The organism is Pseudomonas sp. TH04, from assembly GCF_016651355.1.
Taxonomy (GTDB): domain Bacteria; phylum Pseudomonadota; class Gammaproteobacteria; order Pseudomonadales; family Pseudomonadaceae; genus Aquipseudomonas; species Aquipseudomonas fluorescens.
The window spans coordinates 5,945,521-6,058,952 of record NZ_JAEKEA010000001.1; the positions used below are offsets into that span (position 1 = coordinate 5,945,521).

Consider the following 113,432-nt stretch of genomic DNA (forward strand, 5'->3'; position numbering starts at 1 on the left):
GGACCAGTACTCGGCTTGCAAACCATCGGCGCTGCGGCTGCCACGGGGCAGGAAACCGTTGTCCGGGCCCGGCGGACGGATATAGAAGCTGATACGGCGACCTGTCGGGTCTTCGTACAGCACCATGGCTGCCGCGCCTTGGTCCGTGGTGAGCAGGCGCCCGCTCACCGGTTTGAAACCGGACGGGCTCAAGTCCGGCAGGCGATGCGCCTGGTTGAAATAACGGTCCAGCCAAGCCTGCATGCTGCCGCCATCCTGCGTCGTGTAGTCGGCGGGCATGATGCCGTCCTGGGCAAACAGGCGGTAAGCCTGCATGGCATCGGCCATCGGCAACATCGGCGGTTGAGTGGCTTCGCGCGCATGCCAACCCGCCACGCCGCCGAGGCTGACGGCGATCAGCAACACGGCGGCGGTGGCGAAGTGGCGACGGGACTGATGCTTGATCCGTTGGCGAATCAGTGCCGGGTCCAGGTCGGGGTTGGCCGGTTGTTGCAAGGCACCGCTCAGTGACGCACGCAGCAAGTGCGCATCCTGCTGCCACGCCTGTACCTGAGCGGCGACGTCGGGATGGGCCGCCAGGTAGGTTTCAAGCACGCGGCGGTCGCTCTCCAACAGTTGGTGGTCGACGTAGGCATGCAAATCGCGTTCGCTGGGGGGCAGGCTGATCATTTGAGTATCCGCAGGGAAGGGCTGGTAATTTCGCCATCGCTGAGTTGACGCAAGGCTTGGCGCGCCCGGGACAGGCGCGACATAACGGTGCCCACAGGCACCTTCAGAATATCGGCAACTTCCTTGTAGCTTAAGCCTTCGACCGACACCCACAGCAGCAGGGCGCGTTGTTCGGCGGTGAGTCGGTCGAAGGCTTGCAGGGTCGATTGGGCGATCACGATGCGCTCCACCGAGGGCTGCGCGTCGTCACGGCCGGTGAAGAATTCGAGCATGCGTGCATAGCGCCGACTGCGGCGGTGGGTATCGAGGAACTGCCGGTAGAGGATCGAGAATAGCCAGGCGCGAAGGTCGCCTTCGAGGCGTTTATCGGCCCAACTGATGATCGCCCGTTCCAAGGTCGACTGCACCAGATCGTCGGCGCTGCTGGCGTTACGCGTCAGTGACACGGCAAACCGCCGCATTCTGGGGATGAGTTCACGTAACTGTTCGTCGAGTTCATGCATGGCTGCGATTCTGATCGGTTTTGCAGAGGAAGACGCCAGCCAGCGTGAGTTATTCCATCAATGGCTGTGGGAAATTTTTAGGTTCTAACTAGGGATCATCTGCAATGCAGAAGGGGCTGTAATACAGCTCCCACACCTCAATCAATCGTCGTAACCGCCGGGAACAACTTCGGCGGTTAACTGATGAGGGTGTATGCATGACATGTTCTCCGACCGATAAACGTTTATTTTTCCGAACTGCATTGGCTCACTTGCCTGCCGCTCAGCAAGTCGTGTTTGAGCAGTGGGGGTGCGGCCTGTCTACCAAGGCTGCCTACGACAGTGTGCACCACGCTATCGAGTTTCAAGCGGCGCTGTCACCGCAAGCGATTGCTGCAGTGTGGGCGGGCCAGCGTATCAGCTATGAACAACTCAACCGTCAAGCCAATCGCTTGGCGGTGCACCTGATTGAGCTGGGCGTGAAACGCGGCAATACGGTGGGACTGTTCGTCGAGCGTTCGATTCCCATGCTGGTGGGGCTTTTGGCGGTGTTGAAGGTCGGCGCCGCGTATGTTCCTCAAGACGTCAGAATCGTACCGACGCTGCAACTGAGCATGGTGCTTGAGTCGTTGACCAGCCCAGTGATTCTGACCCTGTCGAACCTGGCCGATTGCATACCGGCCGCGTCGGCCCATCGCTGCCTGAGCCTGGACACGTTTCTGGCCGAAACACCCTGGATCGCCGAGGACAACCGTCAGGCGTTCGCCGCTGCCGACACCGATGACCTGTGTTTCGTGCTGTTCACCTCTGGCACGACCGGACGGCCCAACGGCGTCTGTGTCAGTCACCGCAATGTGTGCAACATCCTGCTGACGCAGCCGGGGCGGATGGGCATGGCACCGGGGTGCAACGTGGGGCAGATCCTCAATATCGGTTTTGATATGGCGGCCTGGGAAATACTCGGTTGTCTGGCGCATGGAGCGACCTTGTTGATTCGTGGTAAAGACATTGCGCAAACCGCTGCACAGTGTCACGTGTTAATCGCAACACCCTCGATATTGGCGAGCCTTGACCCTGAACAGTGCCCTGACCTCAAGACTGTTGCGGTGGCGGGCGAGCCCTGCTCCCAGGCGCTTGCCGAGCATTGGGCCGAGCACTGCACGTTCTACAACGGCTGCGGCCCCACTGAAACCACCATCGTCAATACCTTGCACCGGCATGTGCCTGGCACCCTATTGACCATCGGCAAGCCGACACCGAATAACACCGTGTATGTGCTCGACGAACACGGCCGCGCGTGTGAGCTGGGTGAAACCGGTGAAATGTGGGCCGGCGGCGCAGGGGTAACGGCCGGTTACTTGAACAATCCTGCACTGACCCAAGAGCGCTACCGGCCGGACCCCTTTATAGGCGGTGATGCCATGATGTTTCGTACACGGGACTTGGGGCGCTGGACGGACGAAGGGCAACTTGAACACTTGGGGCGCGTCGATGATCAGGTAAAGGTTCGCGGGTTTCGTGTGGAATTGGATGCCGTGTCCACGGCCCTGGAGGCTGGCGATGGTTGCACACGGGCTGTCACATTGAAACTGGACAGCCGCAATCTAGTCGCTTTTGTCTCGCCTGCCAGTGCTGACGTCGAGTCTTGCCGAGCCCAATGCCAGCAGCGCCTGGCCTACTACTGTGTGCCGTCGTCCATCTACGCGATGGAGCATTTTCCACTGACCGCCAGGGGCAAAATCGACAAGGCAGTGTTATTGCAACGGGCTCGGGAGAGGCACGTGGCAAGGTTGGCGCTCGCGACTGAGGAGGCCGCTCATGATTGATGCGCTGACCCGTACTGTCGTACCGCCCAAGCCGGCGTTATGGCGCCGCTGGACGTCACTGCCGATGTTTTCTTACTACAACCGCCTGATGGCAGTGGTGCTGCTGGGTAACGCAGCGTGTGTGCTGATGGTTGTCGACGTTCACACCATCACAGTTGAAACGCTCTCGGGCATGGTGTTGATCAACCTGTCGGTTGCCATTCTGATTCGCCAGCAATATCTGATCAACGCACTGTTCTGGCTGGCTACCCGCGTTCCGCTCGCATGGCCGCTACGTGTGCGGCGCAGCGCGGCCAAGGTCTACCACTTTGGGGGGCTGCACAGTGGCGCAGCGGTGGCGGCGACCGGCTGGTTTGCGGCCATGGTCGGTGTTCAGGTCGCGCGCCATCTGCAGCAGCCGGGCAGCGTTTCGTCAGCCTGGTTGTGGCTCAGCAGCGTGCTGCTCGGCCTGTTGATGTTGATCGTGGTCATGGCGCTGCCCTGGATTCGTGGCCGGTTTCACAATGGCTTCGAGCGGGTCCATCGGTTCGCCGGTTGGGGCGCACTGCTGCTGTTCTGGGGGCTGACGTTACTGGCGTCCAGCGAAGCCTCAACGCCCTTGTCGCACAGTGGGTCGTTCTGGGTGCTGGTGCTGCTGACGCTGAGTATTGCGTCGCCTTGGTTGCGTCTGCGTAAGGTGGCCATTAAACAAACGAGGCCTTCGACGCATGCGGTCCTTACCCGTTTCAGCCACACCACGCCTTTCGCAGGTTCATCCACCGCGATCAGCCGAAACCCACTGCTGGAGTGGCACTCATTTGCGAATATTCCTGCGCCAGGCGAAGCGGGGTTTCGCCTGATCATTTCCAGAGCCGGAGATTGGACCGGGCGTTTCATCGAGGACTTGCCCAGCCACGTATGGGTCAAGGGCATCACTACGGCTGGCGTTGCCAATGTGGAAACCCTGTTCAAGTCAGTGGTGTATATCGCCACCGGGAGCGGCATCGGGCCGGTCATGCCGCATTTGCTTGCAGCTCAGGTGCCGATCCAGTTGATCTGGTCTACCCGCAGCCCGAGGAAGACCTACGGCGATGAGTTGGTCGACGAAATCCTGCGCGCCCAGCCCGGCGCATTGATCTGGGACACCGACGAGCGCGGTAAACCGGACTTGGTGCAACTGGCTTATGGCGCGGTGCAAACCGTAGGTGCAGAAGCCGTGATCTGTATTGCAAACCAGGCCTTGACTCAGCGTGTGGTGCACGAGATGGAAGCGCGAGGCATACCCGCTTATGGCGCGATCTGGGATTCCTGAGGTCGCGTCAGTGGGTGACAACATCAATCAGAGGAGGTGTTTATGCACTTATTAGTGGAACGTCATGGTCGGGTAGTCCTGGTCAGGCTCAACCGTCCGCACGTCAAGAATGCGCTGAATTCGGCGCTGATGACGGAGTTGGTCAGCAGCCTGGATGCTTTGGATCGTGACCCTCAGGTCGGCTGTTTTGTCATCACCGGCAGTGCGGACTATTTCGCTGCAGGGGCCGATATCAAAGAGATGAGCGGCAAGTCTTACCTGGACATGCTCAACGAGGATTACTTCGTCGGCTGGGAAGCCTTTACGCGTCTGCGCACGCCAACGATCGCCGCAGTAGCGGGTTACGCATTTGGCGGTGGCTGTGAACTCGCGCTGATGTGCGACATGATTTTCGCCGCCGATACGGCGACCTTTGCGCAGCCGGAAATCAAGTTGGGTGTGATTCCGGGTATGGGGGCGACCCAGCGGTTAACGGGGCTGATCGGTAAGGCCAAGGCCATGGACCTGGTGTTGACTGGTCGGCCAATGACTGCCCAAGAGGCCGATCAAGCTGGGTTGGTGTCCCGTGTGTTCCCGGCGGCAATTCTGATGGAGCAGACATTGGCAGTGGCTGCGCAGATTGCCGGGTTCTCCCGGACAGCCACCCGGGCGGCGCGAGAGGCCGTTGAACAATCCCTTGAGGTGGGCTTGCACGACGGCGTGCGTGTGGAGCGTCGGCTGTTTCATGGCCTGTTTGCCACGCCTGATCAGCAGGAGGGGATGCAGGCGTTTCTCTGCAAACGTCCGGCAGTGTTTAACCCCACGTAGAAGGAAAATCGACTCGGCGGCGTATCTGTTCAGAAAAAAACTACAGTGAAAAGGGAATAGACCTATGTGAGGTTCGTCTCATAGTTCATTTTCCTTGCGGCCATGCGCCCTGGAGTTCTTCATGGTAGATCACTCATCACCGCCCCGTCCTCCCTTGGGTACCGCGAGCCTGATCGCGCGGCTCGCCGGTATCGGTGCCGTGGTTGCCGTTGTTGCTGGGGCGTTTGCCTACGTCAACGGCACGCTTGACCCACAGCGCCTGCGCCCCAAAACCCTGGTCAATGCTCTGGAAGCCAATAACGGTGTGCACCCGGGCTTCCGGCGTAACCATGCCAAGGGCGTGTGTGTAGCCGGTTACTTCGAGAGCAGTACAGAGGCGCGCGGGTACTCCAGCGCACAGGTGTTCAGCGCCGCTAAAACCCCGGTGATTGGTCGATTTGCCTTGCCCAGCGGCAACCCCTATGCGCCGGACAGCAGTGTGCCGATCCGCAGCTTCGCGCTGCAATTCAGCCAGGCCAACGGCCAGCAATGGCGCACGGGGATGAACAGCATGCCGGTGTTCCCGGTCGGCACGCCTGAGGCGTTCTACCAGATGCTCAAGGCCGGTGCGCCAGACCCGGCGACCGGCAAGCCGAACCCGGCGAGCATGCCGGCGTTTTTTGCCGCGCACCCGGAGGCAGCGCCGTTCCTGGCATGGGTAAAGACCGCCAGGCCATCGGCAAGTTACGCGACTGAAACCTATAACGGCATCAATACGTTTTACCTGGTGGGCGCCGACGGCAAGCGCCAGGCGGTACGTTGGGGCGTTGTGCCACAGAGCCAGGATGCGCCGGGTGATACCGCGCCGTCGGGCAGCGATTTCCTGGAAAAAGACCTGGTGCAGCGCCTTGCGTCGGGCCCGTTGCGCTGGCAGTTGAATATGACCCTGGCCAACCCCGGCGACCCCTTGGACGATGCGAGCAAACCCTGGGCCGGCGAACACAAGGTACTCAACGCCGGCTCGCTGGTCCTGCAAAGCAGCCAGCCGCAAGCGGACGGTGATTGCCGTGATATCAACTTTGACCCGCTGATTTTGCCCAGCGGTATCCAAGCCTCCAACGACCCGCTGCTGGCCGCACGTTCGGCTGCTTATGCCAGTTCGTACCTGCGCCGCGCCGGTGAAGTCAGCCCCTTGCACAGCGCCCCTCTGGAGTCGAAGCCATGAATGTTCAACCACGGTTTTTCGCGCCGCTGGCCCGCCTGCTGCATTGGCTCATGGCACTGATGATCATCGCCATGTTGTTTATCGGCGCGGGTATGGCCGCGTCGGTGTCGGAGCGCCATGAGTGGCTGATTCACCTGCACAAGCCGCTGGGTATCGCGATTCTGGCGTTGGTGATCGTGCGCTTGGTGGTGCGCTTTTCCACCCGGCAACCGCCGCTACCGGTCGATTTGCCGTTATGGCAAGTGCTGGCCGCCAAGGCTTCGCATGTGCTGCTGTACGCATTGATGCTGGTGCTGCCGGTGCTGGGCTGGGCGATGATTTCGGCGGCGGGTGACCCGGTGATGCTCAGCAGTTCGGTGCAACTGCCGGCGCTGATGGGCGCCAATGCGCCGTTGTTTGCGCTGTTGCGCAAAGCCCATGGCTATCTCGCCTATCTATTGTTCCTGACGGTGCTGCTGCACCTGGCGGCGGCGCTGTTCCACGGGCTGATTCGTCGCGACGGTGTGCTGCAAAGCATGACCGGCACCAAGGACTGATGCCGGGGGCAGCGGGGTTAGCGTAGCGCGGTGACGATGTCGGCCACGGTGCTCAATACGTCCTTGCCCAGCTGTTTGGAGCGTTCACCTGACCAACCGGTCTTCGGGTTGGGCGCGTCGTCGTTGTCCTTGAAGGGCATCTCCAGGGTCAGTGACAGGCAGTCATACCGTTCACCGACCGCATTGCAGGCCAGCGTCATGTTGGCTTCGCCCGGCAGGTCACGGGTGTAACCGTGGGTGGTCTGGAAGTCGCGGGTCAGGGCGCTCAAGTGGCTGCGGAAGTGTTTTTCCAGCGCCTCGATACGCGGGGTGTAACCGGGGTTGCCTTCGCAGCCGGCGGTGAACACGTAGGGGATTTCCTCGTCGCCGTGGATATCGAGGAACAGGTCGACGCCGTATTTTTCCATCTGTTGCTGGGCGAACAGCACTTCCGGGCTGATCTCCTGGCTGGCGTTCTGCCAGGCACGGTTCAGGTCCTGGCCCATCGCGTTGGTGCGCAAGTGGCCATGGAACGCGCCGTCAGGGTTCATGTTCGGAATAAGGTACAGGTCGGCGACGGACAGGAGTTTTTTCAGCTCGGTGTCACCGTCCTGTTGCAGGCGTTCGATAACCCCTTCCATGAACCATTCGGCCATGTGTTCGCCGGGGTGTTGCTGGGCGATGATCCAGACATTGCGCCGGCCTTCGCCACCTTTGCCGCGACGCAGCAGTTGGATGTCGCGGCCCTCGGCACTTTTGCCGGTAGCGAGCAATTGGGTGCCGGCGCGATTCAACGCCTGCTCGATCAGCCAGTCATGACGTTCACGGCTGTAGGGTTCGAAGTAAGCGATCCACGCGTGTTTCTCGCAGGTTTCCAAACTGATGTGCAGCGTTTCGCCATCAAAGCGCGTGGGCACGCGGAACCAGTTGATATGGTCGTAGGACGCCACGGCGTTATAGCCGCTCCAGGCGTTTTTGTAGGACGACTGGCTGGCGTTGCTCAAGCGGAAAGTGTGGGTGTGGCCCACGTGCATACCTTCGGCCTTGAAGTGGAACCATTGGAAATGCGCGCTGCGGGTATCGGGTTTGATCGCCAGCAACAGGTGGTACGCGTCGCTGGCATCCAGGACCTGGATGTTGCCGCTGTCGAAGTCGGTGTTGATCTTGATGGAGGTCAAGGCCACGGTCATAGTCTGGGCTGCCTGAGTATGATTGTTGTGGCGGATATCTTACACAGGAGTCGGACGAAATCTTGATGCAAAATTGTTGCATGGGGGAGGGGGCGTCATCCTTGACGCAACAGCAGCTTAGAATCTATGAGATTGATTCTCAAGCGCTATTTCGCAAAGATCCGGGCCAGAGCGGCCGCTCGACTTTGTTTTGGCAATGGTCTTTTGCTACCATGCGCGCCATCAAGCAACACACAGTCTTCATTAGCCTGAAGCCAAGCCAGGGAAACTGGCAAAAAAAAGACCCGGCCAAAGAGCCGGGTCAAAAACCGTGATTAGCCTGATGAGGAGATATTCCAAGAGTCCGACCTAAGGTCTCTTGGTCTATCGACTGATCTCGCGATCAGCTGGGTCCAATAGTAATCATTATCATTTGCAAGTCAAATGTTTTTATCCGTCGGATAGAAATATTTTTCTTTCGTGCCCGTCATGCGCTGGCTTGAGCCGCAGGCACGTGCAACGTCTGCTCCACCATCGCCTTCGCCATATCTATCAAATACACCACCGAAAACGCCAGGTCCCGTTGATTGCCCTGACGGCTGCTGGCCGATTCATAGGCTGCCGCTGCCGCGCTGCGTAACAGATCCGACGCGTGCACCAGTGCGTCCTCATGGCTGATGCCGGGCTTGATGTCGAAGAACGGCGCGTCCGTGATCGGCGCCGACACATCCTCTTTCAAGTAAAAATCGAGTGCGCGCTTGGCGGCGCCGCTGTTGCGCATGAGCAATAGTTCGTCGGATTCAATTGCGCCAGGCTGGTGATTGGGGCTGGTCGTCATGAGGGCGGTTACTCTGAGTGAATGTCGAAAACCTGCACCTGATATTAATACGAATCGTATTTATGTCATTTGATGGATTACTACAAACTGTTTATTGTCGTGGCGAACACGCAACGTATCGTCACGCCCCATGGATAACTGGATAGCGTTGGTCAAAGCCAACATGAAAGACCGCAAGGTCACGCAGGACGAGCTGGCCGAACGCTTGGGCATGTCCCAGGGCGGCGTTGGGCATTGGCTCAACAAACGTCGTGTGCCGAGCCTGGCGGACATGAACCGGGTACTCGCCGAGCTAGGGCTGGGCGACCTGGAAGTCGCGCTGGAAATTCGTGAGAGAGCCCATGCAGCGCCGGCTTTGGCAAAACACTACAACCCGTATTTTCGCTACCCGGTCAGCGACTGGAAGGGCGTCTGTGAAGTGCGTGAAGAACGCCCGACCTACGGCCCGGCACGGTTCGAATTAACCGATTACCACGCCCGGGGTGATGCCTTCTGGCTGCCCGTGACAGGAGACGCCATGACCGCCCCCAGCGGGCTGAGCATCGGCGCAGGCATGCTGATCCTGGTGGACCCGGCCATTGATGCCGAACCCGGTAAACTGGTAGTCGCGCAATGGGCCGACAGCACCCAGGCGACCTTCCGCCAGTTGATGGAAGAGAGCGGCCAGCTGTACCTGGTGCCGCTCAACCCGACTTACCCCAAATTACGGTTCACCGGCGATTGCCGAATTCTTGGGGTCGTCGTGCAAGCCACTGCGAAGTTCTAGTCCGCCGTTTCCAGCTCCACCAAGGCACTGCCTTCGGCAACCATTTCGCCTTCCTGGCAATACAGCGCCTTGACCACGCCGGTTTGCGGCGCGCGGATGCTGTGCTCCATCTTCATCGCCTCCAATACCACCAGTTGGGTTCCGGCTTCCACGCGTTGTCCGACCTCCACCAGCACCCGCACGATGCTGCCATTCATCGGCGCGGTGAGGCCACCCTGATGAGACTGGTTGGCCTCGACCGCCGCAATCGGGTCAAACAGCGTGACGGCGTGCATCTCACCGTTCCAGCGCAAGTACACAGCGCCTTCGTCACGCACCGCCAGATGAGCGCGGCGTACGCCGTTGTGTTCGACCAGTAGCTGATCGCCTTGCAACTGCGGCGAGTTCCCGCACAGCCTGACCCATTGATCTTGCCCATTGCAGCTCAGGTGCAGCGAAACCTCGGCCGGTAACCCCGCGCGAAACCCGCGTGTATCCGCCCAAGGCCCGTCACCGGCCGGCAAACTCTGCATAAACGCCGAGCCCGCTGCCTGCCAGAATTCATCGCTCAAGGTGCCGGCCACGGGCAGCAGCTCGTCCTGATAGCGCGGAATAAACCCGGTATCCAATTCAGCTGCCGCAAATGCCGGGTGGCCGATGATGCGCCGCAGGAAGCCGAGGTTGGTCTTCAGCCCGCCCACGGCGAACTCATCCAGCATGCTCAACAAGCGCAGACGCGCCTGTTCCCGGTCTTCGCCCCAGGCAATCAGTTTGCCGAGCATCGGGTCGTAGAAGGGGGAAACGCTATCGCCTTGTTCTACGCCGCTGTCCACCCGACGGCCCGGCCCCGGCGCAGATTCGCGGTACAGCGCAAGGCGTCCGGTGGCCGGCAGGAAATCATTGGCCGGGTCCTCGGCATACAAGCGCACTTCAATCGCATGACCGATCAACGGCACCTGGGCTTGAGTGATCGGCAGTGGCTCACCCTGAGCGACACGAATCTGCCAGGCCACCAGGTCGAGGCCGGTAATTGCCTCGGTCACCGGGTGCTCCACTTGCAGTCGCGTGTTCATCTCCATAAAGAAAAATTCGCCGCGGGCGTCCAGCAAGAACTCCACGGTCCCCGCACCCACGTAGCCGATCGCCTGGGCCGCGCGCACCGCGGCTTCGCCCATCGCTTTGCGCTGTTCAACCCCCAGGCCCGGCGCCGGCGCTTCCTCCACGACTTTTTGGTGACGACGTTGAATCGAGCAGTCGCGTTCATTGAGGTACAGGCAGTGGCCGTGCTGATCGGCAAACACCTGGATTTCCACATGGCGTGGCTTGAGCAGGTATTTTTCCACCAGCATCTGCCCGTTGCCGAAGGATGAAAGCGCTTCGCGCTGGGCCGACGCCAGGGCTTCGGCCAGTTGGCTGACTTCCTCGACCACTTTCATGCCTTTGCCGCCGCCGCCCGCCGTGGCCTTGAGCAACACCGGATAACCGATACGTTCACAGGCGTCGCGAAAGGTTTCCAGGTCCTGGGCGTCGCCGTGATAACCCGGCACCAGCGGCACGCCGGCCTTTTCCATCAATGCCTTGGCTGCCGATTTGCTGCCCATGGCGTCAATGGCCGAGGCGGGCGGGCCGAGGAAGATCAAACCCGCCGCTTCAATTGCACGGGCAAACCCGGCATTTTCCGACAGGAAACCATACCCCGGATGGATCGCCTGGGCGCCGCTGGCCTGGGCGGCGGCGATCAGCTTGTCGATTTGCAGGTAGCTGTCGGTGGCCTTGCTACCCCCCAGGTCGACACGAATATCCGCTTCGCGGCTATGTCGCGCATCGCGGTCCGTGGCGCTGTGTACCGCCACGGTGGTCAGGCCCATGGCCTTGGCTGTGCGCATCACTCTGCAAGCAATCTCGCCACGGTTGGCCACCAGCACGGTGGTCAGTGTGCTCATGAACGGGGCTCCTGCACTTGCCAGCTGGGCGAGCGTTTTTGCAGGAAGGACCGCAAGCCTTCCTGACCCTCGGCGCTGACGCGGATCCGCGCAATCGCATTTTCGCAGTAACGACGCAAGGCCGGGGTGAGTGCGCCGTTACCGACTTCACGCAACAAATCCTTGCTGGCGCGCATGGCGGCCGGGCTGTTAAGCAGCAGATTGGCGACCCACTGTTCTACGTGCTGGTCCAGTTCGCCCACCGGGTAACTGTCCGCCAACAAGCCGATATGCCGTGCCTGCTGACCGCCAAACCGCTCGGCCGTCAGCGCATAGCGGCGCGCCGCACGCTCGCCGATGGCCTGCACCACGAACGGGCTGATTACCGCCGGTGCGAGGCCGATGCGCACTTCCGACAGGCAGAACTGCGCGTCATCGGCGCCAATCGCCATGTCGCAGCAACTGATCAAGCCCAGTGCGCCGCCGTAGGCCGCGCCTTGTACCACCGCCAGCGTCGGGATTTTCAGCTTGGCCAGGTTGTACATCAGTTCGGCCAGTTCGCGCGCGTCGTCAAGGTTGGTGTGATAGTCCAGCTCGGCAGATTGCTGCATCCAGGCCAGGTCAGCACCGGCGCTGAAATGTTTGCCGCGTCCACGCAGCACCAGGAAACGCAGCGACGAATCACCCTGCACCTGGTCGAGGGCAATGATCAGTTCGCGGATCATCTCGGCGTTGAACGCGTTGTTCTTGGCTTCACGACTGAGCCACAGCGTGGCAAAGCCACGGCTGTCGGTGATCAGTTCGAGGGTGTTGAAATCGCTCATGGGTACAGCTCCATTTACATGCGGAACACGCCGAAGCGGCTCGGCTCGATGGGGGCATTCAGCGCAGCGGACAAGGCCAGCGCCAGCACGTCACGGGTCTGCAACGGGTCAATCACACCGTCATCCCACAGGCGCGCGCTGGAGTAGTACGGGTGGCCCTGGGTTTCGTACTGGTCGAGGATCGGCTGCTGGATGGCGGCTTCTTCCTCGGCGCTGAACCCGACGCCAGCACGTTCGGCCTGTTCACGCTTGACCTGGACCAATACGCCGGCCGCTTGTTCGGCGCCCATTACGCCGATGCGCGCGTTCGGCCACATCCACAGAAACCGCGGGTCGTAGGCGCGGCCGCACATGCCATAGTTGCCGGCACCAAAGCTGCCGCCGATGATCACCGTAAACTTCGGCACCTTGGCGCAGGCCACGGCGGTGACCAGCTTGGCGCCATGTTTGGCGATGCCGCCGGCTTCGTACTTTTGGCCGACCATAAAGCCGGTGATGTTTTGCAGGAACAGCAGGGGAATCCCGCGCTGGCAGGCCAGTTCAATAAAGTGCGCACCTTTTTGTGCCGCTTCGGCAAACAGAATCCCGTTATTGGCGAGGATCGCAATCGGGTAGCCGTGAAGGTGGGCAAAGCCGCAGACCAAGGTGGTGCCGAACAGCGCCTTGAACTCATCGAACACCGAGCCGTCCACTAGGCGCGCAATCACTTCGCGCACATCAAACGGTTGCTTGGCATCGGCCGGAATTACGCCATAGAGCTCTTCGCCGCCGTACAGCGGCGCCACCGGCGGGCGTTGTAACAGCTCGCCCTGTTTGCGCCAGTTAAGGTTGGCCACGCTGCGCCGCGCAAGGGCCAGGGCGTGTTCATCACTGTCGGCATAGTGGTCGGCGACACCGGAGATCTTGCAGTGCACATCGGCACCGCCCAGGTCTTCGGCGCTGACCACTTCTCCGGTCGCCGCTTTGACCAGTGGCGGCCCGGCGAGGAAGATCGTCGCTTGCTGGCGCACCATGATCGCTTCGTCGGCCATCGCCGGCACATACGCGCCGCCGGCGGTGCACGAGCCCATCACCACGGCGATCTGCGGGATGCCCTGGGCGCTCATGTTGGCTTGGTTGAAGAAGATGCGCCCAAAGTGTTCGCGGTCGGGGAACACTTCGTCCTGACGGGGCAGGTTGGCGCCGCCGGAATCCACCAGGTAGATGCACGGCAGGCGATTTTGCTCGGCGATGGTCTGGGCGCGCAGGTGTTTTTTTACCGTGAGCGGGTAGTACGAGCCGCCTTTTACCGTGGCGTCGTTGGCGACGATCATGCATTCGACGCCTTCTACGCGGCCGATCCCGGCAATCACGCCGGCGGCGGGTACGTCTTCGCCGTACACCTGATGAGCAGCCAGTTGGCTGAGTTCAAGGAACGGCGAGCCAGGGTCGAGCAGGCGGTTGATTCGCTCGCGAGGTAGCAGCTTGCCGCGTGAGGTGTGCCGCTCCTGGGCTTTTGCGCCGCCGCCTTGTTGCACGTGGGCGAGCAGGGTGTGAAGGGCGTCGACCTGGTGGCGCATCGCTGCGCTGTTGGCGGCAAACTCCGCCGAGCGCGGGTTGAGCTGGGTGTGCAGGGTGGCCATGGCGCGCTCCGTCAGCGGGTTTCGTTAAACAGTTCGCGGCCGATCAACATCCGGCGAATCTCACTGGTGCCGGCGCCAATCTCGTACAGCTTGGCGTCTCGCAGCAGTCGCCCGGCGGGGAATTCGTTGATGTAGCCGTTGCCGCCGAGAATCTGGATTGCGTCGAGGGCCATTTGCGTGGCGCGTTCGGCGCTGTAAAGAATCACCCCGGCCGCATCCTTGCGCGTGGTTTCGCCACGTTCGCAGGCCTGGGCCACCGCGTAGAGGTAAGCGCGGCTGGCGTTGAGCTGGGTGTACATGTCAGCCACCTTGCCCTGGATCAGTTGGAACTCGCCGATGCTCTGGCCGAACTGCTTGCGGTCGTGGATATAGGGCACGATCAGGTCCATACAAGCTTGCATGATCCCGGTGGGGCCGCCGGACAACACCACGCGTTCGTAGTCCAGGCCGCTCATCAACACTTTCACGCCACCATTGAGCGTGCCGAGGATGTTTTCTTCGGGCACCTCAACGTCATCGAAAAACAGCTCGCAGGTGTTGGAGCCGCGCATGCCGAGCTTGTCGAACTTGTTGCTACGGCTGAAGCCTTTCCAGTCGCGCTCGACGATGAACGCCGTGATGCCATGGGCGCCTTTTTCCAGGTCAGTCTTGGCGTAGATCACGTAAGTCGTGGCGTCGGGGCCGTTGGTGATCCAGGTCTTGCTGCCGTTGAGGACGTAACGGTCGCCGCGTTTGTCGGCGCGCAGCTTCATCGAAACCACGTCGGAGCCGGCGTTGGGCTCGCTCATGGCCAGGGCGCCGACATGCTCGCCGCTGATCAATTGAGGTAGATAGTTGAGTTTCTGCGCGTGATTGCCGTTGCGGTTGATCTGGTTCACACACAGGTTGGAGTGGGCGCCGTAGGACAGTGCAACCGACGCGGAACCGCGGCTGATCTCTTCCATGGCCACCACGTGGGCCAGGTAGCCCAGGCCCGCGCCGCCGTACTCTTCCGGCACGGTGATACCCAGCAGGCCCATGTCGCCGAACTTGCGCCACATATCGGCGGGGAACAGGTTGTCGATGTCGATCTGTGCCGCGCGGGGAGCGATTTCCTTGGCCACGAAGGACTGCACCTGATCGCGCAGCATGTCGATGGTTTCGCCGAGGGCGAAGTTCAGGGACGGGTAACTCATGGACAGGCACCTTAATGTGAGCATTGTTTTTGTGTGGGTTGAGCGCCGGGGAGGTTGCTCACCTTTACGTTAACGTAAGCTTGCGTTGCGAGGCTGTCAATCGTAGTTTACGTTTACGTCAAGCAACCGCCGTCCACCTTACAAAAAAGACAAAAGGGGTCGTTATGGATCAACCGAATCAGAGCTACAGCCGTGGCGCTCAGGACAAACCGTTGCTGGCCATGACAATCGGCCAAGCCTTCGACGCTACGGTCTCGCAGTACCCCGATGGCGAAGCGCTGGTGGTGCGCCATCAGCAGCGTCGCTACACCTGGCGACAGTTGGCCGAGGCCGTTGAGCTGCACGCCCGTGCGTTCCTGGCCTTGGGTATGCAAACCGGTGACCGTCTGGGTATCTGGGCCCCCAATTGCGCCGAGTGGTGTATCAGCCAAATCGCCAGCGCCAAGCTCGGGGTGATTCTGGTGAATATCAACCCGGCCTATCGCAGCAGCGAATTGGCGTACGTCCTCAAGCAATCCGGTTGCCAGTGGCTGGTGTGTGCCGGGTCGTTCAAGCGCTCCGATTACCACGCGATGCTGCAAGAACTGAAGCCCGAGCTGCGTGGCCTTATCAGCCTCGACCCCACCCCGCCTGCGGGATTCCTGCCCTGGTCACAATTGTCGGCCCTCGGCGCAGGCGTTCCGCCCGAACAACTGCACAGCCGCCAGGCCAGCCTGCACTTTGATCAAGCCGTCAACATCCAGTACACCTCCGGCACCACCGGCTTTCCCAAGGGGGCCACCCTCAGTCACCACAACATCCTCAACAACGGTTACATGGTCGGTGAAAGCCTGGGCCTCACGGCGCAGGATCGTCTGGTGATCCCGGTGCCGTTGTATCACTGCTTCGGTATGGTCATGGGCAACCTTGGTTGCATCACCCATGGCACCACCATGATCTACCCCAATGACGGCTTCGACCCGCTGCTGACGCTGACTGCCGTCGCCGAAGAGCGCGCCACTGGCCTCTACGGGGTGCCGACGATGTTCATCGCGTTGCTCGATCAACCGCGCCGGGGCGAGTTCGACCTGTCGGCCCTGCGCACCGGCATCATGGCCGGCGCCACATGCCCCATCGAGGTCATGCGCCGCGTCATCAGCGAGCTGCACATGGGTGAGGTGCAGATTGCCTACGGCATGACCGAAACCAGCCCGGTGTCATTGCAGACCGGCGCCAATGACGACCTTGAACGCCGTGTCACCACCGTCGGTCGCACCCAGCCGCAACTGGAAAACAAGATCATCGACATGGCTGGCAACACGGTCGCACGCGGTGAGATCGGCGAATTGTGCACCCGGGGCTACAGCGTGATGCTCGGCTACTGGAACAATCCCGATGGCACCCGTGACGCCATCGATGACGCGGGCTGGATGCACACCGGCGACCTGGCGAGCATGGACGCGCACGGCTACGTGTGCATCGCCGGGCGTAATAAGGACATGATCATTCGCGGCGGTGAAAACGTTTACCCGCGTGAGCTGGAGGAGTTTTTCTTCACCCACCCGGCGGTGGCGGATGTGCAAATCATCGGCATCCCGGATGTGCGTTACGGTGAAGAGATCGTGGCGTGGGTCAAGCTCCATCCTGGTCATGTGGCCAACGAACTGGAGCTGCAAACCTGGTGCGAGGGCCGCATTGCGCACTTCAAGACGCCCAAACACTTTAAGTTTGTGGACGAGTTTCCGATGACGGTAACCGGCAAGATCCAGAAGTTTCGCATGCGCGAGATTTCAATCGAGGAGCTGCGAAGCCAATCTAACTAGCCACATGAGGCCATTGTGGCAGCGAGCAAGCATGCTGCCACAATGTTGATCGGCGTCACACCCGGATTGGTCGAATCCCGCAAAGCACAAAGGGGACCCGAAGGTCCCCTTTAATTTGTCGTTGCGTGCTCTTTTTTTATTATTGAGGGGCGGTCTATTGTTGTTTTTGGCAACCGTTACCCTTTACCGCTGTTTTTGGCGACCCCCAGTCGGGGTCAAGAGCAAACGTATTTTTTTGAGCGCTGATCTGCTTCTTCGTCATCGATCCAACCAGTGGGTAGCTACCTGAGGTAGTTTTATTTTTCTCTAACCGGTTGCGGGTTTCGGCACGCCGAACCCTGCGAAGCACATCTTCTCCAAAAAAATCTGTTAGCTGCGTCTCTGCCGTGTTGTTTTTGTTATGTCAGAGTCGTTTCGTCTTATTTTTATTAGGTTTGGCGCTTTTTATTCTTGTTATGCAATAGACATAGCAGAAGGCGTGCCAACTTTTTAAATCCTTTTAAAATCAATCACTTGGTTTTTTTGTGGGAAATGGCCTACGGCAAATAAGACAAAATATGTTCCCGTGTTACTCGATGTGTAGTGGTGCGGTAACACATTGTCACGGCTAAGCTACTCAACCGGCTGTTCGGGCCTTCGCCACACGCGAACCGGTCGGGCGAGCCAGAACCTGGCTGATCTGCAGGCCCGCATGAATCAACGCCTGCAAGTCGACGCCGGTGTCGATACCCAGGCCGTTGAGCAGGTACACCACATCCTCGGTAGCGACGTTACCGCTGGCGCCCTTGGCGTAGGGGCAGCCGCCGAGGCCCGCAATAGAGCTATCGAACACGGTTATGCCCTCCAGCAGGCTGGCGTAGATATTGGCGATGGCCTGGCCGTACGTGTCATGGAAGTGCCCGGCCAGTTTGTCCCTTGGCACCTGCGCGCCGACCACGTCAAACAGCTGCCGCGTAGCGCCCGCCGTGCCGGTGCCGATGGTGTCGCCCAGGGAAACCTCATAGCAGCCCATGGCATACAACTCGCGCGCGACCGCCGCGACCTGTGCCGGGGCGACTTCACCTTCGTAAGGGCAACCCAACACACACGACACATAGCCGCGCACGCTGATGCCGTGCTGCTTGGCCGCCGCCATGATCGGCGCAAAGCGCTCCAGGCTTTCGCTGATCGAGCAGTTGATATTGCGCTGTGAAAACGCCTCGGAAGCGGCCGCGAACACCGCCACCTCCTTCACGCCTGCGGCCAACGCATCTTCAAACCCACGCAGGTTCGGTGCGAGCGCACCGTAGGTCACGCCGGGCTTGCGCTGTATCTGCGCAAACACCTCAGCGGAGCCGGCCATCTGCGGCACCCATTTGGGCGACACAAAACTGCCGACCTCGATGTAGCTCAAGCCCGCAGCGCTGAGGGCATCCACCAATTGGACTTTGTCGGCCACGCTGATGGGCTCGGCTTCGTTCTGTAATCCGTCGCGCGGGCCGACTTCCACCAGGCGTACGTGTGAGGGGAGGGACATGGCAGCTACCTTCTGGTTATTGGCCAACCTGGCTCATGGTCTGCGCCAGGGCCTGGGTGCAACGCTCTTCGGCGGTGTCCAGTTCCAGCTTCATCTGTTCGATATCCAGCAACTGTTGCTCAAGCTGTTCGCGGCGCTCGGCGATCTTGGCGAGCATGCTGTTGAGCTGGATGTGGTTGCCGCTGGTGGGGTCGTAGAGTTCGATCAGCTCGCGGCATTCGGCCAGGGAGAAGCCGATGCGTTTGCCGCGCAGGATCAGCTTGAGGCTGACCTTGTCCCGCGCCGAGTAGATGCGCTCCTGGCCCCGACGTTCAGGAGCCAGCAGGCCCTGTTCTTCATAGAAACGAATGGCGCGGGTAGTAATGTCAAGCTCGCGGGCGAGGTCGGAGATGCTGTAGGTCGTGCTCATGGGGGCGCTCAAGAAGGTCTTGGCGCTAAGCTAATGGCACGTTGACGTAAACGTCAAGCGCTGCCGCGTAGCCCAGCGCAAGCAAGCCCCCTGCGTCGTTCAGGCTGGCTTGCCATCGAGCTTCTTCTCATGCGCCGTCACCTGTTGGCACAATTCGATCATCTGCTCACGCATCCAGCGGTTGGCCGGGTCCTGGTCGGTGCTCTCGTGCCAGTACAGGTGGGTTTCGACCGGTGGCACGTCGTTGACCGGCAGGTTGAACCAGTGCAGTTCATGGCGGCGAGCGAAGCGCTCGGGCACGGTCATCACCATGTCGGTCTGCTGCAGCACTTGCGAGGCCATCAGGTAATGCTGGGAACGCAGGGCGATCTTGCGCTGGATGCCCATTTTGCCCAACGCCAGGTCGACATGGCCCAAGCCGTTACGGCGGCTGGAGATATGGATATGGGTCAGTGACAGGTAGTCATCCAGGCTGAATTTGTCCTTGCTAGCCATGGGATGGCCCTTGCGCATGGCGCACACGTAGCGGTCTTCCATGAGCTTGACATGACGCACTTGCGGGTCGGTGTTGAGCGGCGCGTCCACGGCAAAATCCAGGCGGCCGGCGGCCAGCTCCTTGGTGGTTTCACGGCGTTTGGAGAGGAAACTTTCGATCACCACGGTCGGCGCCAGGCGGCGCAGGCGCTGGAACAGCAACGGCAGAATCACTGCCTCGGTGAGGTCGGTCATGCTGATGCGATAGGTCTTGGCCGCCTGTTGCGGGTTGAAAATCCGGCTTTCCTGCACCGACACCCGCAGCAGCGACAACGCGTTGCGCACCGGGCCGATGATGTTCTGCGCCATCGGCGTGGGCACCATGCCTTGGGCGGTGCGTACGAACAGCGGGTCGTTGAACGTCTCACGCAGGCGCGCCAGGGCATTGGACACCGCCGGCTGGGTGATGCCGACAATCTGCCCGGCGCGAGTCAGGTTGGCTTCGGTGTAGATCGCGTCGAAGACGATAAAGAGGTTGAGATCGACCTTGCTCAGATTCATGTCGTTGCTCTTATTGTTAGGTGGCGATTTATTAAGGGCTCATACGCCGATCATATATCGGTGATGAATGTTAATACACGCCGAGAATAGGCTAGGTAAATTATCAGCGCTGTTCTAGCATCGTTTGCATGACCTAAACAACCTCTCAGAGAAGGGAGCTGCTCATGGATTTCGCCTATTCGCCCAAGGTTCAGGAACTGCGTGAACGCGTCACCGCGTTCATGGACACGTACGTTTACCCGGCCGAGCCGGTGTTTGAACGCCAGGTCAGCGAAGGTGACCGCTGGCAGCCCACCGCGATCATGGAGGAGCTGAAAGCCAAGGCTAAAGCCGAAGGCCTGTGGAACCTGTTCCTGCCGGAATCCGAACTGGGCGCCGGCCTGACCAACCTCGAATACGCGCCGCTGGCCGAGATCATGGGCCGCTCGTTGCTGGGCCCGGAGCCGTTCAACTGCTCCGCACCCGACACCGGCAACATGGAAGTGCTGGTGCGCTACGCCAACGCTGAACAGAAACAACGTTGGCTCGAACCGCTGTTGCGCGGCGAGATCCGCTCGGCGTTCGCCATGACCGAGCCGGACGTAGCGTCCTCGGACGCCACCAACATGGCCGCCCGCGCCGAACGCCAGGGCGATGAGTGGGTAATCAACGGCAAGAAGTGGTGGACCTCCGGCGCCTGCGACCCGCGCTGCAAGATCCTGATCTTCATGGGCCTGAGCAACCCGGATGCGCCGCGTCACCAGCAGCATTCGATGATCCTCGTGCCGGTGGACACCCCCGGCGTGAAGATCGTGCGCCCGCTGCCGGTGTTCGGTTACGACGACGCGCCCCACGGCCACGCCGAAGTGCTGTTCGACAACGTGCGTGTGCCGTACGAAAACGTATTGCTCGGTGAAGGTCGCGGCTTTGAGATTGCCCAGGGTCGTCTCGGCCCCGGCCGTATTCACCACTGCATGCGCTCCGTCGGCATGGCCGAGCGTGCGCTGGAACTGATGTGCAAACGCTCCGTCAGCCGTACCGCGTTCGGCAAGCCGCTGGCACGCTTGGGCGGCAACATCGACAAGATCGCCGACTCGCGGATGGAAATCGACATGGCGCGCCTGCTGACCTTGAAGGCGGCGTACATGATGGACACCGTCGGCAACAAAGTAGCGAAAAGCGAAATTGCGCAGATCAAAGTGGTCGCGCCGAACGTGGCGCTCAAGGTGATCGACCGCGCGATCCAGATCCACGGCGGCGCCGGGGTTTCCAACGACTTCCCGCTGGCCTACATGTATGCGATGCAACGCACCTTGCGCCTGGCCGACGGCCCGGATGAAGTGCACCGCGCGGCGATCGGCAAGTTCGAGCTCGGCAAATATGTGCCTAAAGAGCTGATGCGCGGCGGGCAGTAACACCGCGCTGCCCGTATCGCGGGCAAGCCCGCTCCCACAATTGACTGACTTCCAGCATGGGAATGAGGTCGCATGTGGGCGCGGGCTCGCCCGCGAAGAGGCCGGTGTTTACCCCACAGCACGCAAGGTTCAGTACACCCAAACCTCCACCCGCCGATTCTTGATCCGGCCTTCATCCGCGGTATTCGCTGCCACCGGCATCTGCGCGCCGAACCCGCGAATGTCGCGCAGCACCACGCCGCTTTTGACCAGTTCCCGGCGCACCGCCATCGCCCGCAATTTTGACAAGAGTGCCGCGCGCTGCGGGTCATTCTTGGCATCACCAAACCCCACCAGTGTCACGTGCCGGTCGAGCTTGCCGTGACTGCGGATATACGCCACCACCCGCTGCAAATCCTGGCGAGCCTTGTTGTCCAGGCTGGCACTGCCTTCCTCGAAACGAAAATTCACCGTCAAACGCTGGGCGTCACGGGCGATGGCCTGATAGCCGTCGGGCATTGAGTCACGTGGCGCCACGCCAATCGCCTGTACTTGCTGCGCGATAAAACCGTTGGCAGCCACAATCGCCTGGCCTTTGCTGCTCTGGGTAAAGTCCACCAATGCCTTGGCCCAAGGGTTGCGGTTAGCTGGCGGCCAGTAGAAATACAGGCGGCGTGACAGCGGGTAATCCTCGGTGGCAATCAGGCTGGTCAGCGCCGGCATGGGTTGTGAGTCACCATCGACAATCGCCACGGCTTTGGCCTGGCGTACGTAAGGCAGGCCGATGAACCCGATGCCGTGTGGGTCATGGCTGACCGCGTCGGACAACCCTTCACTGGACTCGAAGCGCTGGGCGGACGCGGCGAGAGGCTTACCGCGCAGGCGTAGCACCAGTTCCTTAAAGGTGTCGTAGGTGCCGGATTGATCATCCCGTGCATATAAATGAATGGCACCGCCGGTGCCGCCCAGCGCCTCCCAGGTGCTGACTTCGCCGTTGAAGATCTGCGCCAGTTGCGCGGTGTTCAAGGTCGTCAGCGGGTTTTGCGGATGCAGGATGATTGCCAGGCCGTCAATGGCGATCACTTGCTCGGCCTCGGGGCTTTTCAGGTCGCCCAGGGGTTCAAGGTCGACCAGTTCGCTGTCCTTGATCGGGCGCGAAGACGCCGCAAGGTCGGCGCTGGCGTTTTTAAGCGCGCTGAACCCGGTGCTGGAGCCATGGGCGGCCACCTCGATAATCACGCTCTTGCCCTGACGCGTCTTGCCGATCACCCGTTGTTCGTTGGCGCCTTCGCCGGGCTCGGCGTGCACCGCCTGCAAGCCCTGGTGCTCCATCAAACCCTTGACCAACGCGGGCCCCAAGGCCGCACCAATGGTATTGGAGCCCTGGATGCGCAATGCGGGGCCTTGGTCGGGAACGGGCAGGGCAGCGGCGACAGCGTAAAGCGGCAGCAGTAACAGGAGCAGAACGCGCAGCATCATGCCGGCACCTTCTTAAGCCAAAGGGAGTGCCGCCAGATTAAGTCAGGCAGGTTGCATAAATATGACGGGGCAGCGCTGATCAAAATGAGGGCGCTGGCCAGTCAGCGCCCTCACTGAACAGGGTGTCAGCTCAGTTCCAACCAGATCGGCGCATGGTCCGATGGCTTTTCCAAACCGCGCAAATCGTAATCCACCCCGGCATCCTTGACCCGTGACAGCAAGCCGTGGGACGCCATGATCACGTCAATGCGCAGCCCACGCTTGGGCTCATCCTCGAAGCCACGGCTGCGGTAGTCGAACCAGCTGAAGCGGTCGGTCACGTCCGGGTTCAAGTGACGGAAGCTGTCGACCAGGCCCCAGTTCTTCAAGCGCGCCATCCACTCGCGTTCTTCCGGCAAGAAGCTGCACTTGCCGGTTTTCAGCCAGCGCTTGGCATTGTCGGCGCCGATGCCGATGTCGCAGTCTTCCGGGGAAATGTTCACGTCGCCCATCACCACCAGCGCCTGGTCATTGCTGAACTGGCTTTCCAGCAACTGCTGCAAGTCTGCGTAGAAGCGCTGCTTGGCCGGGAACTTGGTGGGGTGGTCGCGGCTTTCGCCCTGGGGGAAGTAGCCATTCATGACGGTCACGGGGTTGCCGTTCTCATCGGCGAAGGTGCCCCAGATAAAGCGGCGCTGGGCGTCTTCTTCATCACTGGCAAACCCTTTGTGCACGCTCAACGCTTCTTTGCGCGAGAGCAGGGCCACACCGTAGTGGCCTTTTTGGCCGTGGTAGTACACGTGGTAGCCCAGTGCCTGCACTTCGGCCAACGGGAACTGGTCATCGTGGACCTTGGTTTCCTGCAGGCCAATCACGTCGGGTTGATGCTTTTCAATCAGCGCCGCCAGCTGATGAGGGCGGGCCCGCAGCCCGTTGATATTGAAGGAGACGATTTTCATGGTCGGCAGTCCAGTCTGGCAAAAAAGCCGATGCTAGCCGACAAGTCGGACGGGGGCCAGCGTGGCGGTAGGGCGCATGCACTGCTAATGTCTGGGAACGACTGGTGCTGCGTAGGTTCGTACCCATAAGAACGCCATCTTTTGAATGGCGCCCAGGGAGATTGACTGTATGCCTGACACTTCGACTGCCATCGCTGAAATTCGCCTGCTCAACAGCGGCTATTCCCGCGAGGCGCGTTCCCTGCTGTACCAGGCTTATCGGCATGAGCCGACCTTCGCCTATATCTTTGAAGCCGAGCGTTCGGGTTATGAACAGCGGGTGCGGGCCACCGTGCGCGAACTGGTCAAGCAGCACTTTTTTCAGAAACTTCCCGCCATCGGGCTGTTCGTCAACGACCGGTTGATCGGTATCGCGCTGATCGCGCCACCGCAGCGGCGCCTGGGCATCACCGAGAGCTGGGCCTGGCAATTGCGGATGTGGCTGAGCACGGGGGTGCGCGGTACTCGGCGTTACTTGGAATACCATTACGCAGTGCTGGCGTGCCTGCCCAGCGAGTCGGTACATGTGCTACCGCTGTTGGGCATTCACCCGCAATTCCAAGGCCAGCATTACGGCGAGCAGCTGCTGGAAGCTGTGCACAACTGGTGCGCGGATGACCCGCACTCATCAGGCGTCGTGCTCGACACTGGCGATTCGCGCTACCTGGATTTCTACAAACGCCAGGGCTATGAAGAGATCGGTGAAGTGGCCGTCGGTCCCATCCTGGAGCATGTGTTTTTCCATCCGAACCCTCAGTCGTTACAGGCTGCAAAGGTTTGAGACAGAATTATTCAGACAATTCCGGGTTCAAAGTGTCTCCCCAGCTCGTGTAGCATCCCCGCCTATGAAGCTCCCAGGAAGATTTACCAGCGGCTTGATTCTGCTGTTCACAAGCTGCGGCGCATTGGCGCAAAGCGAATTGGACGTGCGGATCAAGCCTTCAAACGACGCGTTGAAAGCCAACATCGAAGGCTATATCGGCGGGGTAGGCGATCGCGATGAAGAAGCCTTGCTGCGGTTCAGCCGTGGCGCCGAAGAGCAGGCCCGCAAAGCGGCGCAGGCTCTGGGCTTCTATCAGCCGCTGATCAGCAGTGACGTAAAGGGCGGTAAAAACCCGCGCCTGATCCTCACCATCGACCCTGGCGAACCGGTGCATTTGCGCAACGTGACCATTCGTGTCGACGGCCAGGCCGCGAGCCTCAAGGCTTTTCGCGTGCCCGACGGCAGCGACCTCACCTCCGGCGCCGTGCTCAACCACGGCCATTATGAAGACGCCAAGCGTCTGATCCAGAACCAGGCCTCGCGCTACGGCTTTTTCAGCGGGCGCTTTACCCGCCAGAAACTCATCGTTGACCCCAAAGCCGGCGTCGCCGATATCGAACTCGTGTACGACAGTGGCCCGCGCTACACCATGGGGAACGTCAGCTTTACCGGCGATACGCCGTTTGATGAAGACCTGTTGCAACGCATGGTGCCGTTCAAAAGTGGCACGCCTTACGACTCTGAACTGATCGCTGAACTCAATCAGAACCTGCAATCGAGTGGCTTCTTCGAAGGCGTGCGCGTGGACGCGACGCCCGCCGCCTCGGCCAATGACGTAATCCCGGTGGCCGTGCAACTGGAAACCCGCAAGCCACGCACCATGGGCCTGGGCCTCGGTTACTCCACCGACGTCGGCCCGCGTGGCAAGGCCAACTGGACCCGTCACTGGGTCAACCCTCAGGGCCACAGCTATGGTTGGGAAGCCGAACTGTCGGCGCCGCGGCAGAACGTCGGGCTGTGGTACGACATTCCACTGGACCCACCGTTGACCGACAAATTGCGCTTCGCCGGTGGCTATCAGAACGAGGAGCTGGCCAACACCGACACCCTGAGTAAATTGCTCACCCTTGGCCCTGAATGGCACAGCAAACTGCCCAGCGGCTGGACCCGGGTGATCTCGCTCAAATACCAGCGCGAGGAATATCGCCTGGGCAATGACTCGGGCCTGAGTAACCTGGTGATGCCGGGGATCAATTATTCCTACCTGCGCAGCGACAACCGCATCGACCCGCACAATGGCTATCGCCTGATGTTCGACGCCAAGGTCGCCAAGGAAGGCCTCGGCTCCGACACCAACCTGCTTTACGGCACTGCCACGATCAAAGGCCTGACTACCTTGTGGGATAACCACCGGTTCCTCGGCCGTGCGCAGTTCGGCGGCAGCGCCACCAACGGCTACCAGTCCGTGCCGCCGTCGTTGCGCTTTTTTGCCGGTGGTGACCAGAGCGTGCGGGGCTATGAGTACCAGACGCTTTCGCCGGAAAACGACCGTGGTGACCGCATTGGCGGGCGCTACATGGTGGCGTTGAGCGCTGAATATCAATATTCAATCGCGGAAAAATGGCGGATCGCGACCTTTATCGACCAGGGCAACTCCTTTAATACCCTGGAAATGCCCAGCCTGAAAACCGGTGTCGGCGTGGGCGTACGGTGGGTCTCGCCCGTTGGGCCGATTCGCCTCGACCTGGCCCATGCCCTGGAAGACCCGGGCGGTATTCGTTTGCACTTTTCCATGGGGCCTGAGCTGTGATGCGTGGTGTGAAAATAGCGGGGCTGACCCTCGTGGGCGTCCTCGCCTTAGTGTTGGTGGCGCTGTGGACCGTGCTCGGTACCCAGGCGGGCAGCCGCTGGGTCTTGAACCAAGTGCCGGGTTTGACGGTGGACAATTTCCAGGGCCATTTGGGTGGCCAATGGCGTGCCGATCACCTGCTGTGGCAGCAGGACGCCAGCCGGGTCGAACTCAACGCTGCGAAGTTTGACTGGTCGCCGGCGTGCCTGCTACGCATGACCTTGTGCATTGATCAACTGGACGTGGAGCAGGTCAGCCTGCAGTTTCCACCCAGCATAGAGGAAAGTAGCAGCGGGCCGATCCAATTGCCGCAGTTGAAACTGCCGGTAGCGATCCAGTTGGGCGACGTGCGCGTCGGCAGCCTGCTGTTTAATGGCAGCGAAGAGTTAAAGGGCCTGCAATTGGCGGCGCACTGGACGGCTGCCGGTATGCAGATCGACTCGGTGCATTTGCAGCGCGACGACTTGGTGCTGGACCTCGCCGGTGTGCTGCAACCCACCGGCAATTGGCCGCTGAATGCCACCGGCAACCTGAGCCTGCCTTACGCACCCGGCGGCGCACCGTGGAAGGTGGCCCTCAAGGTGGACGGCGACCTGCTCAAGACCCTCAAGCTCGATGCCGACAGTAGTGGCTACTTGCTCGCCAACCTCCGTGGCGAGCTGCAACCGCTGGCGGAGAACCTGCCCGCGCAGTTGCACATCACCGCCGACGGCTTCAAGCCCAGCGCCGAGTTGCCTGACACCCTGCAACTCAATCAACTGGACCTCACCGCCAAGGGCGACCTGAGCAATGGCTACCAACTCTTGGGCAAGGCCGTGCTGCCGGCGGACAAAGGCCCGGTGGACTTGCTGTTGCAAGGCAAAGTCGACGCCAAGGGCGCGCAGATCGCCGGCCTGGACCTGAGTGCCGGGGACAAGCAAAGCCTCAAACTCAGCGCCAATCTGGACTGGCAACAAGGCTTCAGCGCCGACGCCAGGATCGACTGGCGGGATTTCCCCTGGCACCGCCTCTACCCGTTGATCGATGAGCCGCAGGTCGCGTTGCGCACCCTCAATGGCGAGATCGCCTATAAAGATGGCAACTACCTCGGCAACCTCAAGGCCGACCTCGACGGCCCGGCCGGTACATTCAATGTGGTGACGCCGTTCAGTGGCGACCTCAAGCAGGTCTTCCTGCCCGAGCTGAAAGTGACCGCCGGCCAAGGCAAGGCCGAAGGCCACCTGAACCTGCAATTTGCCGACGGCATTGCCTGGGACACCGCCCTGGACCTGTCGGCGTTGAACCCGGCGTACTGGGTGGCGGAGTTGCCCGGCACCTTGGCCGGGCCGCTGCGCAGTAAAGGCGAGTTCAAGCATGAACAGCTCAAGCTGAACGCCGACCTCGACCTCAAGGGCCGTTTGCGCGGCCAAACCGCCGTGCTGGCAGCCAAGGCCGAAGGCGCGGGCGCGCAATGGACCCTCGCCAACCTGGATATTCGCCTGGGCGATAACCGCATCAACGGCAGCGGCAGCCTGCAACAACGCCTGGCCGGGCAGATCGATATCAAACTGGCGCGCCTGGCTCAGCTGTGGCCGCAGTTGCGTGGGCAACTCAATGGGCGCGTCGATGTGGCCGGGACGTTGCAGGCCCCCCAAGGCAAGCTCGACCTTAAAGGTCAGCAATTGGCCTTCGCCGATAATCACCTGCAAAACCTCAACCTTGACGCAACACTCGATAACGCCCAGCGCGCGAAGATCGACCTCAAGGGCACTGGCATCCAAGCCGGCGATACCCAGCTTGGCACCCTGACCGCCAGTGCCCAAGGCGATATCAAGGGCCAAAAGGTCCAGCTGGATTTAGCGGGGCCGCTGCTCAAACTGGCCCTGGCGTTGGACGGCAATCTCGACAAAGGCAACTGGCGCGGGCGCCTCGCCAGCGGCGATGTGCAAGCCGGTGGCCAGGACTGGAAACTGCAGGCCCCGGCCAAGATCGAGCGCCTGGCCGACGGCAAGCTGACCTTTGCGGCGCATTGTTGGGTGTCGGGTCCTGCCAGCTTGTGCGGCGAAGATCAACGGCTGCTGCCTGAGCCGAAGTTGCGTTACCACCTCAAGCAATTTCCGATCGACAGCCTGGCGGCCTTCTTGCCTAAAGATTTCGCCTGGCAGGGCAAGCTCAACGCCGATGTGCAGCTCGACCTGCCCGCCAGCGGGCCTAAAGGCGTGGTGGCGGTGGACGCCAGCGGCGGCACGTTGCGCGTGAAAGACAAGGACCAGTGGCTGGATTTTCCTTACGACACCTTGAAGCTGGAAACCACCCTCAACCCCAAGCGCATCGACACCCAGCTCAACTTTCGCGGCGGCAAGCTCGGTGAATTGCTGTTGCAGGCGCAGATCAATCCACTGCCCAAGAACAAGCCGATTACCGGTAATTTCAGCCTCAACGGTCTGGACCTCGCCGTGGCGCGGCCGTTTGTGCCAATGGTGGAAAAGCTCACCGGCAAGCTTAACGGCACCGGCCGCATCTCCGGTGGTTTGCTGGCGCCGCAGGTCAATGGCAACGTGAACCTCGTCGGCGGGGAAATCGCTGGGCCGGAATTACCGATCAGCCTTGAAGGCTTGAACATACAGGCGTTGATTGCCGGCGAAAGCGTGCAGTTGAACGGCGCCTGGCACAGTGGCAAAGCCGGGCAGGGTAGCCTCAAGGGGCAGATCGACTGGGGCCAGGCGCTGGTGGTGGATCTGCGCCTGCAAGGCTCGCAACTGCCGGTGACGGTAGAGCCTTATGCCACGCTGGAAGTGGCGCCCGACCTGAAGATCAGCCTCAAAAACGACAAGTTCGCGATTGCCGGTAAGGTGCACATTCCGCGCGGCGACATCACCGTGCGTGAACTGCCGCCGTCGACGGTCAAGGTCTCGGATGACACGCTGATCGTCGGTAACCAGACCGAAGAGGGCAAGCCGCCCATGGCGATGGCCATGGATATCGACGTGGAAGTGGGCGAAGACCAGCTTAACTTCGCGGGCTTTGGCCTGACGGCCAAAGTGCAGGGCCACGTGCACATCGGTGACAACATGGACACCCGTGGCGAGCTGTGGCTCAACGACGGCCGCTACCGCGCCTACGGCCAGCGGCTCAACGTGCGCCGTGCGCGCCTGTTGTTCGCCGGGCCGCTGGATCAACCGTTCTTGGATATCGAAGCGGTGCGTGTCGTTACCGAACCCTCCAGAACCGTTACGGCCGGGATTCGTCTGAGCGGCAGCGCGGAGCAGCCGACCACGCAGATTTTCTCCGAGCCGGCCATGCCTCAGGAGGATGCGTTGTCGTACCTGGTGCTGGGGCGTTCGCGTAACAACACCGGTGAAGACAACAACATGCTCGCCGAAGCCGCCCTGGGCCTGGGCTTGATGGGCAGCGCCGGGGTGACCTCCGATATTGCCAACAAGCTGGGCATCCAGGACTTCGACCTCGATACCCAAGGCAGTGGCAACACCACCGCCGTGGTGGCCAGCGGCAAGATCACCGAAAAACTCAGCCTGCGTTACGGGGTAGGCGTGTTCGAGCCGGCCAGCACCATTGCCTTGCGCTATTTGTTGAGCAAGAAGGTGTACCTGGAAGTGGCCAGTGGCGTGGCCAGCTCGTTGGATATCTTCTACAAGCGGGATTTCTAAACCCCGTACTGGGTAAACAATGTGGGAGCGGGCTTGCCTGCGATAGCGGTCCATCAGTCGATGATTCGGTGACTGACACACCGCTATCGCAGGCGAGCCCGCTCCCACATTTGTGTGCGTGACCGCCCACTTGTCGTGAAATTAGCAAGCAAGCTAATAATTCCATTTGACATTCGCTGCCTAAGCAGTAACATCTTGTCATACATTCACTGCCTAGGCAGTAATAAGGTGACTTTCGATGACCCACTTCACCCCTGACAGCTTTCGCAACTGCCACCTCGGCTTGTTGCTGGGCCGGGCTGCGCTGCTCAAGGACCGCATTATCGACACCCACATGGAACCTCACGGCGTGACGGCCGCGCAGTTCAAGGTGTTGATCATCATTGCCCAGTTTGACGTGGATACGCCGGCGGAGCTGTGCCGCAACTTGTCGCTGGACAGCGGTTCCATGACCCGCATGCTCGATCGCCTGGAGCAAAAGGGCCTGCTGGCGCGCAAACGTTCCGAACAGGACCGGCGCCAAGTGCAATTGGTGCTCACCGAAGACGGCCAGCGCCTGGCCGACATGCTTCCGCACATCGGCGCCCAGTCAATGAATGAACTGGCCGGCGCCCTCGAGCCCGGTGAGTTGCAGACCCTGGAAGCCATCCTCACGAAAATTCTGGTAGCTGCCGGTGACGCCATTGTCATCCAGCGGGTAGGTAATAAATGAACACACGTGCACTTAGCCTGGTGCTGGTGGCGATGAGCATGGCCGGTTGCGCCAACTTCAGCGGCCTCGACACCCAAGGCCAGCGCCTCGATGCCAACACCTTGCAAACCGGCAAATCCCTCAGCGGCGTGACCCTGTCGACTGCCGCATGGCCGCGTGCCGATTGGTGGAAAAGCCTGGGCGACCCACAGCTCGACGGTTTGATCCGTGAAGCCCTGCAAAACAGCCCCGACATGCAAGTCGCCAGCGCCCGTGCCCACCAGGCGCAAGCCGCTGCCTATGCCGCCGACGCCGCACGTATGCCGACCCTGGATGCCAGCGCCGGCGTGAGCCGTTCGCGCCTGGCCAAAGACCAGGACCCGCGCGGCGAGGGCGATGCCTACGCCACCGTGCGTAATATTGGCGCCAGCTTCAATTACAACTTCGACCTCTGGGGTGGCCAGCGCGCCGCCTGGGAAGCCGCCCTGGGCCAGGCGCGTGCCGCCGAAGTCGATCAGCAAGCCGCACGCCTGACCTTGGCCGCCAACGTGGCCAAAGCCTACAGCGACCTGGGCCAGGCCCATATCGTGCGTGACCTGGCCAATGACGACCTCAAGCGTACCCGCCAGATGCTCGACCTGAGCAAGCGCCGTCTCAGCTCCGGCATCGACAGCCAGTACCAGTACCAGCAGACCGAAAGCCTGGAAGCCAGCGCCCAGTCGCAACTGATCGATGCGGAAAAACAACTGCAAAGCGCCAAGATCGCCCTCGCCGTGTTGCTCGGCAAAGGCCCGGACCGTGGCAATGAGCTGGTGCGGCCGAACGTGTTGAAGCCCAGCGTCGTTGCCGTGCCTGCGGTATTGCCGGCCGAATTGGTGGGGCGCCGTCCCGACGTGATCGCCGCGCGTTGGCGGGTGGAGGCGGCCAGCAAAAACGTGGCCGCGAGCAAAACCCGTTTCTATCCCAACCTCAACCTGAGCGCGAGCGCCGGCGCCGAGTCGTTGTTGGGGGATGCGATGTTTGGTTCAGCCAGTCGTTTCTTCAGCATTGCGCCGACGATCTCGTTGCCGATCTTTGACGGTGGCCGCTTGCGTGCCGACCTGGATGCCCGCGACGCCGATTACGACCTGGCGGTGGCTCAGTACAACAAAACCCTGGTGCAAGCCTTGGGCGATATTGGTAACACCCTGATGCAGTTGCGCGAAACCGGGCGGCAGATCCAGGCACAGCAACATGCCGCGGACATTGCCCAGCAGTCTTACGACACCGGCGTTCAGCGTTACAGCTCAGGCATCGGTAATTACCTGGATGTGCTCAGCATCGAGCAGCAATTGCTGCAGGCCCAGCGTCAGCTGGCGACCCTGAATGCTGCGCAAATCGATCTTTCGATTCAATTGATGCAGGCCCTGGGTGGCGGATACAACGCCGACAACGTGGCCGCGACCACCCCAGCCACACGCACGGAATAATTTGAGGTATTTGTCATGGCCACTGCCGACAGCAACAACGTCACTGAAAAACCGGATAACAACCCACGCAAACGCAAAGTCATGCTGATCGGCCTGGCGCTGATCGTCATCCTCGGCGTGCTGGGCGTGTGGGGCTGGTATGAGTTCTACGGGCGTTTCAACGAAAGCACCGACGACGCCTATGTGAACGGCAACGTGGTGGAAATCACTCCGCTGGTCACCGGCACGGTCGTCAGTATCGGCGCCGACGACGGCGACCTGGTTCACGAGGGCCAGGTGCTGATCAATTTTGACCCGAATGACGCCGCTGTCGGCCTGCAAAGTGCCCAGGCCAACCTGGCGCGCACCGTACGTCAGGTGCGTGGCCTCTACAGCAACGTCGACGGCATGAAAGCCCAAGTGCTGGCCCAGCAGGCCAACGTGCAAAAGGCCCAGGACAACTACAACCGTCGTAAGAATCTGGCCGCTGGCGGCGCGATTTCCCAGGAAGAACTGTCCCATGCGCGTGACGACCTGATCTCGGCGCAAAACGCCCTGGCCAACGTTCAGCAACAGTTCAAGACCAGCAGCGCGCTGGTGGATGACACGGTGATTTCGTCCCATCCGGACGTGCAGGCCGCCGCCGCGCAGTTGCGTCAGGCTTACCTGACCAACGCTCGCAGCACCTTGATCGCCCCCGTCACCGGCTACGTTGCCAAGCGCACCGTGCAACTGGGCCAGCGTGTGCAGCCGGGGACTGCGTTGATGGCGGTAATCCCGCTGAACCAACTGTGGATCGACGCCAACTTCAAGGAAACCCAACTGCGCGATATGCGTATTGGTCAGCCGGTGGATATTGAGTCCGACATCTACGGCAGTGACGTGAAGTTCAGCGGCACCGTGGACAGCCTGGGCGCCGGTACCGGCAGCGCGTTTGCCCTGCTGCCGGCGCAAAACGCCACCGGTAACTGGATCAAGATCGTGCAGCGGGTGCCGGTGCGTATCCATATCAACGCCGAAGAGCTGGCCCAACACCCATTGCGGGTGGGCCTGAGCACCGTGGTCAATGTGGACCTGCACGATACGAGCGGCCCGGTACTGGCGCAGCAGGCGCCGCAAAAGGCTTCGTTCACCACCAACGTGTATGACCGCCAACTGGCCGAAGCCGATGCCATGATCACCCAATTGATCCATGACAACAGCCTCGCCGCACCCAAGGCTGTGCAACGCTGATGAGCAATAACGCCTCCTTCACGCCACCCAGCCTGTTGATGGCCACTATTGGCCTGTCGCTGGCGACCTTTATGCAGGTGCTCGACACCACCATCGCCAACGTGGCGCTGCCGACCATCTCCGGCAACCTTGGGGTGAGTTCGGAGCAGGGCACCTGGGTGATCACGTCGTTTGCAGTGAGCAACGCGATTGCCTTGCCGCTCACCGGTTGGCTGAGCCGGCGCTTTGGCGAGGTGAAGCTGTTTTTGTGGGCGACCATCCTCTTTGTGCTGGCGTCGTTCCTGTGTGGTATCTCCACGTCGATGCCCGAGCTGATTGGCTTTCGGGTCTTGCAAGGCCTGGTCGCGGGGCCGTTGTACCCGATGACCCAGACCTTGCTGATTGCGGTCTACCCGCCGGCCAGGCGCGGCATGGCCCTGGCGTTATTGGCGATGGTCACGGTGGTGGCGCCGATTGCCGGGCCGATTCTCGGCGGCTGGATCACTGACAGCTACAGCTGGCCCTGGATCTTCTTTATCAACGTGCCCATCGGCATCTTTGCGGTGATGGTGGTGCGTTCGCAACTGAAGAAACGGCCGGTGGTCACCAGCTACCAGCCGATGGATTACGTCGGCTTGCTGAGTTTGATCGTCGGTGTCGGCGCTTTGCAGATCATCCTCGACAAAGGCAACGACCTGGACTGGTTCGAGTCCAACTTCATCCTCATCGGCGCGGCGATCTCGGCCGTCGCCCTGGCGGTGTTCGTCATCTGGGAACTGACCGACAAGCACCCGGTGGTCAACCTGCGGTTGTTTGCCTACCGCAACTTCCGCATCGGCACGATTGTGCTGGTGCTGGGGTATGCGGGGTTCTTCGGGATCAACCTGATCCTGCCCCAATGGCTGCAAACCCAGATGGGCTACACCGCCACGTGGGCAGGCCTGGCGGTGGCGCCGATCGGGATTCTGCCGGTGCTGATGTCGCCGTTTGTGGGCAAATACGCGCACAAGTTCGACCTGCGCTTGCTGGCCGGCCTGGCATTTCTGGCGATTGGTTTGAGCTGCTTTATGCGAGCGGGCTTCACCAATGAGGTGGACTTCCAGCACATCGCCCTGGTGCAACTGTTCATGGGTATCGGTGTTGCGCTGTTCTTTATGCCGACCTTGAGCATCTTGATGTCCGATTTGCCGCCGGCGCAAATCGCCGATGGCGCGGGCCTTGCGACGTTCCTGCGGACCCTGGGCGGCAGTTTTGCCGCATCGCTGACCACCTGGATCTGGATTCGCCGCGCGGATCAGCACCATGCGTACATGAGCGAGAACATGACCACCTATGACTCGGCGACCCGTGATGCGCTGCAGGCGCTTGGCGGGGCAGGGCATAAGGCGTATGCGCAGTTGGACCAGATCCTCACCAGCCAGGCGTACATGATGTCCACCGTGGATTACTTCACGTTGCTGGGGTGGATGTTCATGGGCTTGATCGTGATTGTATGGCTGGCGAAACCGCCGTTTGCGGCGAAGGCGGGGCCGGAGGCTTCCGGCCACTGATCTGTAAAGGTTGGAATGCAATCAAGTGTGGGAGCGGGCTTGCTCGCGAAGGCGGTGGTTCAGTCAGTATCTGTGTTGACTGGCACACCGCCTTCGCGAGCAAGCCCGCTCCCACATTTGGCTCTCTTTTCACAAGAGATCGGTGGTGTCGGGAGGTCAGGCGCCGGGCAACGCCAACTGCGGATTGACGAAGTCAAACGCCGCCAGCTGAAACCCTTGCTCATCCACCTGCAATGCCCAACCCTGCTTGTCCCAATCCCCCAGCACAATGCGCTTGGCCGCCTGGTCACCAATCTGCAACTTATGAATGGCCGGGCGGTGCGTATGGCCGTGGACCAGGGTGCGCACGCCGAATTGCTGCATCACCTGCGGCACTTCCGCGGGCGTCACATCGACTATGTCGTTGGCTTTCATGCGGACCTGGGCGCTGCTCTCGCTGCGCAGTTTGCGCGCCAGCTTGTGCCGGGTACGCAAGGGCAAGTGACGCAGGATAAACAGCACAATCGGATTGCGCAGGATGCGCCGCAGCTTCATATAGCCGACGTCGCGGGTGCACAGGCTGTCGCCGTGCATCAACAGCACAGGTTCGCCATAGAACTGCACGACACTGGGGTCCTTGAGCAAGGTGGCGCCTGCCGCTGTGCAGAATGCCTTGCCGATCAGGAAGTCCCGGTTGCCATGCATGATAAAAATCGGGGTGCCGCTGTCGCTCAGCTCACGCAGCGCCGCGCAAATCGAACGCTGGAAAGGTGTCATTCCATCGTCGCCAACCCAGGCTTCAAAGAAGTCCCCCAGAATGTACAACGCCTGGGCGCCACGGGCGCGACCGTGGAGCAAATCCAGAAACGCCCGGGTAATGTCCGGGCGCTCCTCTTCCAGATGCAAATCTGAAATCAGCAATATCACCCAACGATCTCGGCTTTCTCGACGATCACGTCTTCTACCGGAACATCCTGGTGACCGGCTTTACCGGTGGTTTGCACGCCTTTGATCTTGTCGACGACGTCCTGGCCTTCGGTCACTTTACCGAATACCGCGTAACCCCAACCCTGCACGTTCTTGCCGCTGTGGTTCAGGAAGGCGTTGTCGGCGACGTTGATGAAGAACTGCGCGGAGGCCGAATGCGGCTCCATGGTACGGGCCATCGCGACGGTGTACTTGTCGTTGGAGAGGCCGTTGTCTGCTTCGTTCTGGATGCTTGGGCGCTTGTCTTTCTTTTCTTTCATGCCTGGCTCGAAACCACCGCCCTGGACCATGAAGTTGCCGATGACACGGTGGAAAACGGTGCCATCGTAGTGGTGAGCATTCACGTATTCGATGAAGTTGGCGACGGTGTTCGGCGCTTTCTCGGCGTTCAGCTCGATGACGATGTCACCGTGGTTGGTGGTCAGTTTGACTTGAGTCATGTTCACTACTCTTTTCAGGGAATTCGTGGGTTTGGACGCCGGGGCGTCTTACCTGTCTGGCTAAACGAGGGCCAAGGCGCGCAGTTTAGCGTGCCCAGCGGGAATTTCGAGGCGGTTTTTTATCGCCCCGGTCATTAAAAGCGGAATTAAACAGCAGTTTTTGGTCCCAGCCTGTCAGTGTCTTGACTGCTTCGGCTATTATGAGCCCTTTGTTTTATCTGGCCCCACCTGGCCACGAACCTGTCTGTTCAAGGATCCTATGAGCAAGCCCACTGTCGACCCTACCTCGAATTCCAAGGCCGGACCTGCCGTCCCGGTCAATTTCCTGCGCCCGATCATCCAGGCGGACCTGGATTCGGGCAAGCATACGCAGATCGTCACCCGCTTCCCGCCAGAGCCCAACGGCTACCTGCACATCGGTCATGCCAAGTCGATTTGTGTGAACTTCGGCCTGGCTCAGGAGTTCGGTGGCGTTACGCACCTGCGTTTCGACGACACCAACCCGGCCAAGGAAGACCAGGAATACATCGACGCCATCGAAAGCGACATCAAGTGGCTGGGCTTCGAATGGTCCGGTGAAGTGCGCTATGCATCCAAGTATTTCGACCAGCTGTTCGACTGGGCCGTCGAGTTGATCAAGGCCGGCAAGGCCTACGTTGACGACCTGACCCCCGAGCAAGCCAAGGAATACCGTGGCAGCCTGACCGAGCCGGGCAAGAACAGCCCGTTCCGCGACCGTTCGGTCGAAGAGAACCTCGACTGGTTCAACCGCATGCGCGCCGGTGAGTTCCCGGACGGCGCCCGCGTGCTGCGCGCCAAGATCGACATGGCCTCGCCGAACATGAACCTGCGCGACCCGATCATGTACCGCATTCGCCATGCCCATCACCACCAGACCGGTGACAAGTGGTGCATCTACCCCAACTACGACTTCACCCACGGTCAGTCGGACGCCATCGAAGGCATCACCCACTCCATCTGCACCCTGGAGTTCGAAAGCCACCGCCCTCTGTACGAATGGTTCCTGGACAGCCTGCCGGTGCCGGCGCACCCGCGTCAGTACGAATTCAGCCGCCTGAACCTGAACTACACCATCACCAGCAAGCGCAAGCTCAAGCAACTGGTCGATGAAAAGCACGTGCATGGCTGGGACGACCCGCGCATGTCGACGCTCTCGGGTTTCCGTCGTCGTGGCTACACCCCGGCGTCGATCCGCAATTTCTGCGACATGGTCGGCACCAACCGTTCTGACGGTGTGGTCGATTACGGCATGCTTGAGTTCAGCATCCGTCAGGATCTGGACGCGAACGCGCCGCGCGCCATGTGCGTGCTGCGTCCGTTGAAAGTCGTGATCACCAACTACCCGGAAGACAAGGTCGACCACCTTGAGCTGCCGCGTCACCCGCAGAAAGAAGAGCTGGGCGTGCGCAAGCTGCCGTTCGCGCGCGAAATCTACATCGACCGTGACGACTTCATGGAAGAGCCGCCGAAGGGTTACAAGCGCCTGGAGCCGAACGGCGAAGTGCGCCTGCGTGGCAGCTACGTGATCCGCGCCGACGAAGCAATCAAGGACGCCGAAGGCAACATCGTCGAACTGCGCTGCTCGTACGATCCGGAAACACTCGGCAAGAACCCTGAAGGCCGTAAGGTCAAGGGCGTGATCCACTGGGTGCCGGCCGCTGCCAGCATCGAGTGCGAAGTGCGTCTGTACGATCGTCTGTTCCGATCGCCGAACCCGGAGAAGGCCGAAGACAGCGCCAGCTTCCTGGACAACATCAACCCTGACTCGCTGCAAGTGCTTACAGGTTGTCGTGCTGAGCCATCGCTTGGCGACGCACAGCCGGAAGACCGTTTCCAGTTCGAGCGCGAAGGTTACTTCTGCGCGGATATCAAGGACTCGAAACCCGGTGCTCCGGTATTCAACCGTACCGTGACCTTGCGTGATTCGTGGGGCCAGTGATCAAGTCTTAAGGGATATGTCGTGCTAACGATCTACAACACACTCAGCAAAACCAAAGAAGTCTTCAAGCCGCTGGATGGCAACAAGGTGCGCATGTACGTGTGCGGCATGACCGTGTACGACTACTGCCACATCGGCCACGGCCGCAGCATGGTTGCCTTCGACCTGGTGACGCGCTGGTTGCGTTTCAGCGGCTATGACTTGACGTACGTGCGCAACATCACCGACATCGACGACAAGATCATCAACCGCGCCAACGAAAACGGCGAGTCGTTCGACGCACTGACCGAACGCATGATCGCCGCCATGCATGAGGACGAGGCCCGCCTCAACATCCTCAAGCCGGACATGGAACCGCGTGCCACGGACCACATCCCTGGCATGCACGCGATGATCCAGACCCTGATCGACAAGGGTTACGCCTACGCCCCGGGCAATGGCGACGTGTACTATCGCGTCGCCAAGTTCATGGGCTACGGCAAGCTGTCGCGCAAGAAAATCGAAGACCTGCGCATCGGCGCACGCATCGAAGTCGACGAAGCCAAGCAAGACCCGCTCGACTTCGTGCTGTGGAAAGGCACCAAGCCCGGCGAGCCAAGCTGGGAGTCGCCATGGGGCGCCGGGCGTCCGGGCTGGCACATCGAATGCTCGGTGATGTCCACGTGCTGCCTGGGCGAGACCTTCGACATTCATGGCGGCGGCAGCGACCTCGAGTTCCCGCACCACGAAAACGAAATCGCCCAAAGCGAAGCGGCTACCGGCAAGACCTACGCCAACGCCTGGATGCACTGCGGCATGATCCGCATCAATGGCGAGAAGATGTCCAAGTCCTTGAACAACTTCTTCACCATTCGCGACGTGCTGGAAAAGTACCACCCAGAAGTTGTGCGTTATTTGCTGGTGTCCAGCCACTACCGCAGCGCCATCAACTATTCGGAAGACAACCTCAAGGACGCCAAAGGCGCTCTGGAGCGTTTCTACCACGCGTTGAAAGGCCTGCCCGCCGTGGCGCCTGCCGGCGGCGACGCCTTCGTGGCACGCTTTACCGAAGTCATGAACGACGACTTCGGTACGCCGGAAGCCTGCGCGGTGCTGTTCGAGATGGTGCGTGAGATCAACCGCCTGCGCGAGACGGATCTCGAAGCGGCGGCAGGTCTGGCGGCGCGCTTGAAAGAGCTGGCCAGCGTGCTGGGTGTGCTGCAGATGGAAGCTGATGACTTCCTGCAAGCCGGCGCCGAAGGGCGCGTGGATGCGGCCGAGGTTGATGCGCTGATTCAAGCGCGCCTGGCTGCGCGTGCCGGCAAAGACTGGGCGGAGTCCGACCGTATCCGTGACCAACTGACCGCGATGGGTGTGGTGTTGGAAGACGGCAAGGGCGGCACGACGTGGCGGTTGGCTGATCAGGCTTGATCGGTAAACCCTGAATAAAAACCCCCCGACTGGTTCGGGGCGTTTTTTTGGCCGGTGTTATTTCAGCGACCTACTCAACCCAAATGTGGGAGCGGGCTTGCTCGCGAATGCGGTGGATCAGTTAAAGATGTATCAACTGACACTCCGTCTTCGCGAGCAAGCCCGCTCCCACATTTTACCGTGCCCGCTCTGCATACCCGCTGTTGTTGGATTTATCCCTGGGTTTGGCTGGAATTGAGGCTTAGTGTTTTTTCCACCATCAACTGGATTCCCTCCAGCATCCGGCAAATTCCAAGCACCACGCTGCGCGGATTGCCGTCTACCTCAAACGCCAAATGCCTTGCCAGCGCCTGAACTGACGCAAGATCCTCCGAAACATTGACCAGCAGCGTCTCCACGTCTAATCCTTCGCGCACGGTAAACACACCATGGCTTTCAGCAGATGGCGCTGGTTGCTCGTTTGGTTCAGGTAGCGGTTAATTGCTCAGTGCGCAGTAGCGTGAAACGCTATTTGGGTGGCAGCTGTACGCAGGTTCGCAGACCGGGACTCTAGGCACCCGGCATACCCGAAGGTATCCCGCGCACAGCCGCCATAACATCAGGCATTAAAAAGCGCCCGCTATCTGAGGTGGACGCTGTGCGTCTAGAGTTTAACCGAGCTGCGAAACCCGGTCGCTGAATTTGCAGCGACCGCCAAAGATTAGGCGGCCATTTTCTGAGCGGCAACCCTAAAGAGCTGTAGGGCGTTTCCTTGCAATGGGCTCCGAAGTGCTGCTGAGTTCATATGCACTACCAGTCGTGTAGTTATGAACAGTCGCGTGGTATTCACCGTTCTTGAAATGCAGGGCAACGCCGTCATCCAGCGCGTAGGCGGGGTGTATGTTTTTAAGTCGAACCAGTTCAACAAACGAAGATTCTCTCCCCGCCTCTGAGCTGAAGTGCGGGCACAGCGCGCCAGGGAGAAAACCCAGTCCGTCGACCAGCGCATATACGCCCCCTGAGTCGGAATGCCCGTGGTCGAACCAGCAGATGGCGCCGGCACTGACGCCGCAAAGCACTTTGCCGTGTTCCTGGGCTTGCTTCAAAAGGGCGGTCACGTCAAATTCACGCCAGATGGCCAGCAAGGCTCGGGTGTTGCCGCCGGCCACATAGATGATGTCAGCCTGTTCAAACAGCGCGGCAACATGACCCGGGGCTGGAAAAGGCGGAATGAAAAACGTCAATGGCACAACGGTGCAGCCGGCGCTTTGGTATTTGAGCGTGAAGTCGGCAATCTTCGTACGGTCATCGCCATTGGCGGTGGAGATATAGAGCACCGTGGGCTGGGTTTTGCCCGAGGAAGCGACGATATATTCGTCGATGCGGGTCATGCGCGTCATGTCTTCGCTGGACTCGCCGCCGATGACAATAATGTTTTTATCCATGGTGAACTCCTGTCTCAGCACAGCGGGCATACCCAGGTCTTAGGACATTTCCCAAAATGCCCGTAGGGTTTGACGCTCATTCCATCCTAGCTTTAGATGGTTGCCACGACCAAACCCAAGACGAAACTGGCGGTGATTCAAATGGATTGTATTTTCTGCAGCATCGTTCAAAAGACTTCCCCGGCGCACATCCTGTGGGAAGACGACCACCATATGGCGTTCCTTTCGATCTTCCCAAACACGCCAGGTTTCAGTGTGGTGATCCCCAAGCAGCACTACGGCAGTTATGCGTTCGCGCAGTCGGATTCGGTGCTGGCTGATCTGGCTGTGGCGGCCAAAAAGACTGCGTTGCAGATTGACCGGGCGTTTCCCGATGTGGCGCGCACGGGGATGATTCTGGAAGGGTATGGCGTGGATCATCTGCATGCGAAGCTGTTTCCCATGCACGGAACGGGGCAGGACAGTGCGTTCAAACCTCGCAGCTCGAAGGTGGATAAGTACTTTGAGACGTATGAGGGGTATATATCGTCTCACGATTCGGTACGGGCTGATGATCAGGGGCTGGCTGAACTCGCTGCGCATATCAGGTCATTTAGCTAACCTTTTGGAGGGCTCATGCAGCAGTCATTGGGCATTCTTTTGCGGGGCGTGGATCTTGCGGTACTCATTGGGGCTAATGCCCAGGCGACGCACGAACGCACGCCTGAAACCATCCACATTGGCGTACCCAACCTGATTGGCCAGACGCTTGAGGGATACATCGGCGCTGTCGAGCAGTTGGCGGGCTCCGTCGATGCGCGCCCGTTCAACGAATTCGGCTGGGGTCTGGCCGGCGTCAGCCTTGAATACCCTGGCGAAATTGCGTTCGCTCATGCCCATGTGTCGGGCCAGTAGTGGCACGCTGAGGTCGGTCGCCAAGTGTTCGATGATGTAATGCTGTATATCGCGAATCGCGCTGCGCTCGGCGCTCTGGGCTGCCAATTGGGCACTGAACTGCGATTGGCCGCCGGGGCGCTTGAGGTACATCACCATTTCCCTGGCCACGCTCAGTGCCAGGTCCCGACCGTGATCCTCTTCCACCAGGGCCAATGCCAGGTCCATCCCCGCCGTGATGCCCGCCGAGGTATACAGGTTGCCATCGCGGATGAAGATGCTATCGGCGTCCACCTGGATGTTCGGGTACTGGCGAGCCAGGGCCGCACTGGAGTTCCAGTGGGTGGTGGCCCTACGGCCTGCCAGCAGCCCGGCTGCAGCCAGTACGAAGGCACCGCTGCACACCGAGCCGACACGACGCGCCTTGCCCGCCTGCCGACGCACCCAGTGCAATACGCGAAGATTATCGGTGATATCGCCGATTGCCGGGCTGCCGGCGATGAGCAGGGTATCGATGTGGGCGTCGAAGGTTTCAATGCAGTCATCCGTTTCCACGCGCAAGCCACTGGTACCCTTGATAGGGCCGGGTCGGACCCCGATCACCGCTATTCGGTAGGTACGAGGTTTACCCAGTTGGCGTGCGGCTTCAGCGAATACATCGGTCGGTCCGACGAGGTCGAGCATTTGGATGCGTGGGGGTGCAAGAAGAGCGATTTTCATCGAGTTGCCCGTCTAGGCTGTGAATTTGGCTGAAAACGTCGTTAGTTGATGATTGTTGTCATATTTCGATTGGCTGAAAATAGCGTCTACGTCATTTTCAGTCAATTGGGTATATCATGAGTCATAGCAATCTGTCGGTGGCCAAGCCTGCCGAGTCGAGCCAAGGTACACATTCGATCAAGAACCTCCCCATCAACTTGTTTGGCAGTGTCATGGGGCTTGCCGGCTTGAGCTTGGCGTGGCGGTTAGCCAGCCCTGGCCTGAGTGAGGCCAGTATCTTCGGCGAAAATCTTGCCGAGTTCATCGGCATGCTTTCGGCTCTGGTGTTTGTCTTATTAGCGGTGGGTTACACGAGCAAATGGATCAAACACCCTGAGGCGGTAAAAGCAGAGTTTTCTCATCCGGTAACCGGCAACTTTTTTGGCACCGTGACTATTGCGTTACTGCTGCTTTCGGCCATAGCGATGTCATACAGCACGCTGTTGGGCCAGGTGTTATGGGCGGTCGGTAGTGGGCTGACTGTGTTGCTGGCGGCGGTCGTGGTTTTTCGTTTGCTCAGCGGCGGCCGGGAGGCCCAGTTGGCCGTGCCTGCCTGGTTGATTCCAGGCGTTGCGGCATTGGATATTGCGGTGACCGGGGCCCATATGCCCATGGTCTGGGCTCACGAACTCAACCTCTTCGCCATCGCAATGGGCAGCACATTGGCAGTGGTGCTGTTCAATCGAATTTTCGCCCGGCTGATTCATGAACCGGCGATGGCCAAGGGCATGACGCCTTCACTTATGGTGATGGTGGCGCCTTTTGCCGTAGGATTTCTGGCTTATGTGAACGTTTTCGGTGCTGTTGACCGTTTTGCCAGCGTTCTTTTTTACTTTGGCCTGTTCCTGTTTGTAGTGTTGGCGTTCAAAGTGTTTCGAAACGCAGCGCCTTTCTCGCCAGTGTGGTGGTCGATCAGTTTTCCCATTGCGGCATTGAGCAATGCCGCGTTGAAGTACGCTGATGCGCAACAGAGCTTGTTTTTAAGCCTGGTAGCTTATGGGTTGTTGGTGTTCCTGACGCTTGCATTGGCTGTTATGCTCGTCAAAACGGTGAAAATGGCACTCGACGGGCGCTTGTTGGCAAGCTGACGGGCGCTCTGGCAAGCATTTTCAGGCGCACGCTGGCTCGCTCTTACCTGCTTTTTTCTGTGCGGCTACTGACTTCGGTGGGCACATCATTGCCCGCCATGCGCTTTCTAAACAGCGCAGTACGCGCCAGCAGCAAGGTGGTCACCGGCACCGTGATCGCCAACAAAATCGGAATCAACCAGCCGTGCAGCACCGGCGCGGACTTGAGCACCGAAAAGTAGATAATCGACGCCAACGCCACACACCACGCGCCCAGCGTCGAGGCCAGTGCGGGTGGGTGCATGCGTTGGAAAAAGTCCTTCATGCGCAGTAACCCAATCGCGCCGATCAGTGCAAACAGGCTGCTCAGCACCAGCAGCACCGCCACGATGACTTCAACCCATAACGGCATCATTCAATCACCTCGCCACGTAGCAGGAATTTCGCCAGGGCGAACGACCCGACAAAGCCAAACAGCGCAATCAGCAGCGCTGCTTCAAAGTAGGTGTCACTGGCATAGCGAATACCGAGCACCAGCATCATCAGCATCGCCAGGATGTACAGATAATCCAGCGCCAGGACCCGGTCTTGTGCGGAGGGGCCTTTGAACAGGCGTAACAGCGTCAGCACCATTGCCAGGGAAAACAGGAACAGGCTGAACAGGATCGCATTGGAGAGCAGGTCGCTCATTCGAAGATCTCCATCAGGGGCCGTTCGTAGGCGTGTTTGAAGTGCTGGATAAACTGCGCTTCGTCACTCAGGTCGAACACGTGGATCAGCAAAATACTGCGGTCCAGCGCCAGTTCCGACCAGACGGTGCCGGGGGTGACACTGGTGATCATCGACAGCACGGCCAAGCCGTTGGGGTCGCGCAGGTCCAGCGGGATTTTCACAAAGCGCGAGCGCGGTGGCCGTGAGCCGCACACCAACACGCCCCAGGCTACTTGCAGATTGGATGCGATCACATCGCGACCCACCAGAAAAAACAGGCGGATGATCACACCTGGGCGGCGGATGCGGATCGGCAAGGGGCGCAACGGTGCCATCAGCAGCGGCGCGAGAAAACCCATCAGCGCGCCCAGCAACAGGTTGCCGGGGCTGATCGACAAGTTCAACACCAGCCACAACACCCACAATGCCAGCGACAACCACGGGGCCGGAAACAGACGCTTCATGGCTGCACCTCCAGCGCGGCGGCTTTGGCTTCAGGGCTGGGTATCGGTCGCGTCGCCATCACCGCCATCACATAGTGTTCCGGGTTGTTCAGGCTCTCGGCGGTGGCTTGGGTGTAGCGCATCAACGGCTCGGCCTTGAAGGTCAGAATGATGCTCAGGCCGAGCAGGAAGAAAATCGGTATGCACTCGTAACGACGCAGCAGCGGCGAGGGGCGCTCTTCCGGGGTCCAGAAACGCTGGATGCCCAGACGGGCGAAGGCGATCAGCGACGCCAGGCCAGACAGGATCAGCAACGCCACCAGGCCCCAGGCGGCCGGACGGATCGGTTCATCCACTGCGTTGCCCAGGCCCATGGGATTGACCAGCGCACTCAACAAGCTGAGTTTGCCGATAAACCCGGACAACGGCGGCATGCCGATAATCAACAGCGCGCAAGCGACAAAGCTCAAACCGAGAAAGGCCATGGTCCAGGGAATCACCTGGCCGACCACGGCTTTCTGCTCATCGTCCAGGTTCACGCCCGGACGCGGGTGCAGGGACTCCATGGCCTTGGGCAGTGCATCGATTTCTTCATCCAGCGGCAGGTCATTGGCCGAACGCGAGCGCTCGATCAACTCAGCCAGCAGGAACAGCGCGCTCAAGGCCAGTGTTGAGCTGACCAGATAGAACAACGCGCCGGCGGTGAGGCTTGGCTGGGCAAAACCCACGGCCGACAGCAGGATCCCGGCCGACACCAGAATGCTCAAACTGGCCATGCGCTCCAGCCGTTGCGCGGCCAGCATCGCCAGCGCCGCGCAGATAATCGTCGCCATGCCGCCGTACACCAGCCAGTCGCCGCCAAACAACGCCGAAGCACCGGCCTGGCCGGAAAACAGCAGGGTCCACAGGCGCAGCACGGTATATACGCCGACCTTGGTCATGATCGCAAACATCGCCGCCACCGGTGCGCTGGCCGAGGAATAGGCGGGCGCCAACCAGAAATTCAACGGCCACATGCCGGCTTTGGCCAGGAATGCCGTCGCCAGAATCGCCGCGCCAGCGTGCAACAGGCCGCGATCCGCCTCCGGCACCAGCGGGATTTTCAGTGCCAGGTCAGCGAAGTTCAGCGTGCCGGTTACGCCGTAGATCATCGCCGCGCCAATCAGAAACAGCGACGACGCCAGCAGGTTGATCGCGATGTAATGCAGCCCTGACGACACCCGCGCGCGGCCCGAACCGTGCAACATCAAGCCGTAGGACGCCGCCAGCAGCACCTCGAAGAACACGAACAGGTTGAACAAGTCCGCGGTGAGAAAGGCGCCGTACAGGCCCATCATCTGAATCTGGAACAGCGCATGAAAACTGGTGCCGGCACGGTCCCAGCGGGCCATGGCGAACAGCAGCGCACTCACGCCGATGATGCCGGTGAGCACCAGCATCAATGCCGAGAGTTGGTCCACCACCAGTACGATACCGAACGGCACCTGCCAGTTGCCCGGCAGGTACACACCAATCGAGCCGGGGCCGCCTTGTTGCGTCCAGTACAGCAGCAGGATGGCAATGCCCAGGCCGACGATGCTGGAGAACAGGTTGATTTTTGCCTTCAGCGGGCGACGTTTTTCGCCAAGCATCAGCATCAGTGCAGCCGTCAGCAGTGGCAGCAGGATCGGCGCGACGATCATTTGGTTGACCCAATTCATTCCTTGGGCTCCCGGCCGTCCACATGGTCAGTACCGGTCAGGCCCCGGGAAGCCAGCAGTACCACCAGGAACAATGCGGTCATGGCGAAGCTGATCACGATCGCCGTCAGCACCAGCGCCTGAGGCAGCGGGTCGGTGTAGTTGAGCAGGTCTTGCGGCACGCCGTCCTTGATGATCGGCTCCTTGCCGATAAACAGGCTGCCCATGCTGAATATGAACAGGTTGACCCCGTACGACAGCAGGCACAGGCCCATCACCACCTGGAACGTGCGTGGCCGCAGGATCAGCCAGACGCCGGAGGCCGCCAGGACTCCAATGGCAATTGCGATGACTTCTTCCATCAGGCGGCTCCTTCCGTTGCGGCAACGGCTTTCGCCTGGTTGCTCGGTTTATGGGCCCGCACGGATTGGTGACCGAGGGCGGTGAGCATCAACAGCGTCGAACCGACGACCATGGCGTAGACGCCGATGTCGAAGAACAGCGCGCTGGCGATATGGATATCGCCCAGCACCGGCAGGCTGAAGTGCCAGGTGTGGGTCGTCAGGAACGGGTACCCGGCAAACAACGCGCCGAGCCCGGTCAATGTCGCCGAGAGCAGGCCAAAGCCCATCCAGCGCATCGGCCGCAGGCTCATCTGCGCCTCGACCCACTGGGTGCCGGCCACCATGTATTGCAGGATAAACGCCACCGACATCACCAGGCCTGCGACGAACCCGCCGCCTGGCTGGTTGTGGCCGCGCATAAACAGGTAGAACGACACCACCAGCGCAATCGGCAGCAGCAGGCGCACCAGCACCGCCGGCACCATCATGAAGCCCAGGGCGGTGTCGCTGGCCTGGCGCGGGTTGACCAGGTCGGTGGCCACGTCCGGCGCCAGTTGGCGTTGTTGTGCGGGCAGTTGCATGCTTTCTTTCGAAGGACGGAACCGGCGCAGCAGGGCGTAGACGGTCAGCGCTACGGCGCCAAGCACGGTGATTTCGCCCAGGGTGTCGAAGCCCCGGAAGTCCACCAGCATTACGTTCACCACATTGCTGCCGCCGCCTTCGGGCAGGGCGCGGCTGAGGTAGAACGAGGAGATATCGTTGGGCGTCTGGCGGGTCAGCATTGCGTAGGACAACAACGCCATGCCGCCGCCCACCACGGTGGACAGCAGGAAGTCACGCAGACGCCGGATGCGTGCCTTGCGCAGCGAGCTGGGCAATGGCGACACTTCTTCGATCCGCCGTGGCAGCCAGCGCAGGCCCAGCAGGATCAGCACGGTGGTGACGACTTCGACCACCAGTTGCGTGAGGGCCAGGTCCGGCGCCGAGAACCACACGAAGGTGACGCAGGTGACCATGCCGCACACGCTGACCATGGTCAGGGCTGCCAGCCGGTGATACTTGGCTTGCCAGGCGGCGCCCAGTGCACAGGCAATCGCCAGTAACCACAGGGTCACGAACACGATGGAACCGGGGATCTTCGGCCTGTCGCCCCAGCTGATCCCGCTGTTCAGCATCGGGATCAAACCTGCCACCACCGCCGCCAATACCAACAGGAATAGCTGGGTTTGCAGGCGCTTGGTGCTGATGCGTTTTTCGATCTTGCGCACGCCGCGCATCATCACCACCAGGCAGCGCTCGAACATGCGCTTGCCGTTGAAGTAGCTGATCACCGGCGGGTATTTGAAGCGGCCACGCTTGAGTTGCTTGCGCAGCAGCAGGTACAGCACCACGCCGCCGGACATGGCTACCAGGCTCATGATCATCGGCGCATTCCAGCCGTGCCAGATCGCCAGGCTGTATTCGGGCAGTTCACCGCCGACAACCGGCAGCGCGGCGGCGGCGAGGATCGAACCGACCACCTGGGCCGGGAAAATCCCCACCAGCAGGCAAGTGAATACCAGCAATTCAACCGGTGCGCGCATCCAGCGCGGCGGTTCGTGGGGCGTGTGGGGCAGGTCGGTTGCGGGCGGGCCGAAGAACACATCGACCGTGAAGCGCAGCGCATAGGCCACGCTGAAGGTGCCGGCGATGGTCGCGATCATCGGCAGGGCGATTTCCACCCAGGCGGTCGATGACACGAACACGGTTTCGGCGAAGAACATTTCTTTGGACAGGAAACCATTGAGCAACGGCACGCCGGCCATGGATGCACTGGCCACCATTGCCAGGGTCGCGGTAAACGGGATCAGCCGCACCAGGCCACTGAGCCTGCGGATATCCCGCGTGCCGCTTTCATGGTCGATGATGCCCGCCGCCATGAACAGCGAGGCCTTGAAGGTCGCGTGGTTGAGGATATGAAACACCGCCGCGACGGCGGCCAGCGGGCTGTTGAGGCCCAGCAGCAGGGTAATCAGCCCGAGGTGGCTGATGGTGGAATAGGCCAGCAGGCCCTTGAGATCATTCTGAAACATGGCGCAGTAAGCGCCGAGGAGGAGGGTGACTGCGCCGGCACCGCCGACGATCCAGAACCATTCTTCGCTGCCGGACAGCGACGGCCACAGGCGGGCCAGCAGGAACACGCCGGCCTTCACCATCGTCGCCGAGTGCAGGTAGGCAGAAACCGGAGTCGGTGCCGCCATCGCGTGAGGCAGCCAGAAATGGAAGGGGAACTGGGCGCTTTTGCTCAAGGCGCCGATCAGCACCAGAGCCAGCATCACCGGGTACAGGGAGTGCGCACGAATCTGATCGCCCGCCGCCAGCACCTGGTCCAGGTCATAGCTGCCGACGATATGCCCCAGCAGCATCACGCCCGCCAGCAGGCACAAGCCGCCCGCGCCGGTGACCATCAAGGCCATATAGGCGCCACGCCTGGCGTCGGCGCGGTGGTGCCAGTAGCCGATCAGCAGGAACGAGAACAGGCTGGTCAGTTCCCAGAAAAATACGATCTGGATCAGGTTGCCGGAAATCACCAGGCCGAGCATGGCGCCCATAAAAGCCAGGAAAAATGCGAAGAAACGCGGCACCGGGTCGTCCGGCGACATGTAGTAACGCGCATACAGCGACACCAGCGTACCGATGCCCAGCACCAGCATCGAGAACAACCAGGCAAACCCGTCCATGCGCAACACGAAGTTCAGCCCAAGGCTGGGCAACCACATGAATTCTTCGCGGATCACGCCACCGTGGGCGATCTGGGGGTAGAGCAGGGCGACTTGAACAGTGCCGACCAAGGCCACCAGGCCGGCCAGCAGGGATTCGGTGTTACGTGCATTATGCGGCAGCAAGGCCGCCAGACAGCTGCCGATAAAAGGCAGAAGCAGTAGAACTATCAGGGACATAGGCTTCTAATCTGCGGGAGTTTGGGATGCATCATACGTGCCGCTTTCTCGATCACCAAACGGCAAGATGTGGCAGGATCCTACAAGGTAGGCCGAAAACCCCCGTTTGGCATTGTTTCAGGTGGCCCCTTTCAACAACGCACCACGCTCCTGTGTGGGCGCCGGGCTTGCCCGTAATGGCAATCTGACAGTCGGCCTGCATGTCCGACCTTACCCTTGCTGTTCCTGTTCCCTTTCATCGCGTAATTCGAGTGCCTTCTGCCCCTTCGTCTTCCACTCACTGACAATCACCGCCGCCACAATCAACGCCGCCCCGACCATTGCAATCGGTGGAAAGCGCTCCCCGGCAATCCGCCCGATCACGCCTGCCCACACCGGCTCACCGGCATAGATCAGGGTGGCACGGGTGGGCGAAACACTCTGCTGCGCCCAGTTCATCGCGACCTGGATCACCGCACTGGTCAAACCCAGGCCCACGGCGCTGAACAGCAGCAACCAGGAGAACCCGGGCAATGCCTCACCCATCGGCACCACCATCAGAAACGACAACAGCGACGCCGTGGCCAATTGCACGACGGTTACCCGACGCACATCCACCTGCCCGGCAAAGGCGCTGATCAGGATGATTTCGGCCGCCACCGCCACGGCGCAGATCAACGTGGCAATTTCGCCGGGGCTGAAGTTCAGCGAGGCACCGGCCGGGCCGGTGAGCAGCATCAACCCGGTGAACGCCAGCATGATGCCGATGGCCGGCATCAGCGCCGGGCGGCGTCCCAGCACCAACCACTGCAACAGGGGCACAAACGGCACATACAGCGCAGTAATGAACGCCGATTGGCTGCTCGGAATGGTCTGTAAGCCGATGGTTTGCATGCCGTAGCCGAACATGATCGACGTGCCGATGAAGGCGCCGGCTTTCAATTCAAACAGGGTCAGGCCGCGCAGGGTGCGCAATGAGAAGAAACCCACCACGATGGCTGCCGCGGCAAACCGCAGGCCGACAAAAAACATTGGCCCGCTGACGGTCATGGCATGTTGCACGAGCAAAAACGTGCCGCCCCAAATCATGGTGATCACCACCAGGATGCATTCGGCTTTACTGAAACGGTTGAAACGTGTGGAAGCGTTCGGGGCGGTCATGGCGGCTCGGTCTTGCAAGGGAAAGGCACGGACCGCACAATGCGCCGCACGCTGGGCAGTATACTGCGCACACCTACCTATTGAGCAATATAGTGCACAAAGAAAATCCACAACGGGCTTCGGTCCTGCAACACGTCAGCCAGAACGTTCGTCGTCTGCGGCATGCTGCCGACTTGAGCCAAACCGCGCTATCGGAAAAGTCCGGGGTCAGCCGCCGCATGCTGGTGGCTATCGAGGCGGGCGAGAAAAACGTCAGCCTGTCCACTTTGGACCGTGTCGCCGAAGCGTTGGACGTGGCCTTCAGCGACCTGATCCAGGCGCCGGATGCGGGCGACCACAGCCGCATCAACGAGCTGGCCTGGGCCGGTGACATTCCCGGCAGTAAAGCCGTATTGCTGGCCAAAGCCACCGCGCGCCGCGAAGTGGAATTGTGGGAGATGCGCCTGGAGCCCGGTGATCGTTACAACCCCGAGCCAGACCCGGAAGGCTGGAGCGTGCAGCTGTTCGTCTTCGAAGGCAGCCTGACGCTGATTCTCGATGGCGTAGAACAGCACGTCGCCGCTGGCGAGTTTTACATGTTCGCCAGCCGCCAGGCCCACGGCTATCGCAATGACGGTGAGGTCGCCGTGCGCTTTGTGCGTAACGTGGTGATCTAACTGTTTACCCGGCAACAGTCGATGGACACTTTGCTGGTTTGACGTGTGGTCAATCGCCGTGTTTTACCAGCAACGCACTGATTTTATTGGCGATTGAATTCAGGCACGACTCCTGCAATCACCCAGGTATCCCATCGGAGCCTGGAGTCGGCCCATGTCAGCCCATCCTCAACAACCTGCCCATATTATCCGCTCGGATGCCGAAGCGATTGAGGTCGCCATTCGGTTGGCCGCCCGCTTCGCTGTCGACGCCAGCGTGCGCGACCGCGAGCGACGCTTGCCGGTCGCCGAACTTGAAGAGTTTTCCGCCAGCGGCCTGTGGGGTATCACCATTCCCAAGGCCTACGGTGGCGCCGAGGTGTCCTATGTGACCGTGGCCGAGGTGATCAAGGTGATCTCCGCCGCCGACCCGTCCTTGGGGCAAATCCCGCAAAATCACTTGGGCGTGGTGGACATCCTCCTGCAAACCGCCAGCGAGGAACAAAAGCGTCACTACTTCGGCAAGGTCCTGGCGGGCTACCGATTCGGCAACGCCTTCTCTGAGGCCAAGAGCAAAAACGCCGGCACGTTTGACACCCAGATTCGTTTCGACGGCGACACCGCGCAAATCAACGGCGAAAAGTTCTACTGCACCGGCGCGTTGTTCGCCCATCTCGTGCCCACCGTCGGCAACAACGAATACGGCCAGGCCTTCATTGCCTTCGTCGAACGCGATGCGCCGGGCCTCACGGTGGTCGACAGCTGGGACGGCTTCGGCCAGCGCACCACCGCCAGCGGCGGCGTGACGCTCGATGGCGTGGTTGTGCCACGCAGTGCGGTGATCCCGGCCCATCAGGCCTTCGACCAACCCACCGCCAACGGTCCGATCTCGCAGATTATCCAGGCGGCCGTCGATACCGGCATCGCCGTGGGCGCGCTGGAACAGGCGAAAACGTATGCGCGCCAGGCACGCCCGTGGATCGACAGCCAGCAGGAGCACGGCTGGCAGGACCCGTTTACGATTGCCGCCATTGGCGACCTGGAGTGGCGCGTGCACGGCACCGAAGCCATCCTCGCCAACGCTGGCAAGGCGGTTGACCTGGCCCTGGCGGAGCCCAACGAAGACACCGTGGCCAACGCCTCGCTGGTGGTCGCCCAGGCCAAAGTCCTGTCGGCTGAAACCGCTTTGCTCGCCAGCAGCAAACTCTTCGAACTGGCGGGCACCCGCTCGGTCACGGGCAAGCACAACCTCGACCGCTTCTGGCGCAACGCACGCACCCACACGCTGCACGACCCGGCACGCTGGAAATACCACTTGATCGGCAACTTTGTGCTCAACGGCGTGAAGCCTGCACGCCACGCCTGGAACTGAGGAGCCTGACCCATGACCGCACTCAACGATGCACTCAAGCCTGCGCTGAATCACCCCCTGGACCAGGCGCGCCAACTGTTGGAGAACAGCCGACGCTTTGTGCAGGCCAGCGATGACCCCTATGTGATCAGCCGCTTCGGCGATGTGCAAATTCGCATCGACGTGGCTGCTGCGCTGCTCGACCGCGCCGAAACCCACCCCAGCCCCGTCGCCTTGACGGAAGCGCATATCGCCGCCGCCGAAGCCTTGATTGCCGCCAGCCTTGCTGAATTCGAACTGACCGGCCAGCGCACGGTGCTGCCGTCGACCCTCGACGACCCGCTGCGCCGCAAATACCAGGTTGTCGGCAACTACCACCTGAACGGAGTGCTGTGATGTCCCGTGAAATCCGTTTGAATGCCTTCGACATGAACTGTGTCGGCCACCAATCTCCCGGCTTGTGGGCGCACCCGCGTGACCGCTCATGGCAGTACAAGGACCTGGAGTATTGGACCGACCTGGCGAAAATCCTCGAGCGCGGCAAGTTCGACGGGCTGTTTATCGCCGACGTGCTGGGCATCTATGACGTGTACAACGGCAACGGTGACGCGGCGATTCGCCAGGCCGCGCAAGTGCCGGTCAACGATCCTTTGTCACTGATTGCGCCGATGGCATTGGTCACCGAGCACCTGGGCTTTGGCCTCACCGCGTCGCTGTCCTTCGAGCACCCGTATCCGTTTGCGCGCAGGCTTTCCACCCTCGATCACCTGACCAAGGGCCGCGTGGGCTGGAACATTGTCACGTCGTACCTGGAAAGCGGCGCCAAGAACCTCGGCCAGAAAGCCCAGACCGAACATGACGCGCGTTATGACTATGCCGAGGAATACCTGGAAGTTTGCTACAAACTCTGGGAAGGCAGTTGGGAAGAGGGCGCTGTGCTGCGTGACCGCGAACGACGGATTTTCAGCGACCCGAGCAAAATCCATGAGATCCGCCACGTCGGCAAACACTTCCAGGTGCCCGGTATTCACCTCTGCGAGCCATCGCCGCAGCGCACGCCAGTGCTTTACCAGGCGGGCGCGTCCAGCCGTGGCAAGCAGTTCGCCGCCGAACAGGCCGAGTGCGTGTTCGTCGCCGCGCCATCCAAGGTGCTGCTGAAGAAGACTGTCGCTGACATTCGCCGCCGCGCCGCTGAGGCGGGGCGTGATCCGAACAAAATCCTGATCTTCAACTTGCAGACGGTGATCGTCGCTGAGACCGACGCCAAGGCGAAAGCCAAGTTTGACGAGTACAAATCCTATGTCAGTTACGAAGGTGCAATGGCGCTGATCTCCGGCTGGACCGGCATTGATTTCAGCCAGTTCAAACCGGATGAGCCGCTCAAGCATGTGCACACCAATGCGATTCAATCGGCCGTGGAAGCCTTCTCCACAGCGGACCCGAACAAGGTCTGGACACCGCACGAACTGGCCGATTGGGTCGGCATTGGCGGCTTTGGCCCGCTGTTTGTCGGCAGCCCCGAAACCGTGGCCGACCTGCTGCAGGAGTGGGTTGAAAAGACCGATGTGGACGGCTTCAACCTGGCCTACGCACTGACCCACGAAACCTTTATCGACGCCGTGGACTGGCTGGTGCCGGAGTTGCAAAGGCGCGGCGTGTACAAGACCGAATACGCCCAGGGCACCTTGCGCGAAAAGCTGTTCGGCGAGGGCGCGCGGCTGGCGTCGAACCATCCGGGCGCCGGCTATCGCGATTTGTCGGGTTCACACAAAACCACTGTGGGAGCGGGCTTGCTCGCGAATGCGGACTGACATTCAACATCAATGTTGACTGAACCGGCGCTTTCGCGAGCAAGCCCGCTCCCACAGGTTGATCTTCATTGTTTGATCTAATTCAGCCAGCGGACCACCGCACGCTTAACCACCCAATAGGAGCATTACCCCTATGAGCGTGCACGAACTCAAACGCCCGGCGGTGCCGGAGTGGCCCGCCGAATGGCTTGGCCCATTACCCAAGGCCCAGGCGCACCTGCACCACTGGGCGCAGATCACTCCGCTGCACACCGCCTTGCGGCACAAGCGCCAGGGCCAGTGGTATGCGTGGCGCTGGATCGATGCCTTGCGCGATGTGGAGCGCCTGGCCGACGGCCTGCGCCAGCAGGGTTTTGGCGCGCAGTCGCGGCTGGCCCTCAGTGGGGCTTTCGAGCCCAACCTGTTGCTGCTGGCGCTGGCCGCACAGTCCGTCGGCGGGCAGGTAGTGACCCTGGCCGACGACCTGGAGCCCGAGGCCTTGTACCAGCAGCTATGGCGCATTCAGCCCAGCCATTCTTATGCGCAGGGGCGTCAGCAGGTGCGGCATTGGCAGTCCGCCAACCCGTTGAGTTTTAGCCAATTGCTCGGCCCGGTAGACCCGGCGCAACCGCTGCATCGCTGGTGGCCATCAAGGCCTGAAACCGTGCTGTGGAGTGAGGAGGGCACTCACTGGCAAGGCGGTCTGCAAGTGGTGCTGGAGCAATGGTTGAACAGCGGCCACGGCCTGGCGTTTCCCGAAAGCCTCGCCTCGGCCCGGCGCGATTGCAGCGAGGTCGTGCCTACCGGCCTGCTGCTGTCGCCCGAGCGCTTGCAGCACCTGGCCGATGATATCGAACGCCGTCTTGCGCCCCCCGGCACCTGGCGTCGACGCCTGTGCGACTGGGCCATTGCGTACCCACAAAGCGGTGTGCGGCGCCTGATCAAAAACCGCGTGCGCAAGCTGCTGGGCTTCCAGCGCCTGGCATACATCTGGCAGCCACCCAGCACGCAAAAGACTCACAACGACCCAGCATGGCTGGCTGAATTCAAACGGGACATCGCATGAGCCAGGCCATTCTCCAGGTACGGGATATCTCGCTGTCGTTCAAAGGGGTCAAGGCCATCAATGCCTTGTCCTTCGAGGTGCAGCGCGGCGAAATCTGTGCGCTGATCGGCCCCAATGGCGCCGGTAAAAGTTCGTTGCTCAACGTGCTTAACGGCGTGTATCGCTTTGACGCCGGTGAAATCGTTTTTGAGCAACACCACTTCCACCGCATCGACCCTTTGGGCGCCGCGCGTCGCGGCATCGGCCGCACGTTCCAGAACAACGCGCTGTTCAAGAAGATGAGTGTGCTCGACAACATCCTCACCGGCCTGTCGCGGCATATGCGCACCACCTTTATCGAGCAAGCCCTCGACTTGCCGCGCGCGCGTCGAGAGGCCGCAGCGTTTCGCCTGCGTGCCCAAGGCATTCTCGAATTTCTCGAACTGCAAGCCCATCGCGATGTGCTGGTGGGCAACCTGTCCTATGGCCTGCAAAAGCGCGTAGAGCTTGGCCGCGCGTTGATCGCGGGCCCCAGCCTGTTGCTGCTGGATGAACCCATGGCCGGGATGAATGCCGAGGAAAAACAAGAAATGGCCCGCTTCGTCGCCGATGTGAACCGCGACCTGGGCACCACCGTGGTGTTGATCGAACACGACATGGGCGTGGTCATGGGCTTGTCGGACCATGTGGTGGTGCTCGACTACGGGCGCAAGGTGGGGGACGGCACGCCCGCCGAAGTGCAAGCCAATCCGGACGTGATCGCGGCCTATCTGGGAGTCGCACACTGATGACCTTCTTCTTCGAAACCCTGCTCGGCGGCCTGCTCGCCGGCACCCTGTATTCGCTGGTCGCCATCGGCTTCGTGCTGATCTATAAGGCCAGCGGTGTGTTCAATTTCGCCCAGGGCTCGATGCTGCTGTTTGCCGCCCTGACCTTTGTCAGCCTGCACGACCAGGGTGTGCCGTTTGCCCTGGCGCTGTTGCTGACAGTGATTGTGATGATCGTCGGCGCGTTGCTCATCGAGCGGCTGGTATTGCGGCCGCTGGTCAACCGTTCACAGATCACCCTGTTCATGGCCACCTTGGGCCTGTCGTTCATTATCGAAGGCCTGGCCCAAGGCGTGATGGGCTCGCAGGTGCGCGCGCTGGATTTGGGCATCGACGATGTGCCGCTGTTTGTCGGGCCGCTGATGCTCAGCCAGTTCGACCTGATCGCCGCCGCAGCGGCCGTGGTGCTGGTGACCGTGCTGGCGCTGCTGTTCAACAAGACGCGCATCGGCGTATCACTGCGGGCGGTGGCGGATGACACCACGGCGGCGCTGTCGATCGGCATCAACCTCAACCGTATCTGGCAGATCGTCTGGGCGGTGGCCGGCATTGTCGGCCTGGTGGCGGGCCTGTTGTGGGGCGCGCGCCAGGGCGTGCAGTTTTCGCTGTCGCTGGTGGTGCTCAAAGCCTTGCCGGTATTGATCATCGGCGGCTTTACCTCGATTGGCGGGGCGATCGTCGGCGGGCTGATTGTCGGCGCGGCGGAGAACCTCGCCGAGGTGTACATCGGCCCACTGATCGGCGGTGGCATCACCCCATGGTTCGCCTACGTATTGGCCCTGGCCTTCCTGTATATCCGTCCCGCCGGCCTGTTCGGCGAGCGCGCCATCGAGCGAGTCTGAAACCATGTCGATTCCTGTAGTTCAAGAAACTGCGCCGTTGCTGTTGATTCAGCGGCGTCTGCCCTGGGGCCTTCTCGGCCTGTTGGTGCTGGCCTTTATCGTGGTGCCATTGTGGGGCAATGACTATTGGCTCAATGCGATCCTGATTCCATTTCTGGTGCTGTCGCTGGCCGGGCTGGGCTTGAACCTGTTGACCGGCTACACCGGGCAAACCTCGGTGGGCGCGGCCGGGTTCATGGCCGTCGGGGCGTTTGCCACCTACGGCTTTCTGCTGCGCCTGCCGGAGCTGGGCTTGCCGGTGGCGCTGCTCGGTGGCGGTATCATCAGTGCGTGGGTGGGGTTGGTATTTGGCCTGCCCAGCTCGCGGATCAAGGGGTTCTACTTGATGGTCACGACGCTGACGGCGCAGTTCTTCCTGGAGTGGCTGTTCGTCAAATTCCCCTGGTTCTACAACTACGGTTCTTCCGGCACCATTTCCGCGCCAAAACTCGCCCTGTTCGGCCATGACCTCAACACACCGCTGGGCCGCTACCTGTTGACCCTGGTCACGGTGCTGCTGCTGACCTGGACCGCCGTCAACCTGGTGCGCAGCCAAGTGGGCCGAAACTGGATGGCGATCCGCGACATGGACACCGCCGCCGCCGTGGTCGGCATCCCGGTAGTGCGCTACAAGCGCCTGGCCTTTGCCATCAGTTCGTTCTATCTCGGCATTGCCGGCGCGCTGTGGGCGTTTGCCTACCTGGGCACCGCCAGCGCGAGCAGCTTCGACATCAACCGCTCGTTCCAGATCCTGTTCATCATCATTATCGGTGGCATGGGCAGCATCGCCGGCAACTTCGTGGGCGCGGCGTTTATCAGCCTGCTGCCGATCTTTCTCAGCCATGCCGGGCAGGCATTGTTCGGGGGGTCGGTGGACGCAGGGCAGCTGCAGAACCTGCAGAAAATCATCTTCGGCGTGTTGATCATCGTGTTCCTGATCAAGGAACCCGAGGGGTTGATTCGCCTGCTGCACAACCTGCGTGACCGCCTGCGGCAGTGGCCGCTGCGCTTCTAACATTCCCTCAAGAGAATCCAATATGCGTGCAACCCTGAAACGTTCCCTGATCGGCGCCGCCTTCGCGCTGGCTGCCCTGGCCGGTGCGGTGCCCCAGGCGCTGGCTTCGCCCGACCAGCAATTTATCCCGTTGGCCACTTATCGTGTCGGCGCATATGCGTCCAGCGGCGTGCAGGTGTGGGCCGGGATGATCGATTACCTGCGCTATATCAATGAGATTGAAGGCGGCATCAACGGCGTCAAATTGGTGTGGCAGGAATGCGAGACCGAATGGACGGCGGAGAAGGGCATTGAGTGCTACGAGCGCTTCAAAAACGGCCTGGATGGCGCGCCGGTTGCGGTCTATCAGCCCAATGGTGCACCCGCCGCTTATGCCCTGAGCGAGCGGGCGGAAGTGGACAAGATCCCGCTCATCACCCTCGGCTACGGCCGCACCGAAGCGACCGACGGCACGGTGTTCCCGTATAACTTTCCGGTGATGCTGACCTTCTACAGCGAAGCGTCGACCCTGGTGAACTACATCGCCCAACGCGAAGGCGGCTTCGACAAACTCAAGGGCAAGAAGATCGCCACGGTCTATCACGACTCGGCCTACGGGCGGGAAACCCTCGGCCCGTTAAAACTCTTGGCTGAGAAATACGGCTTTGAAAATATCCAGATTCCGGTGGCCGACCCCGGTAACGAACAGTCGGCGCAGTGGCGCCAGGTACGCCAGGCCAACCCGGACTGGGTATTCCTGCGCACCTGGGGTGTGTCGACCCCGGTGGCGGTGAAAACCGCTGCGCGTTTCGGCTTTCCGGTGGACCACATCATCGGCGATATCTGGGCCAGTTCCAGCGAAGACGTGTTGCCCGCAGGCGCCGCCGCCAAAGGTTACCTGGCGCTCACGCCATATCCGGCCGGCGCCGATTTCGAGATCCACAAACGCCTCAAGCAGTCCGTCCTCGACAAGGGGCACAGCGACCTTAAGGACCTGAAAAACTTCGGCAGCGTCTACTACAACTCGGGTTTGGTCAACGCCGCCGTGGCCGTGGAAGCGATTCGCACCGGCCAGGCCAGGTTCGGCAAACGCCCATTGAATGGCGAAGAAGGCCGCTGGGGCCTGGAACACTTGAACATCGATGACGCGCGCCTCAAAGCCATGGGCTATCTGGGCCTGATGCAGAACCTCAAGCTGTCGTGCCGCGACCACGAAGGCGGTGGCTCGGCGCGGGTGCAACAGTGGGACGGTGCCAACTGGACGCTGATCAGCGACTGGATTGCCGCCGACCGTGCGCTCTTGCGCCCACTGATCGATGAAAAATCCGCTGCGTTCGCCAAGGAAAAAGGCCTGACGCCGCGCACCTGCACCGGGGACGAATAAGCCATGAGTCAGCCCGCCGCTGAACCCGCGTCCCCGTCGCTGCTGACGGTCAACGACATCGAAGTGATCTACGACGGCGCGATCCTGGCGGTGGCCGGGGTCTCATTGAATGTGCCCAAGGGCGCCATTGTCGCCTTGCTGGGTGCCAATGGCGCCGGCAAGAGCACCACCCTCAAGGCGATTTCAGGGCTGGTGCGTGCCGAGCGGGCCGAAGTCAGCCGCGGCATGATCGAGTATGCCGGCCGCGATCTGGCCGGCGTCGACCCCAGCCAACGCGTCCGCCAGGGCATGGTCCACGTGTTGGAGGGCCGGCACGTGTTCGGCCAATTGAGCGTGGAAGACAACCTGCGCAGCGGCGGCTTTGTGCGGCGCCTGAGCCGCAGGGACATGGAACACGACCTGGAACGCCTCTACGCCTGGTTCCCCCGGCTCAAGACCAAGCGCCATACCCGCGCCGGGCTGACCTCTGGCGGTGAGCAGCAAATGGTTGCCATCGGCAGGGCATTGATGACTCGCCCGACCCTGGTGCTGCTCGACGAGCCGTCGATGGGCTTGGCACCGATGATCGTGCAGGAGATTTTCGAGATCATCGCGCAGCTCAACCGCGAGCAGCAGGTGAGCTTCCTGATCGCCGAGCAAAACATCAACGTCGCGCTTAACTATGCGTCCCAGGGCTACGTGCTGGATACTGGGCGGGTGGTGTTGAGTGGCAGCGCCACAGCGTTGCTGGCGCGGGGCGATTTGCATGATATTTATCTGGGTAAACACTAAGGGCAAATGTGCATGACTGAATCCATCCGCAACGCTGATGTGCTGATCATCGGCGGCGGTCTGAGCGGCACGATGTTGGCGGTGCAACTGCTGCGTTTGCCCGGGCAGCGGCAAATCCTGGTGATTGAACCGCGCGCCGAGCTCGGCCGTGGCGAAGCCTACAGCGCCGTCGAGTTGGGCCACACCCTCAATGGTAACGCTGCGCGCATGAGTGTCGACCCGGACAACCCGGATGATCTGACGCAATGGCTCACCGGCTACCTTGACGCCGGTGGTTGGCCGCAGGCGCACCAGCAGCCGGTGCCGATCAGTGAGCTGTTCCCGCCGCGCGGGATTTTTGGGTTGTACGCGCAGCAGCGGTTGGCGCAGGCCACGGCGCTGTCAGCGTCGACGGTCGAGCACATCCGTGCCGAGGTGGTCGACTTGCTCGTGGACGACACGTGCACCCGCTTGACCCTCGATAACGGCCAGCAACTGCGCGGCGCCCATGCGGTGTTGGCCACGGGGATGTTCCCGGCGGCGCGCACACCACAGACTCATTCCAGCGGCTTGAACGCCGCGGCGGTGGACCCGTGGGACGTCCAGGCGATGACCCGGATCGACCCGCAATCGACGGTGCTGATCATAGGTTCCGGGCTGACCATGGTGGATGCCGTGGTATCCCTGGAGCAGGCCGGTCATCGTGGGCCAATCGAGATTTTCTCGCGCCACGGTTTATTGCCCCATGTGCGCCGCCAGCCGCCGAGCTGGGAGGATTTTCTCGCCGCTGACCCCAGCCTGCGCAGCCCTCGGCAATTACTGCGCGAGGTGCGGCGCCAATGCCGCATCGCGCAGGCCCAAGGCATCGACTGGCAAGCCCCGCTGGACACCGTGCGCGCGCATATCGGGCGCCTGTGGAGCCAGGCTGGCGAGCGCGAAAAACGCCAGTTCGTGCGCCATGTACGGCCCTGGTGGGAAAGCCATCACCACCGCTCGCCACCGTTGAGTGCGCAGTTAGTGGCGCGATTGCAGGAGGAAGGGCGACTGCGCATTCAGGCGGCGTCGTTCAAGGGCCTGGTCGCTTGCGAGGATGCCGTGACGATCAACGTGCGTCGTCGCGGCGAGCAGGTGGTCACTCAGGTGGCGGGCGCGGCACTGATCAATTCCAGCGGCATTGAATACGATTGGCGCCGCGTGGCTCGGCCGTTGCCGCAACAGTTGCTCAAGCGCGGGTTGATCCAGCCCGGGCCGCTCGCACTGGGGATTGCGGCGGATGTGTCCGGCGCGGTTGTCGATGCCGAAGGCAAGGTCAGCCAGCGCCTGTTCGCCATGGGCCCGCCATTGCGCGGGATGTGGTGGGAAAGCACGGCGGTGACCGATGTGGCGATTCAGGCCAAGGCGCTGGCGGCCAAGCTCACCCAACGCTAAAGGTGGGAGCGGGCTTGCTCGCGAAAGCGGTGGATCAGTTAGCCCCTTGCCGACTGATACTGCGCTTTCGCGAGCAAGCCCGCTCCCACATTTGGATCTCTATTGATCTTGAGAGTGTGTTCAACTTCCTGCTTTTACGAACCCAGGCTTGAGCCCGAACACTTCAACGCCTTGGGCGGTCGACTGTCCGGTTGTCACCTTCACCCGCTCCACCGGCTTATCCATTGCCGCCCGATACTCCACGGTCATGTCATCGCGGTTAATGGCCTGGCTCGGCACCACGATCGCCTGCGCATTGTTGTACGTCACAATGGTCAAGCGTGCGCTCATCCCCAGCCGCACCCGTTGCAACTGCTGGGCGGTGAGCTTGGGGATCGACAACGTCACCGGAAACTGCGCGCTGCCCTGGCTGTCGCTGGCAATCGCCAGGCCGCTGACCACACTGACGGACCCGGTCAGCCGCTCGCCGTCGAACCCATCGCCCATCACCTCTACCGCCTGGCCCGGGTGCAATTGGTTGATGTCCAACTCCGACACCCTGGCGACAATTTTCAGCCGCTCGATATTGGCCAGGCCGAACAACACCTGCCCCTGGCTCACCTTGCTGCCGGCCTGCACCGGCGCGTTGTTGTTACCGCCACTTTGAGGCGAATTATTACTGCCGGGTGCGGGCACCACGATGCCGGAGAACGGCGCCTTGACCTCCTTGCCATCGAGCAATGTGTGCAGCGCCTCGTACTTCACTGTGGCATTGGTCAGTTCCATGTCCGCGATTTGCCTGTACTCGCCCTGGCCCTGCGCCTGTGCCTGCTGCAAATCCATGCGTGCAGAGGCGAGGTCGAGTTGCTGCTGCTGGGTCTGCTGCTTGAGGTCATCCAGTTCGTTGCGCGGGATGATGCCGCGCTTGAAGAGGTTTTCACTCTCGGTGAGTTTGCGCTGGGTGTTACCGGCGGTCATTTCGGTGGTGCGCAGGCTACGGCGCGCACGGCTGACGGCGGGGCTGCTGTTCCAGTCCTGCATCTCTTGCACGGTGCGCCGGGCCTTGAGCTGGGCGGACAAGGCATCGCGCAGTTGCACTTCGAGGGTGGCCGGGTCCATGCGCAGCAGCACCTGGCCGGCGTCTACCCGCTGGCCCTGTTCCACCAGGTTGGCCAGCACGTTGCCGTCGAACGGCGCGGTAAGGGTGATGATGGTGTCGGGTTCGATCTTGCCCACCAGGCCAATCTGATGCACCAGTGGGTCAGGTTTCACGGCCAGCCATTGTTCGGCTGTATCGGTCTGCCCGGCATCGCTGCGGTGGCTGAGCGCGGTGACGCCGGCGCCCGTCAGCAGCACGATCAATGCAGCGCCCAGCAGGCGTTTTTTATTAGTAGTCATTGAGGGCGATTTCCCAACTTTCCAGCGTCATGCCCAGTGTCAGGTCGAACTGGGTCTGGGCGTTCAAATAAGCGATCAGCGCGTTGAGCTGCGCGTTCTCGGCATTGCGCAGGTCGGCCTCGAAACTCAGCACCTGGAAGTTGCTGGAGCGCCCGGCGCTGAGTTTCTCCCGCTCGATCTCGATCTTGCGGCGCGACAGTTCCACGGCACGCTGGGAGATTTCATACTGGCGCCAGCGGGTGCCGAGGTCACGCACCACGTCGTTGACGTTGCGCTCCAGTTCCTGGCGCGCATCGGCGATGCGGATCTCCTGATCCTCCACATTGACCCGTGCTCGCACCTCGGCCTGGCGCGTGCTGATGTCGCCAATCGGGATCTGCACCTGCACACCGGCGTAGCTGTTCCAGGTGCGGTTATGGTTGTTGCCATTGTCGATGTTGCTGTTGCTGTAGGCATCGCGTACCTGGTTGGCCCCGGCCACCAGGTCCACTTGCCAGCGTCCGGAATCCTTGGCGATGACCAGGTTGAGGTCGGCCTGCTGGCTACCGAGCAGGGCGGCGAGGTATTCCGGCTGCTGGGTTTGCGCGAGGTTGAAGGCCTGGCGCTTGTCGATGACCATCGGCTTGGCTTCCAGCGCCTCACTGGCGCGGATCGGCGTCGACAGGTCCAGGGCCAACAGGCGCAATAGCGCCAGGCGGCTGGTGTCCAGCTGGTTGCGGGCTTCTTCCACACCGAGTTGCTGAGTCGCGATATCGGCTTCGGTCTGCACGATTTCGAACTCGGCCATGCGCCCCGCGCTGATCAGCGCCTTGTTCACTTCCAGCAAGGTGTTGGAACGTTTCAGGGCATCCTGGACGATGCTCAACTGCTCCTGAGCGCGCAGCAATTCACGGTAAGTGGCGATGATCTGGCTGATGGTCTGCGCCACGGTGGCCTTGAGGTTCAGGCGGTTGGCCTGCTCCGACAGGCGCGACAGGCGCAGCGGCGCGGTGGTGGCGTCCCAACCTGCGCCGCGCATGAGCGGCTGGATGAGCGCCAGGTCCAGGCCGTCGCTGCGGTAGCGGCCAGCACGGTCGGCGGTGTTCAGTTGTTGGGTCCAGGCCATGCTCAGCCGGGTGCCGTACTCGCCAAGCAGGGTTGCATTCGGGGCCAGGTTGGCATTGCGCGAGTTATCGACCGAGCCGCGACTTTGGCGGTAATAACTGTTGAGGGTGAGCTTGGGGTTGAACGTGTCTTCGGCCACCCGCAGATCGAACTTCTGCGCCACCCGCTGCAGGTAGGCACTGCGGATCGCCGGGTTGTTGCGCAAGCCCAGGTACACCGCATCGCCCAAGGTCATCGTGGTGACCTGCGCGTTCAGCGACACGCTTTGATCGTAACCACTGCGCGTGGTGCTGGGGGCGGACGGGTTGATGACCACGTCGGCGGCCATGCCCGGCAGGCTGACCAGCACGAGCAAACCGAGCCATTTATTCATCACGCAAGGCCTCCACCGGCTGCAGCCGCGAGGCCGAGACCGCCGGGTAGATGCCAAAGAACAGGCCGACCAGCAGTGTACTGCCGACCCCCAGCGGCAGGGCGGCGGCAGCCAGGGCAAACTGCCAGCCCGACAGCCAGGCGTAGAGCCAGGCGGCAGTCATGCCCAGCACCGCGCCGCATAATGCGCCGACGGCCGTCAGCGTGACGGCCTCCAACAGGAACAGGTTGCGGATGTCGCGCTGGCGCGCACCCAAGGCCATGCGAATGCCGATTTCACGACGGCGCTCCGAGACATTCATCAGCATTACGTTCATCACCCCGACACCGCCGCCAACCAGAGAAATGGCACCCAGGGCGAGCAACAAGTAGGCGAACGTGCGGCTTTGCCGAGTCATGCCGTCGATCATTTGTTGGGGCACCTGGATGTCGACATCGCGGTCGGTGAGCTGGCTTTTCAGTGCGACGGCGGCGTCGCGGGCGATGCGGTCCATGTCCTGGCCGGGCAAGGCACGGATGAGCACATTGCTGATTTGCGGGGTCGGGTAGATGCGGCGCATGCCTTCGGCGGGGATGAACAGGGATTCGTTGGCTTGCACCGGCATCAGCATGGCGCGGGGTTGGTTGTGCAGGATGCCCACCACCAGGAACAGGTAATCGTTGATGCGCACGCGATCACCCAACTTCAGTGGGTCGCCCGGCGTACTCAGGGCCTGGGCAATCTGGTCGCCGACCACGCCGTAGGTTTCGCCGGCGTCGAAGTTCGATAGAAAACGCCCCTCACGCACCGCCAGGCGCATGGCGTCCTTGATGTCCGGCGTGGTGCCGACAACGTTGGCGCTGACCGTGCGACCGTGGAACACGATGGGCCCGCCGAACACACTGAGCGCGCCGATATGACCGATGCCCGGCACCGTTCGGCGTACCGCGTCGAGGTCGAGGCTGGCGCGCATCAGTGCATTGCTGTTGCCTTTGGGCGGGAACTGGGCGACCAGGGTGTCGGTGCCCATGTCCTTGAAAATCAGCGCGGCATCCACCGCCGCGTTGTGGCCGATATTGATCAACGCCACCACCGATGAACTGCCGATCACGATACCCAGCAGTGCCAGGACTGAGCGTTTGCCCAGGGTGCGCAGGCTGACGAACGCTTCATGCAGCAGTTGGCTGAGGCTCTGTTCAACCCGCAGGCTGCGCTCTACCCGCAGGCTCATAGGCGCTCGGCCTCCTGCACCACGCCATTGCGTACCAGAATCTTGCGCTCCAGGCGCTCGGCGATATGCGCGTCATGGGTGACGATGATCAGCGTCACCTGCTGTTCGCGGTTGAGGGCCAGGAGCAAGTCCATGATCTCCTGGGCGGTGGTGCTGTCGAGGTTGCCGGTGGGTTCGTCGGCGAGGATCACCGAGGGTTTGCCGACCAGGGCGCGAGCAATCGCCACGCGCTGGCGCTGACCACCGGAGAGGTCGGCGGGGCGATGGTGGGCGCGCTCCGCCAGGCCGACTCGCGCGAGCATGTGCAGTGCCTGCTCCACTGATTCATGGCGCGACACACCGCGGTAACTGAGGGGCAGGGCGACGTTGTCCAGCGCACTGAGGCGCGGCAGCAGGTTGAAGCTCTGGAACACAAAACCGATCTGCTGGTTGCGGATCGCGGCCAGCTCATCGGGCGTCGCGCTGAAAATATCGTGACCGGCAAAGTGGTACCGGCCGCAGTTGGGCAGGTCCAGCAAGCCGAGGATATTGAGCAGGGTGCTTTTGCCGGAACCGGAGGCGCCGAGAATGCCGCAGCTGTCGCCGCTGGCGATGGACAGGCACACATCATTAAGAATGGACAGGTGTTGCCCGGCGAGCTGATAGCTTTTGCCGATGCCTTGCAGGGAGATCAAGCCTGGGTGCGCGGGGGTATCTGTCATCATGACTACGCCTGCAGTCTCGACGGTGCCGTCATGCCCCCGGTAAATCTTTGTAACAAGTTCGGGAGCTGCCTGGTACGCGTCACGGACTGGTTTTGTTTCTTGTTTTTAAAATATTGTTTGAATAGTAACCGCGTTCAATCCGCTTCGCCAGCGGTGGATGTAGAGCGGTTTTATCCTTTGAAAGCTTTTTTCTGCGGCTCGGTTCAGGCGCTCAGCAATGCCTTCGTCTATCTTCACAACGCCCGGTTATACAGGCTTTTATAGGGATGAAGGCGTGCCACTGCTTGCTTTCGACAGGCCGCCCCGGTATAAAAAATCAAATTATTTTTTAAAACAATATTTCCCCCCGTGGAACTCTTATGGTCGCGAAGAAACTCAGCGCTCCAAACGTTACCAAGACTCGACTGCTGGATGCGACAGAGGCTCTTTTCATCAAATACGGCTATGACGCCGTGCTGCTGCGGCAGATTACCGAGCGCGCGCAGGTGAACCTGGCCGCCGTGAACTATCACTTCGGGGACAAGGATTCCCTGATGAAAACCCTGCTGATGCAGCGCCTGGAGCCGCTCAACGAGCAGCGCCTGGAATTGCTTGCGCGCTGCGAAGCTGAAGCCAGCGGCCCGCTCGATTGCGACACCTTGCTTGGGGTGCTATTTGCCCCGGCCATGGGCCTGGAACGCAGCGACCCGGCCAGCGGCGAAGGGCGCTCGTTCATTCGTTTCCTGGGGCGGGTGTACAGCGACACCTCGCCGTTTATCCAGGAATACCTCAAGGTGCATTACCAGCCGGTATTTCAGCGCTTCTTCGAAGCCTTCGCCCTGGCATTGCCGGACTTGCCACGCAACGAGCTGGGTGTGCGCCTGCAATTTGCGCTCAAGGCGATTTCCGGGGTGATGGCGGGGACGGAACTGCGCTTGCTGATGAATTCCATGAGCCTGGGCCGGCCGGCCACTGATGCCGAAGTGATGGCTAAGTTGATCACGCTGGTCTCGGCCGCGATTCGTGTGCCGCAACAAAGTCCTGAGGCCGAAACCGCGCTGGCCAAGGTGCTGGATACCCAGCGTGCGATTCGTGAACAAGCTGCTGCGCCTGCTTCCAAAGCGGCCCGTTGAACCCCAAATCCAAGACAAAAAAAACCCGCTGGGGCGGCGGGTTTTGATGTGCAGCGTTTGTAACGGATGAGGCTTCACCCTACGGCTGCGGATGTGAATAAAGCGTGAAAAAAATGTAAGTAAAAGGCTGGGTGCAGAGAGATTCACGAATACCCGCAGAAACCGTTGTTTTTTGCCGGGCCCCATCCACTCGTCGCCACTGTCAATTCTGACAGTAGATTCGGCTCCTCTTCCCGACGTCTTATTCACCTTGCCTCGTGCGTCAGTGTGGCGCGCGTTCAACCAGTAAGGTAATAGTCATGTCCAGCCGGCCTACTGATTCTTATGATCTCGATCTTGCACCGCCCACTTCATATTTCCCTGCTGTGCAGTTACAGCCGCAATTTACCAGTACGCCTCCCCTGTACCCCGAGACTGCCGTATGGGGCATGGGCATCCGTCATGTATCGCCTGCAATGTTCACCTTTCTTCCGTGGGCTGAGCGTGCGCTCGGCGACTATTACGCAATCCGCATTCAGGACCTGAACAACCCTGCTGCTTCAAATACCATCAGTGACGCGGATGCCAGCGCTTACTACCTGACGGTGAACAAGCTGCCCCAGGGCGAAGTCCCTATGTTCGGGCGGCTCGTGCGAGCCAACAGTTTGCAGGAGAGCCGGTCGATCACCCAAACCATCCTGATCAAATTGACCAACCCCGGCGGCCGTGATCAGGAGGTCACGAAGAAGTGGCACAGTGGTTTGAATATGTCGATAGAAGGCCTGCCCACTGGCTCGGTCCTGAACAAGGACAACACCGCAGAAGGGCTGTGGTGCCTGATCACCAAATACCTGTATATCCGTAAAAACGACATTATCACCGTGCGCTATGACGGGCTGGCGGTGGAGCATGTGGTCAGTCCGGAAGAGGCTGCCGGGCCTGGGCCGATCCGGGTATTTATCAGCCCGGAGATTATCAAGCAGGGCAATCAGAATGGGCCGGTAGAGGTCGCCTTTACGGTTAAAGACGTGGTGGGCAACGTTCCCGAGGGGGAATGGCTGTATTGCAAAGCCTACAAACTGGTGTCGGAACTTGACTCGTCGTTGCTGGAATACCCGACCTTTCTTGTCGATGAGGTTGAGTCTGATCAACTGGACCTTAACCTCAATAACCGGTCCAAGTTGGAGGTGGAGGTCTATCGGCCGCGCAGGTCGCCCAAACCCAACCCGCAAAATCGGATCATGTTGATTTTCAAGCTTTTCCCGGAGAAAGGGCGAAGCAAGACAGTGACACTGGGGCCCTTCCCCGATACCACCAAGGCTTACCAACGGATCCCCGTCAGCTACGACCTTTTCACGGAGCTGGCCAAGGGGCGTTTTCAAGTGACGTACGAATTGAGCACCAGCGCTGGCGTACTGCTGGGCAAGTCGGGCAGTTACACGGTCAGTGTGACGGGCTTGCCGGTATCAATGCCGGCGGTGACCGTCAGCCCGTTTGAGGCGGGGCTGATCCCTTCGAATACCGACATTGTCGTAACACTACCTACCTACCAGCCGCACAATGAGTTTCTGTTGGAAACCCTGGTGCTCGAAGCCCTCGACGGCAGCGTAAGCCTTACCCTGCCGCAACCGGCAGGCGTCCAGGGCGGCACGCGCCGCGTGACCAAGGAGGCACTCAAGGCGTTTGAAGGCCTAGGCCCGTTCCAGATTTATTACACCACCGATGACGGTGAGGGCACATCGGCGTCCCTGCGTGAATCAGTGAAGCTGCAGGCTCAGGTGGGTGAGCGTGTGTCGGTGTTGGAAGCTCCGATCATTCAAGGCTCCCGCCGTAACAACATCGACCCTGCCGATGTAAAAGACCCTGAAATTCAACTGATCTTCCCCTACGGGAATACGATTGCCGGCGACGTGCTGCATTGGAGTGTGGTCGGCAAGGACGCGAACGGCTCTGCCAGTGGCAAAATCCCGATCAACAGTGCATACGCGGGGGCCGCCTTGCCGTTGGTGTTTTTCCCGGTTAACCGTAAAGTCCTGGATAACAACCTCAACGCCAGCATCAGTGTCAGCTACAGCATTGAACGTGCGGGGCCGCCTCGACAAGTCTTGCGCTCCAGTGTGCTTGATCTTACCGTCGGTGCGGAGGTGAAACTGGAACTGCCCAAAGTGCTGGAGGCCGGCAGTCTGCAGGACCAACTTGACCCCAAAGCGGTGGTCAAGGGCGCCACCGTGGAGGTCGCGTTCAAACAGATGCGCGCCGATGACCAGATTTTTGTCGAGTGGTTGGGAGCGTATGGGGTCAGCAGTATTGTGGTGCAAGTGGCGGGTGACCCGAAGACCAACAAGGTCAATGCCACTATCCCGCCTGAGGTGATTTCCAAGGGCGTGCGCCCCAACGGCAATAAAATCACCGTGCGGTACAGCTTTACCCGTGGGCAATTCACCTACAAGTCCGAGATATTGACGCTTGTCCTGCAGCCGCTCGCGAAGCTGCCGACGCCGATCATCGACGGGGCTGGCGAGACCCTGCTGCCGCTCTTTAGCCTGCCGAATACGGCCCGCACCCGTATCGCCGCATGGGATTTAATCAATAAAGACCAATTAATGTGGATGACCTACGAAGGCACTTTTGCCGACGGCACGTCCTATATCGAAGATACCTACACCGCCAATGAGGTGACGGCTGACGGCGTCGTCAAGGGCATTTCGCCTGCAACGCCGGTGGATCAACTGCGTCGACTCAAGGACGGCTCGCACCTGACCATTCGCTTTTGGGTCAGTTTTGCGCAGATCCCCGACAAGGACACCGCGCTCTTGTTTGGGACCGCCGACTATATTGTCCAAGCATTGGCAGCCACCCTGCCGGCACCGAGCTTTGCCAACAAACCTGGGGCCGCGATTACCGTTTACCCGTTGGACTATGAGAAAAATGCAATAGTGGCGGTGGCGTATCCAGCCATGACGGCTACGCAAAAAATTGTCCTGGAGTGGATCTACCCGGACGGCACCCTGGCCACGATCGCTGCACAGAACGGAGTGGCCGGTGGGCGCGTAGATTTCGCCATCAGTGCGCCAATCATCGCGGCGAGTGTGGGTAAGGTCATCACATTGCGTTACAAGGTGACGTCAGGCACCCGAGTGACGCCGTCTGATGCCCAGCAACTGACGGTACAAGCTGTCCGCGCGACAGACTTGCCGCAGGCAGTGATTAACGGGGTTGTCGATAAAGGCACGTTGGACCTGACCACGTTCAATGGCGATGGGTTCCTGGCATTGAGCCCCTGGCGTTTGAGTGCTGCCGGGCAAAAGGTGTGGATCACCGCACGCGCTGAGGGTGTAGTCCAATCAACTGTGCTGGGGGCCTATCCGATTAGTGGGGTTGAGGCGACGAGTGGCTTGAAGAATGTGGCAGTTTCCAGAGCCTGGCTGCAGGGGGTACGCAACGGTAGCAGTATCGTGATTGAGTGCCGAGTGACGTTTGATGGCAGTGATGATGTATCGACGTCCGTGGTATTTCCGGTCACGACCTACACCGTCAAACAACGGACGGGGGTTATCGCCAACGTTGCGGTAGGGCAGAGCCCGGAATTTGCGGTTCTTTCGAAGGCGGGTGACAAAGCGTTTGTCTCCAACCACCACGGCAATTCGATTTCAGTGATCGATGTGAATGCCCGCAAGGTCATTGATACCATCCCCGGAATTAATTCACCGTTCAAAATGGTGCTGAGCCCGGACGGCTCCCGACTCTATGTCGCCAACTTCTTTGGGCGCACCGTCACCGTCATCAATCCTGCAACCCACGGTGTGCTGATGAGGTTTGATGTGAAGGGTGTTGACGTGGTTCAGGGGGTTGAACTCAACGGGGATGGTTCACGCCTGTTTGTCTCGACGAATGTGCCGTCGCTGATCGTCGTTCTTGATGCAATCTCCGGCAGTGAGCTGCGTCGGATCCCCACTACGCCAAACCCTATCGCGATGGCGCTCAACCCGGAAAAAACGCAGATTTACTTCACCGCAGAACAGCAAGTAACGGCCGTCAATGCCAACGGATTGAGTGGTGTGGTAGCCAAAGTTACGGGGTTCTCCAGGCCTCAGGATCTCGTCTTCAATCCCAACAACATTCCATCCGCCCGTATCTATGTCGCGGATAACGATTTTGTGCGGATCATTAATCCTGTGAACAATGCCCTTATCAAATCGCTGGGGGGGTTCCATTACGCCTGGGGCGTCAAGATGCATCCGACTGCCCGTCAATGCTATGTGGGGTCAGTAGGCCCAGGGGGGACGACGAGTTATCGCGATTCGCTGTTCGTTATCGATACCGTGACGGAAACAGTCATTAATCGATTTACGGGTTTCGACAACCTTGCCGACATCACTTTCACCTCTGACGGTAGTCTTGCGCTTCTGGTTAATCAGGCAACGGGTCTCGTGTCGTTCTTTTCGATTTAAGGAGAGGGGTCAACCGATGTAGATGCAAGGGGCAGCTCCACGTGAGGGTGGACTGCCCCTTTTTTATCGGTTCAGATCTTCCAGTGGCTCGATGTCTTGGCAAGCTTCTGGCGCATGGCCTCCACGTTGCTCGCCAACTGCAACGTCAACAACCGATACCCATCCAACGCACTCTGCACCGGCGCCTCCAGCCCACTTTCGTCTGCGGCATGCACGGTCGAGCGCTCCAGCCGTTCGGTAAATCCCGACTTCAACGCCCGCGCCATCCCCACCCACTGCACGCGAATCTGCCGATGTTCGGCCTTCAACAGCATCTGCATCCGCGCCATCGCCTGTTCATCCCGTGGATCGGGCCGGGTATTGCCAAGAATCTCCAGGGTGCTGATGCACATGCGCAAATGCCGCTGGATCGCGTCCAGTTCGGTCATGGAAATCCGTACTTCCTTGGACACCGACGGCATCAACGAGCGCAGTTGCAGCATCGCCGCGTTCAGGCGGTTGAGCAGTTTGAGGTGCTCATCATCGGTGACTGACTGACCGCTGATGATCCGGCTATAAATCTGCGCGCAATCGCGCAACGCGCTGGCCAGGTTGTAGCGCCACGAGTACACGGCATACAGCGGCAAGGCGAACGAAAATGCCAGGGCCAGCACAATGCCGATCAGGATATCCACGGTGCGCCACAGGCCGTCCGATATCGGATTGTCCCCATGGCCGGCGACGATGAACACCGTGATCGCCGACAGCAGCGCGATGTAACCGCCCTTGCCGATCGCGTGGTAGGAAAAGAACCCGCACACCACCGACATCGACAGATAGGTCAACAGCGGTTGGCCGAAATACGCCTGTTGCACCACCAACAGCAAGCCCACGCTGGCGCCGATCAGGGTGCCATAGGCGCGCTCCACGGCTTTTTTGCCGATATTGCCGTGGTGCTGCAAGCCGCCGATGACGATCAGCATGGTCACCGAGGCCCATTCACCGTGGGGCAGGTTGATGCCGGTGGTGAGGAGGATCGTCGCCAGCAAACCGATGGACACGCGTACCGCGTGGATCAGCTTGGCATGGCGATAGCGACGGTACGGGTCCAGCAAAGGGCGCAACAAGCGCCGAGCGAACACGGGCAAATGCAGGTTCATCGGTAGTAAAGTGGCCTTAGTCGTGAGGGCGAACGCAGTCTGAAGTGTGGGAGCGGGCTTGCTCGCGAATGCGCTGGATCAGTCAAAGGTGTTTCGACTGACACTCCGCTTTCGCGAGCAAGCCCGCTCCCACATTTGAACTGCGCCATTTTTAGAAAATATAGTCAGTGGTCAAGAAACTTGAATCACGGTTGCGCAGGATGTCGCTGAGCAGTGCCTTGTTGCTCTCCTGAAACTTGGTCGCTACCAGCGTGCGGATCGAGAACACGCGCAGCGCGTCATGCACAGACAACGTGCCTTCGGCCGAGTTCTTGCGCCCGTTGAAGGGGAAGGTGTCCGGCCCGCGCTGGCACTGGGCGTTGATGTTGATACGACCGACCTGGTTGGCAAAAGTGTCCACCAGCCGCCCGACTTGCCTGGCGTTGGTGCCAAAAATACTCAGTTGCTGACCGAAATCCGAGTCCAGCACGTAGTCGATCACCGTCTCCAGGTCACGGTAAGGCACGATCGGCACCACCGGGCCGAACTGTTCCTCGTGATACACGCGCATCTGCGGGTTCACCGGGTACAGCACGGCCGGGTAGAAGAACGCACCGCGACTCGCGCCGCCATTGGTATTCACCACCTTGGCGCCGTGCTGCGCCGCATCGGCCACCAGTGCGTTGAGGTAGTCGACCTTGCCCACTTCCGGCAGCGGTGTCAGTGAAACGCCGTCTTCCCACGGCATACCAGGCTTCAACGTTGCCAGTTTGGCGTTGAATTTCTCAATGAAACGCTCGACGACGTCTTCATGCACAAACAGGATTTTCAACGCGGTACAACGCTGGCCGTTGAATGACAAAGAACCGGTGACCGCCTCATTGACCGCATTGTCCAGGTCGACCTCTGGCAACACGATGCCGGGGTTTTTCGCATCCAGGCCCAATGCCGCACGCAAGCGGTGCGGTTTGGGGTGCAGTTTTTTCAAATCGCTGGCGGCCTTGTTGGTACCGATAAACGCGAAGATATCGATCTTGCCGCTGGCCATCAGCGCGCTGACGGTTTCACGACCACTGCCGTAGATCACGTTGATCACCCCGGCCGGGAAGCTGTCGCGGAACGCCTCCAGCAATGGGCGAATCAACAGCACGCCGAGCTTGGCCGGCTTGAACACCACGGTATTGCCCATGATCAACGCCGGGATCAGCGTGGTAAAGGTCTCGTTCAGCGGGTAGTTATACGGCCCCATGCACAGTGCCACACCCAGCGGCACGCGGCGGATTTGCCCGAGGGTGTCCTGTTCCAGTTCGAAGCGGCTGGAGCGGCGGTCGAGTTCCTTGAGGGCGTTGATGGTGTCGGTGATGTAGTCGCAGGTGCGGTCGAATTCTTTTTGCGAGTCCTTGAGGTTCTTGCCGATCTCCCACATCAGCAGCTTGACCACCGCATCACGCTGTTCGCGCATGCGGCGCAAAAACGCTTCCACATGCTGGATACGTTCAGCGACACGCATCGTCGGCCATTCACCTTGGCCACGGTCGTAGGCGCGCACGGCGGCGTCCAGGGCGGTGAGGGCGGTGTCGGCATCCAACAGCGGCGTGCTGCCGATATGCACCCGCTCATCCCCCAATTGCACCGGGCTCAGCACCTGGGCCAATGGGCCGTTCCACACCTGCAACTGGCCGTCGACCAGGTAATCACGCTGTTCAATCGGCGCCCCCAGCCGAAATTGCTCGGGAATGTCGGCGGTGGAGGCGGGAAACAGCTGGGCGAGCAGGTTACTGGTGGTCATGTCGCTACCCCTGGAATAGTTGCAAAACATGACTAGAGAGTCGCCCAACAAGCGGCTCTATGGCAAGGCTTGTGCGCTTTCTTGTGCGCACCGCTGTGTGTGCCACGCTTGCCGGAGTAAACTACGCGGCTTTATTGAAGGAGTTCACATGAGTCAGTACCAGCCGGGCATTCTTGCCGCACCGGTGCCGTTGCAGGCACGCCATCTGTTTTTTGCCGTGGATTCCCTGCAGGCGGTGCCTGCTGCGTTGGACGCGCTGGTGCAGTTGACGGATTCGGCCGCGGTGGTCGGTGTCGGTGAGCCGCTGGTATCTGCCCTGGGCACTCAGGTGCAAGGGTTGCGCGCCTTTCCCGCCGTCAGCGGCCCGGGTGCGCATAACCCGTCCACTCAGCAGGCGCTGTGGGTGTGGCTGCATGGTGTGGATCGCGGTGAGCTGCTGTTGCGCAGCCGCACCTTTGAAAAAGCCCTGGCCCCGGCGTTTCGTCTGGTCCAGATGACCGAGGGCTTCCGCTACAAGACCGGTTTCGATTTGACCGATTACGAAGACGGCACCGAAAACCCCCACGACGACGCCGCCGTTGAGGCCGCCATGACCGACAGCGGCGCCAGCTTCGCCGCCATCCAGCAATGGCAGCACGACCTTGATGGTTTCGCCGCCTTGCCGGCCCAGGAGCGTGACCACATCATCGGCCGCCGCCATGGCGATAACGAAGAGCTGGACGACGCCCCCGCATCCGCCCACACCAAGCGTACCGCCCAGGAGAGCTTCACCCCGGAAGCCTTCGTGGTCCGCCGCTCGATGCCGTGGGCCGAGAACGGCCAGGCGGGGCTGATGTTCCTTGCGTTTGGCCATTCCTTTGATGCGTTTGAAGCGCAACTGCGGCGCATGAGTGGGTTGGAGGATGGGATTGTGGATGGTTTGTATCGCATCAGTACGCCGTTGACCGGTGGCTATTACTGGTGCCCGCCACTCAAGGACGGGCATCTGGACCTGAGTGCACTCGCGGTTACAGCGCAAAGCTAAACACTCTGTGGCAAGGGTCTTCACCCGCCATCCGTCACCCGCCTCGCAGGCAAGCCAGCGCCCATACTTATTTGTGTCTGACCTGAATCCTGCGCCTGCCGCAGTTCAACTGTGGGAGCCGGGCTTGCCCGCGATGGCGGTGTATCAGTAACAGCCAGGCTGACTGACCCACCGCCATCGCAGGCAAGCCAGCTCCCACACTTATTTGTGTCGGACCAGAATTCTGCGTCTGCTGCAGTTCAACTGTGGGAGCCGGGCTTGCCCGCGATAGCGGTGTATCAGTAACAGCGGGCTGACTGACCCACCACCATCACAGGCAAGCCAGCGCCCACACTTATTTGTGTCTGACCTGAATCCTGCGTCTGCTGCAGTTCAACTGTGGGAGCCGGGCTTGCCCGCGATAGCGGTGTATCAGTAACAGCCAGGCTGACTGACCCACCACCATCACAGGCAAGCCAGCTCCCACACTTATTTGTGTCTGACCTGAATTCTGCGTCTGCCACAGTTCAACTGTGGGAGCCGGGCTTGCCCGCGATGGCGGTGTATCAGTAACAGCGAGACTGACTGACCCACCGCCATCGCAGGCAAGCCAGCTCCCACACTTATTTGTGTCTGACCTGAATTCTGCGTCTGCCACAGTTCAAATGTGGGAGCCGGGCTTGCCCGCGATGGCGGTGTATCAGTAACAGCGAGACTGACTGACCCACCGCCATCGCAGGCAAGCCAGCTCCCACAGTTGACCTGGGTGGCTGATTGATTGAGGTCAGATCACGTCACACACCCGTCGCTCACCGCCAGCTCCCAAAGGCTTGGGTTGTCACCACCGGCGTGAATCATCAACGGCCTGTTTTTCCCACGGCATGAGCCGGCCCGATCAGCTGTTCTGCAGGCTTATCTGAGCAAACTGCGGCATCATCCCGGCACCTCGGCAGTGTCGGCAGCCATAGACCCCGAGTACGACAGGCTCCTTCGCCACGTCGACGTGCGCACGTTGGACCCAGGTGGGGGCGACAAAGCGGTAACCCTGGCCGGGCGCCGTAGCGATGTAGACAGACTCGTCGTCGCCGAGTGCGCGGCGCAGGGTCTTGATCTGTGTGCGCAGGTTGCATTCCTCCACCACCGTTTTCGGCCAGGCGATACCGAGCAATCGGTTTTTTTCCAGCAGTTCCCCAGGCCGTGAGGCGAGGGCGATCAGCAGGGTCAGGGCGCGGCTGCCCAGCGCCACGGGTTGCCCGTGCTTGAGCAGCAGATGACGTTGGGGCAGCAGTTGGAACGGGCCGAAGTGGATCTCGAACGAGGCGTCATCGGTGAGGTGGCTGCGAGTCGAATACGTCATGTCTTTTACCTTTATGCGTGGGAATCACAGCTCGGCGTGGCTCCTTTTCACCCCGAGCTGCCGGGAAGGGTCAGGTGTTGATGGCAGGGATCGGGTCTGCCGGGTAATCGCCCTCCATGGTCGGGCCGCCGGTCAAGCCGTATTGCTGCAGCACCGGGGCCAGCTGCCCGTAAAATGCGTCTTGCGCCTTGCCGTGGGCATCGGCCAGCGCGAACGGCAAAAACGCACTGCCGATACCGCCGAGAATCGCCGTGGCGCCGCCGAGAATGCCGCTGAGGGTGCCCGCCACCGCGCCGATTTCCGTGGCGCCATACAAACCGGCACCGGCTTCCACCAGGCCCGCCACGGCTGCGCCCGTGCCGAGTACACCGGTGGCGACCGAAAAACTGCCGGTGAGGTAATCACCTTTTTTCAGCGAGTCGACACCGCCGATAATCCCGATTACGCCGCCGATGATGCCGCCCGCCGACCCGATGATCTTGCCCGCCGCGCCGATATTGGCGATCTGCTGCGGTGACAGCGGGCCCTTGCCCACCGGCACCTTGCCGGGGAAATCGCCGAGGGTGCCGCCGTCCGGGCGGTTGACCCACGTGATGCCATAGCCGGCTTCCTTGGCGTATTTGGTACCGCCTTCGAGCAACAGCCCGGCAAATTGCAAGCCGGCCGACACGCGGTTGGCATCCGCCACCGGGGTGGTGCTGCCGCTGGCCGAACGCGCGATCAGCACGCCGCTCATCAACACCGCACTGCCGATGTGCAGCAGGCCCTGTTTGAATGCCGGGCTGACATCGCCGAACTTCATGCCTTCGATGGCTTTCGGCAAGGCGTCGGCGATCTTGTTGCCCTGGCGGCCGATGTCCCATACCGAACGCAGCATCGAGACCACTTGCGCCGGGTCAATCTTGCCGCCGTCGGAGGTTACGAACATCTGCGGATCTTTTTGCTGGGCATCGTTGATCGCGGCGGTGACTTTGGCTTCGTCAAAGTTGCCGTTGCCATCGCCGAGCGTGACGTTAAGCGTATCGGTGGTGGCACCACCGAGCAGCGCATCGCTGAGGTTTTCGTTGAAGTTGACCTGCAAGGTCGCCGCCTCATCCGCCGTCGCCTTGTCACCGAGGAACGCCTGGGCCGACGCGGTGCTTGCGGCGAAACTGCTGGCTGCGACGGTCGGGTCCATGCCGGCGGCCACGGCGTCGGTGAAGGCTTTGCCGGTCACCAGTTCGTTCTTGTAGTAGCTTTGGATCGCGTCGCTTTGCCCGGCGTTGGCGGCGACTTTGATCAAGTCGACATGGCCATTGCCGCCCAGCGCCAGGTTGGCGATGGTCGCGTCGTTGGCAGCGTTTTGCAGGCCAATGCCCATGTCGATCTGCTTGCCGTTCTGGTCCTTGGCGTTGAGGTTATCGTTGAGGTTTTTGCCTGACTCAATGCCATCGGCAAAGTAATTTTGCATGGCGACTTTCAGGGTCGGATCGCTGCCGACGATATCGCTCAGCGCAGGGCCACGGTTGTTCTGCAGGAACGCCTGGACGTCCGGGTCCGCCGACAGGGTCTCAATGCCGCTTTGCAACTGCGCCTTGATCTTGTCTTCGTTGGGGTTCAGGCCGTAGTGAGGCGAGGTGTACTTGTCCATCAAGCCTGCGTTGGGCACATAGTCGCTGACCAACAGGCGCGTCTGCGCATCGCTCAGTTGCACCAGCACCGCGGCTTTCTGTGCGCCCGTGTAGTTTTGCGGGTTGGCCAGGATGTCGGCGGTCAGCGTGGAGGTGTCCACACCGGCGACGGCATCGCGGGTGGCGGCGCTGTCAAGGAAGGTGAGGGTGTCGCTGTCGGTTTTCGGCGCCTGTTTTTCCAGCCAGGCACCGATATTGTCGCGGGTGCCAACGGCGTCGGATTTGCCGGTGGCCGGGTTGTCGCCGCCGGTTTCGAGGGCGTGGAACATGCCGGGTTTCGACCACATGGCGGCGGCACCCGTCAGCTCGTTGCTCAGGGCCGAATCGCTGCCCAGTGCCTCGAGGTTGTCGGGGCGAATCATGCCGTCGTTGCTGCGCTGTTGATCGCCCGGGCGCATGGCGGTGCCGGAGCTGGCCACCAGGCTTTCGTTAGCCATCACGATGGCGGCGGACTTGGCGTTGGCTTTGGCCAGGTCGCCTGGATGGCTGCCCATGAATGTGCCATAGGCTTTCGACGCGGCACCGATGTCGCTCTTGGTGTTGCTGATGAAGTGGTCGACGTCGGCGTGGGTGATGACATTGTCGGCTTTACCGCGACCGCCGCTGTCCAGCGCCGCCATCAGGTTTGGGCTGCTGGCTACGTACTTGAGTACCGCCTGGGCTTCGGGTGGCAAGGTGGTGGGCGGGTTGGCGAAGTCGATGGGCGCACCGTGCAGGCGCCACGCGTCCCAATTCTGCGAGAGCAATTGCGCGGCGGCGCGGGGGCGGTTCAGGTCCAGTTCTTCTTTGGTGGGCGTGCCGCTGGTGTTGCCGGTGAGGGTGTCCCAGTCCCTGGCGCCGGACACACCGAACGACGAGTTGTCGATCCACGAGGTGTCTGCAGCACCCGCCGCGCCGGTGGTCCCGGCGTACAACTTGGCCATTTGGTCATAGAGCGCGGGAGTAATGTCCTGGGACACGATCACCTTGTCGCCGGAGGCGGTGTTATAGCGAATCAGGCCGGGCCCGACTTCTTCGGGAGGGCCGACGTTGGCGGCCGGGTCCAGGGTCTCGTTGGGGCTGGCCAAACGGTAGCCTTCAGCCTGGCTGGCATTGATTGCAAACAGCTTGGCCGAGTCGCCGCTGACCTGGGCGAACAGCCCCGGGGTTTCTTTCTGGCTGACCACAATTCTGTCGCCGGAAGAGGTTTCGTAGCGGATCAGCCCGGGGCCCAGTTCCGTCGTGCTGCCGATCGCCTTGTAGTTGCCCAGGCCTGGCGCCACGGTGCTGGCGTCGGCCTCGATGTAGCCGGCCGCTTTGCTCGCGGCGAGGTTCTTTTCCAGGTTCGCATCGCTCTGCTGGGCGTTGTACTGGTCAACCAGCGTCTGGTAGAGACGCGGGTTATCGCTTTGCTTGAGGGTGACCGGCTTGTCGCTGCCCAGCGGTGTGTAGGTGATGCTGTTGTTCGCCGGTGCCTGCACATTCTGATAGGGCAGGGGAATCGACGGGCCACGGATTTTGGAGGGGTCGAAGGCAGGTTGGTTAACGGCCGTGAACAGCGCGGTTTCGAATTTTTTCTGGGGGCCGTCCGTGCCCTTGCTTTCGGCCGGATCAAGGCCACTCGGAATCGCAGTCATAGAACACCTGGAAGTTGTTTCATATATTAAAGCCCGCGCACTAAGGCTTTCGGCTATTAGTGCAACTGTACTAATTACGCGCACATCACTAGTTGTTCGCGGGCATTGAAGGTCGCTCACGCCGAGCTATCAAACGCGATGAGCAAGTCGCTTTTGTTACAAATGGAAATATCTGCGAAGTTGGGCAAAAGGCTAGTAGTGAAAAATGTGAAGTCGATACGAAAAAAATGCAGATGCCGTGATGAACCGCTCGTTTATAGGGTGGGAAAGAGCGGCTTAGTGTTCAGCCATATTCGAGTTCAGGTGCGCAATCCCCTGTAAACACTGGGTATTGGCGGTGTTTGGGCTTTTCGTTAAAAGTTCCACGGCGAAACGGGGATGAGTTTTTCTCAACGCCAGGTTGAGCCAAACCGTTCACACCCGGTATCTGAAACGTTTCACAAGCTTTCACAGCGAAGGCGTTTTGATCGTGAGTAGTATGGCCCCCATGCAAACCAACGACGGTTCGAAAGCTCACTGTCTGACGTTTTGGGCGTTCATCCGGTTTGCATACTTTCAGCGTGCTGATGCGCAACTGAATAACTTCCCTATCACTGCAAGGAGATGAACATGGCTGATGTCCCACCAGTAAAAGCAGGCGGCGCCGACGACGCTATCGCGAAGATGGAAGCGACCTTCAACATGGCTATCGAAAAGTCGGCAAAAATCACTGAAATCAGCACCGCCAAAAAAGCGGAACTCGACGCCACCAAACAGCGTCCGCAGAACTGATTCGCCAAACGGGCGGCGCCGGCGCTGCCCGTTTACTTCTGGCCCGCAGTTATCCTGATTCTTGACCCCGTTGCACATGCTCAAGGGGGCAAACCCGAAAATGACAGCCTTGATTTCCATGGGCCCGGTCGCCGGTATGGGTGCACCGACCCTGACGGTGACCAGCGGTTTGCACCAGGGCAGTTCCCTGGTGCTCGACCAGCCTGTCTACACCCTTGGCGCGGACCTCGCGGCCGACCTGGTACTTAGCGACCCCGCAATTGCCGGCCTGCACCTGCGCCTGCGTTTTTTTGAAGGCGGCCAGGTCGCGATTGAAGCGTTGGGTGGCGACGTGCTGTTCGGCGCGAATGTGTGCATTCCCCAGGGCAGCGGCCATCGCGCGCGCCTGCCTTTGCAGCTGCGTATCGGCACGGTAGGCGTGCGCTTGGCAGTGCCTGAAGGGGCGGAAAAACCTGCCCGTGCACGCCGTACAGTTGCGCCGTGGATTGTCGCAATCGCGCTGCTGTTTCTCTGCGCCGCAGCGCTGGCTTTTCGCAATGACTCGCCGCCGACGCGCTCGGCAGCCATCGTCGAGGCTCCGGTTGTGCAAACGCCGTCCCACGCGCAGGCCAAGGCCTGGCTGGAGCAGCAACTGCAAGCGGCGCATCTGGATGCGATAAAGGTCAGCAGCAGTAATGGTCAGCTCAGTGCCGTCGGCAGTTTCGAACAGTCACAAAAACCGCAATGGCTGGCGCTGCAACAAGCCTTCGACCAGCGTTATGGCCAGCAGATCGTGCTCAACCCCCGCGTCACCGTGCGTGCCGATGCCGCGCGGCCACGGGTGCGTTTCCAGGCCGTATGGTTCGGCACCAACCCCTATGTGATCAACGACAGCGGCAAACGCCTGTACCCCGGCGCAGCGCTCGCGGACAACTGGGTGCTGGAGCGCATCGAGAACAACCAAGTGATTCTCGCCCGTGGCGAGGAACGCTTTACCTTCACCTTATGAGTCGATCTATGCAATGCACGCACGCCAACGGTCGGCGCGGGCTGGCCTGCGCGGGTGCCGGTACAGCCCGCCGCGGTGGGGGTTGGCCGACCGACATCGCCACCCTTGACCGTGCCCACTTCCTCACGCAGGCCCACGCATGAAAGTCGAACCCCGCCCGTTGATTCCCAGTGATGTGCGCAGCGCGCCGGTCGAGGCTGTTCGCCCGGTCAATTCACGCCAGGCCACCGCCTTCGAAGCGGTCCTCAAGACGCGCAAAACCCAGACCCGGCGTTCCCTGCGCAGTGACCTCGAAGCGCTGACCAGCGCCGCCGGAGTTGATTCGTTGCTGTTCGGCAGCGCCCGTTCCCTGCAACTGCTCGAACACGTGATGGAACACATCCTGCCGACGCTGGACGCGGAGCCGGCCATTAAACAACTGGCCCACGAGCTGATCGGCGAAGAGATCGACATGCGCCGCAGCCTCGAACAGCAACGCTCGGAGGTACATGCCTGATGGCCCGCGATAACCACGACGCCGTGCAACTGCTCAAGGGCATTGGCGAGCTGTACCGGCGCAATGGCCAGTCGCAACGTGCGTTGGTGATGTTGCTGATTGCGGTCAGTGTCGCGCCCCATGACGGCGTGTTGCTGCGCTCGCTGGTGCTGGCGTTTACCGACAGCGGCGACGCTAGCCGAGCGCTGAGTGCGCTGGACCGCCTGGTGGCGCTCGAAGGCGAGTCTGCCAGCCTGTTGCTGCTGCGCGCTCGTGCGCTGTGGTACGGCGAGCGCAAGGACGACGCGCGTCAGTGTTTCAAACGCTACCTGGCCGCACGCAGGGCCGGCGCATGAGTGCACTCAACCGCCTCAATAATCTGGCGCGTATGGCCGCGCAGCGCACCGACGTGATCATCGTCGCGTTCATGCTGATGGCGATTGTGATGATGATCATCCCGCTGCCCACCTACCTGGTGGACATGCTGATCGGCCTCAACATTGCCTTGAGCATCCTGATTCTCATCGTCGCCTTCTACATCGGCCACTCTGTGGAGTTCTCCGCGCTGCCGCCGCTGATCCTGCTCAGCACGCTGTTTCGCTTGTCGTTGTCCATCACCACCACGCGCTTGATCCTGCTGCACGGCGATGCCGGGCATATCGTCAAGGCCTTCGGTGACTTTGTGATCGCCGGCCAGGTGGTGGTCGGTATGGTGGTGTTCCTGATCATTACCGTGGCGCAGTTCGTGGTCATCACCAAGGGCGCCGAGCGTGTGGCGGAAGTGGCCGCGCGTTTCACCCTGGATGCCATGCCCGGCAAACAGATGAGCATCGACAACGACCTGCGCAATGGCGATATCGACCAGGCCGAAGCCCGCCGCCGGCGCTCGCGCCTGGAGCGTGAAAGCCAGATGTTCGGCGCAATGGACGGCGCGATGAAGTTCGTCAAGGGCGATGCCATCGCCGGTCTGGTGATTCTGGCGGTCAACCTGCTGGGTGGCATGCTGATCGGCATGATCGAACGCGACATGCCCTTCGGCGTGGCGGTGCACACCTATTCGCTGCTGACAGTGGGCGACGGCCTGATCGCACAGATTCCGGCGCTGTTGATTTCCGTGGCGGCAGGCACCGTGGTCACCCGCGTCAACAGCGACGGTGAAGCCGGTGACTTGGGCAGCGAGATCATCAAGCAACTGGGTGCCAGCTATCGCGCACTGGGCCTGACCGCGTTGATCATGATTGGCGTCAGCTTGTTGCCGGGCTTTCCCACCTGGGTGTTTCTCGGGTTGTCCGCAGCCTTTGGCGGTGCGGCGTTCGTGATGTATCGCCGGCATACCCGCCAGCCCCAAGGCGAGTTGGAAACGTTGGTCGAGACGCCGGAACCGCTGGTCGAAGCCCAGGCCGAACTGGACGACAACCTGCTCCCCGAGACCCGCGTGCTGCTGACCCTCGGCAGTGGCGTGTCCCAGAGCGCGCCCCGCCAGTTGCTGCGCCAGCGGGTCGAAGCGCTGTGCCACGAGCTGCGCACCGACCTCGGCGTGGACGTGCCGGTGCCGGGCATCTACATGGAGGCCAAGGCCACGCCGGGCAGTTACCGCGTCTCCCTGGAAGGTGTGCCGGTCAGCGAAGGCGAACTGCCGATCAACTGCCTGCTGTTGCAGGACGATCCGGTGCATGTGCAGCTGCTGGACATCGCCACCGTGCTCGCCGACTCGCCACTCAACGGTCGCAGCGCGCATTGGATCGAGCGCCAGCACGAAGAGACCTTGCGCAACGCCGGGATTGGTTTCCTGCTGCCCGATGAGGTGTTGCGCGGTGTGCTGGAACGCAGCTTGCGCCGCTATGCCGCCGACTTCCTCGGCATCCAGGAAACCCGTCTGTTGCTGGAGCGCACCGAAGCCACTTACGGCGAACTGGTGAAAGAAGCGTTGCGCCTGGTGCCGTTGCAGCGGGTTGCCGAAACCTTACGCCTGCTGGTCGGTGAAGGCGTGTCGATCCGCAACCAGCGCGCCTTGCTCGAGGCCATGGTGGAGTGGGGCGCGCGCGAAACCGACGCCGGGCGCCTGGCCGAACACTTGCGTGCGGCACTGGCGCGGCAGATCAGCCATCACTACGCCGACCGCAATCGCGTGATCGGCGCGCTGGTGCTGGCGCCGGGGCTGGAAGACCAGCTGCGCGCGTCCCTGCGCCGCCAGGAGGCCCAGCGCGAATTGATCCCCGAAGACCTCAGCCGTGCCTTGCTCGCCCAACTGCGCCAGGCCTGCGACAGCACCCGTGAGGTGAACAGTGCGGTGTTGCTGGTGCACCCGGAGCTGCGCCGCAGCCTGCGCCGGCTGGTGCTGCGCGGCGAACTGGAACTGGCGGTGCTGTCGTTCCGCGAACTGGCCACCGAATACAACCTGCAAGCGTTGGTGACCATCAGCCTTACCGATATCTCGAACCGCCGTGCGCCTGCCACGGCCTCCGTCACTTCCCTGGCGTCTGCCTCATGATGCGTTTTTTTGTGTTGTTGCTCGCTTTGATCTCGTGTGCCAGCCAGGCCCAAGAGATTGCCAATGGCGCCGGTGGCTCGATCAACCTGGCGTCCGGTGAGGGGCGGATTTTGCACTTTGCCGCGCCGGTGGATTCGGTACTGGTGGCCGAGCCGAATGTGGCCGACCTGCAAGTGGTGTCGCCCGGTACGCTCTACATCTTCGGCAAGGCGCCGGGCAATACCAGCCTGATCGCCCTCGGCAACGACGGCAAACAGTTGGCCAGCCTGACCTTGTCCGTCAGCAGCGGCACCCAGGCGGTGACCACGCCGATGCAGGCGTTGCACCCCGGCAACGGCGCGCGCATTACCGGCGCCGGCAACCGCCTGATCGCCAACGGCACGCTTGGTTCGGTGGCCGAAGCGACTGACCTGAACGCGCTGCTCAACCCGCAGGGCCAAGGTTTTCAGAGTGCGATCAACACCACCGAATACGCCGGCGCAGCCCAAGTGAACCTGCGTGTGCGCTTTGCCGAAGTGTCCCGTTCCGAACTGCTGCACTACGGCGTGAACTGGAACGCGATGTTCAATAACGGCACGTTTTCCTTCGGCCTGATCACCGGGGGGCCGTTGGCGGCGGCGACTGCCGGGGGCCTGGCGACGGCAGGCAGCGGCTCGGGCAATGTGAATATCGACGGCATGCTTGATGCGCTGCAGGCCAACGGCATTTTGCAGATCCTCGCCGAACCCAACATCACTGCCATGACCGGCCAGACCGCCAGCTTCCTCGCCGGTGGTGAAGTGGCGATCCCGGTGCCGGTCAACCGCGACCTGGTGGGCATCGAGTACAAGTCATTCGGCGTGTCGCTGCTGTTCAACCCGACCTTGCTGCCCAACGGTCGTATCGCCCTGCAAGTGCGCCCGGAAGTCAGCAGTGTGGTCAGCGGCGGCACCGTGGATTTCGGAAACTTCCATGTGCCGTCCTTCAGCGTGCGCCGTGCCGATACGCGCGTGGAAGTCGGCAGCGGGCAGACCTTTGCGATTGCCGGGCTGTTCCAGCGTCAAAGCAGCCAGGACATCGAGAAACTGCCGCTGTTGGGCGACTTGCCGATCCTCGGCAACCTGTTCCGCTCCAAGCGCTTTCAGCGCAATGAAACCGAGTTGGTGATCCTGATTACTCCCTACCTGGTGGAGCCGGTGCGCGGTCGCACGCTCGCCACGCCCCTGGACGCACAACCGGCTACTGCAGCGGCCACCGGACCGCGCAGCGGCGGGGCGTTCGGTTTCTACATGAATTGATAAGGGGCCTGCCATGACTGCTTTTCGTCTGTTGATGTTGTTGCCCCTGGCACTGATGGGCTGCCAGGCCCACTTGGCGCCGGTGTATTACTCGCCGCACTACCAGGCGGATGGTTGGCCGACTCAGTGCCAGCAACCGGCGGCCAAGGATGCGATCGGGCTGGATGAGGATTTCAAACCGACCCTGCCGTTGGGCTGTGCGAACAATTTGAATTTGCTGCAGATGGTCGAGCGCAAGCAGGACCTGAACCAGGGCCGCGCCACGGGGCCTGCCATGGCCGCGCCGGTGGGGCGTGCGGCGCAGGTGTACATCGAAGGGTTTGATCGTGAGCAGTTGCAGCGGCGCAAGGATCAGCAGGAAGCCAAGGCCGGCGCCACCGGAGGTCAGCAATGATTGCGCGCGGCCCGATGTCCGGTGAGCGCGGGCGTGCTGGCGAAGGTCACGGATTCAGGCCTGCGTTTGGCCCGCGTGGTTTAACCGGGCGCCCAGGATTAAAAGCACAACCAAACCCCGATCAACCAACGGCCGGTCGTGTCTCAGCGCGGGTCAACCAGCCCCAGTTCCCTGGCCTGCGCCACCGGATCACTGATCGCTTTGATGCGCTTGGCTTCGATCACCAATCGCCCGCGCTCGGCGGCGGGAATATCGTCCAACGGCAGTCCGGCAACCTTTTGCTCATACCCCGCCAGCACCATCACCAGCAGCTCATTGCGCTGATGCCGGGGCAGGGCGCGGGGCGACTGGGTGACGGGGGCGATGGTGTCCAGCGCCTGTTGCGACTGCCCGCCGAGGGCGTAGGCCAGGGCCAGGTTGCAGCGGTTGTCGAGGTCGTCGGGTTGCAGGCTGAGGCTTTTCGCGAAAGCGGTTTGTGCCGCCGTGGCCTGGCCATTCAGGACCTGGGCGATGCCCAGGCGCGTGTAGGCGACGGGCAGGTGGTTGATGTCGGCAGCCTGGCCCAACGCAGTCACGGCGCGTTGGGTTTTGCCCAACTGCAACTGCGCAGTGCCGAGACCGAGCAGGGCGTCGGCGTTGTGGGCGTCCAGGCCCAGCGCTTGCTGGTAAGCGCGCTCGGCGCCGAGTGCGTCCTTGGCGTCAAGCCTGGCCTGGCCGAGCTTGAGCCACACGTCGATACCGGCTCCCGGTTGCTGGGTGGCGCGCTCGTACAACGCAGCGGCGCTGGCATAGTCGCCGCGCTTGCTCAGGTCATTGGCCAGTTGCAGGGACTTGTCGGAATCGGTCGCAGGTTTGCTGGAACAGGCAGCCAGCAGCAGGGTACTGGCAAGCAGAAAATTCTTGGTCATCGTCACAACTCGTCGGGCGAAGGCGCAGGCCATGTAAGCATATTTTTGCTGGCGCTCCTATGGCTGTTCAGCGCCGGTTTTGCCCACGCTGGCGAAGAGCCTGAATGGTTTTCCACACCCTATGCCTACGTGCTGGTCGATCAGGATGTGCGCAGCGCGCTGGAAGAATTCGGCCACAACTTGGACGTGCCTGTGGTGCTCTCGGAGAAGGTGCGCGGCAAGGCCCGCAGCACTCTTCGCGCCGCCACCGCCGGTGAATTTTTGCAGACGCTGTGCAGCACCAACGGCCTCACCTGGTACTTCGACGGCCACCTTCTGTACCTCAACAGCAGCGACGAGATCAGCACCAAACTGTTCAAGGCCAGTGCGCTGAACCTCGACCAGTTGCAGGCCTATCTCAATACCCTCGACGTATTCGGCCAGCAACTGTCGATGCGCAACGGCCCCGAGGGCGATGAAGTCTTCGTGACCGGCCCGCCGCCGTACCTGGCGCTGGTGCAACAGCATGTGGATCACCTGCAACCCACGGCCGTGGCCCCCCCGATGGCGCGCGAGCGCGGTGTGCGGGTGTTTCGCGGCGCGCAAGTCAGTACCGAAACCCCAACCCAGTAAAGGAGCAGCACCATGTCCGTAACGGCCGTAGACAGCAACCTCGCCCCCGGTGGCGTCAGCCCTGAAGCCAAGTTCAACGCCGCAGTGGATAACGCCAAGGCGGCGGATAAACCGGCAGATAGCACCGACGCGGACGACGCCAAGTTCAACGATGCGTTGATCACCCAGGCCGTCACGATCGGCGGCCAGTTCATCATCATGCCGAAGATGCAGGAACTGCTGAACGACGCCATGTCCGATGACGACGAAGAGTAGGAAGCCCCTATGACTATCAGTCTCGCCGCCGGCGCTACGGCCTTGCCGCCGTCCGCCGGTGCGGGGCCCGCCGGGGCCTCGCAGAACCTGTTCGAGCACATGGCAAACACCGCCAAAGGCATGCCCGAGGGCGCGAGCCCGCACCAGATCGGCTCGGGCCTGATGGAGCGTATGAACAGTTTCATCGACCGTACGCGGGCCTTCTCCGAGCGTGCCGACCTGCTCACCAACAACCCGTCGGCACCGCCGCCCGCTTCGGCTGAGATCCGCACTGCGAGTGCTTCACCGTCCGCTGAGCCGGGGAAAAAGGTCGGCGAGCAACAGGTCGATCAGATCGTCCATTCCCTGGGCAAGATGTTCGACTACTCCATCGAAACCCAGATGGTGGTGCGCGGTGCGACGCAGATTTCCGGTTCCGCCAACACGTTGCTCAAGGGGCAATAACACCATGCCAAGCCCAAACCGCGCACTGCGTCTGTTGCTGATCGGCCTGCTCGCCAGCCTGCTGCAAGCGTGCAACACCGACCTCTATACCAACCTCAGCGAACGCGATGCCAACGCCATGGTCGCGGTGCTGCTGCGCGGTGGGATTCCGGCGGAGCGCAAGACCCAGGACAACGGCCAGCTCAAAGTGGTGGTCGACGAGGAGCGCTTCGCCGAAGCGATGACGCTGCTCGACAACGCCGGTCTGCCGCAACAGAGCTTTTCCAATATGGGCGAGGTGTTCAAGGGCAATGGCCTGGTGTCCTCGCCGGTGCAGGAGCGGGCGCAGATGATTTACGCCCTGAGCGAAGAACTGTCGCACTCGGTGTCGCAGATCGACGGCATTGTCGCCGCCCGTGTGCACGTGGTGCTGCCGGACAATGACTTGCTCAAGCGCGTGATTTCACCGTCTTCGGCCTCGGTGCTGGTGCGGTACGACCCGGGCACCGACATCAACACGCTGATCCCGCAGATCAAGACGCTGGTTGCCAATGGTATTTCCGGCCTGAGTTACGAAGGCGTCTCGGTGACCGCGATCAAAGCCGCCGTCGCCATCAGCCAGAACCCGGCGCAACCACGGCTGGCGCGCTTCATGGGCTTGTGGCTGCTGGAAGACAACCTGCCCCAGGCACGTTTTATATTTGGCAGTTTGCTGCTGATCGCCCTGGGTGCCCTCGGGGTACTGGCCCGTCAGCATTGGGCGCGGCGCCAGTCCCAGGCGTTGTATGTGCTCAAGGAGGGTGAATGAGCGTGTTGGCGCGCTGGCAAGGGTTGATCGCCGAGCCTTTGCAGTTTGTGCGTGGCCCCAGCCTGGGCGCGTGCTTTGCGGCTGATTTGCCGGATGACGTGCTGCACGCCCTGCAGGGCCAGCCGCGTTTTCGCCCGCGCCTGGAGCAGTTGCTGGTCAGCCATTACCAACTGGCGCCCCTCGCACAGTTGGCCACCCCGCCAGTGAGTGATCTGCCGGTGTTGCTGCTGTCGCCTGCGCAATTTGCCCGTTTGCCGAGGTTGTGCGGTGCGATCTGGCATGGCGCGACCTTGAGCCGCGAGATCCGCCGCGACGTGGTCCAGGCGTTGCGTGAAGGCTTGGGCGCGGAGGTCTTCGTTCAGGCCCTGGCCTTGCGCCAACTCGGCGGCGCCGCGGATTTGCTGCGTGAACCTGCCGAACTGATCGAGGCAATCGACCGTGACGGCCACGGCTGTGTTGCCGCGTGGCTGCACGCCCAGCACGCCGATTGGCGGGGTTGGCTGCGTTTGCGTTTCGACTTCCCCAAGGGCTACAGCGCGCGGTTGCCGCGTGACCTGGAGATCGTCCAGGCCGCCGCCGCGTGCTTGCTGGCCGAGGACATCACACCATGAGTGAATTACCGAGCCGCCCCACGGCGCGCATTTTGCGCGCTGAAGACGCTGCGTTGTGGAGCGATGGTTTTGCGTTTCTGCAGGCTGCCAAAGCGCAGGCGGAGCAGATCAAGGCCGACAGTGACCAGTGGCTGCAAGCCGCCCGCGCCGAGGGCTTTGAAAGCGCGCGGCAAGAGGGCGCCGAGCACGTTGCGCAGTTGCTGGTGCAGACCCAATCCCAGGTGCAGCAGTACTTGAGCAGCCTGGAGGCGTCGCTGGCCGACCTGGCTTTAGGCATCGTGCGCGAAGTGCTCGGCGAGCTGGACAATGCTGAGCGTCTAACGCGGTGTACGCGTCAGGCCTTGAGCGCGTTTCGCCAGGACCAGGCCTTGACCCTCTGGGTGCCGCCTGCCGAGGTCGACGCCTTGCGCCAACGCCTCACGCGCGACGGCCTGGTGATTGCCGTGGCGGCAGATGAACAACTGGGTGCCGGCCAGGCTCGCCTGAGCAGCCCGGCGGGCTCGGTTGAACTGGGTGTCGAAGCCCAATTGCAAACCCTGCGCCGCAGCCTGCTGCCGTTTGCCGAAGAAGGTGTGGCATGAACCTGGCGCAACTGCTGCCACGCCTGACCGAGCGCCTCAACCAGACACGCCTGCGGCCAATGCACGGCACGGTGTTGAGCATTCGGGGTGTGCTGTTGCGCGCCAGTGTCGCCGGGGCAAGCATCGGTGAATTGTGCCAACTGCGCGACCCGGTCAGTGGCCGCAGCCTGAGTGCCGAGGTGATTGGCTTTGAGGGCGACGAGGCGATTCTTTCGCCCATCGGCTCCATGGAGGGCCTGTCCACGCGCACGCAAATCACCGCCACCGGCGAGGCCCTGGGTGTGGCCGTCGGTGACGCGCAGCTCGGTCGAGTGATCAGCCCGATGGGCGAGTTCCTCGACGGCGACGGCACACCGCCGACCCTGGCCTTGCACCATTACCCATTGCACGCCGAACCGCCGGCACCGTTTTCCCGGCAACTGATCGTGCGCTCCATGGCCCTGGGCATTCGCGCCATCGACGGCTTGCTGACCCTGGCCCAGGGCCAGCGCATGGGCATCTTCGGTGAGCCTGGGGTGGGCAAGTCATCGTTGCTCGCCAGCATCATCCGCAACAGCGAAGCCGACGTGATCGTGATTGGCTTGATCGGCGAGCGGGGCAGGGAAGTGCGTGAACTGCTCGACGTGCAACTCGATGCCCCGGCGCGCGCGCGCACGGTGGCGGTGGTTGCCACCTCTGATCGCCCGGCGGCCGAGCGTGTGCGGGCTGCATTTGTCGCTACGGCCCTGGCCGAATATCACCGCGACCAGGGCCGCAACGTGTTGCTGTTGATGGACAGCCTGACGCGTTTTGCCCGCGCCCAGCGCGAAATTGGCTTGGCCGTGGGCGAACCACCGACCCGTCGCGGGTACCCGCCGTCGTTTTTCTCGATCTTGCCGCGCCTGCTGGAACGCGCCGGCCCCGGCCCCACCGGCAGCATCACCGCGTTGTACACCGTGCTCACCGAAGGTGATGCCGCCAGTGACCCGGTGGCCGAGGAAGCCCGCTCGATTCTCGACGGGCACATCGCCCTCAGCGCCGAACTGGCCCAGCGTAACTACTTCCCGGCCGTCGACGTATTGCGCAGCCGCAGCCGCTTGATGGAGCAAGTTGCCGCAGAGGAACACAAACGCCTGGCCATGCGCATTCGTGAGCTGATGGCGCGCTACGGCGAAATCGAAATGCTGATCCGCGTGGGCGAATACGCTGCCGGCAGCGACCCGTTGGCCGATGAAGCCATCGCTCGCCACGCCGCTATCGAAGCCTTCCTGCGCCAGAACGCGGATGAACCCAGCAGCCTGGAACACACCTTGATCCGCATGCGCCAGGTATTGGCATGACACAGGAGCGAACCCAATGAAAACCGACCAACTGCGCACCCTGCAAACCTTGCGGGTGCTGCGCGAACAACGGGCCGCCAGCCAGTTGGCTGCCCAGCAGCAGCGCTGCGCGCACACCCATGGCGTATTGACCGACGCCAAGGAGCACTTGCGCCGGCACCGTGAAGCCATCGCCGAGGAAGCCCGTCAAGTGTACGCGTCCCTCACCGAGGGCTTGTCGGTGGCCAGTTGGCAGGCGGCCCAGGAGCGTTTGCGCGGCCTGTCGGATGACCAGCAGCAACTGGAAAACGACGTGACCCACGTGTCCACCACCTTGCACAGCCAGGAGCGCGAGCGTGATCTGTTTCGCCAGGAGCGCCTGAACCGCCAGCGCCAATCCGACGCCTGGCAAAGCCTGCTCGACGGCCGTGAACGCGCTGAGCGCCGGCTTGGCGAATTGCGTGACGAAGGCATTGGCACATGATCGCAGCCCTTGCCGTTCCATTGGCGCCGTGGCTGACGCACTACGACCCGGCCTTGCTCACCCTGCATAACCAACTGCACCGACGCCGTCGCGCCTGGCAGGGCCGATGCGCCGGGCAAGACCTGCGGGTGAGCTGGGCCGCCGCCACCGCCACCGTCAGTAGCCCGTGCGAGGTGCCGCTATTGCTCGGCCGCGCCCCGGCGCGCCTGCGCCTCTCGGCCGCTGCGGTGGAGCAGGCGCTGGTGCCGTTGGCGCTGCAGTTCGATGTGCAGTTGCTGCCCTCGTTGCCACGCGCGTTGTTACTGGAATTGGCGGTGCTCGACTTGATCGAGCGCCTCGAGCCGCTGCTCGGTCATGCGGTGCAGCTCCTGGCGGCCACCGACGGGCAGCGAGATTACGCCGTGCGCCTGTCGCTTGAGCTGACCTTTGGCAATCAGCCGGCCATGAGCGCGCACCTCGATCTGAGCGAAGGCGCCGCTGTGCTCATCGCGCAGTTGCTCGACCAATATGCCCAGCCTGAACCGGACCCATTGCCCAACCTGCGCCAGACCTTGGCGCTGGTCGCCGGGCGGCAGTCGCTGACCTTGGGTGAGCTGCGCAGTTTGCGCCCCGGCGATGTGCTGATGCTTGAGCCAGGCTCGGGCTTGTTGCTCGACCTGGACGGGCGCCTGCAGGCCCGCTGCCAATACCACGGTGAAGCCTTGCGTGTGCAGGAAGAATTGACAACGCCCCTTTTGGACATGGAGAACACGATGACTGAGGTTGATGCTGCTGCGGCCCTGGATGACCTGCCGCTCAAACTGGTGTGCCAGGTCGGCAGCCTGGAACTGACCCTGGCGCAATTGCGTGAGCTGGGCGCGGGCAGCCTGTTGCAGCTCAATACGCCCGACGTGGACAGCGTCGACCTGATGGTTAACGGGCGCCGCGTCGGCCAGGGGCAACTGGTGAAAATCGGTGATGGCTTGGGTGTGCGGCTGCTGAGTTTTGCCACTCCATGACCGGTTATCAGCCGAATCTGATCGAGATTATCCTGGTCGTTGCGACGATCGGGTTGATCCCGTTGGCGGTGGTGACGCTCACCGGTTTCATGAAGATCTCGGTGGTGTTGTTCCTGATCCGCAACGCCCTCGGCGTGCAGCAGACTCCGCCAAACCTGGTGTTGTACGGCATTGCGCTGATTCTTTCGGTGTACGTGACCACGCCCTTGATCGGCGATATGTACCGGCAGGTGGAGGGCCGCGATCTCAACATCGAGCATGTGGAGCAACTCAAGGACTTGGGCGATGCCCTGCGCCCGCCGTTGCAGGCGCACCTCAAGCGCTTCGCGAATGAGTCCGAGCGTGGCTTTTTTGTGCAGGCTACGGAAACGATCTGGTCGCCTGAGGCGCGTGCCGACCTGCGCGATGACGACCTGGTAGTGCTGATCCCGGCGTTTGTCAGTTCGGAACTCACGCGCGCCTTCGAGATCGGCTTTTTGCTGTACATCCCGTTTTTGGTGGTGGACTTGCTGGTGTCCAACGTGCTGATGGCCATGGGCATGTCGATGGTCTCGCCGAACTTGATTTCGATCCCCTTGAAGATTTTTTTATTCGTGTCGCTGAGTGGCTGGTCGCGCTTGATGCACGGTTTGATTTTGAGTTACGGCTGAGGCACGACCCATGGGCCAGGATGTTTTCCTGTCATTGATGAAACAGGCGCTGATGACTGTGCTGATGCTCTCGGCGCCCGCGCTGGGGGTGGCGATTATCGTGGGCTTGAGCGTGGGGCTGTTCCAGGCGCTGACGCAGATCCAGGACCAGACCCTGCCGCAGGTGGTGAAGCTGGTGGCGGTCCTGTTGACCATCGTGTTCCTGGGCCCGGTGTTGGCCGGGCAAGTGGCGGAGTTGGGGAGCCAGGTGCTCGACAATTTCCCGTTGTGGACACGCTGACCGCCCATGGATGCCAGCCTTACCGCGCAGTTCCTGGAAGTCGCCTACCCGGTGATCAGCGCCGCCTCGCTGGCCGCCTGCCGGGCCATGGGCGTGGTGGTGATTACCCCGGCCTTCAACCGCCTGGGCCTCACCGGGATGATTCGTGGCTGTGTGGCCGTGGCCATTTCCATCCCGATGTTCTTCCCGGTGTTCGAAGCACTCACCGCGATGCCCGAACATGGCAGCGTGTTCATCGCCGGGTTGCTGATCAAGGAATTTTTGATCGGCATTCTGATCGGGTTGTTGTTCGGCATTCCGTTCTGGGCGGCAGAGGTGGCGGGGGAGCTGATCGACCTGCAGCGCGGCTCGACCATGGCGCAGTTGGTGGACCCGCTTTCAACCGGCGAATCGAGTGTGATGTCGACCCTGTTGACGGTGATGCTGATCACGCTGTTTTTCATGTCCGGCGGTTTTATCCTGATGGTCGACGGTTATTACCACAGCTACCAGTTGTGGCCGGTGACCGCATTTACCCCGGTATTTGCCAGCTCGGCACTGCTGGCGGTGCTGTCGATCCTCGACCAGATCATGCGTGTTGGCGTGCTGATGGTTTCCCCGTTGCTGATCTCGCTGCTGATTACTGACTTGATGCTTGCCTACCTGTCGCGGATGGCGCCGAACCTGCACATTTTCGATTTGTCGTTGCCGGTGAAAAACCTGTTTTTTTCGATCCTGATGGTGATCTACATCGGTTTCCTGATCCCGTTGATGCTCGACCAGTTGGCGGCGTTTCGCGGCACCGTCGAATTGCTCAAAACCCTGGCAGGCATGGAGTAGCCGATGGCCGACACCAGCGAAGAGAAATCCCAGCCGGCCACCGACAAAAAGCTCAACGACGCCCGCAAGAAAGGCCAGGTCGCCAAGAGCCAGGACCTGGTGTCGGGCATGGTCATTCTGTTCTGCACCTTGTGCATCTCCATCCTTGCGCCCCGGGCCATGGCGCAGGTCACGGCGCTGATTGACCTGACCGCGCGCATCTACATCGAACCCTTCGCCACGGTGTGGCCCCGGGTGCTCGACCATGCCGAACAACTGATCATCGGGATCACGCTGCCGGTGATGGCGGTGACCACCGGCGTGGTGATCCTGACCAACCTCATCACCATGCGCGGCTTTGTGTTTTCGGTGGACCCGATCAAGCCCGAGTTCAAACGCATCAACCCGGCGGAGGGCATGAAGAAGATCTTCGCCTTGCGCAACCTGGTGGAGTTCCTCAAGGGGCTGGTCAAGGTGCATGTATTGGCGATCGCGTTTTACGTGGTCGGCAAGCACGCGTTACAGGCGCTGATGGAGTCATCACGCTGTGGTGCCGAGTGTATGGAATCGACGTTTTTCCTGGTGCTCAAACCGCTGGTGTTCACGGTGCTGTGCGCGTTTCTTACGGTGGGCGCGGTGGATGTGCTGATGCAGCGCTGGCTGTTCGGACGCGACATGAAGATGACCCGCAGCGAAACCAAGCGCGAGCGCAAAGACATCGACGGCGACCCGCTGATCAAGAGCGAACGGCGGCGCCAGCGCAATGAAATGCAGGCGCTGGCCACCAAGCTGGGGTTGAGCCGGGCGTCGATGATGATCGGCACCACCGATGGCTGGGTGATTGGCGTGCGCTATGTCCGCGGGGAAACGCCGGTGCCGGTGATCGTGTGTCGCGCATCACCGGAAGAGGCCTTGTTGATGTTGCAGGAGGCCTACGATCTGGGGATTCCCCATGCGCCGGACAAGTCCCTGGCGGCGGCTATCGCCAGGAAAGCCGTACCCGGCGACCCCGTGCCGGATGCCTCATTCCAGGCCGTGGCCGATTGGCTTGTGGCTGCGCGCCTGATCTGAGCCAACCTGAATCAAACCGTGGAATGACTTATTGTGATGAGCGGGCTTGCCCTAATGCCAGTCAGTTAAGCGAACGAAATGCTCAATGCAGCGAAGATCAAATGTGGGAGCGGGCTTGCCCGCGAAGACGTCGGCCCAGCAAACATTGATGTTAACTGACCCACCGCTTTCGCGAGCAAGTCGAATCGTCGCACCGCCGCTCCCACAGGGGATCTGCGCTTAACTGACTGGCATTAGGGCTTGCCCCGCGCCGGGCTGCGCAGCAGCCCCAATAAGATCAGATGGAGGTTGTAGCTCATCATCTACGAGGTCACTCAATTTCATTCGATGCCATCAGTTGCATCCGCCAGGTACGCCACTTATGATTCGCCTCGTCGTTGCCAATTCAACGACTCAGGCTTGGTCGCCTGAAACCTCAGTGCGCACAGGCGCCATCCTTCGAAAGTCGGCGTTTTTTTTCGCCCACACTTTCGTGTTATGGCAGCTGTGCGCGGGACGCCTTCGGGTGTGCCGGGTATCACTGAGGCCCGGTCGACCAACCTGCGTACAGCTGTCACCCTTTGTTTGGTCGCAAAAGTGGCAGCTCCCCTACCTCAGTGGAGTATCGCCAATGTCATATATCCCGCTTCAAATCAGTGCAAGTGAACACCCGGTGCTATTCATCAATTCTCAAGCATCTCTTTGTGACTTACACGCGGTTGCAGGGGAGAGAATGCGTGCCGCGAAAGACGCTATCGAAAGTCTGGCGTGTATGGATCTCAAGACAATCGATATCGAAGATCTGACTCATTTTGTTCAAACGGCTTCGTTGTTGGCGCAAGACGGCTATGCAATCTGGAAAGTATTGGAAGCCAGGGCGATGGAAATTGAGTATCCGCGCTAAACGGGTTTCTTAGATGTACAGATCGCCTCCTTTTTGGGGGGCGATCAATGTGCCTTTCAGGGCCGCTTCGCAGCCCAGCGCGGGGGAAGCCCGCTCACCACAGTAGTCATTCCAAATTTAGACCCCTAGCGATGTTGAAACCGAGGTAACGAAGCAATCCTCAATTTGGGTTCCTGCAGGCGTGCCAGGTCGGTTGCAATCTGTGCGCGCCAGAAGTGCGCGCCCGCCAGTTGTGCATCCACCCAGGCTTGGCGCAGCAGGACCTTGGCCTTGTCCTCTGAACCGCAGTCGCCCTGGCGCAGGGTCAGTTGCGCCTTGATCCGCAGTATTTGCGGTACAAACCAACACTCTTGGCGGCCGACAGCCACTTGCAGTGTGTCTTCCAGTACTTCCAGGGCAAGTTGCTCCAGGCCCAGCCGCGCCAGGCCCAGCGCGTATTCAGAGCGCAGCAGGCTATGGAGCTGGCTGTCGCCCTGGCCTTGCAGATGGTGCAGCGCCTCGCCCAATTGCGGCACGCCTTCTTCCGGCGAGCCTTGGCGGATCAGCAGGATGCTTTCGAAGCAGCGGCGAAATTGCCGCCAGATATGCAGGTCCTGGCAGGTGGTGCTGTCTTGCAGCAGGCCCAGGTAGTAGTGCATTTTCGGCAGGTTGGACGTAAGCAGGGCCAGGGGAATCGCGCCCAGGCACAGGGTGTACCAAAGGGTTGCCGGGTGGTCGAGTGAGACCGCTTCGTCGACGCAAGCGCCGATCAGGCGCAGTGCCGGGTCGACCTCGCCTTCGAGCAGTTGCACCTTGGCCTTGAGGCAACGGGCGGCGATGCGCTGGTCAAAATGCACGTCGATGATGTGCGAGCGCGGTGCCGACGGTGAGCCGAGGGCTTCGTCGATATTCTGTCGCGCGCCCTGCAGGTCGCCCATATGAAACAGTGCCACGGCGCGCATGCGTTTGCCGAGCAATTGCTGGTTACCGCTGCTGTTCAAGGCCAAATAACGCTCGGCCAGCTCCAAGGCTTCGGCATATTGGTTGCAGCCACAGCGGTCGGTCCACAGCCCCCACAAGGCGCGCATTTTGTGTTCGGCGTCGCCGAGGTCGCGGGCGTCATCACGAACCTGGCGCCAGGCTTCGCGCATCTCCCCACCGGTGCCGTAAGTCAGCATCAGCACACTGGCCAGAGCCGTGTGCAGCAACATGCGTTGGCGCAGCGGCAATGGGGTGATGGCGTTGCTCGCCAGGCCCTTGGCGACCCAGGTGCGGCATTCGCTGACCAGCGACAGACGCAGCCACAGCGGCACTCCGCCCAGGGTCAGTTCGATTGCCAGGGGCAGGTCGCCGTTGGGTGAATAGGCCCAGTCCAGGGCCGAGCGGATGGTGCTGTTTTCGGGGCCGTAGAGGGCGACCCAGGTTTCCGGCGACAGGCCATCCAGGGTCTGCCCGGCTTCCTGCAACATGCCGAGGGCATACCGCGCGTGACGCAGGCTGGTGGCATTGACCTCGCCCTGTTCGGCGAGTTTTTCCAGGGCATAGGCGCGGGTGGTTTCCAGCAGGCGATAGCGCTTGAGCAACTGCGATTGACCGGCGATCAGCAATGACTTGTCCATCAGGCTTTCGAGCAACGGCAGGGCGTTGCGTGGGTCCAGGCTGCTGTCGGCCGTCATGGCCTTGACCGCATCGAGGGTGAAGCAGCCGGTAAACACCGCCAGTTGGCGCAACATGGCCTGTTCGTCGCCACTGAGCATCGAGTAGGTCCAGTCCAGTGTGGCGCTGAGGGACCGGTGACGAGCGAGGGCAGTGCGCCGGCCGGTCATTTGCAGCCGAAAGCTGCCGTCGAGCAGGCCGACCAGATCCTGAATGCCAAAGGTGCGTACCCGTGCGGCGGCGATCTCGATGGCCAGCGCATTGCTGTCGAGTTTGCGACAGATGGCGCTGACTGCCGACACATCAGCATCGTTGAACTCAAAGCTGGGGTCGAGGGCGCGCACGCGTTCCACAAACAGGCGCACACCAGACCAGGCCAAGGCTTCGCTGGCACTCAGGCGCGCCTGTTCGTCAGGCACTTGCAGCGGCGCCAGGTCGTGCACCCGTTCGCCTTCGGCGCGCAACGGTTCGCGGCTGGTGGTCAGCACGTAGCATTGTGGGGCGCTGCTCAGCAGGGTTTCCACGGCGTCGGCGGCGGCCGGCAACACGTGTTCGCAGTTATCCAGCACCAGCAGCAAACGGCGGTCGGCCAGGGTCGCCGCGATGCTGTGGAGCGGGTTATCGCTGATCGTCTGGATGCCCAGGGCGCTGGCGAGTATGCCGGCCACCCATTGCCCGCTGGTGGCGGGCGCCAGGTCCACAAAGCAGGTGTCCAGCGTGAACGCACGGGCCAACTCGCGGGCCACCGCCAGGGCGACGGTGGTTTTGCCGATGCCGCCCGGGCCGGTGAGGGTGACGAAGCGCTGGCTGAGCAACTGGTCGGCAAGGCTGGCGATCAGCGTGTCGCGGCCGATCACTTCGCAGGGCAGCCGCGGCAGCGTGAGTTCCTCGGCCCGGGCATAGGGGACCGGCAGGGTTTCTTCGCTGGCGGTTTGCACGGTGACCGGTGCCACAAAGCGATAGCCTCGGCCCGGCACGGTGACGATATAACTGAAGTTGCCATCGTCGCCCAGTGCCCGGCGCAGGGCGACGATCTGCGCACGCAGGTTGCATTCCTCGACGACCACCTTGGGCCATGCGTAGGCGATCAGCTCGGCTTTTTCCAGTAATTCGCCGGCGCGCGTCGCCAGCGCAATCAACAGGTACAGCGCACGGCTACCCAGGGTCACGGGCTCACCGTTGCGCAGCAACACGTGCTGTCTTGCCAGTAACAGAAAGGGGCCAAAGCCGAGGACGCTCTCAGCGGGCGCCGGGGTGGGGTGGTCTGCATCCATATAGGACACTGCGTGGTTCTTGCTCGAGCTCATCAATTCGTCCTTTTTATAGTCGGGCTTGTTATTGACCATCAGGCCATTCGCCTTTTTTTGGGGTACAGATGTGCAGCAGCAGTCTTGGAAAGTTGATGTCGATCAAAGGGTCAGAAAAGCCGCCCTCCTTTGGGGCGTATTCGTTGTTATGGGTGTGTCGCGAATCCTGTCTCAGTGGATGAGACTGTCTCAACCCTGAAACATTTTATTACTGGAAATAGTGCTAAAGCAGAATGTATGCCAGTTGGCATGTAACAAAGATGACAACAACCGCATGAAATTTATGGTGATTTTCAGGTTGGTCGGGGCGGTTGAAGCGGATTTGTTCGGAAACACGAATATTTCTAATTGTGTCGTTCGGGATGCCGAATAAAACCGCCGTGGGGTGGCGGTGATGAATCGGTTTTGGGGGCCAAACGTCTCCATGCACCACCGTGGTACATCGGTATGACGTTCTGACAGATTGCTGATACGAACCGGACTGCGCACCCCTCGCGCCTTGGCCACACCCAGCCAAGTCAGCCGATATAGGGATGAAGCGCGACGGCGAATCAACACCCTCGGCGTACATGAAAATTCCGACAGCCAGGCAATTGTCCACTGAAAAAAATCCGCGCGCCCCGTACTCTAGAGGCCTTTGTCACCTGCGCGGATTGTTCATGTCCTCTGTTGCCGATGGGTTGCCCCTCAATAAACGCCTGCCCGCCGTCATCGCCATCTCCCTGGGGATCGGCATGGCGACCCTGGACACGGCCATCGTCAACACAGCGTTACCGACGTTGGCCGAAGGCATCGGCACCGACTCGGCCTCGGTGATCTGGGTCGTCAACGCCTATCAGTTGGCGATTATTGCCACGGTGTTGCCGTTCGCGTCGTTGAGTGATGTGCTGGGGCACCGCCGGGTGTATCTCGGCGGGTTGCTGCTGTTTATTGTCTCGTCGTTGTTTTGCGGGCTGGCCGGGTCGCTGTTGACCCTGACGGCCGCGCGCGTGGCGCAAGGGCTCGGTGCGGCGGCGGTGATGAGCGTGAACACGGCGTTGCTGCGGCATATCTACCCCTCGAAAATGCTCGGGCGCGGCTTGGGCTATAACTCGTTGGTCGTGGGCTTGGCGTTCACCCTCGGGCCCACGGCCGCGTCGGCGATTCTGTCGGTGGCGACCTGGCACTGGCTGTACCTGATCAACGTGCCATTGGGCTTGTTGGCATTGGGCCTGGGTCTGCGTTCATTACCGACGCTGCCGATGACCGGGCATGCGTTCGACCGCCTCGCCGCGTTGCTGTGTGCCGGGCTGTTTGCCTTGTTGGTGCTCGGGCTGGGTACGGCGGTACACGGTGCCCAAGGCGCACTGACCCTGGGCCTGATCGCTGTGGCGCTGGTCTGCGGCGTGCTGTTGTTGCGTCGGCAGGCCGGGCATCCGGCGCCGATGCTCGCCCTGGACCTGTTCAAGCGGCCGGTGTTTGCGCTGTCGTCCCTCACCGCCATCTGTGCGTTCAGCGCCCAGGGCCTGGCGTTTGTGTCGTTGCCGTTCCTGTTGCAGGCAGTCCTCGGCCATAGCCAGGTGGAAACCGGTTTTCTGATGACGCCGTGGCCTGCTGTGGTTGCGGTGATGGCCTTGGTGGCGGGGCGGTTGGCGGATCGGGTGTCTTTGGGCGTGTTGTGCGGTATCGGCCTGTTGATGCTCAGCGTGGGCATGGCGGCGCTGGCGACCTTGGGTAACGAGGCGTCGGCCTTTGACATCGGCTGGCGCATGGCCTTGTGTGGCGCCGGGTTCGGCTTTTTCCAGTCGCCCAACCTCAAGGCGTTGATGACCAGTGCACCGCTCGCGCGCAGCGGCGGGGCCAGTGGCATCGTCGCGATTTCACGCTTGTTGGGGCAAACGCTGGGCGCATCGCTGGTGGCGTTTTGTTTCCATCTGTCCCTGGCCAGCGGCCCGAAATATGCGTTGTGGCTGGGCTGCGTGTTTGCACTGGTGGGCAGCGTGGCCAGCGGTCTGCGCTTGCTGCCCTACGGGAAAAAAGCGTAAACGGCCGTTGTAAATGCGTCGTCGAGGGCGCTAGTGTGGCGGCCTGAATGTTTCGGAATATTTCAGATTTATGTCCAGCCAGGCCCAACGTACTGCTGATCGCACTTCCCGACGTGCCGCACTGACCCTCGCGTTGTGCCTGCCCAGTGACGTGTTGCTCTACCTGCTGCTGCCCATGGAGTCCCAGGCCTTTGGCATCACGCTGGCCCAGGCCGGGGTGTTGCTGGCGGCCAACCGCCTGGTGCGGATTTTCGGCTACCGGCATGTCTTGAATTTCTACGCACGCAACGGCGATCGCCTGACCTGCATGATCGCCGCCGGCGCGGCGACCGTGTGCGCTTTGGGCAACTCAATGTTGTCGGGGTTTGCGGCATTGTTGGGGCTGCGGCTGATCTGGGGGCTGTGTTTCGCCGCGTTGAACCTGTCGACGCAAGTGTTGGCGACTTCCGAACCGGCGGGCGCAGCACGCAGGGCAGGGCGCTCACGGGCGGTGATTGCCCTGGGGCCGATGTTGGCGTTGCCGCTCGGTGGCTGGTTGACCTTATGGGCCGGGCCGCGTCCCATCTTCGTGATTCTTGCCGGCTGCTGCCTGGTCGGCGTGTGGGTGGCGCGCGGGTTGCCCACCAACGGGCATGATTTGCACAGCACAGGGCGCCGCTTCAAGTGGCCGGATAGCGTCGCGACCTGGTCATTTATCGAAGGTGTGGCGCTGGACGGGCTGTTTATCTTTGGCCTGTCGATCCAGGCCCAGAAGATTCTCGGCGGCGACGCGGTGCTGATCGCCGGTGGATTAATGGCCCTGCGCTATGCCTCGGAAATGCTCCTGAGCCCACTGGGTGGCCGCGCGGCGCAACGCTTTGGCGCCACCTCGATGCTGCTGCTGTTCTCGTTTTTGAGTGCCTTGGCGCTGACCGCGTTCGGCAGTTACTGGGTGATTGTCGGCGCGGCCGCTGTGCTGGTGTTACGTGCGTTGCAACTGCCACTGGTCACCACCTTGGTGGCCGAGCGCAACCCGGGCTCGATGCGCGTTTCGGCGCTGGCGTCGAACGCGGTGTGGCGCGATGTCGGCGCGGGCCTTGGGCCGCTGATGGCGGGCCTGTTGCTGCCGGTGGCGTCGGCGCCGTGGGTGTTTGGCCTGGCGGGGGCAGCGATTGCGGTGAGCGCAGTGTTCTGCTGGCGGGCAAAGGTCAGCGGCTGACCGCGGCGTGCGGTCTCAAGCGCTTTTAATGCTGTCCATCCATGCAGGGTCGAAGCGGGTTTGCTCGGTGTCGATCCCCAGCGCCTGCATCTTTGCCGCGTGCGCGTCGATTTCACCGACCAGTTGCGCCTGGGCGCTGGAATTGGCATCCAGCGCATGCATCTGGGTCAGCCCCAAGTGGTAGAAGCGCAGGACCTTGATCGCCGTCGGGTCGTTGGCTTGCACGCGTTCAGTGACCGTGTGCATCACATTGGTCACGCTCATCAGGCTGCGTTTGAGCTGCCAGCCATATACCGCGGGTGCAAGCCAAGGCTGGGTCCAGAATGGGCCGCGCACCAGCGCGAGCGTGATCAATACCCCGGCAAACACGCCACCGACATTGAAGCGAAAGTTATCGCCGCCGGGTTCGCCGAACAGCATCACTGCCAGGCTCGACAGCAGCATCGCCAAGGCGATGAACAGCACGGCCACGATGAGTGTGCTGCGCCGCGTTTGTTGGCGGTAGGTAACGGGGTCGCAGGGTTTGAGCTCGAACATCCGGGGCAGGTCTCAACAGGGCGCGGGGTGGCATCTTCGCATGCTTTGGGCAAACAAGTTGAACGATGAAGCCTGGCGCTTTCTCTAATTTTGTGTAGGCCACCCACTCCCCTTGAGGTGAACGATCATGCCCGAATATAAACAACCCCCCCCTGGCACGCCCAACCCTGACCGCACACCCGGCGAGGAGGAGCGCGACAACGATGCGTTGCGTCCCAACGACCCGGCGGAGCGTCAGGACGATGATGAGCAGCAGGTTGAGCAAGACCTGGAAAACCTGCATGACAAAGCGCGCCCGCTTTAAATAAGGAGGTTATCGTGAGTGATTCCCCCAAAGGCCCGCGATCCAGCGAGCATGCCAGCGGCAAGTATGAACTGGGCTTCGACCCGGATTCCCCCGACGTCGCCGACCCTCAGGTCGACCCGATTGGCCCGGCGATCGCGCCCCTGGACAAGGGCAAGAAACAACCGGCGGAAAAAAAGCCGCCCTACGATCCGTTGGGCGACTTGAAGAAGTAAAGTCAGCCCCGCTATGGCGGGGCGTTTGCTTGTGTGGAGGTACTTACTTGGGCGGAGCCCAGGTGACCTCGGTAATGCCGAACTTCTCCGCCCAGGGGCGGGTGGTTTTTTTCACCTGTTCGTGACCCACGCGCCCAATGCGGCTGACATGCGCAATGTCGGCGTCGACCGCCGCCCAGTGCCAGGCCTCGGCGTTGTTCATGACCTCGGCGCGCACCACAAAGGACTTCGGTTGACCGTGCAGCTGATAGTGGATGGTGTAGATTTTTGCGGTACTCATGTTGCCTCCCTGTCTTGTTATAGATGGATAGGTAAGCGTTCAAAAAGGTTCACTCAAAATGACAACCTGCACACTGTCGCGGCATAGTGACGGCTTCGCCCTGCGCTAAAGGATCGCGCCATGCCCCGTCTGACTCACAGCCAGCTCTTACTGCAACGCCTGGGCTATGACTCGCCGCCACCGCCCACCCTGCAAACCTTGCAAGCGCTGCAACTGCGCCATGTGTGCACCTTCGCTTTCGAGAGCTTGTCGACCTTGCTGCGTGCGGCGGTGCCGATCGATTTGCCCAGCATCGAGCAAAAGGTTCTGCTGGAGGGGCGCGGCGGCTATTGCTTTGAGCTGAACCACCTGTTTCTGGCGCTGCTGCAGGAATTAGGCTTTGACGCGCGGGGGCTGACCGGCTGGGTCGTGATGGGCGGGCCACCGGACGCGCGCACCGGGCGTACCCATCGCCTGAGCCTGGTGACACTGGATGGCGTGCGTTATGTGACCGATGTGGGCTTTGGCGGCATGGTGCCGAGCAGCCCACTGCAGCTGGACACCGAGGCGGTTCAGGCCACGGCTCATGAACCTTATCGCCTGACGTTCAATGGTGCCGACTACACCCTGTGGACCCAGGTGGGCGAGGAGTGGCGGGGTTTGTATGTGTTCGACCTGCAAGTGCAGGCGGACATGGACTACCTCATCGGCAACTGGTACGTATCGACGCACCCGGCGTCAGTCTTCGTCGGGCAGTTGAAGGCCGCGCGTCTGGCACCGGGCAAACGGTATACGTTGAACAATGCCAACTATGCTCTGCACAGTCTCGACCAACCGAGCGAAAAGCGTGTCATCGAGAGCGCCGATGAGCTGATGAGCTTACTGCATGAAACCTTCGGCATTCGCTTGCCGGCCCATCCGCAGCTGCGCGAGACGCTTGCTGGCCTGGTGCTCGCACACTCGCAGGCGTCTTGACATAGACGCCGTCGCGCCAACGTTTTACCTGCAGGCCGATGCACAACACCAAGTGACCTGAGCGCTGTTTTCTGAGCGCGCTCAGGCTGGCCCAGGCCCGCCTGAGCGGCCAGCGGCTGGGAGCAGGCGACCATGTTGTTGCCCATGACGGGCGAGCGCGCGGACGTGTAGGGTTGGCTGTAATCCAGGTCATCCAACCTGCGTGGCCCTCTTTTGGCAGTGGTCAGTTGTTGCGCCCGGTGCGACACGTAAACCGTCCGCGAGCAGGATGACACACAGGATAGTTGCTCACCGCCAGCGCGGATGCCAGCAACGCAATCGGCGCACGCTGCGCGCTGATGTGCGTTCAATAGACGCCACCGCTCGCTGACTCAATAACGTGTCGCACAATCCAAAACGGCGCCCGAAGGCGCCGTTTTGTTGACTAACGTCCCGCTAGGCGATCAAACGCCCAGCACCGCATGCTGCACCAAGGTGAGCAACGGTTGAGGGTACACACCCAGGAAGAACGCCAGCAGGGCGATTGCCAGCAGCATCACGCCACCGGCTTTTTGTTCCCAGTGCAGCTCGGCGTCCACACGGCGCAGGTTTGGCTCGATCAGGTACAGGGTGACCATCACGCGCAGGTAGTAGAACACGCCGATGGCGCTGCCCAGTACCAGGGACGCAACCAACCACCACTCGTGCGCTTCAACACCGGTAGCGACGATGTAGAACTTGCCGATAAAGCCCGCGGTCAGCGGGATGCCGGCCAGGGACAGCATCATCACGGTGAGTACGGCGGTCAGGTACGGACGGCGCCAGAACAGGCCGCGGTATTCGTACAGGGCGTCGGCGTCACGGCCTTTGTACGGCGAGGACATCAGCGTGATAACGCCGAATGCGCCGAGGCTGGTGATGACGTAGGTGACCAGGTACACGCCAATCGCTTCCACGGCCAGGCCTTTGCTCGCCACCAGGGCGATCAGCAGGTAGCCGAAGTGAGCGATGGAGGAGTAACCGAGCAGACGCTTGAGGTTGTTCTGGGTCAGGGCCAGCAGGTTACCGAACAGGATCGACGCAATCGCGATCACGGTCAGCACGTTGCTCAGCACGCCGGTGTTGGCGGCAGGGGAGATCTGGAACAGACGCACCATCACCGCAAACACGGCAACCTTCGACGCTGTGGCCAGGAACGCCGCCACCGGCGCCGGGGCGCCTTCGTACACGTCCGGGGTCCACAGGTGGAACGGCACCAGGGAGAGCTTGAACGCCAGGCCGATCAGCATCATGGCCAGGCCCAACTGGGCGATTGGCGCAGGCATGCTGGTGGTTGCCAGGGCGTGACCGATACCGGTGAAGCTCAGGCTGCCGGCTTCTGCGTAGAGCAGGGCCATACCGAACAACAGGAACGCGGAACCGGCGGCCGAGAGCACCATGTACTTGATGCCGGCTTCCAGGGAGCGCTTGTTGAAGAAGGCGTAGGCCACCAGGCCGTAGGTCGGGATCGACAGCAGTTCCAGGCCGATGAACAAGCCCGCGAGGTGCTGCGCGCTGACCAGCACGATGCCACCGGCCGCAGCCAGCAGGATCAGCAGGTACAGCTCCTCCTTGTTGCCAGGGTAGCCGGTGCCGCCTTCGCCGAGGTAGGCATGCGCGAGGGTCACGCAGGCCAGGGTGGCGACGAGGATCAACGCGATATACAGCAGCGCGAAGTCATCGATCATCATCAGCGGGGTCACGGCCAGTGGCGCGACTTTAAGGGCCGGAATGATCGACAGCAGGGCCAGGTTCAAACCGGCACAGGACAGCAGGAACGTTTGCGAGTGATTGCGGCGCCAGGCGATCGCCAGCATCACCACCACAATGGTGAGGCTGGTAATCAGCAGCGGCGCAAGCGCGATAAAGTGTTGGATCGTGAATTCCATAGCGCTCTTACCGTGCCGAAGCGAGTTGAGTGAAGGCGGTGCTGAACCACTGCTGCACGCCATGCATCGTCGCGGCAGAAGTGTCCAGGAACGGTTGCGGGTACACGCCGATGTAGATCAGCAGCACCGCAAGGCCGAGCACCATGATCAGTTCGCGAGCATCCATCCCTTGCAGGACGGTGTCGGACTTGGCCGGGCCGAAATAGGCGCGGTGGATCATGATCAGCGAGTAAACCGAACCGAACACCAGGCCGGAAGTCGCAATGGCACTGATCCACGGTGTGTGCACGAACGAACCCATCAGGATCAGGAACTCGCCGATGAAGTTGCCGGTGCCCGGCAAGCCCAGGGAGGCGGCGGCGAAGAACAGGCTGATCGCCGGCAGGTAAGCGATGCGTGACCACACGCCACCCATTTCACGCATGTCACGGGTGTGCAGGCGCTCGTACAGCTGGCCACTGAGGATAAACAGCGCGGCGGCCGAGACACCGTGGGCCAACATCTGGATCACTGCGCCTTGCAACGCCAGCTGGCTGCCGGAGTAGATGCCGATCAGTACGAAACCCATGTGGGAAACGGACGAGAAGGCGATCAGACGCTTGATGTCGGTTTGGGCGAAGGCCAGGAACGCACCGTAGAAGATCCCGATCAGACCCAGGGTCATGGCGATCGGCGCAAACTCGGCCGAGGCATTCGGGAACAGCGGCAGGGCGAAACGCAGCAGGCCGTAGGCCGCCGTTTTCAGCAGGATACCCGCCAGGTCCACGGAACCTGCGGTCGGCGCCTGGGCGTGAGCGTCAGGCAACCAGGAGTGGAACGGCACCACCGGCAGCTTCACCGCGAACGCGATGAAGAAGCCCAGCATCAGGATGTACTCGGTGGTCAGGGACATCTTGGTTTTCAACAGGTCGGCGTAGTTGAACGTGATCACGCCCGTGCTGTTGAAGTTGACCAGTACCAGACCCAGGATCGCCACCAACATGATCAGGCCGGAAGCCTGGGTGAAGATGAAGAACTTGGTCGCCGCGTAGATCCGGGTTTTCTTGCCGTCCGAAGAACTGTGACCCCAGAGCGCGATGAGGAAGTACATCGGCACCAGCATCATTTCCCAGAAGAAGAAGAACATGAACAGGTCGAGGGCGAGGAACACGCCGACAACGCCGCCCAGGATCCACATCAGGTTCAGGTGGAAGAAGCCCACGTGACGCTGAATCTCTTTCCAGGAGCAGAGTACCGAGAGGATACCCAGCAGGCCGGTCAGCAGGATCATCAACAGCGACAGGCCGTCGAGGGCCAGGTGCACGTTGATGCCGAAGCGCTGGATCCACACGTGCTTGAATTCAAGCGCGAAGGTCGGATCGACACCCGGTGCCGGAGCAAATGAATAGTCGCCATGGGCCCACAGCCAGAGGCCGAGCGCGAGTTCCAGGGACATGGTCAGCAACGCAATCCAGCGGGGGAGGGTGGCGCCGAAGCGTTCACCCATCCAGCAGAGCAGGCCGCCGATAAAGGGGATCAGGATTAGCCAGGGCAGAATCATGACGGGCTCGTTTCCTTTTGCAAGTTCGCAAAGTACGCAATGTTCATAGTCATACCGCTACCACCACGATGGCGCCGATCACCAGCACGGCGCCGACGGCCATGGAAGCTGCATACCAACGCAATTGGCCCGTCTCGCTGCGGCTCAGGGCGGTGTGACCGGCCTTGGCGGCGCGCGGGATCAAACCGATGGTCTGGTCGAGCGGGTCTCTGCGCAGTACATGGCTGATCGCAAGGTAAGGCTTGACGAACAGTTTGTCGTAGATCCAGTCGAAGCCCCAGGCGGCGAACCACCAGGCCGAAAGGAAGCGGCCAATGCCACTGTTGGCGACGGCGGTCACGAAGCGACGCTTGCCGAGGAACAACAGGGCCGCCAGCAGGATACCGGCGATGGCGATAGCGCCGGAGGCGATCTCCAGGCTGTGCTTGGCAGCGCCGCCGGCATGCCCAGCGCTTTCCGGCAATACACCGGCCAGTGGCGGGGTGATCATGGCGCCGATGAAGGTCGACAGGATGATCAGCACCGACAGTGGCAGCCAGTGGGAGATACCGTGGCCTGCGTGTGCTTCGGTCTTGGCTTCACCGTGGAAGGTGATGAAGATCAGGCGGAAGGTGTACAGCGAGGTCATGAAGGCACCCACCAGACCTGCGTAGAGCAGATTCTGGTTACCGCTGGCAAAGGCTTCCCAGAGGATTTCGTCTTTGGAGTAGAAACCGGCGGTCACCAACGGCAGGGCAGCCAGTGCCGCACCCCCGACGATGAAGCTGGCGTAGGCCAACGGCAGTTTCTTCCACAGGCCGCCCATCTTGAAGATGTTCTGCTCGTGGTGGCAGGCAACGATCACCGCACCCGAAGCAAGGAACAGCAGCGCCTTGAAGAACGCGTGGGTCATCAGGTGGAAGATCGCCGCGTCCCAGGCGCCAACGCCCAGGGCCAGGAACATGTAGCCGATCTGGCTCATGGTCGAGTAGGCGAGGATACGCTTGATGTCGGTCTGCACCAGCGCGGCGAAGCCGGCCAGTACCAGGGTCACGCCGCCAACCAGGCCCACCAGGTGCAGGATTTCCGGCGCCAGGGTGAACAGGCCGTGGGTACGGGCGATCAGGTAGACACCGGCGGTGACCATGGTTGCGGCGTGGATCAGTGCGGAGACCGGAGTCGGGCCGGCCATCGCATCCGCCAGCCAGGTTTGCAGCGGCAGTTGTGCGGATTTACCCACAGCGCCACCCAGCAGCATCAGGGTCGCCAGGGTGATCCAGAAATCACCGACCTGGAACTTCTGCGGTGCCAGCACCAGCAGTTCCTGGATGTTCAGCGTGCCCACTTGTTGGAACAGGATGAACAGGCCGATGGCCATGAACACGTCGCCGATGCGGGTGACGATAAAGGCCTTGAGTGCCGCGTTACCGTTGTTGCGGTTGCTGTAGTAGAAACCGATCAACAGGTACGAGCACAGGCCCACGCCTTCCCAGCCGAAGTACAGGAACAACAGGTTATCGCCGAGGACCAGGAACAGCATGCTGGCGATAAACAGGTTGGTGTAGGCGAAGAAGCGCGAGTAACCGGCTTCGCCGCGCATGTACCAGGACGCGAACAGGTGGATCAGGAAGCCTACACCGACGACCACGCCAAGCATGGTGATCGACAGGCCGTCGATGTAGAGGGCGAAGTTGGGCTTGAAGCCCTCCACCGACATCCACTGCCACAGTACCAGGGTGTAGTGGCCGCCTTCCGGCGGCGCCACGTTGAATTGCCAGATGACATAGGCGGCGACAATCGCCGACAGGCCAATGGAGCCCACACCCACCAGGGCAGACAGGTTTTCCGACCAGCGTCCACGGGAGAACGACAGCAGCAGGAAACCGATCAGGGGAAATACGAAAGTCAGAAAGATCATGTTCATCCGCGCATCTCACTGGCAGCGTCGATATCAAGCGTGTGGAAGCGACGATACAGTTGCAGCAGGATCGCCAGGCCAATACTGGCCTCGGCGGCTGCCAGGCTGATCACCAGGATGAACATGACTTGTCCATCCGGCTGGCCCCAACGTGCACCCGCAACGATGAACGCCAGTGCTGCGGCGTTCATCATGATTTCCAGGCTCATCAACACGAACAGAATGTTACGGCGGACCATCAGGCCGACCAGGCCAAGGCAGAACAGGATGCCGGCGACCGCCAGACCATGCTCCAAAGGGATAGCAGGCATCGTCATTGCTCCTTGGCTTCGTTGCGGCCCAAGTGGAAGGCGGTGATGGCTGCCGCGAGCAGCAGCATCGAAGCCAGTTCGACCACCAGCAGGTACGGGCCGAACAGGCTGATGCCCACGGCCTTCGCGTCTACGGTGGTGTGGCCGATGGCCTGGCCGCTCTGGTGAGCGAACAGCACATACAGCAGTTCACCCAGCAGCAGGGCGGCCAGGACAACCGGGCCAAGCCAGATGCCGGGTTTGAGCCAGACGCGCTCCTGGGCGACCGAAGCCGGCCCCAGGTTGAGCATCATCACCACAAACACGAACAGCACCATGATGGCGCCGGCGTAGGCAATCACTTCCAGGACACCGGCGAACGGTGCGCCGAGGCTGAAGAAGGTCATGGCCACGGCGATCAGCGAAATGATCAGGTAGAGCAGGGCGTGCACGGGGTTGGTGTTGGTGATCACGCGAAGCGTGGACACCACTGCAATACCCGACGCGAAATAGAAAGCGAATTCCATCTTTCTTCCTTAAGGCAGCAAGCTCTTCACGTTGATCGGCTCGGCTTCGTTTTGTGCGGCGCCTTTCGGCTTACCGGCAACGGCCATACCTGCAACACGATAGAAGTTGTAATCAGGGTTTTTACCGGGACCAGAGATCAACAGATCTTCTTTCTCGTACACCAGGTCCTGACGTTTGAACTCGGCCATCTCGAAATCCGGTGTCAGCTGGATCGCAGTGGTCGGGCAAGCTTCCTCGCAGAGGCCGCAGAAAATGCAGCGCGAGAAGTTGATGCGGAAGAAGTCCGGGTACCAGCGACCGTCTTCGGTTTCAGCTTTCTGCAGGGAGATGCAGCCTACCGGGCACGCCACGGCGCACAGGTTGCAGGCTACACAACGCTCTTCGCCATCGGGGTCGCGGGTCAGCACGATACGGCCGCGATAGCGCGGCGGCAGGTACACCGCTTCTTCCGGGTATTGCAGGGTGTCGCGTTTGCGGAAGCCGTGACCGAACACCATCACCAGGCTTCGCAACTGGGTACCGGTACCCTTAACGATGTCGCCAATATATTTGAACATGGGTCAAATCCTCACTGAACCGCGCCGGCTGGCGTGTTCAACAACACAACGGCAGCCGTCACCAGCAAATTGATCAGGGTCAGCGGCAGGCAGAATCTCCAGCTGAAATCCATCACCTGGTCATAGCGCGGGCGCGGAATAGAGGCGCGCAGCAGGATGAACAGCATGATGAAGAACGCCGTCTTCAAGAAGAACCAGAAGAACGCCAGTTGCGGCAAGATGTTGAACGGACCGTGCCAGCCGCCGAAGAACAGCGTGAC

General features: G+C 61.3%; 104 protein-coding genes (2 of these 104 only partly in view). 60 read left to right on the plus strand and 44 right to left on the minus strand.

The window, feature by feature from the left end; genetic code table 11:
• Positions 1-669 carry the 5' portion of an anti-sigma factor family protein gene (locus tag JFT85_RS26850; protein WP_053256933.1) on the minus strand. 69 nt of this gene lie to the left of the window's left edge, so 669 of the gene's 738 nt are visible here — the first part of the coding sequence; the start codon lies at positions 667-669; its stop codon lies beyond the left edge, outside the window.
• The gene (locus tag JFT85_RS26855) at positions 666-1,172 is read right to left on the minus strand and encodes an RNA polymerase sigma factor (RefSeq protein WP_201230728.1); all 507 of its coding nucleotides are present in this window, start codon (positions 1,170-1,172) and stop codon (positions 666-668) included. The genes JFT85_RS26850 and JFT85_RS26855 overlap by 4 nt, the downstream gene beginning before the upstream one ends.
• 197 nt (positions 1,173-1,369) lie before the next feature.
• On the opposite strand from JFT85_RS26855, the gene JFT85_RS26860 reads away from it, so the two are divergent.
• The 5 genes from JFT85_RS26860 to JFT85_RS26880 all read left to right on the plus strand — a co-directional run bounded on the left by JFT85_RS26860 (position 1,370) and on the right by JFT85_RS26880 (position 6,815).
• Positions 1,370-2,977 carry an amino acid adenylation domain-containing protein gene (locus JFT85_RS26860; RefSeq protein WP_201230730.1) on the plus strand — a complete coding sequence of 536 codons (1,608 nt, stop codon included), beginning with the start codon at positions 1,370-1,372 and terminating at the stop codon, positions 2,975-2,977.
• Positions 2,970-4,268: a hypothetical protein gene (locus JFT85_RS26865; protein WP_171902607.1), complete on the plus strand. Its 1,299-nt coding sequence runs from the start codon at positions 2,970-2,972 to the stop codon at positions 4,266-4,268. Before JFT85_RS26860 ends, JFT85_RS26865 begins: the two co-directional genes overlap by 8 nt.
• A 42-nt stretch (positions 4,269-4,310) precedes the next feature.
• A complete protein-coding gene (locus tag JFT85_RS26870) occupies positions 4,311-5,075 on the plus strand; it encodes an enoyl-CoA hydratase-related protein (protein WP_201230732.1) in 765 nt (254 codons plus the stop codon).
• Between the two features lie 121 nt (positions 5,076-5,196).
• Entirely contained in the window at positions 5,197-6,279 is a 1,083-nt protein-coding gene (locus JFT85_RS26875; RefSeq protein WP_201230733.1) for a catalase family peroxidase, read from the plus strand.
• Positions 6,276-6,815: a cytochrome b gene (locus JFT85_RS26880; protein ID WP_053256928.1), complete on the plus strand. Its 540-nt coding sequence runs from the start codon at positions 6,276-6,278 to the stop codon at positions 6,813-6,815. The genes JFT85_RS26875 and JFT85_RS26880 overlap by 4 nt, the downstream gene beginning before the upstream one ends.
• A gap of 17 nt (positions 6,816-6,832) precedes the next feature.
• Here the strand turns inward: JFT85_RS26880 and JFT85_RS26885 are convergent, their stop codons facing one another.
• Positions 6,833-7,984, minus strand: coding sequence for a M14 family metallopeptidase (locus JFT85_RS26885; protein ID WP_169875259.1), 1,152 nt, complete (start codon positions 7,982-7,984; stop codon positions 6,833-6,835).
• A gap of 101 nt (positions 7,985-8,085) precedes the next feature.
• On the opposite strand from JFT85_RS26885, the gene JFT85_RS26890 reads away from it, so the two are divergent.
• Entirely contained in the window at positions 8,086-8,298 is a 213-nt protein-coding gene (locus JFT85_RS26890) for a hypothetical protein (RefSeq protein ID WP_141125123.1), read from the plus strand.
• A 152-nt stretch (positions 8,299-8,450) separates the two neighbouring features.
• Here JFT85_RS26890 and JFT85_RS26895 read toward each other — a convergent pair whose 3' ends face one another.
• Complete coding sequence (locus JFT85_RS26895; protein WP_073637814.1) at positions 8,451-8,801, minus strand: DUF6124 family protein; 351 nt, start codon at positions 8,799-8,801, stop codon at positions 8,451-8,453.
• Between the two features lie 130 nt (positions 8,802-8,931).
• On the opposite strand from JFT85_RS26895, the gene JFT85_RS26900 reads away from it, so the two are divergent.
• Positions 8,932-9,567 carry a LexA family protein gene (locus tag JFT85_RS26900; RefSeq protein WP_053256924.1) on the plus strand — a complete coding sequence of 212 codons (636 nt, stop codon included), beginning with the start codon at positions 8,932-8,934 and terminating at the stop codon, positions 9,565-9,567.
• Here the strand turns inward: JFT85_RS26900 and JFT85_RS26905 are convergent.
• From JFT85_RS26905 to JFT85_RS26920, 4 genes are read right to left on the minus strand one after another with little or no spacing between them, the layout of a single operon-like run.
• Positions 9,564-11,489, minus strand: coding sequence for an acetyl/propionyl/methylcrotonyl-CoA carboxylase subunit alpha (locus JFT85_RS26905; protein WP_201230735.1), 1,926 nt, complete (start codon positions 11,487-11,489; stop codon positions 9,564-9,566). The two genes, JFT85_RS26900 and JFT85_RS26905, sit on opposite strands and share 4 nt — an antisense overlap.
• A complete protein-coding gene (locus tag JFT85_RS26910; RefSeq protein ID WP_069551734.1) occupies positions 11,486-12,292 on the minus strand; it encodes a gamma-carboxygeranoyl-CoA hydratase in 807 nt (268 codons plus the stop codon). Before JFT85_RS26910 ends, JFT85_RS26905 begins: the two co-directional genes overlap by 4 nt.
• 14 nt (positions 12,293-12,306) lie before the next feature.
• Positions 12,307-13,914 carry a carboxyl transferase domain-containing protein gene (locus tag JFT85_RS26915; RefSeq protein WP_069551733.1) on the minus strand — a complete coding sequence of 536 codons (1,608 nt, stop codon included), beginning with the start codon at positions 13,912-13,914 and terminating at the stop codon, positions 12,307-12,309.
• 11 nt (positions 13,915-13,925) lie between these two features.
• Positions 13,926-15,089 carry an isovaleryl-CoA dehydrogenase gene (locus JFT85_RS26920; RefSeq protein ID WP_053256920.1) on the minus strand — a complete coding sequence of 388 codons (1,164 nt, stop codon included), beginning with the start codon at positions 15,087-15,089 and terminating at the stop codon, positions 13,926-13,928.
• Positions 15,090-15,253: 164 nt separating this feature from the next.
• Between JFT85_RS26920 and JFT85_RS26925 the strand changes: the two genes are divergently transcribed.
• Positions 15,254-16,891: an AMP-binding protein gene (locus tag JFT85_RS26925; RefSeq protein WP_201230737.1), complete on the plus strand. Its 1,638-nt coding sequence runs from the start codon at positions 15,254-15,256 to the stop codon at positions 16,889-16,891.
• 616 nt (positions 16,892-17,507) lie between these two features.
• On the opposite strand, the gene JFT85_RS26930 is transcribed toward JFT85_RS26925, so the two are convergent.
• The 3 genes from JFT85_RS26930 to JFT85_RS26940 all read right to left on the minus strand — a co-directional run bounded on the left by JFT85_RS26930 (position 17,508) and on the right by JFT85_RS26940 (position 19,851).
• Positions 17,508-18,407: a hydroxymethylglutaryl-CoA lyase gene (locus JFT85_RS26930; RefSeq protein WP_201230738.1), complete on the minus strand. Its 900-nt coding sequence runs from the start codon at positions 18,405-18,407 to the stop codon at positions 17,508-17,510.
• A 16-nt stretch (positions 18,408-18,423) separates the two neighbouring features.
• Positions 18,424-18,816, minus strand: coding sequence for a MerR family transcriptional regulator (locus JFT85_RS26935; RefSeq protein ID WP_053256917.1), 393 nt, complete (start codon positions 18,814-18,816; stop codon positions 18,424-18,426).
• A gap of 99 nt (positions 18,817-18,915) precedes the next feature.
• Positions 18,916-19,851 (minus strand): LysR family transcriptional regulator, encoded by a 936-nt coding sequence (locus tag JFT85_RS26940; RefSeq protein ID WP_201230739.1) that lies wholly within the window; start codon positions 19,849-19,851, stop codon positions 18,916-18,918.
• Between the two features lie 164 nt (positions 19,852-20,015).
• On the opposite strand from JFT85_RS26940, the gene JFT85_RS26945 reads away from it, so the two are divergent.
• Positions 20,016-21,245, plus strand: a complete 1,230-nt coding sequence (locus JFT85_RS26945; protein ID WP_053256915.1) for an acyl-CoA dehydrogenase — start codon at positions 20,016-20,018, stop codon at positions 21,243-21,245.
• 129 nt (positions 21,246-21,374) lie between these two features.
• Here JFT85_RS26945 and JFT85_RS26950 read toward each other — a convergent pair whose 3' ends face one another.
• Both JFT85_RS26950 and xthA read right to left on the minus strand, forming a co-directional pair.
• Entirely contained in the window at positions 21,375-22,703 is a 1,329-nt protein-coding gene (locus JFT85_RS26950; protein WP_169875262.1) for a substrate-binding domain-containing protein, read from the minus strand.
• 125 nt (positions 22,704-22,828) lie between these two features.
• Entirely contained in the window at positions 22,829-23,641 is an 813-nt protein-coding gene (gene xthA, locus JFT85_RS26955) for an exodeoxyribonuclease III (RefSeq protein ID WP_053256913.1), read from the minus strand.
• A 169-nt stretch (positions 23,642-23,810) separates the two neighbouring features.
• On the opposite strand from xthA, the gene JFT85_RS26960 reads away from it, so the two are divergent.
• The 7 genes from JFT85_RS26960 to JFT85_RS26990 all read left to right on the plus strand — a co-directional run bounded on the left by JFT85_RS26960 (position 23,811) and on the right by JFT85_RS26990 (position 34,840).
• Positions 23,811-24,461: a GNAT family N-acetyltransferase gene (locus JFT85_RS26960; RefSeq protein ID WP_053256912.1), complete on the plus strand. Its 651-nt coding sequence runs from the start codon at positions 23,811-23,813 to the stop codon at positions 24,459-24,461.
• A 64-nt stretch (positions 24,462-24,525) separates the two neighbouring features.
• Complete coding sequence (locus JFT85_RS26965) at positions 24,526-26,253, plus strand: autotransporter assembly complex protein TamA (RefSeq protein ID WP_053256911.1); 1,728 nt, start codon at positions 24,526-24,528, stop codon at positions 26,251-26,253.
• Positions 26,253-29,939 (plus strand): translocation/assembly module TamB domain-containing protein, encoded by a 3,687-nt coding sequence (locus tag JFT85_RS26970; RefSeq protein WP_201230740.1) that lies wholly within the window; start codon positions 26,253-26,255, stop codon positions 29,937-29,939. The genes JFT85_RS26965 and JFT85_RS26970 overlap by 1 nt, the downstream gene beginning before the upstream one ends.
• Before the next feature lie 238 nt (positions 29,940-30,177).
• Entirely contained in the window at positions 30,178-30,651 is a 474-nt protein-coding gene (locus JFT85_RS26975) for a MarR family winged helix-turn-helix transcriptional regulator (protein WP_053256909.1), read from the plus strand.
• The gene (locus JFT85_RS26980; RefSeq protein WP_201230741.1) at positions 30,648-32,099 is read left to right on the plus strand and encodes an efflux transporter outer membrane subunit; all 1,452 of its coding nucleotides are present in this window, start codon (positions 30,648-30,650) and stop codon (positions 32,097-32,099) included. Before JFT85_RS26975 ends, JFT85_RS26980 begins: the two co-directional genes overlap by 4 nt.
• Positions 32,100-32,114: 15 nt before the next feature.
• Entirely contained in the window at positions 32,115-33,311 is a 1,197-nt protein-coding gene (locus JFT85_RS26985; protein WP_053256907.1) for an efflux RND transporter periplasmic adaptor subunit, read from the plus strand.
• Positions 33,311-34,840, plus strand: a complete 1,530-nt coding sequence (locus JFT85_RS26990) for a DHA2 family efflux MFS transporter permease subunit (RefSeq protein WP_053256906.1) — start codon at positions 33,311-33,313, stop codon at positions 34,838-34,840. Before JFT85_RS26985 ends, JFT85_RS26990 begins: the two co-directional genes overlap by 1 nt.
• A 156-nt stretch (positions 34,841-34,996) precedes the next feature.
• Here JFT85_RS26990 and lpxH read toward each other — a convergent pair whose 3' ends face one another.
• The gene (lpxH, locus tag JFT85_RS26995; RefSeq protein ID WP_053256905.1) at positions 34,997-35,746 is read right to left on the minus strand and encodes a UDP-2,3-diacylglucosamine diphosphatase; all 750 of its coding nucleotides are present in this window, start codon (positions 35,744-35,746) and stop codon (positions 34,997-34,999) included.
• Positions 35,743-36,246: a peptidylprolyl isomerase gene (locus tag JFT85_RS27000; protein ID WP_069551725.1), complete on the minus strand. Its 504-nt coding sequence runs from the start codon at positions 36,244-36,246 to the stop codon at positions 35,743-35,745. The genes lpxH and JFT85_RS27000 overlap by 4 nt, the downstream gene beginning before the upstream one ends.
• A gap of 259 nt (positions 36,247-36,505) precedes the next feature.
• Between JFT85_RS27000 and JFT85_RS27005 the strand changes: the two genes are divergently transcribed.
• Positions 36,506-38,206, plus strand: coding sequence for a glutamine--tRNA ligase/YqeY domain fusion protein (locus tag JFT85_RS27005; protein WP_053256903.1), 1,701 nt, complete (start codon positions 36,506-36,508; stop codon positions 38,204-38,206).
• A 21-nt stretch (positions 38,207-38,227) separates the two neighbouring features.
• Positions 38,228-39,616, plus strand: coding sequence for a cysteine--tRNA ligase (cysS, locus tag JFT85_RS27010; RefSeq protein WP_201230742.1), 1,389 nt, complete (start codon positions 38,228-38,230; stop codon positions 39,614-39,616).
• 212 nt (positions 39,617-39,828) lie between these two features.
• Here cysS and JFT85_RS27015 read toward each other — a convergent pair whose 3' ends face one another.
• Both JFT85_RS27015 and JFT85_RS27020 read right to left on the minus strand, forming a co-directional pair.
• Positions 39,829-40,014 carry a DUF6124 family protein gene (locus JFT85_RS27015; protein WP_338124677.1) on the minus strand — a complete coding sequence of 62 codons (186 nt, stop codon included), beginning with the start codon at positions 40,012-40,014 and terminating at the stop codon, positions 39,829-39,831.
• Between the two features lie 330 nt (positions 40,015-40,344).
• Complete coding sequence (locus JFT85_RS27020; RefSeq protein ID WP_053256900.1) at positions 40,345-41,040, minus strand: Type 1 glutamine amidotransferase-like domain-containing protein; 696 nt, start codon at positions 41,038-41,040, stop codon at positions 40,345-40,347.
• A 141-nt stretch (positions 41,041-41,181) separates the two neighbouring features.
• Between JFT85_RS27020 and JFT85_RS27025 the strand changes: the two genes are divergently transcribed.
• Positions 41,182-41,640 (plus strand): HIT family protein, encoded by a 459-nt coding sequence (locus tag JFT85_RS27025; protein ID WP_046072497.1) that lies wholly within the window; start codon positions 41,182-41,184, stop codon positions 41,638-41,640.
• 24 nt (positions 41,641-41,664) lie between these two features.
• Here the strand turns inward: JFT85_RS27025 and JFT85_RS27030 are convergent, their stop codons facing one another.
• Positions 41,665-42,633, minus strand: a complete 969-nt coding sequence (locus JFT85_RS27030; protein ID WP_053256899.1) for a GlxA family transcriptional regulator — start codon at positions 42,631-42,633, stop codon at positions 41,665-41,667.
• A 116-nt stretch (positions 42,634-42,749) separates the two neighbouring features.
• Between JFT85_RS27030 and JFT85_RS27035 the strand changes: the two genes are divergently transcribed.
• The gene (locus JFT85_RS27035; protein ID WP_073637807.1) at positions 42,750-43,760 is read left to right on the plus strand and encodes an SLAC1 anion channel family protein; all 1,011 of its coding nucleotides are present in this window, start codon (positions 42,750-42,752) and stop codon (positions 43,758-43,760) included.
• Positions 43,761-43,803: 43 nt separating this feature from the next.
• Here JFT85_RS27035 and JFT85_RS27040 read toward each other — a convergent pair whose 3' ends face one another.
• From JFT85_RS27040 to JFT85_RS27070, 7 genes are all read right to left on the minus strand, one after another.
• Entirely contained in the window at positions 43,804-44,154 is a 351-nt protein-coding gene (locus JFT85_RS27040; RefSeq protein ID WP_053256897.1) for a Na+/H+ antiporter subunit G, read from the minus strand.
• A complete protein-coding gene (locus JFT85_RS27045) occupies positions 44,151-44,429 on the minus strand; it encodes a K+/H+ antiporter subunit F (protein ID WP_053256896.1) in 279 nt (92 codons plus the stop codon). Before JFT85_RS27045 ends, JFT85_RS27040 begins: the two co-directional genes overlap by 4 nt.
• Entirely contained in the window at positions 44,426-44,914 is a 489-nt protein-coding gene (locus tag JFT85_RS27050; protein ID WP_053256895.1) for a Na+/H+ antiporter subunit E, read from the minus strand. The genes JFT85_RS27045 and JFT85_RS27050 overlap by 4 nt, the downstream gene beginning before the upstream one ends.
• The gene (locus JFT85_RS27055; protein WP_053256894.1) at positions 44,911-46,593 is read right to left on the minus strand and encodes a monovalent cation/H+ antiporter subunit D; all 1,683 of its coding nucleotides are present in this window, start codon (positions 46,591-46,593) and stop codon (positions 44,911-44,913) included. Before JFT85_RS27055 ends, JFT85_RS27050 begins: the two co-directional genes overlap by 4 nt.
• Entirely contained in the window at positions 46,590-46,934 is a 345-nt protein-coding gene (locus tag JFT85_RS27060; RefSeq protein WP_003192163.1) for a Na+/H+ antiporter subunit C, read from the minus strand. The genes JFT85_RS27055 and JFT85_RS27060 overlap by 4 nt, the downstream gene beginning before the upstream one ends.
• Positions 46,934-49,855, minus strand: coding sequence for a monovalent cation/H+ antiporter subunit A (locus JFT85_RS27065; RefSeq protein ID WP_053256893.1), 2,922 nt, complete (start codon positions 49,853-49,855; stop codon positions 46,934-46,936). Before JFT85_RS27065 ends, JFT85_RS27060 begins: the two co-directional genes overlap by 1 nt.
• 210 nt (positions 49,856-50,065) lie before the next feature.
• Positions 50,066-50,995, minus strand: a complete 930-nt coding sequence (locus JFT85_RS27070; RefSeq protein WP_053256892.1) for a DMT family transporter — start codon at positions 50,993-50,995, stop codon at positions 50,066-50,068.
• A gap of 92 nt (positions 50,996-51,087) precedes the next feature.
• Between JFT85_RS27070 and JFT85_RS27075 the strand changes: the two genes are divergently transcribed.
• From JFT85_RS27075 to JFT85_RS27125, 11 genes are all read left to right on the plus strand, one after another.
• Entirely contained in the window at positions 51,088-51,651 is a 564-nt protein-coding gene (locus JFT85_RS27075) for a helix-turn-helix domain-containing protein (protein WP_053256891.1), read from the plus strand.
• 154 nt (positions 51,652-51,805) lie between these two features.
• The gene (locus tag JFT85_RS27080) at positions 51,806-53,002 is read left to right on the plus strand and encodes an SfnB family sulfur acquisition oxidoreductase (protein ID WP_169875264.1); all 1,197 of its coding nucleotides are present in this window, start codon (positions 51,806-51,808) and stop codon (positions 53,000-53,002) included.
• Between the two features lie 12 nt (positions 53,003-53,014).
• Complete coding sequence (locus JFT85_RS27085) at positions 53,015-53,377, plus strand: acyl-CoA dehydrogenase (RefSeq protein ID WP_053256889.1); 363 nt, start codon at positions 53,015-53,017, stop codon at positions 53,375-53,377.
• Positions 53,377-54,792 carry an LLM class flavin-dependent oxidoreductase gene (locus tag JFT85_RS27090; protein WP_169875265.1) on the plus strand — a complete coding sequence of 472 codons (1,416 nt, stop codon included), beginning with the start codon at positions 53,377-53,379 and terminating at the stop codon, positions 54,790-54,792. The genes JFT85_RS27085 and JFT85_RS27090 overlap by 1 nt, the downstream gene beginning before the upstream one ends.
• A 133-nt stretch (positions 54,793-54,925) precedes the next feature.
• The gene (locus JFT85_RS27095) at positions 54,926-55,837 is read left to right on the plus strand and encodes an AMP-binding protein (RefSeq protein WP_069551719.1); all 912 of its coding nucleotides are present in this window, start codon (positions 54,926-54,928) and stop codon (positions 55,835-55,837) included.
• On the plus strand, positions 55,834-56,604 hold the full coding sequence (locus tag JFT85_RS27100; RefSeq protein WP_053256886.1) for an ABC transporter ATP-binding protein: 771 nt from the start codon (positions 55,834-55,836) through the stop codon (positions 56,602-56,604). Before JFT85_RS27095 ends, JFT85_RS27100 begins: the two co-directional genes overlap by 4 nt.
• A complete protein-coding gene (locus JFT85_RS27105; protein ID WP_064452944.1) occupies positions 56,604-57,485 on the plus strand; it encodes a branched-chain amino acid ABC transporter permease in 882 nt (293 codons plus the stop codon). Before JFT85_RS27100 ends, JFT85_RS27105 begins: the two co-directional genes overlap by 1 nt.
• Before the next feature lie 4 nt (positions 57,486-57,489).
• Complete coding sequence (locus tag JFT85_RS27110) at positions 57,490-58,539, plus strand: branched-chain amino acid ABC transporter permease (RefSeq protein WP_169875266.1); 1,050 nt, start codon at positions 57,490-57,492, stop codon at positions 58,537-58,539.
• A 22-nt stretch (positions 58,540-58,561) separates the two neighbouring features.
• The gene (locus tag JFT85_RS27115) at positions 58,562-59,902 is read left to right on the plus strand and encodes an ABC transporter substrate-binding protein (RefSeq protein WP_169875267.1); all 1,341 of its coding nucleotides are present in this window, start codon (positions 58,562-58,564) and stop codon (positions 59,900-59,902) included.
• Between the two features lie 3 nt (positions 59,903-59,905).
• Positions 59,906-60,673, plus strand: a complete 768-nt coding sequence (locus JFT85_RS27120) for an ABC transporter ATP-binding protein (RefSeq protein ID WP_053256882.1) — start codon at positions 59,906-59,908, stop codon at positions 60,671-60,673.
• A 12-nt stretch (positions 60,674-60,685) separates the two neighbouring features.
• A complete protein-coding gene (locus JFT85_RS27125) occupies positions 60,686-62,080 on the plus strand; it encodes an FAD/NAD(P)-binding protein (protein ID WP_073637805.1) in 1,395 nt (464 codons plus the stop codon).
• A gap of 120 nt (positions 62,081-62,200) precedes the next feature.
• On the opposite strand, the gene JFT85_RS27130 is transcribed toward JFT85_RS27125, so the two are convergent.
• From JFT85_RS27130 to JFT85_RS27145, 4 genes are read right to left on the minus strand one after another with little or no spacing between them, the layout of a single operon-like run.
• The gene (locus tag JFT85_RS27130; RefSeq protein WP_073637804.1) at positions 62,201-63,457 is read right to left on the minus strand and encodes an efflux RND transporter periplasmic adaptor subunit; all 1,257 of its coding nucleotides are present in this window, start codon (positions 63,455-63,457) and stop codon (positions 62,201-62,203) included.
• Positions 63,447-64,934, minus strand: a complete 1,488-nt coding sequence (locus tag JFT85_RS27135; protein WP_073637803.1) for a TolC family protein — start codon at positions 64,932-64,934, stop codon at positions 63,447-63,449. The genes JFT85_RS27130 and JFT85_RS27135 overlap by 11 nt, the downstream gene beginning before the upstream one ends.
• Positions 64,927-66,144 carry an ABC transporter permease gene (locus JFT85_RS27140; protein WP_073637802.1) on the minus strand — a complete coding sequence of 406 codons (1,218 nt, stop codon included), beginning with the start codon at positions 66,142-66,144 and terminating at the stop codon, positions 64,927-64,929. The genes JFT85_RS27135 and JFT85_RS27140 overlap by 8 nt, the downstream gene beginning before the upstream one ends.
• Positions 66,141-66,848 carry an ABC transporter ATP-binding protein gene (locus JFT85_RS27145; RefSeq protein WP_073637801.1) on the minus strand — a complete coding sequence of 236 codons (708 nt, stop codon included), beginning with the start codon at positions 66,846-66,848 and terminating at the stop codon, positions 66,141-66,143. Before JFT85_RS27145 ends, JFT85_RS27140 begins: the two co-directional genes overlap by 4 nt.
• 359 nt (positions 66,849-67,207) lie before the next feature.
• Here JFT85_RS27145 and JFT85_RS27150 point away from each other — a divergent pair, with 359 nt between their 5' ends.
• On the plus strand, positions 67,208-67,960 hold the full coding sequence (locus tag JFT85_RS27150; RefSeq protein WP_069553687.1) for a TetR/AcrR family transcriptional regulator: 753 nt from the start codon (positions 67,208-67,210) through the stop codon (positions 67,958-67,960).
• Between the two features lie 299 nt (positions 67,961-68,259).
• Positions 68,260-72,390: a YncE family protein gene (locus JFT85_RS27155; RefSeq protein WP_201230743.1), complete on the plus strand. Its 4,131-nt coding sequence runs from the start codon at positions 68,260-68,262 to the stop codon at positions 72,388-72,390.
• Positions 72,391-72,461: 71 nt separating this feature from the next.
• On the opposite strand, the gene JFT85_RS27160 is transcribed toward JFT85_RS27155, so the two are convergent.
• Complete coding sequence (locus JFT85_RS27160; RefSeq protein WP_201230939.1) at positions 72,462-73,523, minus strand: FUSC family protein; 1,062 nt, start codon at positions 73,521-73,523, stop codon at positions 72,462-72,464.
• 157 nt (positions 73,524-73,680) lie between these two features.
• Positions 73,681-75,297 (minus strand): NADP-dependent glyceraldehyde-3-phosphate dehydrogenase, encoded by a 1,617-nt coding sequence (locus JFT85_RS27165; RefSeq protein WP_073637800.1) that lies wholly within the window; start codon positions 75,295-75,297, stop codon positions 73,681-73,683.
• Between the two features lie 148 nt (positions 75,298-75,445).
• Between JFT85_RS27165 and JFT85_RS27170 the strand changes: the two genes are divergently transcribed.
• Positions 75,446-76,321 (plus strand): Dyp-type peroxidase, encoded by an 876-nt coding sequence (locus JFT85_RS27170; RefSeq protein WP_201230744.1) that lies wholly within the window; start codon positions 75,446-75,448, stop codon positions 76,319-76,321.
• 874 nt (positions 76,322-77,195) lie between these two features.
• On the opposite strand, the gene JFT85_RS27175 is transcribed toward JFT85_RS27170, so the two are convergent.
• Both JFT85_RS27175 and JFT85_RS27180 read right to left on the minus strand, forming a co-directional pair.
• Positions 77,196-77,657, minus strand: a complete 462-nt coding sequence (locus JFT85_RS27175) for a winged helix-turn-helix domain-containing protein (protein ID WP_064452931.1) — start codon at positions 77,655-77,657, stop codon at positions 77,196-77,198.
• A 70-nt stretch (positions 77,658-77,727) separates the two neighbouring features.
• Positions 77,728-80,943, minus strand: a complete 3,216-nt coding sequence (locus JFT85_RS27180; protein ID WP_201230745.1) for a type III effector HrpK domain-containing protein — start codon at positions 80,941-80,943, stop codon at positions 77,728-77,730.
• 609 nt (positions 80,944-81,552) lie between these two features.
• Between JFT85_RS27180 and JFT85_RS27185 the strand changes: the two genes are divergently transcribed.
• The 7 genes from JFT85_RS27185 to JFT85_RS27215 all read left to right on the plus strand — a co-directional run bounded on the left by JFT85_RS27185 (position 81,553) and on the right by JFT85_RS27215 (position 87,339).
• Entirely contained in the window at positions 81,553-81,714 is a 162-nt protein-coding gene (locus JFT85_RS27185) for a hypothetical protein (protein WP_016969018.1), read from the plus strand.
• Between the two features lie 100 nt (positions 81,715-81,814).
• Positions 81,815-82,702 carry a SctD/MshK family protein gene (locus tag JFT85_RS27190; protein WP_053257995.1) on the plus strand — a complete coding sequence of 296 codons (888 nt, stop codon included), beginning with the start codon at positions 81,815-81,817 and terminating at the stop codon, positions 82,700-82,702.
• A gap of 139 nt (positions 82,703-82,841) precedes the next feature.
• The gene (locus JFT85_RS27195; protein WP_053256870.1) at positions 82,842-83,198 is read left to right on the plus strand and encodes a hypothetical protein; all 357 of its coding nucleotides are present in this window, start codon (positions 82,842-82,844) and stop codon (positions 83,196-83,198) included.
• Entirely contained in the window at positions 83,198-83,533 is a 336-nt protein-coding gene (locus JFT85_RS27200; RefSeq protein WP_053256869.1) for a tetratricopeptide repeat protein, read from the plus strand. The genes JFT85_RS27195 and JFT85_RS27200 overlap by 1 nt, the downstream gene beginning before the upstream one ends.
• The gene (sctV, locus tag JFT85_RS27205; protein WP_201230754.1) at positions 83,530-85,668 is read left to right on the plus strand and encodes a type III secretion system export apparatus subunit SctV; all 2,139 of its coding nucleotides are present in this window, start codon (positions 83,530-83,532) and stop codon (positions 85,666-85,668) included. Before JFT85_RS27200 ends, sctV begins: the two co-directional genes overlap by 4 nt.
• Positions 85,665-86,945: a type II and III secretion system protein family protein gene (locus tag JFT85_RS27210; RefSeq protein WP_053256867.1), complete on the plus strand. Its 1,281-nt coding sequence runs from the start codon at positions 85,665-85,667 to the stop codon at positions 86,943-86,945. Before sctV ends, JFT85_RS27210 begins: the two co-directional genes overlap by 4 nt.
• 13 nt (positions 86,946-86,958) lie before the next feature.
• Positions 86,959-87,339, plus strand: a complete 381-nt coding sequence (locus JFT85_RS27215) for a hypothetical protein (protein WP_201230756.1) — start codon at positions 86,959-86,961, stop codon at positions 87,337-87,339.
• Positions 87,340-87,482: 143 nt separating this feature from the next.
• On the opposite strand, the gene JFT85_RS27220 is transcribed toward JFT85_RS27215, so the two are convergent.
• Positions 87,483-88,247: a tetratricopeptide repeat protein gene (locus JFT85_RS27220; protein WP_053256865.1), complete on the minus strand. Its 765-nt coding sequence runs from the start codon at positions 88,245-88,247 to the stop codon at positions 87,483-87,485.
• Positions 88,248-88,286: 39 nt separating this feature from the next.
• Between JFT85_RS27220 and JFT85_RS27225 the strand changes: the two genes are divergently transcribed.
• From JFT85_RS27225 to JFT85_RS27290, 14 genes are all read left to right on the plus strand, one after another.
• Entirely contained in the window at positions 88,287-88,859 is a 573-nt protein-coding gene (locus tag JFT85_RS27225) for a hypothetical protein (RefSeq protein WP_053257994.1), read from the plus strand.
• Positions 88,860-88,871: 12 nt separating this feature from the next.
• Positions 88,872-89,114: a hypothetical protein gene (locus JFT85_RS27230; protein WP_053256864.1), complete on the plus strand. Its 243-nt coding sequence runs from the start codon at positions 88,872-88,874 to the stop codon at positions 89,112-89,114.
• Positions 89,115-89,123: 9 nt separating this feature from the next.
• Positions 89,124-89,558: a hypothetical protein gene (locus JFT85_RS27235; RefSeq protein ID WP_053256863.1), complete on the plus strand. Its 435-nt coding sequence runs from the start codon at positions 89,124-89,126 to the stop codon at positions 89,556-89,558.
• Between the two features lie 4 nt (positions 89,559-89,562).
• A complete protein-coding gene (sctJ, locus tag JFT85_RS27240; protein ID WP_069552841.1) occupies positions 89,563-90,345 on the plus strand; it encodes a type III secretion system inner membrane ring lipoprotein SctJ in 783 nt (260 codons plus the stop codon).
• Positions 90,342-90,956 (plus strand): type III secretion protein, encoded by a 615-nt coding sequence (locus JFT85_RS27245; protein WP_069552842.1) that lies wholly within the window; start codon positions 90,342-90,344, stop codon positions 90,954-90,956. Before sctJ ends, JFT85_RS27245 begins: the two co-directional genes overlap by 4 nt.
• Entirely contained in the window at positions 90,953-91,537 is a 585-nt protein-coding gene (gene sctL / locus JFT85_RS27250) for a type III secretion system stator protein SctL (RefSeq protein ID WP_053256860.1), read from the plus strand. The genes JFT85_RS27245 and sctL overlap by 4 nt, the downstream gene beginning before the upstream one ends.
• Positions 91,534-92,856 carry a FliI/YscN family ATPase gene (locus JFT85_RS27255; RefSeq protein ID WP_078826795.1) on the plus strand — a complete coding sequence of 441 codons (1,323 nt, stop codon included), beginning with the start codon at positions 91,534-91,536 and terminating at the stop codon, positions 92,854-92,856. Before sctL ends, JFT85_RS27255 begins: the two co-directional genes overlap by 4 nt.
• A 16-nt stretch (positions 92,857-92,872) precedes the next feature.
• Complete coding sequence (locus JFT85_RS27260) at positions 92,873-93,319, plus strand: hypothetical protein (RefSeq protein ID WP_053256858.1); 447 nt, start codon at positions 92,873-92,875, stop codon at positions 93,317-93,319.
• Positions 93,316-94,317 carry a type III secretion system cytoplasmic ring protein SctQ gene (gene sctQ, locus JFT85_RS27265; protein ID WP_053256857.1) on the plus strand — a complete coding sequence of 334 codons (1,002 nt, stop codon included), beginning with the start codon at positions 93,316-93,318 and terminating at the stop codon, positions 94,315-94,317. Before JFT85_RS27260 ends, sctQ begins: the two co-directional genes overlap by 4 nt.
• Entirely contained in the window at positions 94,314-94,967 is a 654-nt protein-coding gene (sctR, locus tag JFT85_RS27270; protein ID WP_017137580.1) for a type III secretion system export apparatus subunit SctR, read from the plus strand. Before sctQ ends, sctR begins: the two co-directional genes overlap by 4 nt.
• A gap of 10 nt (positions 94,968-94,977) precedes the next feature.
• Entirely contained in the window at positions 94,978-95,247 is a 270-nt protein-coding gene (gene sctS / locus JFT85_RS27275; protein ID WP_003208314.1) for a type III secretion system export apparatus subunit SctS, read from the plus strand.
• A gap of 6 nt (positions 95,248-95,253) precedes the next feature.
• Entirely contained in the window at positions 95,254-96,066 is an 813-nt protein-coding gene (gene sctT, locus JFT85_RS27280; RefSeq protein WP_053256855.1) for a type III secretion system export apparatus subunit SctT, read from the plus strand.
• Between the two features lie 3 nt (positions 96,067-96,069).
• A complete protein-coding gene (locus JFT85_RS27285) occupies positions 96,070-97,116 on the plus strand; it encodes an EscU/YscU/HrcU family type III secretion system export apparatus switch protein (protein WP_053256854.1) in 1,047 nt (348 codons plus the stop codon).
• A 610-nt stretch (positions 97,117-97,726) separates the two neighbouring features.
• A complete protein-coding gene (locus JFT85_RS27290) occupies positions 97,727-97,999 on the plus strand; it encodes a hypothetical protein (RefSeq protein WP_069552846.1) in 273 nt (90 codons plus the stop codon).
• 125 nt (positions 98,000-98,124) lie between these two features.
• Here the strand turns inward: JFT85_RS27290 and JFT85_RS27295 are convergent, their stop codons facing one another.
• Positions 98,125-100,941, minus strand: coding sequence for an ATP-binding protein (locus JFT85_RS27295; RefSeq protein WP_176152376.1), 2,817 nt, complete (start codon positions 100,939-100,941; stop codon positions 98,125-98,127).
• A 659-nt stretch (positions 100,942-101,600) separates the two neighbouring features.
• Between JFT85_RS27295 and JFT85_RS27300 the strand changes: the two genes are divergently transcribed.
• Both JFT85_RS27300 and JFT85_RS27305 read left to right on the plus strand, forming a co-directional pair.
• On the plus strand, positions 101,601-102,965 hold the full coding sequence (locus JFT85_RS27300; RefSeq protein WP_053256852.1) for an MFS transporter: 1,365 nt from the start codon (positions 101,601-101,603) through the stop codon (positions 102,963-102,965).
• A gap of 70 nt (positions 102,966-103,035) precedes the next feature.
• On the plus strand, positions 103,036-104,163 hold the full coding sequence (locus JFT85_RS27305; RefSeq protein ID WP_053256851.1) for an MFS transporter: 1,128 nt from the start codon (positions 103,036-103,038) through the stop codon (positions 104,161-104,163).
• 15 nt (positions 104,164-104,178) lie between these two features.
• On the opposite strand, the gene JFT85_RS27310 is transcribed toward JFT85_RS27305, so the two are convergent.
• Positions 104,179-104,700, minus strand: coding sequence for a DUF3087 domain-containing protein (locus JFT85_RS27310; protein WP_053256850.1), 522 nt, complete (start codon positions 104,698-104,700; stop codon positions 104,179-104,181).
• A 127-nt stretch (positions 104,701-104,827) separates the two neighbouring features.
• On the opposite strand from JFT85_RS27310, the gene JFT85_RS27315 reads away from it, so the two are divergent.
• Positions 104,828-105,004 (plus strand): hypothetical protein, encoded by a 177-nt coding sequence (locus JFT85_RS27315; RefSeq protein WP_167422768.1) that lies wholly within the window; start codon positions 104,828-104,830, stop codon positions 105,002-105,004.
• Between the two features lie 14 nt (positions 105,005-105,018).
• On the plus strand, positions 105,019-105,219 hold the full coding sequence (locus JFT85_RS27320; protein ID WP_069552847.1) for a DUF6021 family protein: 201 nt from the start codon (positions 105,019-105,021) through the stop codon (positions 105,217-105,219).
• Positions 105,220-105,262: 43 nt separating this feature from the next.
• On the opposite strand, the gene JFT85_RS27325 is transcribed toward JFT85_RS27320, so the two are convergent.
• Positions 105,263-105,499 carry a DUF6555 family protein gene (locus tag JFT85_RS27325; RefSeq protein WP_053256848.1) on the minus strand — a complete coding sequence of 79 codons (237 nt, stop codon included), beginning with the start codon at positions 105,497-105,499 and terminating at the stop codon, positions 105,263-105,265.
• A 120-nt stretch (positions 105,500-105,619) separates the two neighbouring features.
• Between JFT85_RS27325 and JFT85_RS27330 the strand changes: the two genes are divergently transcribed.
• Entirely contained in the window at positions 105,620-106,453 is an 834-nt protein-coding gene (locus JFT85_RS27330; RefSeq protein WP_201230758.1) for an arylamine N-acetyltransferase family protein, read from the plus strand.
• A gap of 443 nt (positions 106,454-106,896) precedes the next feature.
• Here the strand turns inward: JFT85_RS27330 and nuoN are convergent, their stop codons facing one another.
• The 7 genes in view from nuoN to nuoH are tightly spaced (at most 49 nt apart) and all read right to left on the minus strand, a layout consistent with a single transcriptional unit that may run on beyond the window.
• Positions 106,897-108,360, minus strand: a complete 1,464-nt coding sequence (nuoN, locus tag JFT85_RS27335) for an NADH-quinone oxidoreductase subunit NuoN (RefSeq protein ID WP_053256846.1) — start codon at positions 108,358-108,360, stop codon at positions 106,897-106,899.
• Between the two features lie 7 nt (positions 108,361-108,367).
• Positions 108,368-109,900 (minus strand): NADH-quinone oxidoreductase subunit M, encoded by a 1,533-nt coding sequence (nuoM, locus tag JFT85_RS27340; RefSeq protein ID WP_053256845.1) that lies wholly within the window; start codon positions 109,898-109,900, stop codon positions 108,368-108,370.
• A 49-nt stretch (positions 109,901-109,949) separates the two neighbouring features.
• Positions 109,950-111,803: an NADH-quinone oxidoreductase subunit L gene (nuoL, locus tag JFT85_RS27345; protein WP_053256844.1), complete on the minus strand. Its 1,854-nt coding sequence runs from the start codon at positions 111,801-111,803 to the stop codon at positions 109,950-109,952.
• On the minus strand, positions 111,800-112,108 hold the full coding sequence (gene nuoK / locus JFT85_RS27350; RefSeq protein WP_003174727.1) for an NADH-quinone oxidoreductase subunit NuoK: 309 nt from the start codon (positions 112,106-112,108) through the stop codon (positions 111,800-111,802). Before nuoK ends, nuoL begins: the two co-directional genes overlap by 4 nt.
• Before the next feature lie 2 nt (positions 112,109-112,110).
• Complete coding sequence (gene nuoJ / locus JFT85_RS27355) at positions 112,111-112,614, minus strand: NADH-quinone oxidoreductase subunit J (protein ID WP_003174726.1); 504 nt, start codon at positions 112,612-112,614, stop codon at positions 112,111-112,113.
• A 9-nt stretch (positions 112,615-112,623) separates the two neighbouring features.
• A complete protein-coding gene (nuoI, locus tag JFT85_RS27360) occupies positions 112,624-113,172 on the minus strand; it encodes an NADH-quinone oxidoreductase subunit NuoI (RefSeq protein WP_003174725.1) in 549 nt (182 codons plus the stop codon).
• A gap of 11 nt (positions 113,173-113,183) precedes the next feature.
• Positions 113,184-113,432, minus strand: partial view of an NADH-quinone oxidoreductase subunit NuoH gene (nuoH, locus tag JFT85_RS27365; protein ID WP_053256843.1) — the 3' portion only. 759 nt of this gene lie beyond the right edge of the window; only the last 249 of its 1,008 coding nucleotides appear in the window; its start codon lies beyond the right edge, outside the window; the stop codon is at positions 113,184-113,186.

Excerpts from the sequence above, each read along its gene's own strand:
- JFT85_RS26855 (WP_201230728.1), bottom strand. The coding sequence starts at position 1,172 with ATGCATGAACTCGACGAACAGTTACGTGAACTCATCCCCAGAATGCGG.
- JFT85_RS26860 (WP_201230730.1), top strand. The coding sequence starts at position 1,370 with ATGACATGTTCTCCGACCGATAAACGTTTATTTTTCCGAACTGCATTG.
- JFT85_RS26865 (WP_171902607.1), top strand. The coding sequence starts at position 2,970 with ATGATTGATGCGCTGACCCGTACTGTCGTACCGCCCAAGCCGGCGTTA.
- JFT85_RS26870 (WP_201230732.1), top strand. The coding sequence starts at position 4,311 with ATGCACTTATTAGTGGAACGTCATGGTCGGGTAGTCCTGGTCAGGCTC.
- JFT85_RS26875 (WP_201230733.1), top strand. The coding sequence starts at position 5,197 with ATGGTAGATCACTCATCACCGCCCCGTCCTCCCTTGGGTACCGCGAGC.
- JFT85_RS26880 (WP_053256928.1), top strand. The coding sequence starts at position 6,276 with ATGAATGTTCAACCACGGTTTTTCGCGCCGCTGGCCCGCCTGCTGCAT.
- JFT85_RS26885 (WP_169875259.1), bottom strand. The coding sequence starts at position 7,984 with ATGACCGTGGCCTTGACCTCCATCAAGATCAACACCGACTTCGACAGC.
- JFT85_RS26895 (WP_073637814.1), bottom strand. The coding sequence starts at position 8,801 with ATGACGACCAGCCCCAATCACCAGCCTGGCGCAATTGAATCCGACGAA.
- JFT85_RS26900 (WP_053256924.1), top strand. The coding sequence starts at position 8,932 with ATGGATAACTGGATAGCGTTGGTCAAAGCCAACATGAAAGACCGCAAG.
- JFT85_RS26905 (WP_201230735.1), bottom strand. The coding sequence starts at position 11,489 with ATGAGCACACTGACCACCGTGCTGGTGGCCAACCGTGGCGAGATTGCT.
- JFT85_RS26910 (WP_069551734.1), bottom strand. The coding sequence starts at position 12,292 with ATGAGCGATTTCAACACCCTCGAACTGATCACCGACAGCCGTGGCTTT.
- JFT85_RS26915 (WP_069551733.1), bottom strand. The coding sequence starts at position 13,914 with ATGGCCACCCTGCACACCCAGCTCAACCCGCGCTCGGCGGAGTTTGCC.
- JFT85_RS26920 (WP_053256920.1), bottom strand. The coding sequence starts at position 15,089 with ATGAGTTACCCGTCCCTGAACTTCGCCCTCGGCGAAACCATCGACATG.
- JFT85_RS26925 (WP_201230737.1), top strand. The coding sequence starts at position 15,254 with ATGGATCAACCGAATCAGAGCTACAGCCGTGGCGCTCAGGACAAACCG.
- JFT85_RS26930 (WP_201230738.1), bottom strand. The coding sequence starts at position 18,407 with ATGTCCCTCCCCTCACACGTACGCCTGGTGGAAGTCGGCCCGCGCGAC.
- JFT85_RS26935 (WP_053256917.1), bottom strand. The coding sequence starts at position 18,816 with ATGAGCACGACCTACAGCATCTCCGACCTCGCCCGCGAGCTTGACATT.
- JFT85_RS26940 (WP_201230739.1), bottom strand. The coding sequence starts at position 19,851 with ATGAATCTGAGCAAGGTCGATCTCAACCTCTTTATCGTCTTCGACGCG.
- JFT85_RS26945 (WP_053256915.1), top strand. The coding sequence starts at position 20,016 with ATGGATTTCGCCTATTCGCCCAAGGTTCAGGAACTGCGTGAACGCGTC.
- JFT85_RS26950 (WP_169875262.1), bottom strand. The coding sequence starts at position 22,703 with ATGATGCTGCGCGTTCTGCTCCTGTTACTGCTGCCGCTTTACGCTGTC.
- xthA (WP_053256913.1), bottom strand. The coding sequence starts at position 23,641 with ATGAAAATCGTCTCCTTCAATATCAACGGGCTGCGGGCCCGCCCTCAT.
- JFT85_RS26960 (WP_053256912.1), top strand. The coding sequence starts at position 23,811 with ATGCCTGACACTTCGACTGCCATCGCTGAAATTCGCCTGCTCAACAGC.
- JFT85_RS26965 (WP_053256911.1), top strand. The coding sequence starts at position 24,526 with ATGAAGCTCCCAGGAAGATTTACCAGCGGCTTGATTCTGCTGTTCACA.
- JFT85_RS26970 (WP_201230740.1), top strand. The coding sequence starts at position 26,253 with ATGCGTGGTGTGAAAATAGCGGGGCTGACCCTCGTGGGCGTCCTCGCC.
- JFT85_RS26975 (WP_053256909.1), top strand. The coding sequence starts at position 30,178 with ATGACCCACTTCACCCCTGACAGCTTTCGCAACTGCCACCTCGGCTTG.
- JFT85_RS26980 (WP_201230741.1), top strand. The coding sequence starts at position 30,648 with ATGAACACACGTGCACTTAGCCTGGTGCTGGTGGCGATGAGCATGGCC.
- JFT85_RS26985 (WP_053256907.1), top strand. The coding sequence starts at position 32,115 with ATGGCCACTGCCGACAGCAACAACGTCACTGAAAAACCGGATAACAAC.
- JFT85_RS26990 (WP_053256906.1), top strand. The coding sequence starts at position 33,311 with ATGAGCAATAACGCCTCCTTCACGCCACCCAGCCTGTTGATGGCCACT.
- JFT85_RS27000 (WP_069551725.1), bottom strand. The coding sequence starts at position 36,246 with ATGACTCAAGTCAAACTGACCACCAACCACGGTGACATCGTCATCGAG.
- JFT85_RS27005 (WP_053256903.1), top strand. The coding sequence starts at position 36,506 with ATGAGCAAGCCCACTGTCGACCCTACCTCGAATTCCAAGGCCGGACCT.
- JFT85_RS27020 (WP_053256900.1), bottom strand. The coding sequence starts at position 41,040 with ATGGATAAAAACATTATTGTCATCGGCGGCGAGTCCAGCGAAGACATG.
- JFT85_RS27025 (WP_046072497.1), top strand. The coding sequence starts at position 41,182 with ATGGATTGTATTTTCTGCAGCATCGTTCAAAAGACTTCCCCGGCGCAC.
- JFT85_RS27030 (WP_053256899.1), bottom strand. The coding sequence starts at position 42,633 with ATGAAAATCGCTCTTCTTGCACCCCCACGCATCCAAATGCTCGACCTC.
- JFT85_RS27035 (WP_073637807.1), top strand. The coding sequence starts at position 42,750 with ATGAGTCATAGCAATCTGTCGGTGGCCAAGCCTGCCGAGTCGAGCCAA.
- JFT85_RS27040 (WP_053256897.1), bottom strand. The coding sequence starts at position 44,154 with ATGATGCCGTTATGGGTTGAAGTCATCGTGGCGGTGCTGCTGGTGCTG.
- JFT85_RS27045 (WP_053256896.1), bottom strand. The coding sequence starts at position 44,429 with ATGAGCGACCTGCTCTCCAATGCGATCCTGTTCAGCCTGTTCCTGTTT.
- JFT85_RS27050 (WP_053256895.1), bottom strand. The coding sequence starts at position 44,914 with ATGAAGCGTCTGTTTCCGGCCCCGTGGTTGTCGCTGGCATTGTGGGTG.
- JFT85_RS27055 (WP_053256894.1), bottom strand. The coding sequence starts at position 46,593 with ATGAATTGGGTCAACCAAATGATCGTCGCGCCGATCCTGCTGCCACTG.
- JFT85_RS27060 (WP_003192163.1), bottom strand. The coding sequence starts at position 46,934 with ATGGAAGAAGTCATCGCAATTGCCATTGGAGTCCTGGCGGCCTCCGGC.
- JFT85_RS27065 (WP_053256893.1), bottom strand. The coding sequence starts at position 49,855 with ATGTCCCTGATAGTTCTACTGCTTCTGCCTTTTATCGGCAGCTGTCTG.
- JFT85_RS27070 (WP_053256892.1), bottom strand. The coding sequence starts at position 50,995 with ATGACCGCCCCGAACGCTTCCACACGTTTCAACCGTTTCAGTAAAGCC.
- JFT85_RS27080 (WP_169875264.1), top strand. The coding sequence starts at position 51,806 with ATGTCAGCCCATCCTCAACAACCTGCCCATATTATCCGCTCGGATGCC.
- JFT85_RS27085 (WP_053256889.1), top strand. The coding sequence starts at position 53,015 with ATGACCGCACTCAACGATGCACTCAAGCCTGCGCTGAATCACCCCCTG.
- JFT85_RS27090 (WP_169875265.1), top strand. The coding sequence starts at position 53,377 with ATGTCCCGTGAAATCCGTTTGAATGCCTTCGACATGAACTGTGTCGGC.
- JFT85_RS27095 (WP_069551719.1), top strand. The coding sequence starts at position 54,926 with ATGAGCGTGCACGAACTCAAACGCCCGGCGGTGCCGGAGTGGCCCGCC.
- JFT85_RS27100 (WP_053256886.1), top strand. The coding sequence starts at position 55,834 with ATGAGCCAGGCCATTCTCCAGGTACGGGATATCTCGCTGTCGTTCAAA.
- JFT85_RS27105 (WP_064452944.1), top strand. The coding sequence starts at position 56,604 with ATGACCTTCTTCTTCGAAACCCTGCTCGGCGGCCTGCTCGCCGGCACC.
- JFT85_RS27110 (WP_169875266.1), top strand. The coding sequence starts at position 57,490 with ATGTCGATTCCTGTAGTTCAAGAAACTGCGCCGTTGCTGTTGATTCAG.
- JFT85_RS27115 (WP_169875267.1), top strand. The coding sequence starts at position 58,562 with ATGCGTGCAACCCTGAAACGTTCCCTGATCGGCGCCGCCTTCGCGCTG.
- JFT85_RS27120 (WP_053256882.1), top strand. The coding sequence starts at position 59,906 with ATGAGTCAGCCCGCCGCTGAACCCGCGTCCCCGTCGCTGCTGACGGTC.
- JFT85_RS27125 (WP_073637805.1), top strand. The coding sequence starts at position 60,686 with ATGACTGAATCCATCCGCAACGCTGATGTGCTGATCATCGGCGGCGGT.
- JFT85_RS27130 (WP_073637804.1), bottom strand. The coding sequence starts at position 63,457 with ATGACTACTAATAAAAAACGCCTGCTGGGCGCTGCATTGATCGTGCTG.
- JFT85_RS27135 (WP_073637803.1), bottom strand. The coding sequence starts at position 64,934 with ATGAATAAATGGCTCGGTTTGCTCGTGCTGGTCAGCCTGCCGGGCATG.
- JFT85_RS27140 (WP_073637802.1), bottom strand. The coding sequence starts at position 66,144 with ATGAGCCTGCGGGTAGAGCGCAGCCTGCGGGTTGAACAGAGCCTCAGC.
- JFT85_RS27145 (WP_073637801.1), bottom strand. The coding sequence starts at position 66,848 with ATGATGACAGATACCCCCGCGCACCCAGGCTTGATCTCCCTGCAAGGC.
- JFT85_RS27150 (WP_069553687.1), top strand. The coding sequence starts at position 67,208 with ATGGTCGCGAAGAAACTCAGCGCTCCAAACGTTACCAAGACTCGACTG.
- JFT85_RS27155 (WP_201230743.1), top strand. The coding sequence starts at position 68,260 with ATGTCCAGCCGGCCTACTGATTCTTATGATCTCGATCTTGCACCGCCC.
- JFT85_RS27165 (WP_073637800.1), bottom strand. The coding sequence starts at position 75,297 with ATGACCACCAGTAACCTGCTCGCCCAGCTGTTTCCCGCCTCCACCGCC.
- JFT85_RS27170 (WP_201230744.1), top strand. The coding sequence starts at position 75,446 with ATGAGTCAGTACCAGCCGGGCATTCTTGCCGCACCGGTGCCGTTGCAG.
- JFT85_RS27175 (WP_064452931.1), bottom strand. The coding sequence starts at position 77,657 with ATGACGTATTCGACTCGCAGCCACCTCACCGATGACGCCTCGTTCGAG.
- JFT85_RS27180 (WP_201230745.1), bottom strand. The coding sequence starts at position 80,943 with ATGACTGCGATTCCGAGTGGCCTTGATCCGGCCGAAAGCAAGGGCACG.
- JFT85_RS27185 (WP_016969018.1), top strand. The coding sequence starts at position 81,553 with ATGGCTGATGTCCCACCAGTAAAAGCAGGCGGCGCCGACGACGCTATC.
- JFT85_RS27190 (WP_053257995.1), top strand. The coding sequence starts at position 81,815 with ATGACAGCCTTGATTTCCATGGGCCCGGTCGCCGGTATGGGTGCACCG.
- JFT85_RS27195 (WP_053256870.1), top strand. The coding sequence starts at position 82,842 with ATGAAAGTCGAACCCCGCCCGTTGATTCCCAGTGATGTGCGCAGCGCG.
- JFT85_RS27200 (WP_053256869.1), top strand. The coding sequence starts at position 83,198 with ATGGCCCGCGATAACCACGACGCCGTGCAACTGCTCAAGGGCATTGGC.
- sctV (WP_201230754.1), top strand. The coding sequence starts at position 83,530 with ATGAGTGCACTCAACCGCCTCAATAATCTGGCGCGTATGGCCGCGCAG.
- JFT85_RS27210 (WP_053256867.1), top strand. The coding sequence starts at position 85,665 with ATGATGCGTTTTTTTGTGTTGTTGCTCGCTTTGATCTCGTGTGCCAGC.
- JFT85_RS27215 (WP_201230756.1), top strand. The coding sequence starts at position 86,959 with ATGACTGCTTTTCGTCTGTTGATGTTGTTGCCCCTGGCACTGATGGGC.
- JFT85_RS27220 (WP_053256865.1), bottom strand. The coding sequence starts at position 88,247 with ATGACCAAGAATTTTCTGCTTGCCAGTACCCTGCTGCTGGCTGCCTGT.
- JFT85_RS27230 (WP_053256864.1), top strand. The coding sequence starts at position 88,872 with ATGTCCGTAACGGCCGTAGACAGCAACCTCGCCCCCGGTGGCGTCAGC.
- JFT85_RS27235 (WP_053256863.1), top strand. The coding sequence starts at position 89,124 with ATGACTATCAGTCTCGCCGCCGGCGCTACGGCCTTGCCGCCGTCCGCC.
- sctJ (WP_069552841.1), top strand. The coding sequence starts at position 89,563 with ATGCCAAGCCCAAACCGCGCACTGCGTCTGTTGCTGATCGGCCTGCTC.
- JFT85_RS27245 (WP_069552842.1), top strand. The coding sequence starts at position 90,342 with ATGAGCGTGTTGGCGCGCTGGCAAGGGTTGATCGCCGAGCCTTTGCAG.
- sctL (WP_053256860.1), top strand. The coding sequence starts at position 90,953 with ATGAGTGAATTACCGAGCCGCCCCACGGCGCGCATTTTGCGCGCTGAA.
- JFT85_RS27255 (WP_078826795.1), top strand. The coding sequence starts at position 91,534 with ATGAACCTGGCGCAACTGCTGCCACGCCTGACCGAGCGCCTCAACCAG.
- JFT85_RS27260 (WP_053256858.1), top strand. The coding sequence starts at position 92,873 with ATGAAAACCGACCAACTGCGCACCCTGCAAACCTTGCGGGTGCTGCGC.
- sctQ (WP_053256857.1), top strand. The coding sequence starts at position 93,316 with ATGATCGCAGCCCTTGCCGTTCCATTGGCGCCGTGGCTGACGCACTAC.
- sctR (WP_017137580.1), top strand. The coding sequence starts at position 94,314 with ATGACCGGTTATCAGCCGAATCTGATCGAGATTATCCTGGTCGTTGCG.
- sctS (WP_003208314.1), top strand. The coding sequence starts at position 94,978 with ATGGGCCAGGATGTTTTCCTGTCATTGATGAAACAGGCGCTGATGACT.
- sctT (WP_053256855.1), top strand. The coding sequence starts at position 95,254 with ATGGATGCCAGCCTTACCGCGCAGTTCCTGGAAGTCGCCTACCCGGTG.
- JFT85_RS27285 (WP_053256854.1), top strand. The coding sequence starts at position 96,070 with ATGGCCGACACCAGCGAAGAGAAATCCCAGCCGGCCACCGACAAAAAG.
- JFT85_RS27290 (WP_069552846.1), top strand. The coding sequence starts at position 97,727 with ATGTCATATATCCCGCTTCAAATCAGTGCAAGTGAACACCCGGTGCTA.
- JFT85_RS27295 (WP_176152376.1), bottom strand. The coding sequence starts at position 100,941 with ATGAGCTCGAGCAAGAACCACGCAGTGTCCTATATGGATGCAGACCAC.
- JFT85_RS27300 (WP_053256852.1), top strand. The coding sequence starts at position 101,601 with ATGTCCTCTGTTGCCGATGGGTTGCCCCTCAATAAACGCCTGCCCGCC.
- JFT85_RS27305 (WP_053256851.1), top strand. The coding sequence starts at position 103,036 with ATGTCCAGCCAGGCCCAACGTACTGCTGATCGCACTTCCCGACGTGCC.
- JFT85_RS27310 (WP_053256850.1), bottom strand. The coding sequence starts at position 104,700 with ATGTTCGAGCTCAAACCCTGCGACCCCGTTACCTACCGCCAACAAACG.
- JFT85_RS27315 (WP_167422768.1), top strand. The coding sequence starts at position 104,828 with ATGCCCGAATATAAACAACCCCCCCCTGGCACGCCCAACCCTGACCGC.
- JFT85_RS27325 (WP_053256848.1), bottom strand. The coding sequence starts at position 105,499 with ATGAGTACCGCAAAAATCTACACCATCCACTATCAGCTGCACGGTCAA.
- JFT85_RS27330 (WP_201230758.1), top strand. The coding sequence starts at position 105,620 with ATGCCCCGTCTGACTCACAGCCAGCTCTTACTGCAACGCCTGGGCTAT.
- nuoN (WP_053256846.1), bottom strand. The coding sequence starts at position 108,360 with ATGGAATTCACGATCCAACACTTTATCGCGCTTGCGCCGCTGCTGATT.
- nuoM (WP_053256845.1), bottom strand. The coding sequence starts at position 109,900 with ATGATTCTGCCCTGGCTAATCCTGATCCCCTTTATCGGCGGCCTGCTC.
- nuoL (WP_053256844.1), bottom strand. The coding sequence starts at position 111,803 with ATGAACATGATCTTTCTGACTTTCGTATTTCCCCTGATCGGTTTCCTG.
- nuoK (WP_003174727.1), bottom strand. The coding sequence starts at position 112,108 with ATGCCTGCTATCCCTTTGGAGCATGGTCTGGCGGTCGCCGGCATCCTG.
- nuoJ (WP_003174726.1), bottom strand. The coding sequence starts at position 112,614 with ATGGAATTCGCTTTCTATTTCGCGTCGGGTATTGCAGTGGTGTCCACG.
- nuoI (WP_003174725.1), bottom strand. The coding sequence starts at position 113,172 with ATGTTCAAATATATTGGCGACATCGTTAAGGGTACCGGTACCCAGTTG.